At 59.7% G+C, this 111,800-nt stretch carries 110 protein-coding genes, 3 pseudogenes and 1 riboswitch (1 of these 114 running past the window's edge); of the genes and pseudogenes, 65 read left to right on the top strand and 48 right to left on the bottom strand.

Translation table 11 applies throughout. The features are described 5' to 3' along the window. On the bottom strand, positions 1 to 507 hold a 507-nt coding region (locus EOS_RS23295), incomplete at its 3' end, for a class I SAM-dependent methyltransferase (protein WP_047849078.1). Between the two features lie 75 nt (positions 508 to 582). Between EOS_RS23295 and EOS_RS23300 the strand changes: the two genes are divergently transcribed. The 3 genes from EOS_RS23300 to EOS_RS23310 all read left to right on the top strand — a co-directional run bounded on the left by EOS_RS23300 (position 583) and on the right by EOS_RS23310 (position 1,997). Continuing rightward, positions 583 to 1,020: a helix-turn-helix domain-containing protein gene (locus tag EOS_RS23300; protein ID WP_047849079.1), complete on the top strand. Its 438-nt coding sequence runs from the start codon at positions 583 to 585 to the stop codon at positions 1,018 to 1,020. A gap of 256 nt (positions 1,021 to 1,276) precedes the next feature. Further along, positions 1,277 to 1,441, top strand: a complete 165-nt coding sequence (locus EOS_RS44865) for an FmdB family zinc ribbon protein (RefSeq protein WP_047849080.1) — start codon at positions 1,277 to 1,279, stop codon at positions 1,439 to 1,441. A 238-nt stretch (positions 1,442 to 1,679) separates the two neighbouring features. Next, positions 1,680 to 1,997: a hypothetical protein gene (locus tag EOS_RS23310; RefSeq protein WP_047849081.1), complete on the top strand. Its 318-nt coding sequence runs from the start codon at positions 1,680 to 1,682 to the stop codon at positions 1,995 to 1,997. Positions 1,998 to 2,063: 66 nt separating this feature from the next. On the opposite strand, the gene EOS_RS23315 is transcribed toward EOS_RS23310, so the two are convergent. Beyond that, the gene (locus EOS_RS23315) at positions 2,064 to 2,945 is read right to left on the bottom strand and encodes an aldo/keto reductase family oxidoreductase (RefSeq protein ID WP_047849082.1); all 882 of its coding nucleotides are present in this window, start codon (positions 2,943 to 2,945) and stop codon (positions 2,064 to 2,066) included. A gap of 103 nt (positions 2,946 to 3,048) precedes the next feature. Here EOS_RS23315 and EOS_RS23320 point away from each other — a divergent pair, with 103 nt between their 5' ends. Continuing rightward, positions 3,049 to 3,963 (top strand): LysR family transcriptional regulator, encoded by a 915-nt coding sequence (locus EOS_RS23320; protein WP_047849083.1) that lies wholly within the window; start codon positions 3,049 to 3,051, stop codon positions 3,961 to 3,963. Positions 3,964 to 4,179: 216 nt separating this feature from the next. Here the strand turns inward: EOS_RS23320 and EOS_RS23325 are convergent, their stop codons facing one another. After that, on the bottom strand, positions 4,180 to 4,728 hold the full coding sequence (locus EOS_RS23325; protein WP_047849084.1) for a cysteine hydrolase family protein: 549 nt from the start codon (positions 4,726 to 4,728) through the stop codon (positions 4,180 to 4,182). 113 nt (positions 4,729 to 4,841) lie between these two features. Here EOS_RS23325 and EOS_RS23330 point away from each other — a divergent pair, with 113 nt between their 5' ends. Further along, on the top strand, positions 4,842 to 5,819 hold the full coding sequence (locus EOS_RS23330; protein ID WP_047849290.1) for a GlxA family transcriptional regulator: 978 nt from the start codon (positions 4,842 to 4,844) through the stop codon (positions 5,817 to 5,819). A 112-nt stretch (positions 5,820 to 5,931) separates the two neighbouring features. On the opposite strand, the gene EOS_RS23335 is transcribed toward EOS_RS23330, so the two are convergent. Beyond that, complete coding sequence (locus tag EOS_RS23335; RefSeq protein WP_047849085.1) at positions 5,932 to 6,330, bottom strand: gamma-glutamylcyclotransferase family protein; 399 nt, start codon at positions 6,328 to 6,330, stop codon at positions 5,932 to 5,934. Between the two features lie 384 nt (positions 6,331 to 6,714). Between EOS_RS23335 and EOS_RS23340 the strand changes: the two genes are divergently transcribed. The 4 genes from EOS_RS23340 to EOS_RS23355 all read left to right on the top strand — a co-directional run bounded on the left by EOS_RS23340 (position 6,715) and on the right by EOS_RS23355 (position 9,166). After that, positions 6,715 to 7,056, top strand: coding sequence for a MarR family winged helix-turn-helix transcriptional regulator (locus tag EOS_RS23340; RefSeq protein WP_200908692.1), 342 nt, complete (start codon positions 6,715 to 6,717; stop codon positions 7,054 to 7,056). Positions 7,057 to 7,237: 181 nt separating this feature from the next. Further along, the gene (locus EOS_RS23345; RefSeq protein WP_047849087.1) at positions 7,238 to 7,729 is read left to right on the top strand and encodes a hypothetical protein; all 492 of its coding nucleotides are present in this window, start codon (positions 7,238 to 7,240) and stop codon (positions 7,727 to 7,729) included. A 114-nt stretch (positions 7,730 to 7,843) separates the two neighbouring features. Then, on the top strand, positions 7,844 to 8,737 hold the full coding sequence (locus tag EOS_RS23350) for an NmrA family NAD(P)-binding protein (RefSeq protein WP_047849088.1): 894 nt from the start codon (positions 7,844 to 7,846) through the stop codon (positions 8,735 to 8,737). A gap of 54 nt (positions 8,738 to 8,791) precedes the next feature. Then, on the top strand, positions 8,792 to 9,166 hold the full coding sequence (locus EOS_RS23355) for a hypothetical protein (protein ID WP_047849089.1): 375 nt from the start codon (positions 8,792 to 8,794) through the stop codon (positions 9,164 to 9,166). An 81-nt stretch (positions 9,167 to 9,247) separates the two neighbouring features. On the opposite strand, the gene EOS_RS48260 is transcribed toward EOS_RS23355, so the two are convergent. The 3 genes from EOS_RS48260 to EOS_RS23370 all read right to left on the bottom strand — a co-directional run bounded on the left by EOS_RS48260 (position 9,248) and on the right by EOS_RS23370 (position 11,029). After that, positions 9,248 to 9,508 carry a hypothetical protein gene (locus tag EOS_RS48260; RefSeq protein WP_047849090.1) on the bottom strand — a complete coding sequence of 87 codons (261 nt, stop codon included), beginning with the start codon at positions 9,506 to 9,508 and terminating at the stop codon, positions 9,248 to 9,250. A gap of 258 nt (positions 9,509 to 9,766) precedes the next feature. Beyond that, positions 9,767 to 10,015, bottom strand: a complete 249-nt coding sequence (locus tag EOS_RS23365; protein ID WP_047849091.1) for a hypothetical protein — start codon at positions 10,013 to 10,015, stop codon at positions 9,767 to 9,769. A 345-nt stretch (positions 10,016 to 10,360) separates the two neighbouring features. Then, the gene (locus tag EOS_RS23370) at positions 10,361 to 11,029 is read right to left on the bottom strand and encodes a glutathione S-transferase family protein (protein ID WP_047849092.1); all 669 of its coding nucleotides are present in this window, start codon (positions 11,027 to 11,029) and stop codon (positions 10,361 to 10,363) included. Positions 11,030 to 11,216: 187 nt separating this feature from the next. Here EOS_RS23370 and EOS_RS23375 point away from each other — a divergent pair, with 187 nt between their 5' ends. Beyond that, complete coding sequence (locus tag EOS_RS23375; protein WP_047849093.1) at positions 11,217 to 11,783, top strand: TetR/AcrR family transcriptional regulator; 567 nt, start codon at positions 11,217 to 11,219, stop codon at positions 11,781 to 11,783. Positions 11,784 to 11,883: 100 nt separating this feature from the next. Here EOS_RS23375 and EOS_RS23380 read toward each other — a convergent pair whose 3' ends face one another. Further along, positions 11,884 to 12,792: a LysR family transcriptional regulator gene (locus tag EOS_RS23380; RefSeq protein WP_047849094.1), complete on the bottom strand. Its 909-nt coding sequence runs from the start codon at positions 12,790 to 12,792 to the stop codon at positions 11,884 to 11,886. Between the two features lie 326 nt (positions 12,793 to 13,118). Here EOS_RS23380 and EOS_RS23385 point away from each other — a divergent pair, with 326 nt between their 5' ends. Further along, positions 13,119 to 13,838 (top strand): hypothetical protein, encoded by a 720-nt coding sequence (locus tag EOS_RS23385; protein WP_047849095.1) that lies wholly within the window; start codon positions 13,119 to 13,121, stop codon positions 13,836 to 13,838. Between the two features lie 147 nt (positions 13,839 to 13,985). On the opposite strand, the gene EOS_RS23390 is transcribed toward EOS_RS23385, so the two are convergent. Then, positions 13,986 to 14,735 (bottom strand): SDR family NAD(P)-dependent oxidoreductase, encoded by a 750-nt coding sequence (locus tag EOS_RS23390; RefSeq protein WP_047849096.1) that lies wholly within the window; start codon positions 14,733 to 14,735, stop codon positions 13,986 to 13,988. Positions 14,736 to 14,860: 125 nt separating this feature from the next. Here EOS_RS23390 and EOS_RS23395 point away from each other — a divergent pair, with 125 nt between their 5' ends. Beyond that, positions 14,861 to 15,781 carry a LysR family transcriptional regulator gene (locus tag EOS_RS23395; RefSeq protein ID WP_047849097.1) on the top strand — a complete coding sequence of 307 codons (921 nt, stop codon included), beginning with the start codon at positions 14,861 to 14,863 and terminating at the stop codon, positions 15,779 to 15,781. Positions 15,782 to 15,808: 27 nt separating this feature from the next. Here the strand turns inward: EOS_RS23395 and EOS_RS23400 are convergent, their stop codons facing one another. Further along, a complete protein-coding gene (locus EOS_RS23400; RefSeq protein ID WP_047849098.1) occupies positions 15,809 to 16,876 on the bottom strand; it encodes an alkene reductase in 1,068 nt (355 codons plus the stop codon). A gap of 103 nt (positions 16,877 to 16,979) precedes the next feature. On the opposite strand from EOS_RS23400, the gene EOS_RS23405 reads away from it, so the two are divergent. The 4 genes from EOS_RS23405 (at position 16,980) to EOS_RS23420 (ending at position 23,106) form a co-directional block, all read left to right on the top strand. Then, positions 16,980 to 17,885, top strand: coding sequence for a LysR family transcriptional regulator (locus tag EOS_RS23405; protein ID WP_047849099.1), 906 nt, complete (start codon positions 16,980 to 16,982; stop codon positions 17,883 to 17,885). A gap of 107 nt (positions 17,886 to 17,992) precedes the next feature. Then, on the top strand, positions 17,993 to 18,397 hold the full coding sequence (locus EOS_RS23410) for an FKBP-type peptidyl-prolyl cis-trans isomerase (protein ID WP_047849100.1): 405 nt from the start codon (positions 17,993 to 17,995) through the stop codon (positions 18,395 to 18,397). Between the two features lie 837 nt (positions 18,398 to 19,234). Continuing rightward, the gene (locus tag EOS_RS23415) at positions 19,235 to 19,993 is read left to right on the top strand and encodes a substrate-binding periplasmic protein (RefSeq protein ID WP_407639180.1); all 759 of its coding nucleotides are present in this window, start codon (positions 19,235 to 19,237) and stop codon (positions 19,991 to 19,993) included. Next, on the top strand, positions 19,990 to 23,106 hold the full coding sequence (locus EOS_RS23420) for a bifunctional diguanylate cyclase/phosphodiesterase (protein WP_047849102.1): 3,117 nt from the start codon (positions 19,990 to 19,992) through the stop codon (positions 23,104 to 23,106). The genes EOS_RS23415 and EOS_RS23420 overlap by 4 nt, the downstream gene beginning before the upstream one ends. 38 nt (positions 23,107 to 23,144) lie before the next feature. Here the strand turns inward: EOS_RS23420 and EOS_RS23425 are convergent, their stop codons facing one another. Further along, positions 23,145 to 23,996, bottom strand: coding sequence for a LysR substrate-binding domain-containing protein (locus EOS_RS23425; protein WP_047849103.1), 852 nt, complete (start codon positions 23,994 to 23,996; stop codon positions 23,145 to 23,147). Between the two features lie 106 nt (positions 23,997 to 24,102). On the opposite strand from EOS_RS23425, the gene EOS_RS23430 reads away from it, so the two are divergent. Both EOS_RS23430 and EOS_RS23435 read left to right on the top strand, forming a co-directional pair. Further along, positions 24,103 to 25,320, top strand: a complete 1,218-nt coding sequence (locus EOS_RS23430) for an aminotransferase class I/II-fold pyridoxal phosphate-dependent enzyme (protein WP_047849104.1) — start codon at positions 24,103 to 24,105, stop codon at positions 25,318 to 25,320. A gap of 25 nt (positions 25,321 to 25,345) precedes the next feature. After that, positions 25,346 to 26,071, top strand: a complete 726-nt coding sequence (locus EOS_RS23435) for an HAD-IA family hydrolase (RefSeq protein WP_047849105.1) — start codon at positions 25,346 to 25,348, stop codon at positions 26,069 to 26,071. A 41-nt stretch (positions 26,072 to 26,112) separates the two neighbouring features. Here EOS_RS23435 and EOS_RS23440 read toward each other — a convergent pair whose 3' ends face one another. After that, entirely contained in the window at positions 26,113 to 27,432 is a 1,320-nt protein-coding gene (locus EOS_RS23440) for an MFS transporter (protein WP_047849106.1), read from the bottom strand. Between the two features lie 110 nt (positions 27,433 to 27,542). Between EOS_RS23440 and EOS_RS23445 the strand changes: the two genes are divergently transcribed. Continuing rightward, positions 27,543 to 28,436: a LysR substrate-binding domain-containing protein gene (locus tag EOS_RS23445; protein WP_047849107.1), complete on the top strand. Its 894-nt coding sequence runs from the start codon at positions 27,543 to 27,545 to the stop codon at positions 28,434 to 28,436. Positions 28,437 to 28,463: 27 nt separating this feature from the next. Here the strand turns inward: EOS_RS23445 and EOS_RS23450 are convergent, their stop codons facing one another. Both EOS_RS23450 and EOS_RS23455 read right to left on the bottom strand, forming a co-directional pair. Continuing rightward, entirely contained in the window at positions 28,464 to 29,681 is a 1,218-nt protein-coding gene (locus EOS_RS23450; protein ID WP_047849291.1) for a D-amino acid dehydrogenase, read from the bottom strand. Positions 29,682 to 29,825: 144 nt separating this feature from the next. Continuing rightward, a riboswitch (glycine riboswitch) is annotated at positions 29,826 to 29,921 on the bottom strand. A 415-nt stretch (positions 29,922 to 30,336) separates the two neighbouring features. Further along, positions 30,337 to 31,530 (bottom strand): mechanosensitive ion channel family protein, encoded by a 1,194-nt coding sequence (locus EOS_RS23455; RefSeq protein WP_047849108.1) that lies wholly within the window; start codon positions 31,528 to 31,530, stop codon positions 30,337 to 30,339. Positions 31,531 to 31,772: 242 nt separating this feature from the next. Between EOS_RS23455 and EOS_RS23460 the strand changes: the two genes are divergently transcribed. From EOS_RS23460 to EOS_RS23475, 4 genes are all read left to right on the top strand, one after another. Then, a complete protein-coding gene (locus EOS_RS23460; protein ID WP_047849109.1) occupies positions 31,773 to 33,062 on the top strand; it encodes a M20/M25/M40 family metallo-hydrolase in 1,290 nt (429 codons plus the stop codon). A gap of 86 nt (positions 33,063 to 33,148) precedes the next feature. Then, a complete protein-coding gene (locus EOS_RS23465; RefSeq protein WP_047849110.1) occupies positions 33,149 to 34,459 on the top strand; it encodes an MFS transporter in 1,311 nt (436 codons plus the stop codon). A 62-nt stretch (positions 34,460 to 34,521) separates the two neighbouring features. Next, a complete protein-coding gene (locus EOS_RS23470; RefSeq protein ID WP_047849111.1) occupies positions 34,522 to 35,409 on the top strand; it encodes a LysR substrate-binding domain-containing protein in 888 nt (295 codons plus the stop codon). Between the two features lie 184 nt (positions 35,410 to 35,593). Continuing rightward, entirely contained in the window at positions 35,594 to 36,109 is a 516-nt protein-coding gene (locus tag EOS_RS23475; RefSeq protein ID WP_047849112.1) for a DUF1697 domain-containing protein, read from the top strand. Between the two features lie 34 nt (positions 36,110 to 36,143). Here the strand turns inward: EOS_RS23475 and EOS_RS23480 are convergent, their stop codons facing one another. Both EOS_RS23480 and EOS_RS23485 read right to left on the bottom strand, forming a co-directional pair. After that, positions 36,144 to 37,382, bottom strand: a complete 1,239-nt coding sequence (locus tag EOS_RS23480; protein WP_268760353.1) for a multidrug effflux MFS transporter — start codon at positions 37,380 to 37,382, stop codon at positions 36,144 to 36,146. Between the two features lie 204 nt (positions 37,383 to 37,586). Further along, positions 37,587 to 38,570 carry an aldo/keto reductase gene (locus EOS_RS23485; RefSeq protein WP_047849113.1) on the bottom strand — a complete coding sequence of 328 codons (984 nt, stop codon included), beginning with the start codon at positions 38,568 to 38,570 and terminating at the stop codon, positions 37,587 to 37,589. A gap of 141 nt (positions 38,571 to 38,711) precedes the next feature. Here EOS_RS23485 and EOS_RS23490 point away from each other — a divergent pair, with 141 nt between their 5' ends. Continuing rightward, a complete protein-coding gene (locus EOS_RS23490) occupies positions 38,712 to 39,611 on the top strand; it encodes a LysR family transcriptional regulator (RefSeq protein WP_047849114.1) in 900 nt (299 codons plus the stop codon). A 55-nt stretch (positions 39,612 to 39,666) separates the two neighbouring features. On the opposite strand, the pseudogene EOS_RS46400 reads toward EOS_RS23490, so the two are convergent. Beyond that, positions 39,667 to 39,816: pseudogene (locus EOS_RS46400) on the bottom strand (aldo/keto reductase); the annotation flags it as partial. Positions 39,817 to 40,092: 276 nt separating this feature from the next. Here EOS_RS46400 and EOS_RS23495 point away from each other — a divergent pair. Beyond that, on the top strand, positions 40,093 to 41,115 hold the full coding sequence (locus tag EOS_RS23495; protein WP_047849115.1) for a YncE family protein: 1,023 nt from the start codon (positions 40,093 to 40,095) through the stop codon (positions 41,113 to 41,115). 45 nt (positions 41,116 to 41,160) lie between these two features. On the opposite strand, the gene EOS_RS23500 is transcribed toward EOS_RS23495, so the two are convergent. After that, a complete protein-coding gene (locus EOS_RS23500; RefSeq protein ID WP_160312522.1) occupies positions 41,161 to 41,805 on the bottom strand; it encodes an ankyrin repeat domain-containing protein in 645 nt (214 codons plus the stop codon). A gap of 446 nt (positions 41,806 to 42,251) precedes the next feature. Between EOS_RS23500 and EOS_RS23505 the strand changes: the two genes are divergently transcribed. Next, on the top strand, positions 42,252 to 42,875 hold the full coding sequence (locus tag EOS_RS23505; RefSeq protein WP_047849117.1) for an ABC transporter ATP-binding protein: 624 nt from the start codon (positions 42,252 to 42,254) through the stop codon (positions 42,873 to 42,875). Between the two features lie 227 nt (positions 42,876 to 43,102). On the opposite strand, the gene EOS_RS23510 is transcribed toward EOS_RS23505, so the two are convergent. The 4 genes from EOS_RS23510 to EOS_RS23525 all read right to left on the bottom strand — a co-directional run bounded on the left by EOS_RS23510 (position 43,103) and on the right by EOS_RS23525 (position 46,727). After that, complete coding sequence (locus EOS_RS23510) at positions 43,103 to 44,797, bottom strand: hypothetical protein (protein WP_047849118.1); 1,695 nt, start codon at positions 44,795 to 44,797, stop codon at positions 43,103 to 43,105. A gap of 87 nt (positions 44,798 to 44,884) precedes the next feature. Beyond that, positions 44,885 to 45,172, bottom strand: a complete 288-nt coding sequence (locus EOS_RS23515) for a hypothetical protein (RefSeq protein WP_047849119.1) — start codon at positions 45,170 to 45,172, stop codon at positions 44,885 to 44,887. A gap of 104 nt (positions 45,173 to 45,276) precedes the next feature. Then, positions 45,277 to 46,245: a zinc-dependent alcohol dehydrogenase family protein gene (locus EOS_RS23520; RefSeq protein ID WP_047849120.1), complete on the bottom strand. Its 969-nt coding sequence runs from the start codon at positions 46,243 to 46,245 to the stop codon at positions 45,277 to 45,279. 53 nt (positions 46,246 to 46,298) lie between these two features. Then, positions 46,299 to 46,727, bottom strand: coding sequence for a nuclear transport factor 2 family protein (locus EOS_RS23525; RefSeq protein ID WP_047849121.1), 429 nt, complete (start codon positions 46,725 to 46,727; stop codon positions 46,299 to 46,301). Positions 46,728 to 46,934: 207 nt separating this feature from the next. On the opposite strand from EOS_RS23525, the gene EOS_RS23530 reads away from it, so the two are divergent. Beyond that, a complete protein-coding gene (locus EOS_RS23530) occupies positions 46,935 to 47,522 on the top strand; it encodes a TetR/AcrR family transcriptional regulator (protein WP_047849122.1) in 588 nt (195 codons plus the stop codon). A 264-nt stretch (positions 47,523 to 47,786) separates the two neighbouring features. Next, positions 47,787 to 48,542: a hypothetical protein gene (locus EOS_RS23535; RefSeq protein WP_047849123.1), complete on the top strand. Its 756-nt coding sequence runs from the start codon at positions 47,787 to 47,789 to the stop codon at positions 48,540 to 48,542. A gap of 100 nt (positions 48,543 to 48,642) precedes the next feature. Here the strand turns inward: EOS_RS23535 and EOS_RS23540 are convergent, their stop codons facing one another. Beyond that, positions 48,643 to 49,299: an NrsF family protein gene (locus EOS_RS23540; RefSeq protein ID WP_047849124.1), complete on the bottom strand. Its 657-nt coding sequence runs from the start codon at positions 49,297 to 49,299 to the stop codon at positions 48,643 to 48,645. After that, complete coding sequence (locus tag EOS_RS23545) at positions 49,296 to 49,955, bottom strand: RNA polymerase sigma factor (RefSeq protein ID WP_047849125.1); 660 nt, start codon at positions 49,953 to 49,955, stop codon at positions 49,296 to 49,298. The genes EOS_RS23540 and EOS_RS23545 overlap by 4 nt, the downstream gene beginning before the upstream one ends. Before the next feature lie 160 nt (positions 49,956 to 50,115). On the opposite strand from EOS_RS23545, the gene EOS_RS23550 reads away from it, so the two are divergent. The 4 genes from EOS_RS23550 to EOS_RS23565 are packed head-to-tail and all read left to right on the top strand — an operon-like array spanning position 50,116 to position 52,578. Next, on the top strand, positions 50,116 to 50,421 hold the full coding sequence (locus EOS_RS23550; protein ID WP_082163502.1) for a BufA1 family periplasmic bufferin-type metallophore: 306 nt from the start codon (positions 50,116 to 50,118) through the stop codon (positions 50,419 to 50,421). Between the two features lie 14 nt (positions 50,422 to 50,435). Continuing rightward, a complete protein-coding gene (gene bufB, locus EOS_RS23555) occupies positions 50,436 to 51,326 on the top strand; it encodes an MNIO family bufferin maturase (RefSeq protein WP_047849126.1) in 891 nt (296 codons plus the stop codon). Next, positions 51,298 to 52,104: an HvfC/BufC N-terminal domain-containing protein gene (locus EOS_RS23560; protein ID WP_047849127.1), complete on the top strand. Its 807-nt coding sequence runs from the start codon at positions 51,298 to 51,300 to the stop codon at positions 52,102 to 52,104. Before bufB ends, EOS_RS23560 begins: the two co-directional genes overlap by 29 nt. Positions 52,105 to 52,143: 39 nt before the next feature. After that, positions 52,144 to 52,578: a DoxX family protein gene (locus EOS_RS23565; protein ID WP_235442948.1), complete on the top strand. Its 435-nt coding sequence runs from the start codon at positions 52,144 to 52,146 to the stop codon at positions 52,576 to 52,578. Between the two features lie 8 nt (positions 52,579 to 52,586). Here the strand turns inward: EOS_RS23565 and EOS_RS23570 are convergent, their stop codons facing one another. From EOS_RS23570 to EOS_RS23580, 3 genes and pseudogenes are all read right to left on the bottom strand, one after another. Then, positions 52,587 to 53,390, bottom strand: a complete 804-nt coding sequence (locus EOS_RS23570; protein WP_047849129.1) for a hypothetical protein — start codon at positions 53,388 to 53,390, stop codon at positions 52,587 to 52,589. A gap of 202 nt (positions 53,391 to 53,592) precedes the next feature. Then, positions 53,593 to 53,748 (bottom strand): annotated as a pseudogene (locus EOS_RS46405) (MFS transporter); the annotation flags it as partial. Positions 53,749 to 53,775: 27 nt separating this feature from the next. Beyond that, the gene (locus EOS_RS23580; protein ID WP_047849294.1) at positions 53,776 to 54,885 is read right to left on the bottom strand and encodes an alkene reductase; all 1,110 of its coding nucleotides are present in this window, start codon (positions 54,883 to 54,885) and stop codon (positions 53,776 to 53,778) included. A 146-nt stretch (positions 54,886 to 55,031) separates the two neighbouring features. Between EOS_RS23580 and EOS_RS23585 the strand changes: the two genes are divergently transcribed. Continuing rightward, positions 55,032 to 55,916, top strand: coding sequence for a LysR substrate-binding domain-containing protein (locus EOS_RS23585; protein ID WP_047849131.1), 885 nt, complete (start codon positions 55,032 to 55,034; stop codon positions 55,914 to 55,916). 100 nt (positions 55,917 to 56,016) lie between these two features. Here the strand turns inward: EOS_RS23585 and EOS_RS23590 are convergent, their stop codons facing one another. Both EOS_RS23590 and EOS_RS23595 read right to left on the bottom strand, forming a co-directional pair. Further along, entirely contained in the window at positions 56,017 to 57,411 is a 1,395-nt protein-coding gene (locus EOS_RS23590) for a sensor histidine kinase (RefSeq protein ID WP_047849132.1), read from the bottom strand. Further along, a complete protein-coding gene (locus EOS_RS23595) occupies positions 57,411 to 58,100 on the bottom strand; it encodes a response regulator (protein ID WP_047849133.1) in 690 nt (229 codons plus the stop codon). The genes EOS_RS23590 and EOS_RS23595 overlap by 1 nt, the downstream gene beginning before the upstream one ends. Before the next feature lie 146 nt (positions 58,101 to 58,246). Here EOS_RS23595 and EOS_RS23600 point away from each other — a divergent pair, with 146 nt between their 5' ends. From EOS_RS23600 to EOS_RS23615, 4 genes are all read left to right on the top strand, one after another. Further along, positions 58,247 to 59,347, top strand: coding sequence for an ABC transporter substrate-binding protein (locus EOS_RS23600; protein ID WP_047849134.1), 1,101 nt, complete (start codon positions 58,247 to 58,249; stop codon positions 59,345 to 59,347). A gap of 75 nt (positions 59,348 to 59,422) precedes the next feature. After that, the gene (locus tag EOS_RS23605; RefSeq protein ID WP_047849135.1) at positions 59,423 to 61,189 is read left to right on the top strand and encodes an ABC transporter permease; all 1,767 of its coding nucleotides are present in this window, start codon (positions 59,423 to 59,425) and stop codon (positions 61,187 to 61,189) included. Next, positions 61,182 to 62,249 (top strand): ABC transporter ATP-binding protein, encoded by a 1,068-nt coding sequence (locus tag EOS_RS23610; protein WP_047849136.1) that lies wholly within the window; start codon positions 61,182 to 61,184, stop codon positions 62,247 to 62,249. Before EOS_RS23605 ends, EOS_RS23610 begins: the two co-directional genes overlap by 8 nt. A gap of 91 nt (positions 62,250 to 62,340) precedes the next feature. Further along, on the top strand, positions 62,341 to 63,408 hold the full coding sequence (locus tag EOS_RS23615) for a porin (RefSeq protein WP_047849137.1): 1,068 nt from the start codon (positions 62,341 to 62,343) through the stop codon (positions 63,406 to 63,408). A gap of 61 nt (positions 63,409 to 63,469) precedes the next feature. On the opposite strand, the gene EOS_RS23620 is transcribed toward EOS_RS23615, so the two are convergent. Beyond that, the gene (locus tag EOS_RS23620) at positions 63,470 to 64,810 is read right to left on the bottom strand and encodes an APC family permease (protein ID WP_047849138.1); all 1,341 of its coding nucleotides are present in this window, start codon (positions 64,808 to 64,810) and stop codon (positions 63,470 to 63,472) included. 89 nt (positions 64,811 to 64,899) lie between these two features. Continuing rightward, positions 64,900 to 65,745 (bottom strand): carbon-nitrogen hydrolase family protein, encoded by an 846-nt coding sequence (locus EOS_RS23625; protein WP_047849139.1) that lies wholly within the window; start codon positions 65,743 to 65,745, stop codon positions 64,900 to 64,902. 129 nt (positions 65,746 to 65,874) lie between these two features. Between EOS_RS23625 and EOS_RS23630 the strand changes: the two genes are divergently transcribed. Then, positions 65,875 to 66,708, top strand: coding sequence for a helix-turn-helix transcriptional regulator (locus EOS_RS23630; protein WP_047849140.1), 834 nt, complete (start codon positions 65,875 to 65,877; stop codon positions 66,706 to 66,708). Between the two features lie 39 nt (positions 66,709 to 66,747). On the opposite strand, the gene EOS_RS23635 is transcribed toward EOS_RS23630, so the two are convergent. Together EOS_RS23635 and EOS_RS23640 are read right to left on the bottom strand one after the other, a co-directional pair. Next, complete coding sequence (locus EOS_RS23635; protein WP_047849141.1) at positions 66,748 to 67,137, bottom strand: tautomerase family protein; 390 nt, start codon at positions 67,135 to 67,137, stop codon at positions 66,748 to 66,750. A 44-nt stretch (positions 67,138 to 67,181) separates the two neighbouring features. Further along, entirely contained in the window at positions 67,182 to 67,598 is a 417-nt protein-coding gene (locus tag EOS_RS23640; RefSeq protein WP_047849142.1) for a MarR family winged helix-turn-helix transcriptional regulator, read from the bottom strand. Between the two features lie 248 nt (positions 67,599 to 67,846). Here EOS_RS23640 and EOS_RS23645 point away from each other — a divergent pair, with 248 nt between their 5' ends. From EOS_RS23645 to EOS_RS23690, 10 genes are all read left to right on the top strand, one after another. Beyond that, a complete protein-coding gene (locus tag EOS_RS23645; RefSeq protein WP_047849143.1) occupies positions 67,847 to 68,104 on the top strand; it encodes a hypothetical protein in 258 nt (85 codons plus the stop codon). A gap of 111 nt (positions 68,105 to 68,215) precedes the next feature. After that, entirely contained in the window at positions 68,216 to 70,348 is a 2,133-nt protein-coding gene (locus tag EOS_RS23650) for a phosphocholine-specific phospholipase C (protein ID WP_047849144.1), read from the top strand. Between the two features lie 305 nt (positions 70,349 to 70,653). Beyond that, entirely contained in the window at positions 70,654 to 71,871 is a 1,218-nt protein-coding gene (gene thrS / locus EOS_RS23655; RefSeq protein WP_053064020.1) for a threonine--tRNA ligase, read from the top strand. Positions 71,872 to 72,198: 327 nt separating this feature from the next. Continuing rightward, a complete protein-coding gene (locus tag EOS_RS23660) occupies positions 72,199 to 72,927 on the top strand; it encodes a GntR family transcriptional regulator (protein ID WP_047849296.1) in 729 nt (242 codons plus the stop codon). Further along, on the top strand, positions 72,927 to 73,964 hold the full coding sequence (locus EOS_RS23665; RefSeq protein ID WP_047849145.1) for an ADP-ribosylglycohydrolase family protein: 1,038 nt from the start codon (positions 72,927 to 72,929) through the stop codon (positions 73,962 to 73,964). Before EOS_RS23660 ends, EOS_RS23665 begins: the two co-directional genes overlap by 1 nt. A 51-nt stretch (positions 73,965 to 74,015) precedes the next feature. After that, entirely contained in the window at positions 74,016 to 75,455 is a 1,440-nt protein-coding gene (locus EOS_RS23670; protein WP_047849146.1) for a purine-cytosine permease family protein, read from the top strand. Then, the gene (locus EOS_RS23675) at positions 75,452 to 76,399 is read left to right on the top strand and encodes a PfkB family carbohydrate kinase (RefSeq protein WP_047849147.1); all 948 of its coding nucleotides are present in this window, start codon (positions 75,452 to 75,454) and stop codon (positions 76,397 to 76,399) included. Before EOS_RS23670 ends, EOS_RS23675 begins: the two co-directional genes overlap by 4 nt. Positions 76,400 to 76,490: 91 nt before the next feature. After that, complete coding sequence (locus tag EOS_RS23680) at positions 76,491 to 77,528, top strand: NADP-dependent oxidoreductase (RefSeq protein WP_047849148.1); 1,038 nt, start codon at positions 76,491 to 76,493, stop codon at positions 77,526 to 77,528. A gap of 114 nt (positions 77,529 to 77,642) precedes the next feature. Further along, positions 77,643 to 77,879 (top strand): antitoxin, encoded by a 237-nt coding sequence (locus EOS_RS23685; RefSeq protein WP_047849149.1) that lies wholly within the window; start codon positions 77,643 to 77,645, stop codon positions 77,877 to 77,879. After that, positions 77,879 to 78,280 (top strand): type II toxin-antitoxin system VapC family toxin, encoded by a 402-nt coding sequence (locus tag EOS_RS23690; RefSeq protein WP_047849150.1) that lies wholly within the window; start codon positions 77,879 to 77,881, stop codon positions 78,278 to 78,280. The genes EOS_RS23685 and EOS_RS23690 overlap by 1 nt, the downstream gene beginning before the upstream one ends. 34 nt (positions 78,281 to 78,314) lie before the next feature. On the opposite strand, the gene EOS_RS23695 is transcribed toward EOS_RS23690, so the two are convergent. Beyond that, complete coding sequence (locus EOS_RS23695) at positions 78,315 to 78,905, bottom strand: GNAT family N-acetyltransferase (RefSeq protein WP_235442938.1); 591 nt, start codon at positions 78,903 to 78,905, stop codon at positions 78,315 to 78,317. A 147-nt stretch (positions 78,906 to 79,052) separates the two neighbouring features. On the opposite strand from EOS_RS23695, the gene EOS_RS23700 reads away from it, so the two are divergent. Then, entirely contained in the window at positions 79,053 to 79,304 is a 252-nt protein-coding gene (locus tag EOS_RS23700) for a hypothetical protein (RefSeq protein WP_235442939.1), read from the top strand. A gap of 41 nt (positions 79,305 to 79,345) precedes the next feature. Here the strand turns inward: EOS_RS23700 and EOS_RS23705 are convergent, their stop codons facing one another. Next, the gene (locus tag EOS_RS23705) at positions 79,346 to 80,251 is read right to left on the bottom strand and encodes a LysR family transcriptional regulator (RefSeq protein ID WP_047849152.1); all 906 of its coding nucleotides are present in this window, start codon (positions 80,249 to 80,251) and stop codon (positions 79,346 to 79,348) included. A gap of 107 nt (positions 80,252 to 80,358) precedes the next feature. Here EOS_RS23705 and EOS_RS23710 point away from each other — a divergent pair, with 107 nt between their 5' ends. The 4 genes from EOS_RS23710 to EOS_RS23725 all read left to right on the top strand — a co-directional run bounded on the left by EOS_RS23710 (position 80,359) and on the right by EOS_RS23725 (position 84,976). Next, positions 80,359 to 81,324, top strand: a complete 966-nt coding sequence (locus EOS_RS23710; RefSeq protein WP_047849153.1) for a quinone oxidoreductase family protein — start codon at positions 80,359 to 80,361, stop codon at positions 81,322 to 81,324. 1 nt (position 81,325) lies between these two features. Then, the gene (locus tag EOS_RS23715) at positions 81,326 to 82,576 is read left to right on the top strand and encodes a multidrug effflux MFS transporter (RefSeq protein ID WP_047849154.1); all 1,251 of its coding nucleotides are present in this window, start codon (positions 81,326 to 81,328) and stop codon (positions 82,574 to 82,576) included. A gap of 269 nt (positions 82,577 to 82,845) precedes the next feature. After that, positions 82,846 to 83,070, top strand: coding sequence for a hypothetical protein (locus EOS_RS23720; RefSeq protein ID WP_047849155.1), 225 nt, complete (start codon positions 82,846 to 82,848; stop codon positions 83,068 to 83,070). Positions 83,071 to 83,374: 304 nt separating this feature from the next. Beyond that, on the top strand, positions 83,375 to 84,976 hold the full coding sequence (locus EOS_RS23725) for a peptide chain release factor 3 (RefSeq protein ID WP_047849156.1): 1,602 nt from the start codon (positions 83,375 to 83,377) through the stop codon (positions 84,974 to 84,976). 864 nt (positions 84,977 to 85,840) lie between these two features. Here the strand turns inward: EOS_RS23725 and EOS_RS23730 are convergent. Both EOS_RS23730 and EOS_RS23735 read right to left on the bottom strand, forming a co-directional pair. After that, complete coding sequence (locus tag EOS_RS23730; RefSeq protein WP_047849157.1) at positions 85,841 to 86,653, bottom strand: transporter substrate-binding domain-containing protein; 813 nt, start codon at positions 86,651 to 86,653, stop codon at positions 85,841 to 85,843. A 189-nt stretch (positions 86,654 to 86,842) separates the two neighbouring features. Next, positions 86,843 to 87,238, bottom strand: coding sequence for a GFA family protein (locus EOS_RS23735; RefSeq protein WP_047849158.1), 396 nt, complete (start codon positions 87,236 to 87,238; stop codon positions 86,843 to 86,845). A 297-nt stretch (positions 87,239 to 87,535) separates the two neighbouring features. On the opposite strand from EOS_RS23735, the gene EOS_RS43650 reads away from it, so the two are divergent. From EOS_RS43650 to EOS_RS23755, 4 genes are all read left to right on the top strand, one after another. Beyond that, entirely contained in the window at positions 87,536 to 88,603 is a 1,068-nt protein-coding gene (locus tag EOS_RS43650; protein WP_075645391.1) for an acyltransferase family protein, read from the top strand. Between the two features lie 76 nt (positions 88,604 to 88,679). After that, positions 88,680 to 89,501, top strand: a complete 822-nt coding sequence (locus tag EOS_RS23745) for an AraC family transcriptional regulator (protein WP_047849159.1) — start codon at positions 88,680 to 88,682, stop codon at positions 89,499 to 89,501. 190 nt (positions 89,502 to 89,691) lie between these two features. Further along, on the top strand, positions 89,692 to 90,363 hold the full coding sequence (locus tag EOS_RS23750) for an AzlC family ABC transporter permease (RefSeq protein ID WP_087881993.1): 672 nt from the start codon (positions 89,692 to 89,694) through the stop codon (positions 90,361 to 90,363). Beyond that, positions 90,360 to 90,677: an AzlD domain-containing protein gene (locus tag EOS_RS23755; RefSeq protein WP_047849161.1), complete on the top strand. Its 318-nt coding sequence runs from the start codon at positions 90,360 to 90,362 to the stop codon at positions 90,675 to 90,677. The genes EOS_RS23750 and EOS_RS23755 overlap by 4 nt, the downstream gene beginning before the upstream one ends. A 47-nt stretch (positions 90,678 to 90,724) precedes the next feature. On the opposite strand, the gene EOS_RS23760 is transcribed toward EOS_RS23755, so the two are convergent. Both EOS_RS23760 and EOS_RS23765 read right to left on the bottom strand, forming a co-directional pair. Then, positions 90,725 to 91,942 (bottom strand): PepSY-associated TM helix domain-containing protein, encoded by a 1,218-nt coding sequence (locus tag EOS_RS23760; protein ID WP_047849162.1) that lies wholly within the window; start codon positions 91,940 to 91,942, stop codon positions 90,725 to 90,727. Positions 91,943 to 92,190: 248 nt separating this feature from the next. Continuing rightward, the gene (locus EOS_RS23765) at positions 92,191 to 93,684 is read right to left on the bottom strand and encodes an MDR family MFS transporter (RefSeq protein ID WP_047849163.1); all 1,494 of its coding nucleotides are present in this window, start codon (positions 93,682 to 93,684) and stop codon (positions 92,191 to 92,193) included. Between the two features lie 351 nt (positions 93,685 to 94,035). Between EOS_RS23765 and EOS_RS23770 the strand changes: the two genes are divergently transcribed. The 3 genes from EOS_RS23770 to EOS_RS23780 all read left to right on the top strand — a co-directional run bounded on the left by EOS_RS23770 (position 94,036) and on the right by EOS_RS23780 (position 97,482). Further along, positions 94,036 to 95,226 (top strand): amidohydrolase family protein, encoded by a 1,191-nt coding sequence (locus EOS_RS23770; protein ID WP_047849164.1) that lies wholly within the window; start codon positions 94,036 to 94,038, stop codon positions 95,224 to 95,226. Next, positions 95,223 to 95,756, top strand: coding sequence for a GNAT family N-acetyltransferase (locus tag EOS_RS23775; RefSeq protein WP_047849165.1), 534 nt, complete (start codon positions 95,223 to 95,225; stop codon positions 95,754 to 95,756). Before EOS_RS23770 ends, EOS_RS23775 begins: the two co-directional genes overlap by 4 nt. A 172-nt stretch (positions 95,757 to 95,928) precedes the next feature. Next, a complete protein-coding gene (locus EOS_RS23780; RefSeq protein ID WP_047849299.1) occupies positions 95,929 to 97,482 on the top strand; it encodes a methyl-accepting chemotaxis protein in 1,554 nt (517 codons plus the stop codon). 17 nt (positions 97,483 to 97,499) lie between these two features. On the opposite strand, the gene EOS_RS23785 is transcribed toward EOS_RS23780, so the two are convergent. Continuing rightward, positions 97,500 to 99,071: an MFS transporter gene (locus EOS_RS23785; RefSeq protein ID WP_047849166.1), complete on the bottom strand. Its 1,572-nt coding sequence runs from the start codon at positions 99,069 to 99,071 to the stop codon at positions 97,500 to 97,502. A 151-nt stretch (positions 99,072 to 99,222) separates the two neighbouring features. Here EOS_RS23785 and EOS_RS23790 point away from each other — a divergent pair, with 151 nt between their 5' ends. Both EOS_RS23790 and EOS_RS23795 read left to right on the top strand, forming a co-directional pair. Then, positions 99,223 to 100,125 (top strand): LysR family transcriptional regulator, encoded by a 903-nt coding sequence (locus tag EOS_RS23790; protein WP_047849167.1) that lies wholly within the window; start codon positions 99,223 to 99,225, stop codon positions 100,123 to 100,125. 102 nt (positions 100,126 to 100,227) lie between these two features. Next, positions 100,228 to 100,794, top strand: coding sequence for a cysteine hydrolase family protein (locus tag EOS_RS23795; protein ID WP_047849168.1), 567 nt, complete (start codon positions 100,228 to 100,230; stop codon positions 100,792 to 100,794). Positions 100,795 to 100,831: 37 nt separating this feature from the next. Here EOS_RS23795 and EOS_RS23800 read toward each other — a convergent pair whose 3' ends face one another. Next, positions 100,832 to 101,323 (bottom strand): Lrp/AsnC family transcriptional regulator, encoded by a 492-nt coding sequence (locus EOS_RS23800; protein WP_047849169.1) that lies wholly within the window; start codon positions 101,321 to 101,323, stop codon positions 100,832 to 100,834. Between the two features lie 171 nt (positions 101,324 to 101,494). Here EOS_RS23800 and glmS point away from each other — a divergent pair, with 171 nt between their 5' ends. Continuing rightward, positions 101,495 to 103,324 carry a glutamine--fructose-6-phosphate transaminase (isomerizing) gene (gene glmS, locus EOS_RS23805; protein ID WP_047849170.1) on the top strand — a complete coding sequence of 610 codons (1,830 nt, stop codon included), beginning with the start codon at positions 101,495 to 101,497 and terminating at the stop codon, positions 103,322 to 103,324. Positions 103,325 to 103,562: 238 nt separating this feature from the next. On the opposite strand, the gene EOS_RS23810 is transcribed toward glmS, so the two are convergent. The 3 genes from EOS_RS23810 to EOS_RS23820 all read right to left on the bottom strand — a co-directional run bounded on the left by EOS_RS23810 (position 103,563) and on the right by EOS_RS23820 (position 106,484). Further along, positions 103,563 to 103,811 (bottom strand): hypothetical protein, encoded by a 249-nt coding sequence (locus tag EOS_RS23810; protein ID WP_047849171.1) that lies wholly within the window; start codon positions 103,809 to 103,811, stop codon positions 103,563 to 103,565. Between the two features lie 151 nt (positions 103,812 to 103,962). Further along, positions 103,963 to 104,205, bottom strand: a complete 243-nt coding sequence (locus EOS_RS23815; RefSeq protein ID WP_047849172.1) for a hypothetical protein — start codon at positions 104,203 to 104,205, stop codon at positions 103,963 to 103,965. A 467-nt stretch (positions 104,206 to 104,672) separates the two neighbouring features. Then, complete coding sequence (locus EOS_RS23820) at positions 104,673 to 106,484, bottom strand: FUSC family protein (RefSeq protein WP_235442940.1); 1,812 nt, start codon at positions 106,482 to 106,484, stop codon at positions 104,673 to 104,675. Positions 106,485 to 107,338: 854 nt separating this feature from the next. Between EOS_RS23820 and EOS_RS23825 the strand changes: the two genes are divergently transcribed. Continuing rightward, on the top strand, positions 107,339 to 107,794 hold the full coding sequence (locus tag EOS_RS23825; protein WP_047849174.1) for an HU family DNA-binding protein: 456 nt from the start codon (positions 107,339 to 107,341) through the stop codon (positions 107,792 to 107,794). 130 nt (positions 107,795 to 107,924) lie between these two features. Here the strand turns inward: EOS_RS23825 and EOS_RS46410 are convergent. Both EOS_RS46410 and EOS_RS23830 read right to left on the bottom strand, forming a co-directional pair. Next, positions 107,925 to 108,137: pseudogene (locus EOS_RS46410) on the bottom strand (LysR family transcriptional regulator); the annotation flags it as partial. A gap of 154 nt (positions 108,138 to 108,291) precedes the next feature. Then, entirely contained in the window at positions 108,292 to 108,744 is a 453-nt protein-coding gene (locus EOS_RS23830; protein WP_152693166.1) for a DUF3331 domain-containing protein, read from the bottom strand. A gap of 454 nt (positions 108,745 to 109,198) precedes the next feature. On the opposite strand from EOS_RS23830, the gene EOS_RS23835 reads away from it, so the two are divergent. Further along, complete coding sequence (locus EOS_RS23835) at positions 109,199 to 110,020, top strand: alpha/beta fold hydrolase (protein WP_047849301.1); 822 nt, start codon at positions 109,199 to 109,201, stop codon at positions 110,018 to 110,020. A 182-nt stretch (positions 110,021 to 110,202) separates the two neighbouring features. On the opposite strand, the gene EOS_RS23840 is transcribed toward EOS_RS23835, so the two are convergent. Both EOS_RS23840 and EOS_RS23845 read right to left on the bottom strand, forming a co-directional pair. Continuing rightward, positions 110,203 to 111,414 (bottom strand): MFS transporter, encoded by a 1,212-nt coding sequence (locus tag EOS_RS23840; RefSeq protein ID WP_047849175.1) that lies wholly within the window; start codon positions 111,412 to 111,414, stop codon positions 110,203 to 110,205. 19 nt (positions 111,415 to 111,433) lie between these two features. Beyond that, positions 111,434 to 111,800, bottom strand: the 3' portion of a protein-coding gene (locus EOS_RS23845; RefSeq protein WP_047849176.1) for an FAD binding domain-containing protein. The gene runs 782 nt beyond the window's last position; only the last 367 of its 1,149 coding nucleotides appear in the window; its start codon lies beyond the right edge, outside the window; it ends in the stop codon at positions 111,434 to 111,436.

The raw sequence follows: 111,800 nt of genomic DNA on the forward strand, positions 1-111,800 counted from the left end.
GCGCTCGGCGGTGGTCATGAACGGATTGTCCGCGGCACTCCGCCAGGCGATGCAGCACAGTTCGGCGCCGTCCGTGGCGGCGCGCCGCAGGTTCGCGAAGGCCAGGACAGGGTTATCGAAGAACATGACGCCGAAGCGCGACATGATCCTGTCGAAGCTCGCCGGCTCGAAGGCATGGGTCTGCGCGTCGGCACGGATGAAGCTGGCCGTCGAGTCCTCCCGTTCGGCGCGTGCCTGGGCGGCGGCGATCATCGGAGCGGAAACATCGGCGCCGGTGCAATGACCCTTCGCACCGAGCCGCCGCTCCACGGTCAGCGTCGTGCTGCCCGTACCACAGCCAACGTCTAGCACCCGATGCCCGGATCCGGCGCAAATCATGTCGATGAGCAGGTCCTCAAAGGGCTTGAACATCTGGTCGAGCACCTCCTGCGCCGCCACCCACGCGTGTCCGGCGCTGCCGTTCCAAAGCGCCGTCTGCTCGTTTTCGGTCTGGTGATTGACATCCATGGTCGTTGTCCTGTGCTTGCTCCCTGGGGAGCGGAAGCTAAACTATGCAAGTTCAAGTCGACTTGAGGTCAAGAGGTGATCAAGCTAGACATCGCCGAGGTGGCGCAGCGATCCGGCGTTCCCGCATCGACGCTGCGGTTCTACGAGGAGAAGAGGCTGATCGCCTCCAGCGGCAGGCGAGGGTTGCGTCGCCAGTTCGATGCAGGCGTGCTGGACCGGCTGGCGCTGATCGCGCTGGGGCGCGCCGCCGGCTTCTCGCTCGATGAGATTGCGCTCATGTTCGCGCCGGAAGGGCCGCCGCGCATCGACCGGCAGATGCTCGCGGCCAAGGCGGAGGAGCTGGACAGGACGATCCGCAAACTGAGCGCCATGCGCGACGGCCTGCGGCACGCCGCTGCCTGCCCCGCACCGAGCCACATGGAATGCCCCACCTTCCGTCGTATTGTGAGGGCCGCCGCGTCTGGCGCTCTTGGAGCGCGAAGGAAGAGGACTCCGCAGCTGCCAAGGGACTAGTTTCAGGCGCATCAATTGCATTCGGGGCGGGGCGACGGGTGGTCGAGAATGCGTGAGCAATCTGCTCACTTAAATCGCATCACGATGCGCTCAGAGATGCCAGCAAGCAGGCTTCAATATCGCGATTGAGTCTGGAGCCAATGGCTAGACGAGTACGCGTTCTTTTCCTGCACTAGAATGGGTTACTACGATGCCTGATGTCGTGGATGCGTCGTATCTATCGATGTACCCGCGGGACTTGTGTGGGAGTAGTGCCATGCCGACTTACCAGTACCGCTGTGAAGCGTGCGGCGAAATGTTCGAGCGCGCTCAACATCTTGCTGAACATGAAACTGCTCATCCGCAATGCCCGAAGTGCGGAAGCGAGAAGGTTCAGCACTTGCCAACGCAATTTATGGCGAAGACATCCAAAAAGAGCTGAGATTTACCTGCAATCAGTTTGATTTTTCTGCGGGCGAGGGTAGCCAGCTACAGCGTTGCCGCGAGTGGCCAATTGCAACTCGTCCGGATAGTTTTGTCATAGCTACTACTCCCTTCATGACCTGTGGCAATTTGCATTGGCATTGTGCCGCCTTGGCATTGATGCATTGACCGGCGGCCGAGCCTCCAGGACGACAATAGGGCTACACTCAAAAAGTGACGAACCCCGGAGCAGTATCATGGACAACGCCGACCCCAAAAGCACTTTCCGCGGTCTTCCCTTGACTCCGGAACAAGACGCAGAAGTCAGGCACTACATAAAGCAGAAAAAGCAGCATGGCGTGCCGTGGGACACGCCGGAGTTGCAGGCCATGCTCGCAGACATGCTGCTGCCCCCAAGCAACGACGACGAAGAACCCAGCAACGGCGCTGACGAAACGAAGGCGGCCGCCGAACGCGCGACAGCTTTCATCGACGAGACCATGGACCCCATAGAGGCCAGCGAAGAGCTAAATGCCGCGATGGAAACCGAGGGGATGAAGGGCGCGAGGCGTTGAATTCCAAACGGCGTACGCGGCGGGTCCTACAGGCAACGCCGCCCCCGATACTGTCATTTGCGCGTTTCAATGTTCCCCGTTGACCCGACCCATCGCGTCCAGTTCAGCGCGCACCTCGTCCGGCAACCTCCATTGCGCCGCCTGCATGTTTTCACGCAGATGCTCGAGCGACGAAGTGCCCGGGATCAGCAGTATGTTAGGGGCGCGATAGAGGAGCCAGGCAAGCGCCACCTGCATCGGCGTCGCGCCGATGGTTTGGGCGACCTTGGATAGCGCTGACGATTGAATCGGCGTGAACCCGCCAAGCGGAAAAAATGGCACGTAGGCGATCCCCTTGCCCGCCAGTTCGTCGACCAGCGCGTCGTCGTCTCGCTGGATCAGGTTGTAATGGTTCTGCACGCAGACAATCTCCGCAATGCCCTGCGCCTCGGTGACCTGGGCCGCGGTCACGTTGCTCAGGCCGATGTGGCGCACGAGACCTTGGCGCTGAAGTTCGGCAAGTGCCGCAACCTGCTTTTCGATCGATCCTTCAGCGGGGGCGTGGACCCTGCCCATGATTCGCATGTTGACGACGTCGAGCGTGTCGACGCCGAGGTTGCGAAGGTTGTCGTGGACTCCTCGCTTGATATCTTCCGGCTCGGGCGCCGGTATCCACGAGGCGTCTTCACCACGAACAGCGCCAACCTTGGTGACGATCACAAGGTCATCCGGGTAAGGGTGAAGCGCTTCGCGGATGATCTGGTTGGTGACGTGCGGCCCGTAGAAGTCGCTCGTATCGATATGATTGACGCCCGCTGCGACCGCCTCGCGAAGTACGGCGATGGCGGCGCTTCGATCCTTCGGCGGCCCGAATACCCCGGGCCCGGCAAGCTGCATGGCACCGTAGCCCACACGGTGCACGGGGCGGCCACCAAGCGGGAATGTGCCCACGGGGGTGAAGTTCGACATGACGCTCTCCTTGAAGAATGGTTGAGCGCCAGTATGGAAGCGTTTGCGTTGTTAGATAATCCGATCTAAATTGCACGGGTTGTTTAACAAAGTGAACAATGCCATGGAGTTCAACGACCTTGCCGCATTCGTTTCGGTCGCTCGCGCCGGCGGCTTTCGCGACGCAGCCCGAATCAGCGGCGTCTCCGCCTCTAGCCTCAGCATCGCCGTGCGTCGCCTCGAGTCGAAGCTTGAGCTGCGCTTGCTCAACCGGACCACACGCAGCGTAGCCCCGACCGAAGCGGGGCTTCGTCTCATCGAAAAGCTGACGCCATTGTTCAGCGAGATGGAAGCGGCAATGGACGTTTTGAACGGGTTCAGGGACAAGCCGACCGGCACGCTCAAACTCAACGTGCCGTCGAGCGCCGCGCGGATCGTATTGCCAACTGTCATTGCGCCGTTCCTCAAGGCTTACCCCGACATCCGTGTGGAGGTCGTGGTTGAGGACGGCTTCGTCGATGTACTCTCGATCGGCTGCGACGCAGGCATTCGCTATGACGAGCGGCTCGAGCAGGACATGATCGCAGTCCCGATCGGCCCACGCGTGCAGCGTTTCGCTACGGCTGCAGCGCCAGCCTATCTCGACACGCACGGGAGACCCCGGCACCCGCGCGACCTGCTCTCTCATGCATGCTTGCGCGGCCAATTTGCCGGAGGCGCGATGCCAACCTGGAATTTCGAGCGGGACGGCGAAGTGGTGCGACTGGACCCCTCGGGACCGCTTTTGGTCAGGCCCGGCGCGGCAGTCGATCTTGCGATCAGTACGGCCGTAGCAGGGGTGGGTGTCATCCACCTTTTCGAGGGCATGCTCCGCCCGCATCTCGATAGCGGAGCGTTGGAGCCGATCCTCGAGCCGTGGTGGCAGCGCTTTTCGGGGCCATTTCTTTATTATCCGGGGCGTCGCCACTTGCCTGCGCCGTTGCGCGTCTTTATCGATTTCCTGAAGGCTGGTGATTCATCGAATACGCCGACCCTTTGATCTGCAACCGGCGATAGCTGGACTGACAAGGCGGAAGCCGGTCGCCTTGAGATGTCCGCTAACCGCGCATTCATGACAGGTTCTCGTGCGAATCCGATGTTCGCGAAACGACGGATTGCATCAACACTGCGTGGTCGAAAACATGCCGTCGGACGCGAGTCGGCGGAGCCACTCAAGGAACACCTCCCAAAACGCGGGGCCGACTTTCGACGTGGACTAAGCGCTGATGTATTCGTTCGTGGACAGCATCGTTGCATAGGCGAAGCCAAGCGCTGCCATGAAGGCCGCATGCACGTATGCGGCAGGAACTTTAACGCCATCAAATTCCATGTCGAGCGTAGCAACGGCATCATGTATAACCGTCGCCTTATAGCCAAAGTCGACAGATGCCCGGGTGATCGCGTCGACACACATGTGGCTCATTGCTCCAGCGATAACCACTTCTTCGATGCCGTTGGTGTCCAGAATATTCTTGAGATCGGTGTCACGAAAGGAATTGATTTGATGTTTCAAGACGACGTGTTCACCTTCTTTATTGATCACTTGCGGCGCGATCGCGGCACCTTCGGAACCCGCAACGAAAAACGGCGCGTCGCTGTTCAAGGACTCATGGCGAACGTGCACGACGAGATGTCCGGCAGCACGTGCTGATTGCAGAAGGCGCGCCGCGTTGGCGGCAGCAGCCTCGACACCCGTCAATGTCCATTTCCCACCTGGGAAGTAATCGTTTTGAAGGTCTACGATGATGAGTGCACGCTTGGTCATGTCTATCTCCTGGCATTTACGGGAAAAGCGATCGTTCTGTGAGACTCAAGAGTAAGCTTGCGCGGCTGTTTCGCGAATTGGCAGGACTGACAAAAAACGAGGTAAAACTGACAATGGCAAAGAAGATAGCCCCCGTGGAAATTGCATTGCTGATATATCCGGGGTGTCAGCTCGCTGCCGTTCATGGGCTAACGGACCTATTCCACGTTGCTGAGCGTTTATTTCAGCGGTCAAATCAGCGATCAAAAAGTGTTGAACACCGGATGCTTAAGGTAAGCCACATTCAGTTTGACGCCGGCAGCTCTTCCCCACCATGGGCAGATGATGGTGCACCTGACTTCGTGATTGTTCCGCCCTCGCTCGAGACGATGCCCATTGGCGATGCTTTCGCTCCGATCGTGAAATGGTTGAGCGACTGTCATGCGAGAGGCGCAGTGCTGGCGTCCGTTTGTGTCGGAACGTTTCTTCTCGCTCAGACCGGACTGCTCGCGAGGCGCTCGGCGACAACGCATTGGTCAGAGGCGCAGTTCCTCGCAGAGAGCTTTCCCGAAATCCACGTGGATGGTGACAAACTCCTGATTGACGATGGTGACATTCTCACCGCGGGAGGCGTGATGGCATGGGCCGATTTGGGGCTCAGGATAGTCGACCGTCTGCTGGGTTCTGCAGCGATGTTGGAGACCGCTCGTTTTCTTTTGGTCGATCCCCCGGGACGAGAGCAACGTCACTACAGTGCCTTCTCTCCGAAGCTCAATCACGGCGACAAAACGATTCTTGAAGTGCAGCACTGGTTACAGCAGGACGGTGCCCGCCATCCCACAATCGCTTTGATGGCTCAGCGCGCCGGGTTAGAGGAAAGGACATTTCTTCGTCGATTTCAGAAGGCGACCGGTCTTCGCCCGACAGAGTATTGCCAGCATCTTCGGGTCGGCAAAGCACGTGAGATGCTCGAAACGAGCCAACAGTCGTTCGACCAGGTCGCTTGGAAAGTCGGTTACGAGGATGCCGGATCATTCCGAAAAGTCTTCATAAGGATTACCGGACTGTCTCCAGGGGATTACAGAAGGCGTTTTCGAACGCAAAGCAATTAGAGTCTTCACGGCGAGTATGAGTGCGTTTCAAGATGCTTTGCTTGGGGCGTGATGCACTGTGAATCACCGATAATCACCGATAGGCAGTAGTGCGCTGTCACATAACAGCCGATCACTCGTTGCGAGGATCCTTGACAGCAGCAGGTGTGGCGGACCTGGCGTCAACGTACACCCATGCCGAGATGCCGGACGCGAGCACGACCCGGTCACGACGATACGCGGCAACTTCGTAGTCGTCCGCATGCTGAAGCTCCTCGGCCGTGATTGCAAACACCGTGCCGCTGACCTTCTCGTTTGTGTTCCCACTGTATGTGACAACAGGATGGTGTGTTTTTCCGCTTGTCGCGACAACTTCCGGATCTTCGATCTCCAGCATGTCGAGCGCATATCCTGGCATCTCGTCGGTCTGGCCTGCGAGCTTGCGTCCAAAGGTCGCTAGCTGCACGGGCTCAAGCTGCAGCGTGCCATATGAGAAGAGGTGTTCTGACAATGCTTGCTCGGTGTAGTGCATGGCATGGTGTTAAGGGAGATGGAAAGTTAAATATTACCGTGCATCTGGCGATCGCGGAGCTTGAAACAACGCTTTGCATTGACGTGCAGAAAGGCGTCGTCGACAAGTGAAGCTCTCCATTTCCCTCAAGGTGCTCCCATCTCAAGCTCAAGGAAAGAAGTCGAAGATGAGGCGATCCGCCAATCAGAGAGCAGCGCAACCTTTCGACAGATCCAGTAAAAAAATAAATTTGACAACTGACGTTGTATCTACAACAATTAATGCATCAACACTCTTGGTTCGACTATGACTACACGTAGCTCCATCCGGGAAATCGTCAACAACTGCCTGGCCATGCGCGTTCGTATCGTCGCGCGGTCGGTTTCGGCCATCTACGAACAAGCTATGGCAAGCCATGATGTGACGATTGCCCAAGTGAACATGCTGACCGCATTGGGCGAAGTAGGTCCTTGCGCACCGGGTAAGATCGGGGAGGTCCTCCAACTCGAACGATCTACGGTTTCCCGCAATCTGGATCTATTGATACAGAAGGGATTGGTCGAGGCAGTGTCTTCAGACGCAAAGGGGATTCGAGAAGTCGCTCTGACAGCAGCGGGTGACGAGAAAATTGAAGCGGTGCTGCCGGATTGGCGTGCCGCACAGCAACAAGCAGGCAAGTTGCTTGGGTCGGATGGAGTTCGGGCAGTCCACAAAGCAGCGGCGTCCATCTGGAGTTCGCCGCTCTGATGGGTCTCCTGCCCGTGATTGACGCCGTCGCTTCGATGGCATTTTTTTTTAGAATGAATGTTGTATATACATCAAATGATGGTCCATCACATTGTTGGCCTTGGACCCCGGGCTGCCGCAGAAGCAAGTAAGCCTTTATCCAAGAATTTTGAATGATTCAACTTAAACGCTAGGGGGTGTCATGACTATCGTAAAAGCCGCTGCAGTACAACTTAGCCCGGTGCTTTACACCGCTTCGGGACTACCGAGACGGTTGGCGACGGCAGCGCTGGCGGTCGCGTTGGCGCTTTTCGTGCCCGCCCTCGCATTCGGACAGGCGGCACCGGAGCCCGCACAAAAATCCGCCTCACTGGGATTACCCGACGTTCCAACGACCAGGATACTTGCGATCGGCCGGTTGACGTCCAGGTCGACGCCCGGCGCCATGAAGGAGGTGCTTCCTCAGGAAGTTCGCGACACCGTCAAGCTTTACCTCGAGGGAAAGATTGAACAGTGGTATGTCCGCAAGGACGAGGCCGGCGTCGTCTTTATCCTCAATATCACCGATGTGAACGAGGCGCGCAGAACACTTGCAGAGTTGCCACTCGGCAAGGCAAATCTGATGGAATTCGACCTCATTCCACTGGGCCCGCTATCTCCGCTGGCAGCTTTGGGCGATTCACCAAATCGGTAGTAGATAGCATGGCTTCCTAAGCCATAACCCAGCACGAACGAAGAGTCCCGGAATGATAGCCATTTCGTATAAGTAGGATTACGAAATTTATTTTCGATATATCTGGAGAAAGAGATGAGTAATGAACTGTATTTGGTAACAGGCGCGACAGGCGCCACCGGTCGGAGCGCGATCCACCACCTGCTGTCAAGGGGCGCTGAGGTTCGAGCCTTCGTGCATAACGACGACGATCGTGCCGCGGCATTGCGTGCCAACGGAGCGGAGGTTGTCTTCGGCGATCTCCTCGACAACGACGCCGTTCAAAAAGCCGTGCAAGGGGTGACCGGCGTCTACTTCGTGTATCCCATCACGCAGCCGCAACTCGTCGACGCCAGCGCGTATTTTGCACACGCCGCGATAGCTGCAGGGGTTCGATCCATCGTCAATATGTCGCAGATTTCTGCAAAGGTTGATGCCGTGAGCCATGCCGCGCGTTCGCATTGGTATGGAGAGCGCGTATTCGACTGGGCCGGCGTTCCGGTTACGCATCTGCGTCCGACCTTTTTCATGGAATGGCTAACGTACGGGTTTCAACTGCCGCTCATCACCCACCACGACCTCATCAAGGTTCCGGCTGGAGATGGGCGTCACGCGCCCATCTCAGCGGAAGACCAGGGTCGCGTCATCGCCAATATCCTGCAGGACCCGGCGCCGCATGCGGGCAAGACCTACCCGCTCTATGGGGCAGTGGAAATGAATCACGAAGAGCTCGCGAGCGCCGTTGGCGAGACGTTGGGCAGAAAGATCCGCTACGAACCGGAAAGCTTCGACGAATTTCGCGCGCGTCTGAGTGCGATCGGAATGCCGAAGCATTTCATCCAACATATCGTTGCGGTTTACCACGACTACCAGAACGGAGGTTTCGCCGGCACCAACGATGTAGTTGAGGCCCTGACGGGTAGAAAACCCATGACGGTCGGCGAATACGTGAAAACCAACATCAAGCTCTTTCAGCCGAAAGAACGGTAGTCCAACTGCTGCGATCCCTGTATTACCTGCCTTTTTTAACAACTGGAGTACTAAATGTCCCAAGCTAAAAATCCGCGCATCCATGCAGACATCCTGCCGGCGCTCGCCGCCGTCGCCGCCCCCACGAACAAAATCCTCGCAATTGGTTCGGTAACGGCGAAGGGAACGCCCGACGCGATTGCTCCCGTTCTGCCCTTCGAAGTGCGCGCCACTGTTCGCAACTACCTCGCCGGCAAGATCGAGCACTGGTACTTCCAGGCCGAGGGGTACGGGGTTGTCTTTATCATGAACGCGTCGAGTACAGCCGAAGCTCACGAGATCCTGGAAAAGCTACCCCTGGGCGTGGCGGGCATGATGGAATTCGAACTCATCGCTCTTTCACCGCTGAAGCCGCTCGCCCTGCTGATCGGTGATCCTCCGGCCGCTTGATCTGTCACCTGCGTCAGGCAGCCGCGCGGCCCGTTTCGGTCGTTGGAGGCGAAGAGCCGATGACGTCTATTGTTTTCGCAGTTAGTCGCCGTCAAAATCCTCTAATGCTTTGCGATTCCGGCGCTCTTCGTTGGCACGGCGAGCGCGCACGCGCTGGCGCCAAAGGACGGTAATGACCTCGCCCGTAGTCGCGCCAGCGGGAATTTCGTTGCGGATCAAATTCGGCACCATTGGCAGACCCAGGCGCTGCCTCCGCAGGGCCCTGGCTATGGCCGTGCGGCACTCTTGCCCGTGGCAATCCCATTCGTCGCGCATCTTTGCGCAGTAACGGCACTCGTTCATGATTAATAGTCTAACTGCAATCGCGGATAGACTCCGGCGCCGGGACATGAACCCGCGCCTTAGGGCTTAGCATTCCTGGCCGCTGTTGGCGCCGCCAATCGACACAGCGACATTGCACCTTCGCCGATCCATGTCCAGTTTGACCGGTCTTGGAATGAAAAATGGTGACCGTACGATTCGGATTGGTCGGATCATTTCTATGCGGACTGCATAACGGCGCCGTTTTTCTCCGTTGGTTTGTCGGGCCTGTGATGCCGCTCAAGCAGCAAGCCGATAACCGGTCATTGACGGTTGCGCGATCCGGGGCGGAAATACACACCAGCAACCGTCCTCGTGCCGAAAGAAAAAGATTGCACGCGGACCGCTCGAAGCGGATGCCTCGACATGCACGTAGCGGGTCCTGTCTTCGCGTATATGACCAAACCGGACTACCCGGATCCGTGCCTCCGGATCGGGTGTAAGCCACTTTTCGACCAGATAATGCAGGGACTTCTCGGCGGTGTTCATGGTCATCTCCTCGACCTTGCCCCTCGCTCTGCTTGAGGATCGAGTGCAGTGACCTACACACGGTGCGGCGGGGATAACTACAGGGTAGAGCCAGCCGATAATTTGTGATAGTTAATGATTTTCATGATAACGATAAATAAAGGGTTATAAATAATCTATCCAACTCGCGGCATTCGCCGGCGTCAGGCAGAAAGCCGCCGCGAAAGCAGCCACGATAAGACTCAAACGAAAGCCGGACATCTGGCTTAAATGCTTCATGGTAGTTTTCCAGTCATGGCGGGACAGCAATGCAGCGATCGGAACTAGCGGCCGCAACGCCCCGGTACGCAAGGGCATTGCGTTGTGTCAGGCCGGCAGTTCCATCACTTGTCCGCTTCGATTTTTCACGCTCGGGCGATCCGACATCTTTGCCTGCCAGGCAGACAAGGCTGAACAGTCGTCCGGAATCGCAATGCCTGCAGCGCTGCCGTGCATGAGCGCGGCATAGACCGTGATATCGGCCATCGAGAAATCATCGCCAGCCACATAGGGATGTGTTTTAAGAACGCCGTCGAAGTACTTCATGCCGCGCACGAACTTCTCATGGTGCCGGTCGCCCCATTCCTTCCTGTGCGCCCATTCGGGGCTTTTGTAGGCTTCCAGGCGAGCACCCAGTCCGGGCGTAGCGTGGTGAAAGTAAATGCCGACGGCATCGATGAGTTGATCGTCAGCCCGCTTCTGCATCATGTGGATGACCGCCTTTTCCTTTGGTGTCTTCCCGGTGAGCGTGGGGTTTCCGTCCAGGTTGTCGAGATACTCGGTAATCGCGACGCTTTCCGAGATAAACGTGCCATCGTCGAGTTCAAGGACGGGGACCGTTCCCGTCGGATTGATGGCGAGAAAAGCGCTTTGCTTGTGCTCGGCCGCAAACAAATCCACCTTCACAAATTCGATTTGGGAGTCCAGTCCCTTCTCGGCGAGGACGACGCGGATGCGAGCCGGATTCGGGAAGCCAGGGGTGTCGTAAATTTTCATGATCAATTCCTTTATGTTATCTATCGATAGGTAAGGCGTGGAGCGAAGCATGGAACGCGAAGCTCGTGATGTCAATAACTATCTATCGATAGCTAAGCAGCACGATTGTGCTTATCTATCGGTAGAGATATAATCGAAATAACGACGTACCTTTCAACAACTATCAATTGGTAGACGACGGCTCCTGATGACCACCACAGACACTAAAGAACGAATCATGAATGTGGCGCGGCTCATGGTGCAGGCGCACGGCTACAACGCATTGAGCTTTCGTGAAATCGGAAAAGAGGTGGGTGTGTCCAGCGCGAGCATTCATCACCACTTTCCTACAAAAGGCGATCTTGGCGCCGCCCTGGCGCAACGCTATACAGACGATGGAAGCGCAGCACTCGAAAAATTGCTTGCCGCCACGAAAGATGCTCACAAATGCATGACCGGTTATACGGCTATCTTTCGCTCGGTGTTGCTCAATGACAATCGGATGTGCCTTGTTGGACTCATGTCTGCCGAATATGACGACCTCCCCGTTGAAGTGCGAGCAGAGGTGGACCGATTCATTAACGTGAACGTCAAATGGTTGACTGAAGTCCTTGCGCTTCGAAAATCGAAAGCAGGAAAGGATGCAATCCAACACCAGGCGCTTGCAATCTTCGCGGCGATCGAAGGTGCTCAGCTCATTGCAAGAGGCCGGGGCGACATCGCAATGTTCGACCGGGCGGTTACGGCATATCGGGCGGCCGGGTTGTTCCCTTGATGTTCCCTTAACCTGTCTCATTCCCGCCGGGACGCGTCATCGGACAAACCAGCGGGACGTCAAAATTCTGAGGAATCCGATGTAATTACTCATGCCGGATTCAGGAAACGGAGCACGTGGTTTCCGCGGTCGCCCGAAGATCGGCAATAAGATGCTCGACCACGGCACGACCGGCTGCGCGCGTCGCGCGGCCCATTGGGAAGTAGGCGTGTACGGGAATATCAGCGGTTTTCCAGTCCACAAGTAGCGGGACAAGAGACCCGTCGTCCAGTTCGCGACGACACGCCCATCCAGTGGTGGACGTAATGCCGAAACCGGCCACTGCGGCGGCAACGGCACCTTCGTTCTCGTTCGTTGTGAAATGCGGCTGGACGTCCGCCACCACCGTCTCGCCATCGCGTTCGAACTTCCACGCCCCAGGCACCGATGCTGCAGGCCCCCCCACGATCCGATGTCCAGCGAGATCGTCAGGCGTAGCCGGTATTCCTGCGCGCTCGAGATACCTGGGGGCCGCAAGGATCATGCGGGGAATGGTTACGATGAGCCTCGCTGTCGCGCCAGAGTCTGGCAGTTGGCCAAGCCGGATCGCGACATCGACGGCATCGCGAATCAGATCTTGCCGCCGGTCCTCGAGCAGAAGCTGGAGTTGCAGGTGAGGATGCCTCGCGGTGAACCCTGCAAGGCGCGGGATCACTTCCCGGATCGCTACGCTCGTCGGCATGCTCATCCGCAGCAACCCGCGCAGCTCACCGCCTTCCCGAACACTATGTTCCGCCTCGTCCAGAGCGGTGAGGATCGGCTCCATTCGGGCGAGAAACTCGGAACCCGCTTCCGTTGGCACGACCGCGCGCGTCGTGCGTGAGAGCAACCGGGCACCGAGCTCCGCTTCCAGCTCGGCGATGATGCGAGAGGCCTGAGACTGAGACAGGCCGCATTCGCGGGCTGCGGCCGAAAAGCTTCCCAGCCGGGCGACGCGGGTGTAGAGCTTGAGCGCGAATATGTCTTTCATCAAGGTTCTCTTGGAACGAAATAGCAGCGCCTACCTTGGCTATCGGGACAGGGTAATTAATGCGCCACGAACATAAAAGATAGCCGAAATCATCGGCTACTGGTCGCGACTCGCTCACGCAGCTATCAAATGAACCCCGCGTAAGTCATGACGGCCGTTCTTTGTCCCTCGCGCGGCATTCAACCTGACTCATGTGTAAATCACATAAGTGATAGCGAAAAAGACTGGCTACTGGTGCGAAGGCGATCGCCGTAATCTGCATCCATCGACAGCACGAATCCAAATCGTCTTTACCTGCTGTTCTCTTACACCGAAGATTGCCCACTATGAACGACTTGCTTGCTTTCGCTATCGACGCCCATGGCGGTCTGGATCGCTGGAACATGTTTACCCGCCTTAAGGCAGAAGTATCGATCGACGGCGCGATCTGGCACGTCAAGCAGCAACCCGGCGTATTGAAGGACAAGGTCCTGGAGATCGATACGCATAAGCAGTTGCTGACGATCACGCCGTTCCCGGCACCCGGTCAGCGTAGCGTGTTCGTTCCGGGCCGCATGTCGCTCGAAACGCTGGATGGAGAGGTGCTCGATAGCCGCGACGATCCCGAGGCCGCTTACGCCGGTCACGTACAAGAGACGCCGTGGGACACGTTCCACGTCACCTATTTCGCCAGCGAGGCGCTGTGGACGTATCTCACGTCGCCCTTCCTTTACACCTACCGGGGGTTCGAGAGCGAAGAGATCGAGCCGTGGCACGAGAATGGCGAGGAATGGCGCCGCCTCAAGGTGACGTTCCCCGCTCATATCCATAGTCATACAAAAACGCAGATCACCCATTTCGGCCCCGACGGACTGATGCGGCGCCACGACTACACCGTCGATATCCTGGGCGGCGCGAGCGGCGCCAATTACGTTAGCGACTATCGCGAATTCCAAGGTATCAAGATGCCGACCAAGCGGCGCATCTACGCCTATGACGAGAACATGCAGAAGGTGCCTGAGCCTTTGCTCGTTTCACTGGACTTCGGCCAGTTGACCTTCAGCTGACAGACAGCGCGTCTTTAGCGCCGTACCGCATTCGACAGGGAATCTCGCCATGTCTGGAAACTTCTTCGCGCGTCGGGACATTAATCATGGTCATGGTGATGCTCCTTGGCAAAAAGATGAATAAAGTGGGTTGAAAAAATCCGGGCGTTATTGCGCCGTGTAGGCGCCGTCGACCGCAATGTTCTGCCCGGTGAGATAGCGCGCCTTGTCGCTCGCAAGGAAGACAATCGTCTGGGCGATCTCGTCCGGGGTGGCGGCGCGTCGTGCCGGTATCGTGGAAAGGAAGCTTGCCTTGCCCTCTTCGCTGCCGCCGGCAAAGCGGTCGAGCATTTCTGTGGCGACAGGACCCGGCGCCACGGCGTTGACGCGCACGCCTGCGGCAGCGCCTTCGAGCGCCGCGCTTTTCGTTAGGCCTTCCACCGCATGTTTGCTGGCCGCGTAGACCGACGCGCCCGCGATGCCGACCTGGCCCGCGATCGACGAGAGGTTGATGATCGAGCCCGCACCCTGCGCCAGCATCACGCGCATCTCGTGCTTGAGCGACAGCAGCGTGCCGAGCACGTTGACCGAGAACGTGTCTTCGTAGTTGGTCGACGTCTGCTCGACGATCGGCGCCAGGTGACCTTCAGTGCCGGCATTGTTGACCGCCACGTCGATGCGGCCGAAACGCTCGACGGTCTGCTCGACCACGCTGCGCACTTCGGCTTCGAAGCGCACATCGGCGCGCAGGAATTCGGCTTCGGCGCCGAGGACGCGCAGTTCGGCGGCAAGCGCCTGGCCTGCCTCTTCGCGGCGGCCGCTGACGACGACGCGGTTTCCTTCGCGAGCGAAGGCAAGAGCGGTGGCGCGGCCGATGCCGGTCAGCGCGCCAGTGATAAGGACGACGGGTTGGTTCATGTCAGTGCTCCTTCAGGTTGGGTGAAATCGCGTGAGCGATGACTGAACTTTGACTGATTCCAGATTGTCGATATAGACGGTGTATGCTCATATAACTAATTCCCCGCAGGAATATATTGAGCAAAATGGACAAGCTTCAGGCAATGAAGACTTTCGTGCGCGTGGTGGAGGCGGGTAGTTTTTCCGCAGTCGCGCACGAGTCCGACACGACGCAGAGCGCAGTGAGCAAACAGGTCGCGGCGCTGGAGCGCGAGCTGGGCGCAAGGCTGCTGACACGAACCACGCGTTCGCTCGCACTGACGGAAGAAGGTGAACACTATTTCGAACAGGCGCGGCGCCTGCTCGCGGAAATCGCGGAGGCCGAAGGCGCGTTGCGACGCGGCGAGCAGCAACTGACGGGCTGGCTGCGGGTCGCGGCTTCGGTCGGCTTCGGGCGCCTCAAGCTCATGCCACTGGTTCAGTCGTTTCTGGCAGAGCATCGCGGCGTGAAGATCGACTTGCGTCTTAGCGATGGTTTTATCGATCTCGTAGAGCAGGGGATCGACGTCGCGGTGCGCATCGGCGATCTGCCGGACAGCAGCCTGATCGCCCGTCGCGTGGGAACGGCCCAGCGGATGCTGATGGCGCATCGCAGCTACGTACGCTCACTGCCCAAAGGAACGAAGGCGCCGCGCGTTCCTGACGACCTGGCCGATCACAACTGCATCGTCTACACCGAACTGGCGATGCGCAACGCCTGGAGTTTTACGGCCGGACCCGGCGCGGCGGATGCGGTGGGAACCACGCGCATCGTGCGCGTCGAAGGTAATCTGCAAACCAACAGCAGTGAGGTCATGCGGGCGTCGGTGCTTGCGGGTATGGGTATCGGATATTCGCCAACCTGGCTGTTCGATGATGAACTGGCCAGTGGCGAAGTACAGCGGATGTTGCCGGACTGGGAAACGATCCCTATCCCGATCCATGTGGTGAGCCCACTTGCGCGCCGGCATTCGGCCAAGGTCAAAGCGTTCGCCGAGCATGTCGGCAAGGCGATGGCCCGTAGCTGAAGGGCGACGGTGTACGAAGGGCGCGATTCATTGCGCACTCTCCAGGGTGGGATAGTCGATATACCCGCTCGGACCCGGCGAGAAAAACGTGTTGCGGTCCGGCGTGTTCGAGGCGGCATCGGCCAGGAAACGCTGCGGCAAATCCGGATTGGCGAGATACAGGCTGCCGAATACGGCGGCATCGGCGTGACCTTGTTCAATCAGCGCTTGCGCAGTCTCGTTGGTCAGCCCGCCGCCCGATAAAAACGGGCCGTCGAAGAACGGCCGCAGCAGCGCGCGGTAGTCGAACTTGCTCCCGGTTTTGGCTACATGCAGATAGGCGAGCTTGAGCGAGTTGAGTTTCTGCACGAGATATTGATAGGTCTCCTGCGGCGATGCATCGCTTATATCGTTGAAGCCCATTTCAGGCGCGATCTTGATACCGACGCGGTCACTGCCCGCTTCCTGAGACATCGCACTCAGCACTTCCAGAATGAAGCGCGCGCGATTGGCAAGCGAGCCGCCGTACGCATCAGTCCGTTGATTCGTTCCCGAGGACAGGAACTGCTCCGGCAAATACCCCGAAGCCGCATGCAATTCAACGCCGTCGAAGCCGGCCATCAACGCGTAACGCGTGGCGAGCCGATATTCCTCGACGATGTCCGCCACCTCACCGGTCTCCAGAGCGCGCGGCCGCACCAGTTCCTGCGGTCCCGTCGCCGTGAACACCGTGCCGGCCGGCTGGATCGCCGAAGGGGCAACGGGTGTTGCGCCTTCCGGCAAGAGGCTCGGATGAGAGATACGTCCGCAATGCATGAGCTGCAGGAAGATCAGTCCGCCCTTGGCGTGAACGGCGTCGGTGACACGCTTCCATGCCTCGATCTGGGACTCGGAATGGATGCCCGGCGTGCGCACATAACCCTTGCCCATCGGCGCGGGGTAGGTGCCTTCCGTAATGATCAGGCCAGCGTCGGCGCGCTGGCCGTAGTAAGCCGCCACCATGTCCGAGACCACGCCGGTGGCGTCGTCCGAGCGGGAGCGCGTCATCGGCGCCATGGCGAGGCGATTGCGAAGGGTGTAGCGGCCGATCCGGGTAGTGCTGAAGAGGGGGGTCATGTCGATTCCTTGATTGAGAAGGGGTATCGACATAGTGCATTGATCCATGTAAGGGATTAATAGCTATACTTGAAAACAGTGATCCACCAATGGAGCAATCATCGTGGAACTGTTGAGCTATATGCGTTTGTTCGTGGAGGTGGCTCGAACCAAAAGCTTCAGGCGCGCGGCGGAAGCGCTCGATATGCCCAATTCGACGCTGTCCCGCCATATAGCGGAGCTGGAAAAGACGATCGGCCTGCAGCTGCTTCATCGCTCGACACGCAAGGTCGAACTCACCGCTGCGGGCGAGGTGTATTTCAAGCGTTGCCAGAGCATTGTCGAGGAAGCGCGTATGGCGCACGAATCGCTGGTCGATGTGGTGGAGCGTCCCATCGGCACGCTGCGCGTGTCGATGGCGGTCGATCTCGCTATCGGCTATTTCGCGCCGATCCTGAGTGAGTTCGCCCAGGCTTATCCGTTGATCAGTTTCGAATTCGACCTGACGCCGCGCCGCGTGGATTTGCAGAGCGAGCCGTTCGACCTCGCCATTCGCATCGGTCCACCGCCGACAGCGCCCTCAACGCTCGTCGCGCGCCAGATCGGGCTGTTGCCGCGTTATCTCTATGCCTCGCCCGGTTATCTCAAGGCTGCGCCGCCGTTGAATCATCCCGATGACCTGATTCATCACGTGGTGTGCATCGTGCAAGGGGCGACGAACCAGGAGGAGATTCAGAGGACCTTTTATCGGGGCAACGAAGCGGTCGATGTAATGATTGCGTCCCGCTTCAGGATGAATAGCGTCGGGCTGAGTCGCGCGTTGGCGATCCTGGGTGTCTGCATCGCGGTGCTCGATACGGAGCTCACGCGCGACGAGGTGGCATCGGGCCGGCTGCGGCGGGTCCTGCCAGACTGGAGTCTGGCGCCTGTCCCGGTACATGCGATTACAGATACTCGCCTGTTGCCGGCGAGAACCCGGTTGTTCATCGATTTCATCAAGGCCCGGCTGCATCAGGCCGCCTCGAAGTAAGGGTCTGCCATACCGTCGCGCGTCCGTGCTAATGTGTTCGGCGCTTGGCTTCGTTGACATCGCATTTTGCTAACAACACCCCACTTTCGGGACGCTCTGGACGCTTTATGAAAAAAATTTCGCTGCTGCTCACTTTTGCTTTTATCGCTTCGTCATCTGCTTACGCCGCTACGGGAGCGACAGAAACGCTTCCTTCCGGCGTCACCGTGACGCAAATCAAGGAAGGTACCGGGCCGCAGCCTACTGCGGCAGATACCGTGACCGTCAACTATCGCGGCACGCTCGCGAACGGCACTGAATTCGACTCTTCGTACAAGCGCGGTACGCCCGCATCATTCCCGCTCGGCCAGGTCGTCCCGTGCTGGACGCAAGGCCTCCAGAAGATGAAGGTTGGCGGCAAGGCCAAGCTCGTGTGCCCACCGGCGACGGCATACGGCGACCGCGGCGTAGGTCCGATTCCGCCGAACAGCACACTGACGTTCGAAGTCGAGCTGCTGAAAATCGGCAATTAACGCCCTGACGCCGACACAGCGCGCGATCACTTCCACCCACGCGTGGGGGCCGCGCGTCTTATGCAATTGCGACTTTTGTTATCGCAATTGCATTGCTTTTCATCGAAATTCGCTGCAAAGAACAGGCGCTGCGCATGCAAGGGCGCACATCTGCGTCGGCGCTCTAATCGGCCAAATTCCTTCAGAATCAAATGTCGAACGTCATTAGGCGGATATACCGATGTGAGTCGACGCTTAATTCCATTTCGAGGGTAAACGGCATTCCCACTATGAGCAGCGCCCTTTGCCGTTATGATGGCCACGCGTTTAATCAGAGGGTAGAGAGGCGCGAAATAGAATGTGTCGGCGCGTCGCCAGCCACACGGGTCTGTCACCTGCGCCAAGTACAGTGGGCATAAGCGCGCCTACGTCCGCCATAGCTCGCTGTCAGGCAATTGCGGGCTATAAAGCCGGCATTCAGGGCCACGCGCCGCCGGTCGCATATGAAATGATATGCGACGTCACGACTTGCAAACGACTTGCAAACGTTTGGTCTCAGTTGCAGTTTTAATACACGTCCGGTACCATTAATTCACGGGCCTTATCATTTTTTACTAAACCAACAAGCTGTCGGAACTGCCTGTATATGGGATTTGCTGCCGTTTTTCCGAGCGGCAGATCGGGCACGCAATTAGGTGCGTTACAAAAAGTCTCCCTGCATAACCCGTCGTCGAAGGGCAAAAATGACTAAACATGCCCTCGAGCCCGGTGTTAATAAAAAGAGGGCTGTATTTTAGTCACTTCCACCACCACGGCGACGCTGTGATCCGACACACTCTGGGCGGCTTGCTACTGGTGATGTCATTTCTGGGCCGCGCGGTCGCCGCGGGTCCCGACTGCTCACGCCCCTTTACGCTCGCGCTGCACGATCACGGCCTGCTCTATTCCGCCGATACCGACACAGGCATCGACAAGGATTTCGCCGACGAACTGATCCGTCGAAGCGGCTGCAAAATTGGTGTCAGCCTTATGTCGCGCGCTCGCATCTGGCAACTGATCGAGTCAGGCGCGCTTGATTTCAGCTTGTCCGGTATTGCCAACGCCGACCGCAACCGCTTCGCCTCCTTCGCATGGTATTTCAGCAACAAATACTATTTGCTGGTGCGCAAGGACGCGGGCATGCGTCAGCTGGCCGATTTCGAGCGCAGTGACCAGTTTCAACTGGGCGTGATCCGCAGCTTCCGCTATAGCGACTCCGCGAACCGGCTGGTCGACACGCTCTCGGCTGAAAACCGCGTCAGCCAGGCGGGCGGCCTGGCGCCGCTGTATGAGGCGCTGATCCACCACCGCATCCAGGGCATGATCATGGAGCCGTTCGATTACCCGGCGCTCGATGAAAAGAAGATTCGCGATGTCACCACCATCATCGAGTTCAACGATCCCGCCATCCCGCATGGCCTGATCATGTCGAAGAAAGCGCTGTCGCCGGCCGAGCAGGATAAGTGGCGTGCGCTGGTGAACGAGATGCGCGCGGATGGAACCGTCCTCCGCATTTTCGAGAAGTACTTCAAACCCGACCTGGCTAAATCCATGGTCGATTTCCAGGCACCCCCGTGACCTGGGCGCGCCTGGTCTTGCTGCCCTTGCTGATCTTGTCCGCCGCACTCGGCGTCACCTGGATAGTCTGGGATCACGAACGGCAAGCCTCCCGCAACGAATTGCTCTCTCAGTTCAATTTTTCACTGGGCGACGTGGTCAGTCGCGTCGAACAGCGCATGTCGACCTACGAGCAGATGCTGCGCGGCGTACAGGGCCTGTTCGCTGCCACCGGCGTGATGGACCGCGACAACTTTCGCGACTACGTTGGCGCGCTCAATCTCGATGCCAACTTCTCCGGCATCCAGGCGATCGGGGTTATCGAATGGGTGCCGGCGAAGCGCAAGGATGCCCATGTCGCCGCGATGCATCAGCTGGGTTTCGCCGGCTACACGATCCGGCCGAATGGCTCGCGTGAAAACTACGCCCCGATCGTCCAGCGCGAACCGCCTATTGGCGGCAATCGGATCCCGCTTGGCGTGGACCCCTGGGCTGACCCAGTGCGGCGGCTCGCGATGGAGAAGGCGCGCGATTCCGGCATGGTGGCGGTGTCCGGGAAGGTCCGCCTGGGCGTGGATACCGAGCCGGATGTGAAACCCGCTTTCATCATGTACCTGCCGATCTACGCCCGGGGCCAACCGCACGACAGCGTCGCCGAGCGCCGTGCGCATCTGGCCGGTTGGGTCTATGCCTCGTTCCGTATGCACGACGTCATCGCCAGCCTTTACGGCGATCCGCTGCCGGGCCTTGCTTTAGCAATTTACGACGGCGTCGAACCATCCGAGGCGGCATTGCTGTACCGCTCCCCCGACACAGGCGGGCAGCACCTGCCGCCGGCCATTTCGGCCGTTGAGTACCTGGTTGTCGCCGGGCACAACTGGACGCTCTCGATGAGCACCCAGGACGACTTCAAGGGCCGCTTCGGCCGTAACGCCGAGATGCTGATCGCCGTCACCGGTACGGGCCTGAGCCTGCTGCTGGCGCTCCTTGCCTGGTTGATGGTGACCGGCCGCGGCCGCGCCATGCGGCTGGCTTCCACGATGACCCGCGAATTACGCGAGAGCGAGGAAAAATTCCGCGCCATTGCCGACTGCACGGTCAACTGGGAAGTCTGGTGGGGACCGGACGGCAAGCCACGCTGGATCAATCCATCGGTCGAGCACTACACCGGATATACCGTCGAGGAATGCATGGCCATGCCCGACTTCGCCGGCACGCTGATTCACCCCGAAGACATGCTTCGTGTTGCCCCTGAGTTCCTAAAGGGCCTTCAGGGCTTTCGCGGCGACGACCTCGAATTCCGCTGTGTCCGCAAGGACGGCTCGCTGGTCTGGCTGTCCGTTTCCTGGGTTCCGATCACTGATGCGAGAGGCGTGTTCACAGGCTTTCGGACCAGCGGGCGCGACATTACCGATCGCAAGCAAGTCGAGGCTGAACTGCGTATTGCCGCGGTCGCCTTCGATTCGCTCGAAGCTATGATGGTCACCGACGCCAGCAACACCATCCTGCGGGTTAATTCGGCGTTCACCGAATGCACCGGCTATACGGCTGAAGAAGCGGTGGGCCAGACTCCGAGACTGCTCCGCTCGCACCATCACGACGAGGCTTTCTTCACCGAGATGTGGGAAACGATCCACCGCATGGGTGGCTGGCAGGGCGAGATATGGGGGCGCCGCAAGAATGGCGAGGTCTATCCGAAATGGCTCACGATCTCGGCGGTCACGGGAGAGGGCGGGATCGTTAGCCACTATGTGGGCACGCACCACGACATCACCGAACGCAAGATCGCGGAGGAGCGAATCAAGGAACTGGCCTTCTTCGATGCCCTGACCCGTTTGCCCAACCGCACCTTGCTGCTGGATCGGCTGACGCAGGCCATCACGGTCAGCGCTCGAACGGGTGCGTGCGGAGCGTTGCTGTTCATCGACCTGGATCACTTCAAGACTTTGAACGACACGCTGGGCCACGACAAAGGCGACTTGCTGCTGCAACAAGTGGCCCAGCGTCTCGCGGCCAGCGTACGCGATGGCGACACCGTGGCGCGGGTGGGCGGCGACGAATTCGTGGTGGTGCTGGGAAGCTTGCACGACACCTGGCAAGAGGCTGCCAGCCAGACTGAAGCCGTGGGTGAAAAAATCCTCGCGGTGCTTGGCAGGTTGTATCAGCTCGACGAGATCGACTACCGCAGCACCGCAAGTATTGGCGCCACCGTGTTCAGGGGATATCAGACGCCCATCGACGAGCTCCTGAAGCAGGCCGACCTCGCCATGTACAAGTCGAAGGAACTGGGGCGCAACGCGCTGTGTTTCTTCGACCCGGCCATGCAGACCGTCGTGGTGGAACGAGCTGAGCTGGAGGCGGGGCTGCGCAAGGCTATCGAGGGCAATCAGTTCCTGCTTCACTACCAGGCGCAGGTGATCGACGGCGACCGGGTCATGGGCGCCGAAGCACTGGTGCGTTGGCAGCATCCCCAGCGCGGTCTCGTTCCGCCTGCCGATTTCATTCATCTGGCTGAAGAGACCGGGCTGATACTCGCGTTGGGAAACTGGGTGCTGGAAAATGCGTGTGCTCAACTGGCGTTATGGGCGATCCGGCCGGACATGGCCCATCTCACGATTGCAGTCAACGTCAGTGCGCCGCAATTCCGCGAACCTGATTTCGTGGACAAGGTGCTGACGGTGATCAGTCGAACAGGCGCCAACCCGAACCGGCTCAAGCTGGAACTCACAGAGAGCGTGCTGGTCGACAATGTGCAGGACATCATTGAGAAGATGGTCGCGCTCAAAGCACGGGGCGTGGTCTTTTCGCTGGACGATTTCGGTATCGGCTATTCGTCGCTTTCGTACTTGAAGCGCCTGCCTTTGGATCAGTTGAAAATCGATCAGTCGTTCGTGCGCGACGTGCTTGTCGATCCGAATGATGCCGCGATTGCGAGGACTATCGTGGCGCTTGCGCAGAGCCTCGGTTTAGGGGTGATCGCCGAGGGCGTGGAGACTGAAGCGCAACGCGACTTTCTGGCCAGCGCAGGCTGTCATGCCTATCAAGGTTTCTACTTTTGCCGGCCGTTGTCCATTGAAGGTTTTGAAGAGTTTGCGAGCAGGGGGCGGTTGAGATCGATAGCGGTACGTGCGTAATTGGTCGAGCGCGAACGAAACCCACCTGCCCACCCCGCTCAAATCCGCAAGTCAGTCAGGATCTGCTCCGCCAAGAAATCACACGGCGGCCGATTCGATCCCGCACTACGCGCGAGCACAATCTCCAGGTCCGGTAACGGCGGCAATCCGTCGGCACTGCCTAGCTGGACGAATCGTTCGGGGATGCTGCATCGGCCCAGCGCTGTAATCGCAAGCCCCGCTTCGACCATGCTGAACAGGCCCAGCACGCTAGGGCTTTCATAAGACGTGCGATAGCTGATCTTTGCACGCTCGAGTGCGTGGATCGCCTTGGCCCGCGCGACGCTACCGGGCGCAAAGACGGCAATTGGCAGGGGACGCTCCTTCCAGACTTCATTGCCGACCGCGTTACCGGCCCACACCATCGGTTCGAGCCGGATAAAGTCACCGCTCAATCCCTTCATTCTCGTCATACATGCCAGGTCGATCTTGCCTTCCTTGATGAGCGGCGCCAGCGCGTTGCTCGGCATGCCGATGACCTGGATCTCAACCTTCGGATAACTCGCCGAAAATTTTCTCAACACCGAGGGCAGCAGCGAAGACGCGTAGTCGTCCGGAACCCCGATCGTCACCCGTCCCTTCACATCCGGACGAACGATCGATGCCCAGGCTTCGTCGCGCAGGGCCAGCATGCGCCGTGCATAGGCGAGCAGCACATGGCCGTCTTGCGTCAGGGTGATGTTGCGTGGCTTGCGCGAAAACAAGGGCTTTCCTAAAGACCCCTCCAGCGACTTGATCTGCATGCTCACAGCAGATTGCGAACGATGCACGAGAGCGGCGCCGCGCAGGAAGCTGCCTGTGTCGGCGACCGCTACGAACATGGAGAGCGCATCCAGATCGAAGGTTTTCATTGGCATCAGAAATTCTGAACGAAGTGTTCAATATAACTCGCTTTTCTGAATTCATCGGGACTTGCATACTGGGCGTCCCTCAACGCCAATCGCCGGAAAAGAAAAGATGTCGATGACCTACGATGACTTCAGGAAGCTCGGACTCGCAATCGATATGACTCGCGGGAAACCGTCGCCGGCACAACTCGACCTGTCGTCGGATGCGCTGGTCAATTGCTTGCGAGCGGGCGAGTTCATGTCGCGCGATGGTATCGATTGCCGTAATTACGGCTACCCGCTGGGTCTGCCGGAGGCGCGTGAGTTCGGCGCAGATCTGCTTGGGGTTGTACCGGAACAGGTGGTGGCCGCCGGCAACTCCAGCCTCGAGCTGATGCATGACGCCATGGCGTTCGGCATCCTCCACGGTATGCCCGACGGCGAACCGTGGCGCAACCAGAGCGATGTCGCATTTCTCTGTCCTGTCCCGGGATACGACCGGCATTTCGCGATCTGTGCAGCGCTTGGCGTGCGCATGATCCCGGTGCCGCTGACTGGCAATGGCCCTGATATGGATTTTGTCGAGGCGCAGGTAGCCGCCGATCCGGCGATCAAAGGCATGTGGTGTATGCCGCTATACAGCAATCCGACTGGCGAGATCTACTCGGCGGATACGATCCGCCGTCTCGCTTCGATGCAAACCGCCGCCTTGGACTTTCGCCTGTTCTGGGACGACGCGTATCGGTTCCATCACCTGACGGAGCAGAAGCACACCACGTTGAACATGATCGAGGCTTGCGCAGCGGTAGGTCATGCGGATCGTGCGCTGGTCTTCGCGTCGCTGTCCAAGATCACGGTGGCCGGGGCGGCGTTGGCGTTCGTCGCATCGTCGCGGCGCAACGTCGACTGGTGGCAGCGTTACTCGTCCATACGGACCGTCGGACCGGACAAGCTTAACCAACTCCGCCACGTGCGCTTGTTGCGCGAGCGCCAGACATTGGAGGGGCTGATGGAGCGGCACCGCGCGCTGTTGCGACCCAAGTTCGACGCAATGACGACGACCTTCAGCGAGATTCTTTCGGATCTACCAGGGGTGTCATGGACTGCGCCGCAAGGGGGTTATTTCATCAGCCTCTATAGCCCCGATGGACTCGCCAAGCGCACCGCCGCATTGGCCGCTGACGCCGGTATCGCAATGACGCCAGCGGGCGCTGCTTTTCCGCATGGCGTCGATCCGCGCGATCGGCATCTGCGTGTCGCGCCAACCTTTCCTGCACTCGACGACGTGAAGCGGGCCGCGCAAGGCATTGCATTGTCGTTGCGTCGCGCGTTCGAAGAGCGCGGCTGAACCGTATTGTTACCTGGAGCGATGCATGCCATTGGATCTGACCAAATTCAAAGCCTTGACGTTTGACGTGTACGGTACCTTGATCGACTGGGAACCCTCGATCATTTCGATGTTCCAGAGTGTTGCCGACCAATACAACATCGACCGTTCCCGTGACGAGCTATTGGCCGAGTTCGACCGTGCCCGGGCGCGGCTTCAACAGTTGCGGCCTGCGTTGCTTTATCCGGATGTGTTACGTCGTGCGTACGACGAATTCTGCGACCGCTACGACGTTGCGGTGAACCATGCGGAACGGGAGTTATTTGCGAACGCAGTCATGTTGTGGCCGGCGTTTCCCGATGCCAAAGAAGCGTTGGCTTACCTGCAGTCGCACGTCGAGATCGGGCTCTTGAGCAACATCGACAACAATTCGCTTTCGTTTTCAACACGGAAACTAAACTTGGTTGCGGACGTTGTTGTCACGGCGGAAAGTGTTGCAGCGTACAAGCCCGATCACCATCATTTCCACGCGGCATTCGACCGTTTTGCAGAGCGGGGCATAGCGCGTGACCAGATCCTCCATGTCACGCAGAGCTTGCGTGCCGATGTCATTCCGGCGAACGACCTGGGCATGCACTGCGCGTGGATCAAGCGCCCGGGCCGAAGCCTCGGGTCTCGCGCCGAAGACGCTAAAGGAGCCGTTCCGGATATAAGCTTCGATACGCTTGAGGAACTGGCCGCGCTTCATCGTGCGCAGTTGTCGCGTCTCTGAATCGTTGGCGCTGATTTCACCTGCATCTGCCGATGTAACAGTCAGCGCACATCAACGAGGCTGCTTTGGCAAACCGCGGAAGCACGCCGCGTATTCGGCACAAGGAACGTTAATCCGACGAGGATGACGGAGGCTGCCGCTGCCAGCCCATAAACCGGTTGGAACGAACCGAATGCGGTTTTGCACAATCCACCCACCACGTTTCCCAACGCCCCGCCCACGCCAAACGCCGCTTCGCAGATTCCGCACGCCATGGCGGCGAGCGTCGGCTCGCTCGTCTTGCCGACATATGCATGCAGCAGGCCGAAGATCGGAAAGAACGAAAAGCCCAGTGCGACCGCCGCGACCATCAGCGCGTAACCGCCCGGACGCGATGCGGCGATCAGTGAGGCGCACAACAACATGACGCCCGCACTGACGAGTGCAGTGCGCATGCCGTCACGTTGCGTGTACCCGTTTCGATCAGGAGTGCCGCGCATATCGCCGATCATGCCGAGCACCAATCCGCTCACCACACCGACCAGCCCCACGAGCGCCCACGCGTGTGCGGTTACATCGAGACCCAGATGCAGGTCGTCGTGCGAATAAGCCGAGAAGTAGGTGATGAACGGGACACCCGCAAAACCGCACAACAGCGCGATGGCATACACCAGCAGGTATTGCCGCGCGAGCATTCGTCGCAGCCCTGACCCTGAACGCTCGCGCGGCCGCGCAGCAGGATTCGGCGGCGCGGCGCGTGGCGACAAGGTCCGAGAAGAGCGGCTAAGCCGTGCAAACACGAGGACGATCACGCCGCTCAACACCGCAGTCAGCACCGCGCTCACGAGCCAGACAGAGCGCCAGCCCCACGACGCCAGCAACGCCGGCACCATCAACCCGTTCAGCAAGACGCCATAGTTAGTGCCGCTGCCAATGACGCCGATTGCTTTCGCCTGATGCCGCTCGTCGATCAACGGTGCGATCAGCGCCATCATCGGAACCCAGGTCGCGGCAGCGCAGGCATTGAGCGTGACGAGGGCGGTGCCCATCATCCAGGTCTTGTCGATGAATGCGAGGCCCGCGAGGTCGACGGCGGACAGCGCGGTCGCCGCGAGTACGACCCTTGCTGCCCCGAAACGCGCGGCGGCGAGCCCGGATAACAGCGCCATCGCGACGTTGGCCAGTTGCCGCGCAGCCGTGATGTATCCGGCCTGGGCGTAGTCGAAGCCAATGTCATGCTTCATCTGCGGCAGAACGACAGGAAACAAATACACGCCGAACCCGTAGGTCGCGGCGATCACGGCAGTCAGCAGCAGCGTGATGGCCAGTTGATGTGAAACGCGGGGCGAGACAGGAGGAGAGGCACGAGGAGAAGCGTCCATGGGGGCCTGCCGGAAGAAGTCATGGGATTCATTCTCGGCGACCTTTTATCATGATGGAAATGATTTAATTTACTATCATTGATTAAGACCCGTCATCATTGATCCCGACCATGAACCTTGACCTTGCACTCCTGCGCGCGTTTGTAGCCGTCACGGAAGCCGGTGGTTTTACAAGGGCGGCGCGGCGCCTGAACCTGACGCAATCCGCGATCAGTCACCAGATACGGCGGCTCGAAGAAGAGGTGGGCCGGCCGCTTTTATACCGCACCACGCGCAGCCTGACCCTCACCGAAGACGGCGAGGATTTCCTGCGTTACGCCATGCAGATCCTGAACGCAATGGAAGCTGTCACCCAGCGTTTTCACTCCTCTCCGGCTTCCGGTGTCGTGCGTTTCGGCGCACCGGATATTTTCATGGGCGAGCGGCTTCCCGTGCTGCTGACGCAATTCTCGCGGGCATTTCCGAATGTGCGGCTGGACGTGAGCGTGGGCATGAGTCTCGACTCGCGGGCGATGGTCGCCGCGCACGAACTCGATCTTGCCGTGGTGCTGGGCGTACGCCCGGAAACTGATCGCGACGAGGAGGGCATTGTGCTGAGGCGAACGCGGTTCGTCTGGGCAGCGGCGGACTCGTTCGAAGCACGCGAGGGGGCGTCGCTGCCGCTCGCGTTTTTTCCGGCACCTTGTGTGAATCGGCGCGTAGCGCTCGAAGCGCTCGATGACCTGCCGGTCGACTGGCATGTGGCCTTTACATCGTCGAGTCAGTCGGGCATCCGCGCGGCCGTGATAGCAGGGCTCGCGATCACGCCATTGACGCGCGACGATCTGGAACCGGGCATCGCGGTGATCGACGGGCAATATGGTTTGCCGCCCCTGCCCGAAGCAGAATTCAGGCTGCTCTGGGGCAAGGGCGAACCAACGCTGGCGGCGCAGGAATTCGGCCGCCTCGTTCTCGACATGCCGGTCGAACGTCCACTACGAACGAGCGCGGCTAAGCTGGCCTGAGGCGGCGCACACGACCGTTAGACGAACCTACATTCGCTCGGCAATGCTGTGCGCTGTCGCGGCCGAGAGCGTCCACCCCAGGTGCCCGTGTCCCGTGTTGTAGAACACTCCACGACGCTTGCCACTCCCGACCTTCGGCAACATGCTTGGCAGCATCGGCCGCAAGCCCGCCCACGGAATGACGCGCGACGTCGCGACGTCCGAGAAATAGCGGCGCGTCCAGTCGACCAGCGGCGCGATCCGGTCCGAGCGAATATCGCGATTGAAGCCGTTGATTTCAGCCGTACCCGCTACGCGAAAACGGTCGGCGCCAAGCCGGCTGGTCACGATCTTCGCACTGTCGTCGAGCAGGCTCACCCACGGCGCACCCTCGCGGCTCGCGGCGTCGTCCAGGCAAACGGTGATCGAATAACCTTTCACCGGGTAGATGTTCACGTGGTCGCCGAGCATTGACGCTATCGCGCGGCTTGCCACCCCCGCACACACGACAATGCGGTCGAACCCATGCTGTTCCGCGTCACCCGCGATGCCGCCATGCAGCACGCGCACGGCGAACGGGCCGTCGTCGCGCTGCTCGATGCCGGTAATTTGCGTGTCGTAATGAAAGCGCACGCCGCGGCGCTCGCAGGCCTCGGCGAGACCGCGCGTGAACTTGTGGATGTCGCCGGTTGAATCGGACGGAGTGAAAAAACCACCGTGGAAATCGCCTCGCAACGTGGGTTCGATCGCGCGCATTTCGTCGCTTGTGACTGCGCGCCGATCGAGGCCGCCCGCTTGCAAAAGCTGGTTCACTTTTGCGGCGGTATCGAAGTCCTTCTTCTGCTGGTACATATGCAAGATGCCGCGCTGCTCGAGATCGAAGTCGATCCCTTCGCGCTCGGCGATCCGGAACAGATGCTCGCGTGCGGCGATTGCAAGGCGCACCGTCTCGATGGTGTTGGCCCGGTAGTTGGGGATCTGGCGCAGGAACTCGCCCATCCACGAATACTTGTGCCAAGTGGGCGCGGGGTTCAGCAGCAGCGGTGCGTCACGCGTGAACATCCAGCGCAGGCCCTTGAGCACGGTGGCCATGCTGTTCCAGACCTCGGCGTTGCTGGCGGAAAGCTGGCCGCCGTTCGCAAACGAGGTTTCCATCGCCGCGTATCGGTGACGCTCGAAAACAGTGATCTCGTGCCCGCGTTCGGCGAGGGCGTAAGCGGTCGTGACGCCGGTGATACCGGCGCCAATGATGGCGATTCGTGACATGACAAGATCCAGATGAAAGTTGGGCATCGCCGGGATTTCCGGCGTCTATGCCCCATCTGTCCGTGTACCTGAGAGTTTCAGTCGTGGCGTTGCGCGCACGACATCCCCGTCGGTGGGCGCATTAAAGCGCCGCTCTCCAGATGTTCCTGCTGCGCGGTCCTTGGGCCTGAGAGTTTCCGGGGCGGTTGCTCCGTCGGCGCCGTCACCGTGTTCCGTGACAGTCTCTCCCGCGCTAGCGATTAGAACCCCGCCAAGATAACGCCTAAAAATAAGATAGGCAAGCGGGACGTGGATTTGACGTGAATCGCTCGCGTCATTCGAAAGCCTGACGCGAATCTTGCCGCAAGGCATTGCGCCGGTGCTACGCAGGCCAGGCTTGTTCCGATCGATAGGTAGTCAGGATACTTAAGGATAAATTTCCCGGCCGGCTCCCAGGAAGCCGTGGCATTCTGCATCCGCGTTTTTACTAATCTTTCATAGCCTACAATTCTTTCTTTTTACTTTCATTTTAATATAAAATGCGCTTCCCTATTACGGATCTGGAGGCCGGCATGACACCTTTTGCTAAGGCAGCAGCCACCCTGGCAGCTTGTATTGGCGCTTTTACGGTCGTCGTATGCATTGTCGAGGGACTGGCGGGATGACGGCATTGCCGCTAGCGCTTCTGCCAGACGCGCAATTCAAATAGCGGCAAGATGCCGTAGACGTGGTCGAACATGTCCGACTGGATTTGTTCGTACGATTCCCAGCTTGTCTCGTTGATAAACAAGAAAATCTCGAGCGGCAAACCTTGATGACTGGATTGCAACTGGCGAACCACCAGCGGCATGTCGTTGCGAATCGCCGGGTACTGGCGAAAATACGCCATCAGATACACGCGAAACATGCCGAAATTGGTGAGATCACGCCCATTGTCCGGCATGCTGAACTGCACTCGAAACTTCGTGCTCGCCTTCAGATTGGCGAGCAGCTCGTCGTCGCAGAACCTGATGCTATCTATGTCCACATGAATCGCATGCTTGACCCGCCGTCCACCGGATTCGACCATGCCGCGCCAGTTCTTGACGCTGTTAGTCAGCAACACATAGCTCGGCAGCATGACGATGGAATTATCGAAATTGCGTACCTTGATGGTGTTGAGCGAGATATCGATGACCGTGCCGTCGGCCACGAATCCAGGCACCTCGATCCAGTCGCCGACGCGCAACATGTCGTACGCAGCCAGTTGAATGCTGGCGACGAAACCCAGCAGCGAATCGCGGAAGATGATGATCAGCAGCGCCGTCATGGCGCTTACGCCGGTGAGGAAATTAGCGGGCGAGCGACGCAGCAGCAGGGAGATGGCAGCAATCAGGGCAAGCACGTACAAGACGATGGTGGCTATCTGGAGGAAGCTTTTTATCGGTCTCTGGCTCGCGAAGGGGAAGTGACTATAGCGGTCTTCAATGCTGCTCAGGAACGCGAATGCAGCCCGGAGAATGGTCAGCACCATGAAACATGCGGACAGCGTCTCGACTGGAGGACCCAGCGCGGAAATGACCGGAAACGACACTCCTGTTAGCAGCGGCGCGGACAGATAGACAATGATCGCGGGCACCAGCGGCGCCAGGCGATCAAAAACCTTGCGGCGCTCGGCGGCGCGCAGCCACTTGTGCTGTTCGCCACGTGCGAGCCGGCCAACGATCTTCAACAAGATGAAGCGGGTGATGTAATAGCAGATCGCGCTGCACAACAGGATCGCCAGGAACAACGCAACAACGAGAAAAACCGCCACGACGTAGCTGTCGGTGTGGACATAAAAATGACGCCCATCCGGTCCAGTCACTATTTGGAACATGTTATCGAACATAGATCCTCTCAGTGCTGGCCAGCCTGCTTCCTTGGAGACAATCCGCATTGTAACGGCGTCCTGATCTTTCCGGGGAGGGTCAAACCTCTCCGTGGCCGAGCCATCCCGCCGCTTAAGTTTTACTTATACCCAACCCATTTTGGCTGATTGGACCGGGCTAATTCGGCTACCGACTATCGGGTCAATGCTTGTTGTTTCACATCAGGTGAAGCCACGCGCATTCAACCAGTGGGAGGTCGGACATGCTAGCCGATGAGGCAATTGCGGGCGATGCTGAAATCGCTCAAACGCGCAGGGCCCTCACGGGAGCCGTCGCACAATCCAGTCACGAGATCGTCGCGCTCGCACGCGCCCTGGTGGCTGTTCCCAGCGTCTATCCGCCGGGAGACACCCATGCAGTAGCCGACGCGATCGAGGCGATGTTCAAAGGCTGCAACGTCAGCGTCGAACGATATGGCACGCTCCCGCACGTGATGAATCTCGTGGTCCGCGTTCGCGGGGCGGCGCCTGGTCGCCGCCTCGTTTTCAACGGACACCTCGACACCTTCCCGCTCGTCAACGCAAAACAATGGTCTGCTGATTTCAACGGCGAAGCGCGCGACGGGAAGTTGTTCGGACTAGGGGTGTCGGATATGAAAGGCGGTCTGGCCGCCATCATTTTTGCATTGCGCCATCTCGCCAGAATACGCGATTCGTTCGCGGGCGAGGTCGTCGCCACGTTTGCCGGCGACGAAGAAAGCATGGGTACCGAAGGCAGCGGATACCTTCTGGGTCATGTCCCACATGCAGCGGGCGACGCGATGATCAGCGCCGACACCGGCTCGCCTCATGTCCTTCGATTCGGCGAAAAGGGCATGATCTGGCTACGCCTCGATGCAACCGGCAAGTCGGCTCATGCAGCGCACGTGCACAAGGGCGACAGCGCTATCGAAAAACTATTGGACGCTATCCAGGAGCTTAAAAGCGTACGCGACTTTCCGGTCGCCGCTCCTCGGCAAGTGCTTGCCGCGATCGCGCGGTCTGCTGCTGCGTCCGAGGCTATTTCAGGCGTTGGCGAGAGCGATGTTCTTCGCAGCCCCACCGTCACGTTCGGCACCGTCAGCGGCGGCCGGTTATCGAACCTGATTGCTGATCACGCGAGTGCAACGGCCGACATCCGGCTTCCTGTCGGCGTGTCAGTCGCGCAGATGGAAGCGCGGATCACGGAGATCGTCGCTCATCATCCGGGCGTATCCCTTGAAATCGTTCGCCGATACGAACCGAGCTGGACCGACCCGGATCACGAGGTCATCCGCACGCTCAAACGCAATTGCGCAGCGAAGCTCGGCACCGAGCCGGTGGTCAACATGCGAGTGGGTGCGTCCGATGCACGGCTTTATCGCCAGCATGGTGTGCCGACGGTCGTATGCGGCCTGACTTCTTACAACATGGGCGCGGCGGACGAATACGTTCATGTCGATGAACTGCGCGCGCTGGGTGAAATCTTCGCGCTCACTGCGTTCGATTACCTGAATGCGCTGGCTGGCGCTTAAGCGTCGCTTCTCCCTAAAAGATCGTCAGTGCGCTCGCCGTAACACGGCGTTCGCCGACGCTTCCCTCATCGGCAAAGGTAACGTCCATGTCCACCGATAACGCTCTAACTCCCGAGCAGCGCAGCAAGTTCCGACGCATCCTGGCGTCGGCGCTGGTCGGCAACATGCTCGAGTTCTATGACCTGTTCGTCTACGGCTTTCTAGCCATCGTTATTGCGAAGGCGTTCTTTCCGACCGGCGACGCATACACGTCGATGCTCGCTGCCGCAGCGACCTTTGGCGTCAGCTATTTCATCCGGCCATTGGGCGCGATGGTGATCGGCGCCTATAGCGACAAGCATGGCCGCAAGGCTGGCATGATGCTCACGATCTGGCTGATGGGAGCGGGCACGCTGGTCATCGCATGCGCGCCGACCTACGCCACGTTTGGCGTCATTGGCACGCTTATTCTGGTCTTGGGCAAGGTGTTGCAGGGCTTCTCGGCGGGCGGTGAATTCGGTTCGACGGTGTCCTTCGTGACCGAACACGCGCCCGCGCGCATGAAGGGTTATTTCGCGAGCTACCAGGTGGTTGGGATCGGTCTCGCGACGGGTCTGGCGAGCATCGTGGGACTTGGCACGAACAAGCTGATGACACCCGATACCTTGCTGTCATGGGGCTGGCGCGTACCGTTTCTGATCGGGCTGGCGATTGTGCCATTCGGTTACTGGGTTCGCCGGCGCGTCGACGAGACGCCTGAATTCAAGGCGTCCAGTCATGAACGTAATCCGATTCGCAATACCTTAGCGACCGCGAAGACACGCATCGCGGCGGCAATTGGCTTGTACTCGCTCGCGGCGTCGACGAATTATCTGCTCGGCGTTTTCATCCCGCTCTATGCGCAGAAAACGCTCGGCATGAGCGCCGAGGATTCGATGTGGGGCGCCATCGGATATTCCGTCGCGCAAATCGTCTTGCCGCCAGTATTCGGCGCGCTGTCGGATAGAGTGGGGCGTCTTCCGCTGATCACGACGGGTACGTTGCTGACGGTGATCTTGACCATCCCTGCATTCCATCTGATGGTCGCATCGCCGACAGTCGGGACGTACGTGTCCTGCGTTACCGCGCTGACAGCATGCGTGATGGTGTTTCAGGGCGCGATGCCCGCGTTTATAGCCGAACTCTTTCCGCATGAAACGCGTACCACGAGCATCGCGATCGTTCACAATATGACCTTCGCGGTGTTCGGCGGATTGTCGCTGATGATCTGTACGTGGATCGCTAACGCGACCGGCAGTAAATTCGTCCCCGCTTATTACGTCATGGTCACCGCGGTGCTTGCGCTGGTGTGCATCCTGTACTTTCGCAAGCGGGCGTCACCCGTCGCGGCGAGCGCGAGCGTGTTGACGAACGCTTGAGTAAACCGGGGAGCTGCTCGCCCGGGCCGACCGGAAAGCTGAATCCAACGGACCACCACTCGATGCGGCTCAGGCATATAGAAGTCGTGAACGCTATCCGCGTCACCGGGACACTTAAGGCTGCTGCGGCGCTGTTGTCCCTGACGCAGCCTGCGATCACGCAAATTCTGCAAAGCGCGGAGCGTCAGCTAGGTTATCCGCTCTTCGACCGGGTTCGGGGCAAGCTGATTCCGACGAAAGAGGCGCAGTTGCTGTTCCCTGAGATACTTCGGCTCGATGAACAGCTTCAGGCCGTTCAGCGGCTCGCGGAAAACCTCCGCGGCGGCACTGACGATTCGTCTATACGCGTGCTTGCCGCGCCCGCGCTGGCTCAGACCGTGGTGGCGGATGCGGCGCTGGTTTTCCAGGCGAAGCATCCGGACGTGAAATTGTCGATTCGCTCGGATTACTCGGCGACCGCCGTTGCCAGCATCGCGCTCATGGAAGCTGACGTCGGCATTCTGTACCACAGTGTGTCCCACCCCGCCATCAAGGAGATCGAACTCGCTGCCAGCCGGCTTGTCTGCGTGGGACATCCCTCCGTGCTGCAGGACGCGCAGTCCATCGAACTCAATGCGCTGGAGGGCCGCGAGATCATTGGACCGGATCCTGCCGACCCGCTGGGAAGGCTGCTGGCCAAGCGCCTGGAGGAGCTCTCGGTGACGGTCGATGTCACCATCACCGCCCAGTCGTATCACTCGCTGGTTGCACTGGCGGCGCGCTCGAAGCTGATCACGATCGTCGACGAAGCAGCGGCGCTTTCAGCTCGCGCGCAAGGCCTTCGCGTGGTGCCGCTGTCGCCGGCCATCGCGATTCCGGTCGTAGCCAGCGTCGCGATCAACGGCGAAAGATCGGCGCTCGTCGAACAATTTGTCAAGACGTGCCAGGAGACCATGCGCTTGCTGAGATGATTTTCTTGCGGCTCCTCGACTTGTCGTTTCGCAGAACAGTTGACCGCGGGAATGGGATTGACCGGCTCGAGGGAGCGGGTACCAATAGAAGTATCAGAAGTATCAAGCGCGTGACTTATTTCACGGTCGCCGGAGATTAACTCATTCGGTATTGCGCTTTTGCATGTGACGATAGAATGCACCGATGACCAGATATGTCGCTCTATTGCGAGCCGTGAACGTCGGCGGCACAGGCAAACTCCCCATGTCCGAGCTGCGGGCGATGTGCGAGTCCATCGGCTTTGCCGAGGTACGCACGTATATCGCGAGCGGCAACGTCGTCTTCGAAAGCAAGCTGTCTGAAACTTCGGTGAAGACCAAGCTGGAGCGTCGTCTGGAGACGTACGCCGGCAAGCCGGTAGGCGTTTTGATCCGCACAGGTGCAGAACTGGCCGCGGTTCTTGCGGGAAATCCTTTCCGGTCCGCAGCACCGAATCGAACCGTCGCAATATTCCTCGATGCGCCGCCGCCTGCTGACACCTTGGCCAGCGTGAGCGGCCAACAGACGGAAGAAATCGCGCTCGGAAAGCGCGAGATCTATGTGCACTATGGAAATGGAATGGCGGACTCGAAACTTAAGATCCCGGCCGCCAAGTCTGGAACCGCCCGCAATATGAACACAGTGGCAAAACTCGCCGAGTGGGCGGCCGGCCGCAGTTAAAGCTCCTGACGCGCGGGCCAGAACGGGATCTCGTTCACATCGACTTCCGGCGGCTGACTGATCGCGAAAGCGACCGCCCGCGCGAATGAGTCGGCAGCGTTGCTTCTTTGGGTGTCACCAAGGTAACCGGCAGCAGAAGCAATGCGCAAAGCAGACTGCCGATGCTCATCAGCGCGATGACGCGACTCATCGGCCAGGGAGTGCCGTCCGCGAAGATACCGACGAGCGCCGAGCCCGTGATGCCGGTGCCGTACTGGATCGCGCCTATCAGCGCCGACACGGAGCCCGCGCGTTCAGGGAAGCTGCCAAGCGCACCGGCAATCGAGTTGGCGACGATGAACCCGGACGCGGAGACAAACAGAAAGAGCGGTATCACCAGTCCCATCAGCCCGCCCCAGCCCGTCCTGGCATCGAGCGCAAGCAGGATGCCAGCGACCGCCGCACCGAGGGTGCCCGCGCGCATCAGGCGATCGCAGCCGAGCCGTACCACGAGCCTCGAATTGAACTGGTTCGTGAGCATGATGCCGACAATGCCCACGCCAAACAGCACGCCGTACAGCTGCGGCGATACATGGTGGTAAGTGATGTAGGCGAACGGCGTGCCCGCGATGTACGCATAGAGGCCGCCATAGAAGAAGCCGCCAGCGCCGGCGTAGCCGAGCACCCGACGATGCCTGAGCAGTTCGGCGTAGCCCGCCACCGCGCGGAGGATTGGTACCCGGTTGCGGCGCTCCGGCGGCAAGGTTTCAGGGAGCGCATAGAGCGCCGCTAGCGTTGCCAGCCCGACACCCACCAGGGTCCAGAAAATGGCGCGCCACGACGCCACATGGAGGATCAATCCGCCCAGGCTCGGTCCCAGCAGCGGCGCGATGGCCATCACCGTCATCAGGGTGGACATCATCTGGGCCGCGCGGTGGCCGGTGTAAAGATCGCGCACCATCGCACGGGCAAGGACGACGCTCGCGCACGCACCTACGGCTTGTAGCGCACGCCAGCCGATCAGCATCCCTGCGCTCGTCGACACAGCGCAGCCGGCCGAACCCACGACGAACAGGACGAGCCCGATGGCGATCGGCAAGCGGCGGCCGTGCCGATCGCCTATTGGGCCCCACAGAAGCTGGCCCAGGCTGAAGCCGATCAGGTACCCCGAGATCGTCAGCTCGACGGTCCCGGCGTTGGCGTGTAGCGCTGCGGCCATCGTGGGCAGAGCGGGCACGTACAGGTCTGTCGAAATCGACGCGAAGGCCATCAAGGCGCTCAGGATCGCGAGGATCCGCAGGCTGTGCCCGGCCGCGGCTTGCCGGACGGCGGCGCTGGCGGCGGCCGGGGTCACGCCTTCCGTCGCAACGCGAGGAGAGGTGACCGGCTCGGCAAAGGGTTGATCATTCAACGACATGGTTCGAAGTCTTGTTCCGAAAACACGACAGCCCGCCGGCGCCACGAAGTCGGGCGCTAGCGGGTTCCAACAACAGGTGAGTCAGCGATCGACGCGCTGCTGCAGATGGGCGGGGTAACGATCGCCCACCACGGTGATCTGCCGCAGTGCCGCTTCAATGGCGGACAAATCATCAGCAGACAGTTCGACCGCTGCCGCGCCAACGTTCTCTTCCAGCCGGTGCAGTTTCGTGGTGCCCGGGATCGGCACGATCCACGGCTTCTGCGCGAGCAGCCAGGCGATCGCAATCTGCGCCCGCGCGGCGCCCCGGACGTCGGCGATCTGGCCAAGCACCTCGACCAGGACCGCATTGGCCTTGCGGTTTTCCTCGGAGAAGCGCGGCACTATGCTGCGGAAGTCAGTCTTGTCGAACGCGGTGTTCTCGTCGATAGCGCCAGTCGGGAAGCCCTTGCCGAGGGGACTGAACGGCACGAACCCGATACCCAGTTCCTCCAGGGTCGGCAGCACCGTCTCTTCCGGCTCGCGCCACCACAGCGAATACTCGCTCTGAAGCGCCGCCACCGGCTGCACGGCGTGCGCACGACGGATTGACTGCGCCCCCGCTTCGGACAACCCGAAGTGCTTGACCTTGCCTTCCTGGATCAGATCTTTAACGGTGCCGGCCACGTCCTCGATCGGCACGTTCGGATCGACACGATGTTGATAGAAGAGGTCGATGCGGTCGGTCTTCAGGCGTTTCAGCGAGGCCTCGGCGACGGCGCGAATGCGCTCGGGCCGGCTGTCGAGCGGCTTCTTTGAGTCGCCGTCCTGGAAGCCGAACTTGGTAGCGATCACCACCTGGTCGCGAAATGGAGCCGTCGCTTCGCCGACGAGTTCCTCGTTGACGAACGGGCCATAACACTCGGCGGTGTCGAAGAACGTGACGCCCTTCTCGAAAGCAGCCTGAATGAGTGCGATGCCCGCGGACCGTTCAGTGGCCGGGCCATAGCCGAAGCTCAACCCCATGCAGCCAAGGCCGATAGCGGACACTTCAAGACCGCTGTTTCCCAATTTGCGTTTTTGCATGATGTTTCTCCTTTCTGATGTCGCCCGCGAATCGTTACCGTCATCGGGCGGGGCGGCGTTCGCCATTCACGAAGCTTAGGCTGTTGTATATCGCTCAACAATCCAGCTAGACTTGCACGGGCTATTGAGAGGAATTCATCTATGTTGCGCGCCGGCTTATCCGAACTGACTGCTTTTGTCGCTATCGCTGACGGGCGGAGCTTCCGCGCGGCCGCGCGCACGCTGGGCGTTTCGCCATCGGCGCTCAGCCATTCAATGAAAGGCCTGGAGGCGCGTCTCGGCGTACGGCTGTTCAACCGGACGACCCGTTCTGTCGCGTTGACCGACGCGGGAGAAAAGCTCCTGCGGCGAGTCGTGCCCGCCATCGCCGACCTCGAGGACGCCGTAAACGAAGCTGCGTCCTCACGCGACCGTCCCTCGGGGTCGATCCGGATCAGTGCATCGGAGTCGGCGGCAAAGCCTATCGTCCGCGACGTCCTTCCGGACTTTCTCGTTGCGTACCCCGACATCCACGTAGAGTTCGTCGTGGACACGCGGCTCGTCGATATCGTCGCCGATGGTTTCGACGCCGGCATACGCGTTCTTCAGGACGTGCCGCGCGACATGATCGCCGTCCGCTTCGGGCCTGACATGCGGTTCGCCGCGGTGGCATCGCCGGAATATCTGTCGCGCTATGAGCCACCGAAAGCGCCGGACGATCTGGCGCAGCACCGTTGCATCCGCTTCCGGTTCGAAAGCGGCGCGCTTTACCGCTGGGATCTCGAACATCGCGGCAAAACCTTCAGCATCGACGTCGACGGGCCGATGACGCTTGGCAACCTCGGTCTCATGGTCGAGGCGGCGCTAGCGGGCATTGGCATCGCATGGGTTCCGGAATATCAGGCTGCAGAGCATCTTGCGTCGGGCCGGCTGGTCCACCTGCTTCCGGAGTGGAGTCCCTCCTTTCCCGGGCTGTGCCTCTATTACCCGGCCAACCGGCACCCGCCGGCCGCGCTGAGATTGTTCGTGGAAGCGGTGCGCGAATGGGCGAACAGGCACTAACCGGACCGGCGTTCAACACGGTTTATCGCAAGGAAATCTTTTCAAGCCCAGCCTTTTAAGCGACGTGTCGTCCTTCGATCGGATATCCCGGATCGGTATAACCAGGCGTTGACGCGTGCCCCGGTGCAACGAGGCTATCGACAAGCTTTTCGTCGTCCGGCCCGAGCTGCAGCTCCAGCGCTTCGACATAGCTGGTTGCGTGTGACACGCCATCGGTCGAGATGAAATGATAAGGACGTCTCTTCTATTGATAAAGACCAGGAAACCGCAAGCCGTTATGAACGGCATTCATGAATGCCTGGAGTTGTATCCCGGCATTGCCTCGACTTACGGACCTTACGGACGATAGCGAAGTGCGTCGATGACCAGCGCCCTTGCCCGTGAGGCGTCATTTCAAAACAGTAATCCGCTCGTCATCGTGTGGTCGGGGGCTGGACGCTAGCGTGATCTCTTCGATCCCGCTCCCCACCTGACGAGAATCATGCAGATCACCGCCCATCTACTTGCGCTTACATGCCTCTGCTTTGCATCGACATCTTTCGCAGCAGAATCATCCGCCGGCCCCCTGACGGTTCTTTCGACCACGCCGCTGCCAGCCGTCACCGGCGGCGACTTCGACCACTTTGCAGTCGATCTGCCTCACTCCCGTCTGTACGTGTCAGCCGAGACATATGGATCCATTGAGGTGTTCAGATTGCCGGACGGCCAGCATCTTGCAAGCGTAAGGACGGTCGCGAAGGTTCCACACAAAATAGTATTAGCTAAGGAAGGTAAGAAGCTGCTTATAGCCGATGCAGGCGACGCGAACGTCAAGGTTATCGATACGAAAACTTTCGATGTCGAGAAGGTCGTTGCGCTCGAGCCGCAGCCAGATTCTGGCATTGCAGATCGGAAGAGCGGCATCTTCTATGTCGGTAATGGCGGCGTGCAATCGCATGAGGGCAATGCCTATATCAGCTTGATTTCGCTTGCTGACGATTCCGTCCTCGGGAGAATCGATGTTCCTGCGGGACAGCTGAAGGCTATGGTGATCGACCATTCCACCCATCGCCTGTTCGTGAACATGCGCGAGAAAAACGAAATTGGTGTTGTCGATCTGAATACCCGCAAGTTGGCGAGTATCTGGCATGTTCCCGGTCCAAGCCTTAATTCGGCGATGGCGTTCGATCCGAAGACCAGGCGCCTGTTCATCGGCTCGCGCAACCCCGGCAAGCTGTTCGTCATGGACGCGAGCAACGGCTCGGTCATACAGTCGCTCGATATCGTGAACATCTCGGACGACATGACTTTCGACCCGATGCATCGTCGCCTCTATGTGACCGGCGCAGGCGGCCTCGATGTCGTCAAACAAGTCGATCAGAGCCACTACGCCATCGAGCAACATATCGACACGCTTGGTGGCAAGACCTCGGTCTATGTGCCGTCGCTAAGGAGGTTCTATATCGTTCACACGAAGGGTCCACAGGCAGCGGAGGCCGGACTCCAGGTGCTCAGCGTCCGCTAAGCCGGGCAAGATGAGGCGTCGAGCACCTCTCGTTGCTTGACGCGCCTAAGCACGACCGGCTTGCTTGCGTTGTGCGAGGGACTCCAGCCGCCCGATGATTTCTTTTGACAGGCGTCTCGCCCGCGCGATGTCGACCGCATCACGACCGTCGAAATCCTGGATTGACGGGTCTGCGCCGGCATCGATCAAGAGACTTAACGTCGTGAGTCGCTTAAGCCGGGCTGCATAAAAGATGGGCGTCTCACCATGTGCCCTGAGGTCAAGCTCAGGTTTTGCGCTTAGCAGCGCACGGCATAGAAGATGATCGTCGCGCCATACCGCCGCCCAAAGCGAATAGCTTGCGTTCGCGCCGCGCTTCAGAAGGAACTCGACCAAGGGCAGGTTTTCCCCTCGGGCGACGGCATACCACAGCGACGTTGCCCGAAAATCGCCTTCCTCTTGGCCCATTGGCACTTCTCGTTCGAGTTCGGCGCCAGCCTTGAGTAAAGCGCTAACGGTCTTGATTCCGTTTGTCTCGGCGAGCGTCGGGCTGCTGCCGGGTTTGACCGCACAGGCCCGGTGTAAGGCGGTGCACCCCCTTGGGTCGGTCGCTTCGACAAGTTCCGGTGCCGAGGTCAAATGCGCGATGACCGTGGGCGCGTCCCAAATGCCGGCCGCAGCAAAAAGTGATGTTCTCGAAGGCTTGCTCATCTGCAGTTCCTGCATTCGACCAATGCAAACGTGACGCACCTGCTAGGTTCCGTCGGATGGCGATTGTCCGTTGGTAGTCAATTTCGCCTAACGCAGCATAGCTGCCATTCGCCTCCAGCCCATGTGTCTCTCAGGCGGTCTGACAGACCAATGAATCAGCCGGTGCAGGGCCACCCGACGCGACTAATTATGATCCAATTTTTCGGAGAGGCGATCGTCGGCAAGCGACTCGTGCGCGCCGTTAGGACAATCCGAAATGGCAAGATCTCGCCGTCGCTCCTCTGAACCACGCGGCCGCGGCCATCCTGCTGCCAAGCTGTCCCTGCGTGCGCTGCTACACTTGCCCTGACGCTAACCTCGACAGAATCCGTGCACCCAGCACGATGCTGATCGCAATCTGCGTCACCATTACGCGGTAAATCTTCCTCTGACTAAATCTGCGACCCATGCTTCAATTCGAGAACCTTTGCAAACGCTACGACGAGCGCATTATCTTTCAGGGACTGCGTTACAGCGCCGGTGCGGGATGCGTGGCGGTGAACGACGAATCCGGCAGCGGCAAGTCCACCTTGCTCGGCATCCTTGCCGGTACGATCGAGGCCGACCAAGGCGAGGTGTGGATCGACGGGCATTCGCTGCGTACCGCACCGCTCGAGGCGAAGTCCGTACTTGCGTACGTGCCCGACGACTGCATGCCGTATTCGCTCCAGACAGGACGCGAATATCTGGAGCTTGTGGCATCGACCAGGAAAACAGTCGTCGACAGTTACACTCTTGACCTGGCAGACCGCTTCGGCCTCACGCCTCATCTGGAGAAGCGTTTCGAGCAAATGTCGTTCGGTACCCGAAAGAAAATATTCCTGACGGCGGCCGCGCTGGGCGAGGCCACGGTCGTCATCGCGGATGAGCCGGGCAGTGGACTAGACGCCGCCGCACGCACTGTTCTGATAGATTTGTTCAAGACGCTGGCCGAAGACCGCACGGTCTTCTTCTCGAGCTACGACATGGCCCTGACGCGAGCTTGCAACGCAAAAATGATTAGTTTTGCCGACCTTCGAGCGAGCGTCTAAGCGGCCACTGAGCGCCGCCGGCTGAGTCATCGCGAGTGTTAGTGAAGCGAAAAGAACCGATTCCGCCAGTGCGTCGCCGTCCGCCGCGCGCGAGCGTAATTGTTGCCACGATGGTCGCGACGATGCGAGGCTTTGGGTGACTCGTCACTGCTTTGGCGAGACGGCATGCCCCAAGACGTCGGACCGAAGTAGCGAGACGCGCGTGAGGTGCGTCTCGCCACTTATCATCATTGCCCGTCGTTCGTGCCCACGTCTGTGCCCGGCGTAAACGAGACGCCGCGCAGCACTTCGCCGAAGTTGGCGGAGCGGAGCGTGACAAAATGCGCATTCGCAGCAATCGCCGGGCTGGTATTTTTCAGCTCATCCTGGATGGCGACGAGCTTGTTTGGATCCGCGCCGGTGTCGCCGTTCCCGCTCACTGCGGACGTCGTCGCCCAGACCGTGACGGTGCCATCGCGGCCAACGTGACCGATCAGGTTGCGGAGACCATCAGTCGCAGGCGACCATGGCAGCCCGGTCGCCGCGTTGCTGCCGAGCGGGTAGTTTTGCACCGTGTAAGGCTTGCCCAGGTCCAATCCGTTTTGCAGCGTATAGGCCAGCACCCATTTCTTCGTGGCCGCATTGAATACCCATTTCTGAAGACCCGCGGTGGATTGCGCAGCCGCGTGCGTGAAGAGATCGGCGCCACCCGCGTAACCGTCTCCTTCATCGGCCACATATAGCGTGTTGGCGTCGGCGAACCAGATGCCGAACGGGTAACTGAGGGTCGTCGCGGTCTTGTTCGGCGTCGACGGGAAGCCGCTCAGGATGCACATGTTGCTCGGCAGGCCTGTGGTCGGAAGAGTCGAAGCATCGTAACTGAGCGGTGCACTTGGCAGCGCCGCTTTTGACGAAGGCACGCCGGTACCGTTCGGGCACGCGATCCCGGTGGTGTCGACGAAGTAGACGGTGTTGACGCCATTGCCGCCGCTGCCCTTGGTCATGTAGACCACGTTATTGAAAACTGTGATTCCGCGAAAGTTGTCGTCCTTGCCGATCTTGTCGGCGGGCGCGCCCAGTTGGGTAACCGAAAAGCTTGCAAGCGGACTTGGCGTGCCAGGAGTTTGCTGCGCTTCGGGCTGCGTCGCCTCCGCAACGTATTGCGAGCCTGCGCCGAGGATGACGCCGGTCGGCTGGGGATTACTTCCATTGCCCGCATTGCCGGTCGTGTAGAAGAAGCGCTTTCCGCCGCGGTCGATCAGGATCGCAGCGCGGCCGTTGTTGCCGCTATAGGCATTCGTTTCGGTGAAGCTGAACCGTCCCTTGCGATCGACTTTGGCCACTGCGCGGTAGAAGCTCTGCCCGTCGGGATTGGTCGGATCCACGACGCCTGGAGTGTTTGAATTCGACACGTCCAGCACGTTGATCGGAGCGACATAGCCCATGAAGGTCAGGTACTTTCCATCGTGGGAAAGGTGAAGCCCGATTTCCGACTTCGAACTGAAGCTGGTTACCAGCTGGTCTGTCGTGGTGCCCGCATTCGTCACGCTCGGCACTTCGAGCGTATTGATCCGCCAGCCGGATGGCGCCAACTGGTCTAGAAAGATCTTCGACGTGATGCCGAAGCTCCCGTCATAAAGAGCGTTGTTCCAAACGAACGGGTAGGTGCCGTCGTTCGGCGCGCCGGTTGCTGCGCCGCACCCGCCCTTCGTTTGCGCGCAACCGGGTGGCGGGATCGAGCCAACCTGCACGTTGGCCGAGCGGTTGTCGTAGACGCTGCGACTGACGACGAGATTCCCCGGTTGAAATGCAGCGTCGTGTCCGTCATCCCGGTCTTGCGCCACTGCGGTGAGACTAACGCTCAATGAAAGTAGCGCCAGCGCTGAAATGCCTCTGGCAAGGGGATGCTCGCAGGTCGGAAACGTGCGAAAAACTGGCTGCATGTCATTTCTCCGGGAAAGGGGATTGAAGTTACACCGCGTTCAACGCAAACAATTGCGTGACGTTAGCAGGGGTGTGTGTAGGATTATTTACAGGCCCAGATAGAACCTGTAGTGGTTTTCCCGCGGCAGAGATAGATTCCCGGGCAACGGTCTATTGCGTGGCGGCAGGCCGTCGAATGCATCGTGCAGGATGCTGCGCAGATGCGAACGCCTGACCGGCTCCGGGGTTCTGCAGACGATATCGGCGGCCCTGTCAGGGTCGGCCTGAGTCATGCCGAGATCACGCAACGCGATGCGTAGGCCATTTTCGCTGGCGAGGCGGTAAGCGCCCAACGCTGCATTGCATTCGGCGCCGTTCGTCTTGGTGCGTTGCATTCCGGACCTTCTCGACAGCATCCCAATCAGACTTTTCGGGTAGAGAAAGGGAATGGCGATGAGTTCCCGTTGTTCCGGGCTGGCCAGGGCCTCGCACACTGCACCTAGTCCGCGACTTTCAGAAGAACTTTTCCGCCTCTCGCCTGATGGGCGATTGCCGCGCCGATTTCCTCAAGCCGATATGTCGCGGTCACTGGAATTGCGATTTCGCCCGAAGCCACCATCGTTGCCGCCTGCATGATGGCGCTGGAAATTTGTCCGGAAAACGCTGGATTACCTAGTGAAAAGCCGCGAACAGTCAGGTCATTGAAGATGACCTCGAACGGGCTAACCACCATGGCCGCAAAGCTTTGGGCTGCGTACGATACGAGGGTGCCGCCAGGCCCCAGCAGCTTGGCCAGGCGACCAGTAGCCTCGCCGCTGACAGCATCCAGCGCAAGCCGCACGCGCTTTTCGCCCAGAGCCTCGACCATCTTCCTGGGCGCGTTATCGTCGTCCAGCAAGACTAGTTCGCATCCAGCTTCTCGCGCGGCACTCATAGCCTCGGCGCGGCGCACCAAACCGAGAGTCTTCACTCCTCTTTGCTTTGCGAGACTGACTATCCAGCGCGATATGGCCGAGTTGGCCGCGTTGATTACAATCCACTCATCCGACTGCAACTGCACGTACGTCTCGAGCAACAGATGCGCGGAGGGCGGGTTGATGCTAAGCATCGCCAACTGCTGAGGGTCGGCATCGGCAGGAAGCGCGACCATGCCTTCTGCGTTGACGACCATCCGCTCGCGCCAGGTAAAGCTGCCAATTGGGAGAGTCACACGGTCGCCGACCCTGACGTTATTGACTCCCGTGCCGACCTTCAGCACACGCCCCGCACCCTCGTTACCAATAACAGACGGCAACTCGGGATGCAGCGGGTACAAACCCTGCGCGACGAGAATGTCGCTGAAGTTGATTGGGGCATACTCGACCCCGACCAGCACCTGTCCCGTGCCAGGGCTGGCGGGTTCGGGCAACTCACGGAATTCAAGTCCTGTTGCAGGGTCGCCATATGCGGTAAGTACGACGGCTTTCATGATGAAGCTCCTCTTCGATGGACGCCTGAGTAGGCACAGCGCCCGGGTATGCCTTATGCGGCCTCCGGTTGCGGAATGTCAGCCAATCCGTTGGGGAAGAACGCGCGCGCTGTCGCCACGATGTTCAGCGCTTCGCGTAGCAGCTTGATCTTTCCGTTTTCGACGTGGATGTAGCCAAAGAAATGCTGCTTGAACGGTCGCTGCGTCGCAACGGCGAGTGCATCCACCTTGTATTCGGCAAATGCACGCTCGGGGGTATCAATCAGCACGACCGCGTCCCTAAACTCCCACTCAGGAACAAGCTGGAGAAGCAACGCATACAGAGATGCAATTTCGGTGCGCCCTTTGTATTGCCACTGCATGCCGAGGTCCGCCAGATACGGAAGCTCGACAACTCCATCTTCAGTGAACAAGGCGGCGACCTCCTTCGGGTTGCGCGTCAGCGAGAGGAATTCATTCAAAAGTTGCGCTGCGGTTTTCATGGCTCATTCCCACACGAGTTTCACGTTGGTAGCGATGCTGGATCGATGTTCGGAATACTTAAGATATCCAGATATCTCCACAATTGAAGTATGCCTACCCACGTCAGACTTCGCTCTGTTTGAGCTATAATCTGGAGGTCGATCGTAATTCATAATCAGTATTACGATCGTACGCCACAATGTCAAGCTATTTCTTCGTGAGGGACCGTGGGATATTCGCAGGCAGACAAGGCACGCAGCAGGGAGCGAATTCTCGATGCCGCGGCACGGCAAATCAGCGAGCACGGCCTGGACAGCGTCAGTGTTGCGGACTCCATGCAAAGCGCAGGACTGACCAAGGGCGCCTTTTACGCACACTTCGCGTCGCGCGAAGCCATGATTGCGGAAGCTGCCGACCGGGTGATGCAGCATGGCCAGGCGCGCATAGATCATTTCTTCCGCGTCAAGAAGAAGCCGACGGTTGCGCAGATTGTGGATGTCTGGCTCGACCCGGAGCACATCGAGAATCTCGGTGACGGATGCGGGATCTGCGCGCTAGCGGGCGAAGCCCGGTACGCCGGACCTGAAGTGCGCCAGGTTATTGCCGGTCACTTCGAGAAAAACGTGGAGCAGATTGCTCAGGCGCTTGGTGGAGGCAGGGCTGCCACCGCAAGAGCCACTGCCATCCTGACGGCAATAGTGGGCGCTGTAAGCATGGCCCGCGCGGTAGGCAGCCCGGAGCTCACGCAAGTGATCCTGGAGAACACTCGCGCGATGGTGACGCATCCGGCCTTCCTGAAGTGCAGTAGTGAATAGCGGGACGGACATCACGGGGCGTCCTTAAGTTCGAAAGAATTCCTGATACAAATGAACTGGACGAGCTGTAGTTGGACGTTCAGAACGTCGGGCTTCGGGCCGATTGAAATGCCGGAATGGCCGACGAGCGCTATGGCGGATAACGCGGCGAATGTGATTGACGCGACGAACGGTCTCGGGGCATCGGGTCTAAAATTAAAAATAGCGCCGGTCCCTTCGCGGGGGGCCGGTCGTCTTATCCCCTTCTATCAACGGTAGGCGGCCATGAACACTCACAGTGCGTGTTTCGTTCGCCCGGCGCTGGCTGCGCTTTGCGTGGCTTCGCTCGCAACGCTCGTCGCATGCGGCGGAAGCGTTTGCGTCGGCTTCGACGGTTGTGGCGGCGGAAACGGGATGCCAAACGTCGCCATATCAGGCACGGCCGCCACCGGCCGCGCGCTCGCCAGTGCGATGGTCAGCTTCAGTTGTGCCCAGGGTTCGGGCTCCGCCCTGTCAGACGGCGGTGGACACTACAGCATCACGTTCAACGCCACGCTTCCCTGCATCCTCACCGTGACCTCCGGCGGCACGACCCTGCATTCGCTGGCATTCGCCGGCGGTACCTTCAACACGACGCCTGAGACCGAACTGATGCTCGTCTACCTCGCTTCGCAACTCGGCACGAACGAGACCAGTCTGATTGCGGGCTTGCCGAGCAACTCGCAGTTCCAGCAGGTGCTGGCAAACCAGGCCGATGTGCTGGCTGCGCAATCGGCAGTCGTCACGAATCTGCAGCAGCGCTATGCGGTCGCGCTGACGGCACCGGCGTTCCTGACGACACCGTTTATTGTCGGGCAAGCAGGCGTCGACAGCGATGTCGGCGCGCTGGCGGCAGCAGGCGCCATCGACGCTAATGGCATGCCCGATCCGGCCGCCGTCTCGCTGCTGTCAGCGGCGGGTCTCGCTCATCCACTTACAACGACGTCCACACCTTCATCCGGCACTGGCGGCACAGGCAGCGGCACCGGCGGCATGATGTGAACTGAGGGGGTGCTGCTTCGTCATGTGCCGTCATGCAGCGTAGGCGATTTCCTTCGCGGGTCCACTGAGCAGGCTGCCTCAGGCGGCGACCATCCGTCCGCTATCCTTTCAGCGCAACCCAGCCAAAGAGCCGTCGCCCGCCAAATCCACTCACCGCCAGAAACATAACCGCCACGCCGAAATTCCACATCAGGATCATGACCGTGGCATCAATCGGATGAAACAGCGACAGCGCGACCGCGGTCATCGCCGCAACCGCGAGACTGGCGATCATGGCAATGGGCGTGGGCGCGAGGCGCGCGGCGTGGCGCAACATGATAAGCATCATGAGAGAGAGCGGAATGCCGGTCAGCGCCAGCGTCGCGAAGCATTGCGCGGCTTCTCCGGCAGACACACCTTCCGGACCGATGCTGACCCAGTTCGTCAGGCACCCATAGCTGATGGTGGAGATCCACACAGCCAGCGCAGGAACTGGCAACAACAGCCAGCGCCGTGAGCGGCCGGGCACACTGGCAATAAACGAGGCGAGCGCCGCAAGCGTACCGGTGATCATCGCCGCGACAACGTTAGTGACGAATGCGGGCTGATGCAGCTTGAGCATGAGATCCGGCCTGACACCATGCCCGACCGCAACAAGGGCAAGCATGAGCACGGCAAACAGCAGCCAGCAGATAGCCCGGACCGATGGCGGCCCGAGGCGGCGCACGGGCTTCGCGTCCGCGACCAGCGAGTCGATCAGACTGGAAGTGCTCGTCATGACTTGACTCCTCGCCTTTCAATCAACTTTCGCAGATTCTTCATCGCACGATGCGTGGCGACCTTCAGCGACGCAATGGACAAGCCGGTCATCGTCGAGGCCTCCTTCAGGGACAGTTCTTCGAGCTTGAGCATACGGATCGCGTCTCTTTGTCCCGGTGGCAAAGCGTCAATGGCTTCATGCAGTGCACGGGCGTCGGAAGCGTTCTCCACCAGATTCGCTTCAGGCGTCGCGAAGGTTTCATGCTCAGGATCGAACGGTGCCTCGTGCGCGCCCTGACGGCCCTGACGCCGCAAACCGTCGACGATACGCCGTCCCGCGATGGCAACGAGCCATGGGCCGAACGGACGCGTCGGGTCATACGTATGCCGGACGGTGTGGAGGGTGAGAAGAATGTCCTGAACCGTGTCTTCGACATCGTTCCTGTTATTGATCTGTCGCGCGGCCAGGGTCCGCAGATATGGCGTGACCGCTTCGAGCAGCAGCCGGTAGGCTTCCCGGTCGCCGGCCTGTGAACGGATCATCAACATGGTCCAGTCGAGGCGGCCATCTGCGCGGTTCCCGGGCGTGCCGCCCGGAGGATCGGATGCGCCGCTGCCCTGACGGTTTTCGACAAGCGTCAGCGGTGGGCCGGGGCGATGGGTTCGGGAGCGCATGGACGAATTCTGCACGTTTCCGCGGACGTCTTCGCGACAATAAATTTTTGCGAGCCGCGTAACCTTTTGCGTTCGGCTGCGAATCTTCGTGAAGGTTGCAAGTGGGCAACCTCCAACCTCAGGAGAATGCAAAGTGAGCAAGCAATTGAATAGCCAGTTGATGACGATGTCGAGCCTCTCTGTCGCAGTCGGCCTGGCGCTCGCCATTCAGGTCGCGCCGGTACAGGCTCAAACCATGAAGGACATGAGCGCGATGCCACAGGTCGCCAAGGACAACATGATGCGCATGCAAAAGGAGAAACTGGAAAAATGCTACGGCGTCAACGCGGTCGCGAAGAACGACTGTGCGCAAGGCGCGCATTCCTGCGCGGGGCAGGCGACTCAGGCGCGCGATCCCAAGTCATTTGTCCTGCTGCCGGCCGGTGACTGCTCGAAGATTCAGGGCGGCAAGCTCCAGTCGAGTTGAGCGGCTGCCAAGCGATGAAGTTTGCCGATACCACAGCATGCGATGCGTCCCGCCCAATTCCCGCGAGGGCCGGTATCGGCCTGCGCTTCCGTCATCATCAGCCGGTGATCGACACGCGGCCCGATGTCGCCTGGTTTGAGGTTCACACCGAGAACTATATGGGCGGCGGTCGTGTGCCGGATTATCTGGACACGATTCGCCGCGACTATCCGGTCTCATTGCACGGCGTCGGACTGTCTCTCGGAAGCGCAGAAGGACTCGACGCCGTGCACCTTACCAGGGTGGGAAGCGTGGTGGCCCGGCTCGAACCCGGGCTTGTGTCCGAGCATTTGTCGTGGAGCATCAGCGGTGGCAACTATCTCGCCGACCTGCTGCCGCTACCGATGACCGAAGAGGCATTGAGCGTCGTCTGCCGTCATGTCGATCAGGTGCAGACGTATCTCAAACGACGCATCCTGGTGGAGAACCCATCGACCTATCTCCGCTTCGTACATTCGACGATTCCAGAGTGGGAATTTCTCGCGCACGTGGCACACCGTACCGGTTGCGGAATTCTGTGCGACGTCAACAATATCTATGTCAGCGCGAGCAATCACGGATGGGATGCGACTGAGTATCTGCACGCGCTGCCGGCGGGCGCGATTGGCGAAATCCATCTCGCGGGACATAGCGTCCGGGATGCCGGCGACGGGCAAACCATCCGCATCGACGACCACGGCTCACGTGTTTGCCCAGAAGTGTGGGCGCTATATCGCTTCGCGCTGGAGCGTTTCGGACCCGTGCCCACTCTGATCGAATGGGACACCGATGTTCCTCCACTCGACATACTGATGGACGAGGCCATGACTGCACAGGCCATACTCGACGGAGCAGGCGATGAATTCGCACAATCCCACGCTGCTTGAACTTCAGCATGCAATGCAGCGCAGCGTGCTCAACGGCCGGGATGGCGACGTAGAGGCCTGGATGGTCGACGAAGGTTTGAGCACCACCATGCGGCTAGGCATTTACCGCAATACATCCTCCAGCGTCATGGCGACAGCACTTCGCCTCGCGTTTCCGGCGGTGCGGCAACTGGTCGGCGAGGAGTTCTTCGAAGGAGTCAGCCGGCTGTTCGCCGCGCAGACTCCGCCACGCAGCGCATGGCTTGATGCATATGGTTCAGATTTTCCCGCGTTTCTCGGGCGGTTACCACACGCCGCTTCCGTACCGTATCTCGCGGATGTCGGCCGCCTCGAGTGGCAGGTCAACCGGGTCCTGCATGCTGTCGCGACACTGCCTCTCGATCTGGCGCACCTGGCGGCGCTGAGTGAAGCGCAGTTGGCGCAAGCGCATCTTGTCCCTCGCCCCGAAGTCCGGCTTGTACGATGTGAATTTCCCGTCGATGCGATCTGGCGCGCCGTGCTCGAGGGGGATGACCGCGCCATGGTGGCGATCGATCTCGCTGACGCGCCGGTGTGGCTGCGAGTGCTCCGGACCGACAGCGGTCCGGAGGTGGTCAGGCTGCGCGAGGACGAATGGCGCTTGCTGGACGCACTGTTTTCCGGACAGCCGTTGCATGCCGCCCTGGCTGAAGCGCGCGGTGAGCAGACTCACGCATTGCTGGCAGCACAACTGGCGAGCGGGTACTTCAAGGATCTCGATTGCGACATTACCAGCGTGGCGCAATCTTCGAAGGGATAGTTCATGACAACCACCAAGCCATCTACCGAGCCGGGATTGATGCATCGAAGTCGAGTCTGCCGTGTCGTCGCATGGCTCGAGCGCGTACCCTATGCCCTGCTCGCCATCCCGTTGCGCGTCGCGCTTGCAACTGTCTTCTGGAACTCCGCGATGGTCAAGCTCGCGGACTGGAACGCGGCGCTTGACCTGTTTCGCAACGAATACAATCTGCCGGTCCTGCCACCGGAACTTGCCGCTTACGTGGCTGTTTCGATCGAACTCTCGACGCCCGTCTTGCTGGTCCTTGGCCTCGCGACAAGACCCGCCGCGTTTGTACTGCTTGCCATGACCTCGATCATCGAGATATTTGTCTACCCTCAGGCGTGGCCGACGCATATCCAGTGGGCGGCGATGCTGCTCGTTCTGTTGTGCCGGGGCAGCGGAAAATGGTCTTTAGACCACCTGATCCGTCAAAAATGGGACTCGGCACGTTGAGTTTCCGGTCAGGGCTTCGCATCCTCTTGCCTGGAGCCGATGGCGACAGCAAATCGGCTTTGTACCGCGACGAGTTGGTCATCCGTGGTCGCCACCAGCCACAGACGTGCGTGCTCCATGATCCAGCGGTTGTGATCCTTCAACGGGCCCATCGCAGTAGCGGCCTTCCAGACCACCGGGCCGATTCGGCTGCTCCTGCCCGACGGCGCGCCTACCAGCAGGCAGTAAGGTCCTAGCGGAAGCGATACAAACGGAAGTGCGGGACTGGCGCGCACGCGCCAGTCGATGAAGGGCGTCTCGCTGATAAGCAGCGGTACGGGCAAGCCGTAAAGCACACTGAAATCGTACAGCGCCAGTTGCTCTCGCATGCCGGCGTAAATACGCCGGATGTCGTCGACAACTGCTGCCCGGATCTCGTCCTCGAACATGGGCTCCTGCGCATAGCGGGCAAATGCCTCTCGAGCCTCCAATTGATATGCGCTGAACAGGCCGAGTTCCACGCAGTCCTGCACTGCGCGCTGAACCTCCGCTACAGAACCGGCTTCCTCTGGCGTGCCCAGCTGTGCAGCCCGCAAAAACCGGGCAAGTCCCGCCTCCTGGATCGCAGGACCATCCGTAGATACATCGTCTTCAGCGTCCTTATCAAGGGGCACGTAGATATATTTTTCGGCTGCGAAATGCGATTTCTTGCCTTCATCAAACTTGATTTCACCATCAACGCAGTCCAGATAGCGAGTCCCAATTCGACCATGCTCCCAAATCCAGTTTTTCAGGAACGGGCGCAGTGGATGCAGTCTGTCGTGATCGGTCATTGAAACCTCCAGTTGCCCCAGTATAGTTCCAGGCTGTCGATTGTTCTGTGGAGGACATGGCGATCAATCAAAGATGAAATTGGCGGGTTGTGGACTAGCCTCGCCGCCGTTGGGCGGTGGCGCGATCCAACTGGGTAAATTCGTGGTCGGACAAGGTGATCACGCCGGCAGCCAGGTTCTCTTGCAGATGCTTGATCCTGGCCAAAGCAAACACCGTCACCAACTGACCCGTAGCGACAATACTGGCATGCAGGTCGGCAGCCATGTCGGGCAGCAGGCCGGCGATCATGAAGCTTTCGGTGCCGGCTGCGAACGTGCCGAGCGCCAGCCAATACGGCGGTGCGAGGGAAATGGGCATGGTGGTGGAGTTCATCATGTGCTCCGCTTACGCTGCTACCGAGTCCTTGCGATAAAACGGATAGTCCGTATAGCCGACGTCGGTGCCGCCAAAGAAGGTGGGGCGGTCGTACGAATTCAAGGGCAGTTGGCGGCGCAGGCGTTCGGGCAGATCCGGATTGGCGATGAAGTCGCGACCGAATGCGACCAGATCGGCGTCGCCCGCCTGCACGATGGCTTCGGCTGTGTGACCCTTGAAGCCGCCAGCGGCGATGATGGCGCCCTTGTAGTGCTTGCGGATCAGTTGCGCGGCAACCGGGTTCTGATCCTTGCTGTCGTCATCGACGTTGCCGAGCACGCGAGGCTCGATCAGGTGCACGTAGGCCAGGTTCAATTTGGCCAGTTCCTGCGCCACGTAGGTGAAGAGGCCCTCCGGATTGCTGTCGGACATATCGCCCCAGGTACCGCTTGGGCCGAGGCGTACGGCCACGCGTTCGCCGCCCCAGACCGAGATGACGGCCTTGGTGGCATCGATCAGGAAGCGGGAACGGTTTTCGAACGAGCCGCCGTAGATGTCGGTGCGCTTGTTGCTGCCGTCCTGCAGGAACTGGTCAAACAGGTAGCCGTTGGCGGCGTGCAGTTCAACGCCGTCGAAGCCGGCCTGCTTGCCGCGGATGGCGGCAGTGCGGAAGCTCTCGACCAGATCGGCGATTTCGGGGATGCTCAGCGCGCGGCTCGGTGTGTTCGGGACCCAGCCCGCTTCGGTGTAGGCGACGCCGCCATGCGGCACGGCGGAAGGCGCCACCGGCTGGGCGCCGCTTGGTTGCAACTGGCTGTTGGACTGGCGCCCCGCGTGATAGAGCTGCAGGAAGACGCGGCCGCCCTTGGCGTGCACGGCATCCGTCACCAGCTTCCAGCCGTCAATCTGGCTGTCGTCGTACAGGCCGGGCGCGCCGAGGTAGCCGTTGCCGTTGGGTGCAGCGATGGTGGCTTCGCCGATCAGGAAGCCGCCTTCTGAGGTGCGTTGTGCGTAGTACTCGGCCATCAGCGGGCCGGGCTTGGCGCCTTCTTCGGCGCGCATGCGGGTGAGCGGTGCCAGCACCACGCGATGGGAAAATTCGTAGGGACCGACTTTGACGGGAGAGTGAAGTTTGGACATGGTTTCCTCAAGATTCAGTTGCTGATGAAGTTCGATCAACAGCGGGTTTTCGACCTTGAGGAGAGTGTACGAATCTAACGAGAGAAGAAAAATAGGCTAAGGTTCCGAATATATCGGACAAAAATGTCTTTAATCGGGATGCGGTGATGGATAGCCTCAGCGGTATTTCGATGTTCGTGCAGGTGGCGGAGACCCGCAGTTTTACCGAGGCGGGACGGTTGCTCGGCGTGTCGTCTTCGGCGGTCGGCAAAAGCATTGCGCGTACCGAGGATCGCCTGGGCGTGCGGCTTTTTCACCGCAGCACGCGCAGTATCACGCTGACGGCCGAAGGCACCTTGTTCCTCGAGCGGTGCCGGCGCATCCTGGGTGAGCTCGAAGCGGCGGAAGCCGAATTGTCCGATGCCGCCGGCAGTCCTCGCGGCAGATTGCGGATCAGCACGCCGCAACTGTCCGGGCTGATCATGCCGGCGCTGAACGGTTTCATGGCGCAATACCCGGAAATCGAGCTCGATGTCGATCTTTCCGATCGCATGGTGGATATTATCGAAGAGGGCTTCGATGCAGTCATTCGCACGGGCGAGCAGCATGACTCAAGGCTGGTATCGCGGCGCCTCGGTTCCTGCGGTCAGGTGCTGGTCGCCTCGACCGGCTATCTCAAGCAGCAGGGCGTTCCCACGCATCCTTCCGAACTCGTTCGGCACGCCTGTTTGCTGCATAAATTTCCCGCCACCGGCAAGCTGGAACGCTGGCCGTTCCAGCTTGCCGCATCGGAAGCGGAGCCGGAGCTGCCGCAAACCTTTGTCAGCAACACTATTGAAGTCCTGGGCTTTCTCGCGCTTCAAAACAAAGGCTTGGCCTTCCTGCCAACCTTCCTCGTGCGGGATGCACTGGCGAGCGGTGCGTTGCAGATCGTGCTGGATGACTTCATGGACCAGACCGTCACCTTCTGGATCCTGTGGCCGGCAAGCCGTTACGCCTCGCCCAAGCTGCGCGTTTTCATCGACTATGTCAGCAAGAATCTGCGAATCTAGATCGAGCAGGCTGTGGCAGCGAGTGCGGGCTCTGTGCCATCAATGCAGATGCTTTTCGATGAAAGCACTGCGGTTCCCGTTCAGCAGAAGCATCCTAAGCTCAGCCCACACTCCATGGAAATCGAACGCTAACCACAAGCCCGCCACCGGGCGCATCGCTAAGCGCAATCTGCGCGTGATGCACCCGCGCGATTTCACGCACGATTGCGAGCCCGAGTCCGCTGCCTTCCACGTATTGCTCAGTCTGGCTTCTATAGAAGCGCTCGAATACTGCGTCGCGTTCATGCGGCGCAATACCTGGTCCATTATCGATAACCTGCAGCAACGCGCCTTCTTCTATCCGTGCCACGCGGACAGTGATGACGGACCCGTCGCCGGCATAACGGATGGCGTTATCGACGAGATTGCCGCACAACTCCGCCAGCAATTCACGATTCCCCATTACCTCGACATCTGCCTCGTGCTCGAAACCGAGATCGATATTCTGTGCGCGCGCGACCGGCGACCAGTCGAGCGTCACGCTGCGCGCGAGCTTGTCGAGGCGCAGCGGCGCAAGCATGCCGACGTCGCTGCTGTCGTTATCCAGGCGCGACAGCGACAGCAGTTGCTGCACGCCTTTCGCTGCCTGTCTGACCGCGCCGTTAAGTCGCGTCAGATGCAAACGCGCGGGTTCGTTCAACGTCTCACGCAGCGCAAGTTCCGACTCCGCTTGAATGATGGCGAGTGGCGTCTTGAGCTGATGCGCGGCGTCGGTGAAAAAGCGCCGCCGCGATTCCTGCATGCGTCGTAATCGTCCGATGTACTGATTAATCGATTCGACCAGCGGCTCCACCTCGTTCGGCAGGCCAGCTTTATCAAGCGGCGCGGGGTCGTCTTCCGTGCGTGCCGCGACCTTGGCGGAGAGCTGATGCAGCGGTCGTAGCCCACGCCCGACACCCAGCCAGACGATAGCCAACGCCAGCACCACCAGCAAACATTCCTGCAGGAGCGAGCCGGTCAGGATCTGGCGTGCCAGAGCCTGACGCGGTTCGATAGTTTCGCCGACCATGATCCACACCACCCGCGTCTGGGCGCCCGGAACGTCGTGGACCGGCAGGCGCAACACGCCCATGCGCAACTCTTCGCCGCGAAAGGCCGCGTCGTAGAAACTCGTTTGATAGGACTCGGGCGTGGCGCGCGGCGGTGGCATCGGCAAGTCGGGATAACCCGTCACGGCACGGCCGCCTTCTTCGCGGATCAGGTAATAGATCTTGCCGCCCGCATTCGATTCGAATATTTCCAGCGCGAGATAAGGCAGATCCACTTCCACGCTGCCCTTGACCAGACGCGTGCCTTCACGGATCGACTTCAGCGAGTATTCAAGCGAGCGGTCGAAGGCCACGTGCGCGGCGCTCATCGCGCGCTGATACGTCAGCCACGCATCGAGCGCGAGCAGGGCAAGCAGCGGCAGCAGCAGCCAGAGCGCGACCTGGCGCCTTAAGTTCGGCTTCTGCATCAGGCGCCGGCCGCAGCGGGTTCCTGCTTCGCTTCAAGCAGATACCCGAGGCCACGCAGCGTGACGATCGCGACACCGCTGCGCTCGAGTTTCTTCCTTAGCCGGTACACGTAGATTTCGATCGCATCGGGATTCACGGATTCATCGATACCGAAGATCTTCTCCGAGAGCGTTTCCTTATTGATCGCGCGGCCATTGCGCAGGATCAGCACTTCCAGCACCGAGCGCTCGCGCGGCGTCAGCGCAAGCGACTCGCCGTCGAGGCGGAAGCTGTGGTCGACGCTGTCGTATTCCAGTGGCCCGCACGCAGTCTTCGTCTGCTCATGGCCGTGACTGCGCCGGATCAGCGCGCGGGCGCGCGCCTCGAGTTCGCTCAGTTCGAACGGCTTGGCGAGGTAGTCGTCGGCGCCGAGATCGAGGCCTTTCACCCGATCTTCCACCGACCCGTGCGCGGTCAGGATCATCACCGGCACCGAATTGCGGCGTTGGCGCAAACGTCGCAGCACTTCGAGCCCGTCGAGCTTCGGCAGTCCTAGATCGAGGATCACGAGCGCGTAGTCCTGCGTGCGCAGTACATGGTCGGCAGCCTCGCCGTCATGCATGCAATCGACGGTGAAGTGCGCTTGCGTGAGGGCGTCGGTCAGCGACTTGGCGAGGGTGGGATTGTCTTCGACGAGCAGTACACGCATAAGGGGAATCAGGGAAATCCATGAGGCGGAAACGGCGCTTAGCGGCTGTTTTCGACGAGAAATGAAAGCAGGCTGAAAGTGATCGTAACTTACTATTAGCCCACTCAAACATGACAAACATACAACAAGCAATTCTGGAGGAAGACATGAAAAATTTGAATCACAAGTGGCGTTTGCCGGCGGCCCTGGCGATGTTTTTCGCGATGCAGGCCGCGTATGCGCTGGTACCCGAGGGTTATCCCGGAGGTTATCAGTCGGTTATCGACGGGGCGAAGAAGGAAGGCAAGCTGCTGGTTTATTCGGTTACGGATACGGCGCTCGTGCGGCCGCTGATCAAGGATTTCGAGTCGTTGTACGGTATCAAGGTCGAATACAACGACATGAACAGTACCGAGCTCTACAACCGCTTCATCAGCGAGAATGCCGCGAACAGCACGAGCGCGGACGTGCTGTGGAGCTCGGCAATGGACCTGCAGGTCAAGCTCGTCAACGACGGCATGACGGCGAGCTATGAGTCCCCTGAAGCCTCGCACGTGCCGCAATGGGCGCAGTACCAGAAGCAGGCCTATGGCACGACCTACGAACCGCTCGCGATCGTCTACAACAAGCGCCTGGTCCCGGCGAACGAAGTGCCGCAGACGCGTGCCGAGCTGATCAAGCTGCTCACCATGCAGGCCGATAAATACAAGGGCAAGGTCACGACGTACGACATCGAAAAGTCAGGTGTCGGCTTCAACTACCTGACGCAGGATGTGCGCGTGAATCCACAGGTCACGTGGCAACTGGTTGAAGCGATGGGCGCGCTCAATCCGAAGCTGCAGTCGAGCACGGGCGCGATGATGGAGCGCATTTCATCCGGCGAAAATCTGATCGGCTACAACATTCTTGGTTCGTACGCATTTGCCAAGGCGAAGAAAGACCCGTCTATCGGATACGTCTATCCGAAGGATTACACGCAGGTGGTGAGCCGCCTTGTGACGATCTCGAAGAAGGCGAAGAACTCCAACGCGGCGAAGTTGTGGGTCGATTACTTGCTGTCCAAACGCGGCCAGACACTGCTGGCGAACCAGGCCAACCTGTTCTCCATTCGCGCTGACGTAGACGGCGAAACGTCGATGGCAGGCCTCACCAAGCAACTGGGCGACTCCCTCAAGCCGATTCCCATCGGCGCGGGTTTGCTGGTCTACCTCGATCAGTCCAAGCGCCTCGAATTCCTGAAGCAGTGGCAGCAGGCAATCAAACGCTAAGCCCGCAGTCCGCCTGAGCCGGCGGACCTTCCGACAACTTCTCGCATGCGCCGCACAAGGCGCAGGGAAACACACATGCTGACTCAAAGCACGAACGATGTGCCGGGCGTCCTGTCGACGAACGGCGCAGGCAAAGTGCCGACCCTGCCCGACGGCGGATGGCGCGGCCTGGGCGCGACCTTTCGCTGGATTGTGATCGCGGTGCTGACGGTGGCGGTGCTGCTGCCGCTGTCGTTTATCGTGATCCAGAGTTTTCTGAACGCCCCGTTCTTCGATGCCAACCGGACCTTCGGCATCGCGGGTTACCGGTTCATTTTCGAAGACCCTGACTTTTGGTTGGCGCTGAAGAACTCGTTCATCATCGCCGGCGGAATGCTGTTCATCTCGATCCCGCTCGGCGGCATCCTCGCGTTCCTGATGGTGCGCACGGACTTGCCCGGACGCCGCTGGCTCGAGCCGTTGCTGCTCACACCCGTCTTTGTCTCTCCGATGGTGCTCGCATTCGGTTACGTGGTCGCAGCGGGACCGGTCGGTTTCTATTCCGTGTGGTTCAAGCAGTTAACCGGTCTCGATAGCGCTCCATGGTCGATCTATTCGATCTTCGCGATCACGATCATCGTCGGCCTGACGCATGTGCCGCACGTGTATTTGTATTCGTCGGCGGCGTTGCGCAATCTGGGTTCGGACGTAGAGGAAGCAGCGCGTGTTGCCGGTGCAAAGCCGTTCCGCGTCGCTCTCGATGTCAGCCTGCCAATGACCATGCCCGCGCTTTTGTTCGCCGGCGTGCTGGTGTTCTTCCTCGGCTTCGAAGTGTTCGGCCTGCCGCTCGTGCTCGGCGATCCCGAAGGACATCTCGTACTCGCTACGTACCTCTACAAGCTAACCAACAAGCTGGGCGTGCCGTCGTATCATCTGATGGCGGCTGTGGCCATGTGCATCGTCGCGATTACTTTTCCGCTTGTTCTGCTGCAACGACGCCTGCTCAAGAGCGCCAGCAAGTTCGTTACGGTCAAGGGCAAGGCAGGGCGTCAGACCGTGCTGCCGCTCGGCGCGTGGCGCTGGATTGCGCTGGGTATCGTCGCGTTGTGGTTGTTCCTCACTGTGTTCGTGCCGCTCTCGGGCATCGTGCTGCGCGCGTTCGTGACGAACTGGGGCGAGGGCGTTGCGCTCTCGGAAGTGTTGACGCTTGCCAACTTCACCGATCTCTTCGAGCAGGACAACCTCGTCCGCGCCATTCTCAATACGCTTGGCATCGGCGTGATCGGCGGCGCGGTTGCCGTGGGTTTCTATTCGCTTGTCGCGTTCGCGGGGCATCGCCGTAACGACTGGGGCGCGAAGCTGCTCGACTATCTCGTGCTCCTGCCGCGCGCCGTGCCGGGTCTGCTCGCTGGTCTCGCGTTCCTGTGGATCTTCCTCTTCGTGCCCGGCATCAAGGAACTCAAGAACTCGATGTGGAGCATCTGGATCGCGTACACGGTCGTGTGGCTCGCGTACGGCATGCGCCTGATTCAAAGCGCGCTGCTGCAGGTCGGCCCCGAACTTGAAGAGGCCGGGCGCAGTGTCGGTGCAACCCGTTCGCGCGTGAGTCTCGATGTCACACTGCCGCTCGTACGTTTCGGATTGCTTGCCGCATGGCTGCTGATCTTCATGATCTTCGAGCGCGAATATTCGACGGCTGTTTATCTGCTGTCTCCCGGCACTGAAGTGATCGGCGCATTGCTCGTGTCGCTGTGGGCGACTGGCGCGGTCGACCAGGTAGCAGCGCTTTCTGTCATCAACATCGCGATGGTCGGCGCCGGGCTCGGCGTGGCATTGCGCTTCGGAGTGAAACTTCATGGATAAGCTGATCGTCGACAACCTGTTCCTGAGCTACGGCGCGAATCCGATTCTGAAGGGCGTGTCGTTTGAATTGAAGGCCGGCGAAGTGGTGTGTCTGCTTGGTGCATCGGGCAGCGGCAAGACCACGCTGCTACGCGCCGTGGCGGGTCTTGAGCAACCATCCGAAGGCCGCATCACGCTAGACAAGCAAGTCTTCTTCGATGGCGCGGCGAAGATCGATTGCCCGGTCGAGCAACGCTCGCTCGGTCTCGTGTTCCAGTCGTATGCACTGTGGCCGCATCGCACGGTAGCGGAGAACGTGGGCTATGGACTGAAGCTACGCAAGGTCTCGAACACGGAACGAAAGCGCCGCGTTCAAGCCGCACTCGATCAGCTCGGGCTCGGTCATCTAGCCGGACGTTTTCCATATCAGCTATCGGGAGGACAGCAGCAACGCGTGGCCATCGCGCGTGCGCTTGTCTATAACCCGCCGGTGATCCTGCTCGACGAACCGCTTTCCAACCTCGACGCCAAGTTGCGCGAAGAAGCGCGCGCGTGGCTGCGGGAACTGATTGTGTCGCTGGGACTGTCTGCCCTTTGCGTAACTCACGATCAGACCGAAGCGATGGCGATGTCCGACCGCATCCTGTTGTTGCGCAATGGACGCATTGAACAAGAGGGTACGCCTGCCGAGCTCTATGGCTCGCCACGCTCGCTCTATACGGCGGAATTCATGGGCAGCAACAATCGTATCGACGCAAAGGTGGTGTCGGTCAGCGGCACGCAAGTGGTGCTCGCTGGTGACGGCTTCGAGCTGCACGCCCACGCTCGCGAGACCCTGCAACCCGGACAGAACGCTCAAGCAGTGATCCGCCTCGAACGCGTACAGGTCGCCGACGGTCCCGGTCAAAACCGCTTGCAGGCGAATCTTGTCACGTCGATGTATCTCGGCGACCGCTGGGAATACCTCTTCCATTGCGGCGACTTGCGCTTTCGCGCATTCGGCCATACGCCGCGCGTTTCCGGAATGCACTGGGTCGAATTCCCGGCCAACGATTGCTGGGCGTTCGCACAAGCGAGCTAGCTCGCAACGCTGGACATTGCACGGCTTTTGAACTGCCGTACGAGACACGGTTCGCGCATCACAAACCACAACCACAAAACGGAGAAGACAGATGAAACGCAGCAGTATTGGAGCAGCATCCCTGGCGGTATTCGCCCTTAGCGGCGCGGTACACGCGCAGTCGAGCGTGACGCTCTACGGTATTGTCGATGCGGGCGTCGAATATGTGAATCATGCGAGTAACGGCGGCGGCGCGGCACGGCTGGTGTCGGGCGGTAAAAACACGTCACGCTTCGGCTTCAAGGGATCGGAAGATCTCGGTGGCGGATTGAAGGCTGTGTTCCAGTTGGAGAGCGGTATCAACATCGCGAACGGTCAGCTCGACGATGGTCCCAACGCATTGTTCGATCGCCGCGCAACGGTCGGCCTGAAGAGCAAGACGTGGGGACAGGTGATCCTTGGCCGCACGTTCACGACCACCTACGATTACATGCTGCCGTTCGACCCGATGGGTTACGCGCCGAATTATTCATGGGCCACAAGCGCGACCGCGACGGGCGGACGCAAGGACGGTCTGTTCTCACGCTCGGCGAACGCTGTGCGCTATGACGGTGAATTCAGCGGTTTGAAGTTTGGCGCGTTGTACGGTTTCGGTAACGTGCCGGGCAGCGTGAAGACGAGTTCGAAATACGATTTTGGCCTTGGCTACGAGCGCGGTGCGTTCGCTGCGGCCGCTACGTTCGATCGCCAGAATGGCGCCGCCGACAGCGTCACGCCTGCCGATTCCACGAAGTACATCCAGGGTATCCACGCGGGCGCAAGCTACGATTTTGGTGCGGCCAAGGTGATGGCGGGTTATCGGAATTATCGGCGGGCTTTTAACACAGCAGCTAAAGCGCTGCGCAGCGATATGTATTGGCTCGGCGGTTCGTACGAATTCACGCCGGCTATTTCGCTGATCGGTGCGGTCTATCACCAGGACATCAAGGACGCGAGCGACGCTGATCCGACTCTGTTCTCGGTGCGTGGCAACTATTCGTTATCGAAGCGTACGACGCTGTATGTGTCGGGTGGTTATGCGATGGCGAAGCATGATCAGAAGGTCAGCTTGTCGCGTGACCTGGTTGGCGCTGCCGATACGCAGGCTGGTGTTACGGCTGGGATCCAGCATCGCTTTTGAGGCAATGAGGCAAGCTTCAGACGCGCATGACTCGCGCGTCTGAATATGCTTTGGAACCGCTTTAAACCGCCACTTCCGGCGGCGGCTGACGGAACAGGCGCGTAATCCAGCACAGATACACGAGTCCGATCGCGAACCAGATCGCACCCAGTACAAGTGCCGTTTTTTCAAGGCTCACCAACAGCCAGATGTCCGCGACCGCGCCGATCAACGGAAATACCATACCGCCAATCACGCCGATTTTCTTGTCGCCATGATTGCCGGACAGATACAACCTCACCACGCAAAGATTGACGGCGGTGAACGCGAGGAACGCACCGAAGTTGATGAACGAGGTTGACGTCGCCACGTCGAGTTTCAACGCGATCAAGCCGACAACGCCTGCTATCGCGATGTTGATTGCCGGCGTCTTGAACTTCGGATGAATGAAACCAAAGAAGCGCTTCGGCAGGATTTCATCGCGACCCATGGCATACAGCAGACGCCCTACGCTAGCTTGCGCCGAGATGCCCGATGCGAACTGTGCAAGGATCAGGCCGGCGAGGAAGACGGTCACGAAGATATCGCCACCGATCATCTTGGCGACTTCGAACGCGGCTGAATCGGTGTCCTTGAATTCTACGCCCGGGTGCGCAAGCTGCATTGTATAAGCGGCCAAAACGAAAATCGCGCCGCCGATCAAGGCGATCCACAAGATCGCGCGCGGCATGTTTTTCTTCGGATCGATGGTTTCTTCGGTGAGAGTGGAAACCGCATCGAAGCCAAGGTACGAATACGCGGCGATCGCGGCACCGGCCATGGTCGAAGCGAACGGCACATGTGATTTGAAGAACGGCTCCGCCAACGCGATACCGCCGGGCCCCGCTGCAGCCGATGCATAGTGCCAGCACAGCGCGACAAACAAACCGACAATAGCCAGTTGCACCACCATCAACACAATGTTGAAGCGTGCAGCCAGTTCGATCCCGACAATATTCAGCGCACTCGTCAATACGATGAACGCGACGATCCAGATCCACGTGGGCACGGTCGGGAACGCAGCATTGAGATAAGCCGCGCCGATCAGCCAGATCACCATGGGCAGGAAGAAATAATCGAGCAGCGTAGCCCAGCCGACCAGGAAGCCGAGATGCGGATTGAAGGTCTTGCGCGTGTAGGTATAAGCGGAGCCGGCAACTGGATAAAGCCGCGCAAGCTTGCCATAGCTCAGCGCGGTGAAGGCGATAGCGACGAGGGCGAGCAGGTAGGCGAGGGCGGCGGTGTCGTCGCTTGCCTTGGCGAGCACGCCATAGGTGCCGTACACGATCAACGGCGCCATATAAGCGAGGCCGAACAACAGTACAGATGGCAAGCCGAGTGTGCGTTTCAGATGCGACTGCGCGGCTACGGACGAGTCTTGCATGATATCTCCGGGACTTTCGACAGGCGTGGGCGGGCGCGTCCGGAGTGCGGGCTCCGGACGATTCATGTGCTACGGAACTGCAGAAAACTTCAGTCGATACGGCGACGTGGCTCGTCGATCACGAGCGCGCGTGATCCGTTTGCGTTGTCAACCGGTGTGAGGCCGAGCGGCACGCGTGCGTCGTTCAGATAGCGATAATGCTCGCGGCTCGCTTCGAGCCACTTCAAGTCGATATGCGCACTCAGCTGCGTTTCTTCCGAGCCGGCCGCGGTGACGACTTCACCGAAGGGATCAACGAGCGCGGATTCGCCAGGGAACGTGAGGTTGTCATCGCCCGATCCGCAGCGGTTCACCATCAACGCGAACATCTGATTCTCCATGGCGCGCGCCATGATTGCCCGCCGATGCACCGGGCCGAACGGATCCATGTTGCCGTTGGTGACGATCACCAGGTCGGCGTCGAGTGCGGCGATCGCGCGTGCGGTCTCGGGGAACTCGATGTCGTAGCAGATCAGCAGCCCGACCGTGAGGCCGTTCCACCGGCAGGTTTCGAAGCGGTCGCCGGGTGTGAACACGCCTACATCCGACGCCCACAGGTGCGTCTTCCGGTAGCGCAATGCGATCTCGCCTTTGTCATCTATCAGTACGGTCGTGTTATAGAACCGCGCGCCCTCGCGTTCGGCCAGGCCCACCGCAACCGATACTCCGGTGCGTCGTGCGGCGTCGCGCACGGTGGTTAGCGCGGGGCCATCCATCGACTGCGCCACGTCTGCGATGTTGTCGCGGGTCGGGAAACCGGACAGCGTTGCTTCGGGGAACACAACCAGCTTCGTGCCTCCCGCGACATCGGCGTGGCCGATTGTTTCGATAACCTTATGTGTGTTGTGCTCGATGTCGCCATCTACCAGCGCGAGTTGTGCAAGTTCTGCCTGCATTTAAAACGTCTCCTTCCAGATACCTTTCAGGGGCAATATTCAGGTGCCCACGTTTTCGTCCGGACTATTATCGAGGCATTATTTTTGTTCAGGAATTACCCACCAGGGTTACCCTTACCGGAGGAGGCAATGGAGTTTAAGTGGCATGATCTCGCGTTTCATCGGGAGATCGGTTCGGCCATCGACGCACTCGACGGCCCGCATTTCTGGGCGCGCCTCACGCGCGTGCTCGAACGACATATCGGCTTCGATAACTGGGTTGCACTCCGCTTTGCCCGCAATGCACCGCCGCTGGTCTGCGCCGAGCAGGCGTTGCCGGACGGCAAGATCGACTTGCTGTTCCAGGACTATCTTGCGGCGCTTTACCAACTCGATCCGTTTTATCTTGCCGCCTTTGAGCAGCGTGTCTCGGGTTTCTACACGCTTGCCGACGTTGCGCCCGATAACTTCAAGATGACGGAGTACTACCAGCGCTACTTCAGGAAGAACATTGTTGGCGACGAAGTGCAGTTCAATGTTGTCATTGACGCGAACTACACGATGGGATTTTCTCTAGGCAATACGCGCCGTTACGACGAACGCGAAGTTGCGTTGCTGACGCTGTTTTCGCCGTGGGTTCTTGCGTTGATGCAGCAGCGTTTGCGGTATGAAAATTTTGGCGCGGTGCAGGGAGCGCCCGAGGCTGCGGAGGGTGGCCAGCACGATCTGCCCGCGCGGTTCGGCATGCTGACTGAAAAGAGCGGGCGTAGTGCGTTGACGGCTCGGGAGATTGAAGTCGCCATGTTGTCGCTGAGCGGATTTTCATCGCGAGCGATTGCGGAGAAGCTCACCATTTCGTTCGAGACGGTGCGTGCCCACAAGAAGCATATTTACTCGAAGCTGGGCATTGGTTCGCAATCGGAGTTGTTTGCGTTGTTCTATGAGCCGGGTTCGCACCAGTTCGCCGAAGGGTCGGAGGGGTGATGTGGCGACGCCTGCGGCGCACCGGTGCGAACAAAAGACTCAATGATGGTACCGGTACTCCTGCGTGCGCCCACCGTACCCATACGAAGCCGCCCTGACATCTTCGACATAGATGTAGCTCTCTTCATGCATGTCGCCCAAGATCCTCGCGAACCCCGCAAATACCTCTGCGATATAACGCGCCTTCTCGTCTTTCGTATTCGTTTCGTCGGTGATCTTGATATCGAAATAGAAGCTGGATTTATGCTGCTCGCTTAACGGCCGGCCACCAATCACCCAGCTGTCCGGATCGATGAACTGAATGGTGATCGCAGTCACCTCACGCTTCTTGCCCAGGATGCTGGAAGTCAGTTCAAGCAACATGTCCGAAATGGCCGTAACGGCCTCGGGCGACTTTTCGATGCTTACCTTCACGTTCAAAATCGGCATTTTTCATCTCCATTTAGTTCGCTATACAACTATGTAGGAAAAAATTAATCGAGACTCGACCGTGCATCTTTCACGCTTGCGACCGTTGTCGCAAAGCGTTCCTCACCCAACTCAGCCTTCAAACGTTTCGTGACCGCGGCACTCGCAGCGTTCAACTGGTCCTTGATCCGTAATGCCTCGCCAGTCGGGTGAATCGCAGTCTCACGTCCGTCGGATGCGGTAAGCCGGCGTTCGATAAACATCAACTTCTGCAAGCCGTCCAGGGTGCGCGTTGCAGTGGATCGCGAAATGGCGAGTTCAGATGCCAACTCACTTTGCACAATCCCAGGCTTTGCCAGCACCGCGCGCAACATGAATCCCTGCGGCGGCGTCAGCCCAAACGCCTTGTACGCGTTCGCCCACTCGCGCTCGAGGCTTCGCGCAAGTGCTGTTGTGTTGAAGTAGATGCAGTGATCGAACATGTAGACACTCTAGGTGAAAATGATTCGCTATGCAACTAGTTTTTAATGTCGAGCCCGTGTCGTTTCTCTGGTGAGCGTCCAGCTTTTCTTCGCTACTGTGACAACGCGAATACGTAAGCTTACCGACAGCATTCTGTTCCTTACCAATCCTCCGCAAACGTTTCACAAAATTTTCTTGAAGCGTCTGCACACTGGCGTCCGCGATGCAACGGTAACGCTACCGTGCATACCGAACAAGCGGAGACATCATGAGGCGAACCGCGATACTGGCACTCTCAACGCTGGCACTTGCCGCCTGCGGGCCGGACGATCAAGCAAGCGTCAGCGCTGCACAAGCCACCGCTAATACCTCACTGCCGGCCAGTGCGGTCGAGCCGCTTGTGCTGCCGGTGGCGGCCGACGGTCAGGCCGCGAGCAACCCCATCGCCGCCGCGCAGGCGAGCCTGGCAGCGGATGCGCAACAGGTCACGCCGGTCATGCACTCCGCGCCTGACGCGACGCAATGACGCTATCCAATGAATCAACCTCCGTCCTGATCGACACCCTCGACCGGGACGGCATTGCCGCACCTATCCGCACGTATCCGTACGTATCATTACGCCACGAGGTGAATCAAGATGACATTGAATAGCCGCCGCCGTTTCTTGCAGACCGTTGCTACTTCAGCCGGCGCCGCCGCCGCGCTTACGGTGTTCCCCGAATCGATCCGCAAGGCGCTTGCCATCCCGGCGTCAGGGCGCACCGGATCGATCAACGATGTCGAACACATTGTTGTGTTCATGCAGGAGAACCGTTCGTTCGATCACTACATGGGTCATATGCGCGGCGTGCGCGGATATAACGACCGCTTCCCGATCCCGCTGCCCAACGGCCAGCCGGTCTGGTTCCAGCCCTCGAAGGAAGATCCGACAAAACCGGTGCTGCCGTTTCATCTGAACACGCTCACGACCAGCGCCCAGTGCATCGGCGATCTCGACCACTCGTGGTACCCGACGCACTACGCGATCAATAACGGCCGTTATGACCAGTGGCCCGCGTACAAGACGGACATGACGATGGGTTATCACCTGCGCAGCGACATTCCGTTTCACTACGCGCTCGCCGATGCCTTCACCGTCTGCGACGCCTACTTCTGTTCGCTGCCCGGCCCGACGCATCCGAACCGTGCATATCTCATGACTGGCATGGTCGATCCGACCGGCACGCAAGGTGGCCCGCTGCTCGACAATAACGATTACGTCGATGGCGACGGCCCGCCGCAATATCAATTGCTCTCGTGGACGACCTATCCGGAACGTCTCGAAGCAGCCGGTATCTCGTGGCAGATCTATCAGCAAGGGCTGACCGGCGCCGATCCGCTGAACGGCAACTACGGCACCAACGTGCTGCAGAATTTCGCGAACATCATCAACGCGCCGCAAGGTTCTTCGCTGCAGATGCGCGCGAACGCCGTGCGCACCATCGACGATCTGAAAGCCGACGTGCTGGCGAACAAGTTGCCGCAAGTTTCGTGGTTGTGTCCGCCCGCTGCGTACTCCGAGCATCCGAAATACACGCCGGCGTACGGTGCGGAATATACGTCGCAGATCCTGGATGCGCTGACCGCTAACCCGGAAGTCTGGAGCAAGACGGTCCTGTTCATCATGTACGACGAGAACGACGGTTTCTTCGACCACCTCGTGCCGCCGCAGCCGCCTATGTCACGGGCGCAGGGCTTGTCGACGGTGACGACCGATGGCGAACTCCATACCGTGGTCAATCCGGGCCGCGGCGGCAGCTATACCGCTGACGGCCTGCCGTACGGCCTCGGCCCGCGTGTGCCGATGACGGTCGTTTCGCCCTGGACCAAGGGCGGTTTCGTATGCTCGCAAGTGTTCGACCACACGTCGGTGATTCGCTTTATCGAAACACGCTTTGGTGTGATGGAGCCGAACATTACGCCGTGGCGTCGCGCGGTATGCGGCGACCTGACCGCGGCATTCGCTTTCCGCACGCCCGATGCGCAGATGCCGGCGCTGCCCGACACCAGCAACTACAAGACGATGGCCGACAACCAGTGCGCCACGCAACCGGCGCCCACGGTGCCGGCGGTACCTGGCGTGATCGATCCGCAGGAACCGGGCACGCGCTTCGCCCGCGCGTTGCCCTACGAGCTGTATGTACACAGCCGTCTTGACGCGGACAAGAAGCAACTCGTACTTCACTTCGCCAACGCCGGCTCGCAAGGCGCGCACTTCTATGTCTATTCGTCGAACCGTACCGACGGCCCATGGCGCTATACGGTCGAAGCCGGCAAGACCTTGCGCGACACCTTCGACCTGACTGTGACCGCGGGTGTCTATGCGTTCACCGTCTACGGTCCGAACGGATTCGTGCGTGAGTTTGCCGGCACGGCGACACCGTCGAAGAGCGGTGGTGTGTTCGACCAACCGGCGTTTCCCGAGGTCACTGCTCACTACGATGTCGCGAATGGCAACGTGTTCCTGAAGTTCACGAGCAATGGCCGTGGCATCGCGAGGTTATCGGTGGTCGATAACGCCTATGGCGCACATCCGCGACCGGTGTTCGTACCGCCACAAGGGTTTATCGAAGAGCCGTGGATCCTGTCCGCGAGTCACCACTGGTACGACCTGAGCGTCAGCAGCAACGACGACCCTACGTTCCTGCGCCGGCTTGCGGGTCACGTCGAGAATGGCCGCCCGAGCATCAGCGACCCGGCAGCGGTCGCACCGGTGACGACGCTGGTTTAAGGAGTCAATGGGCACCCGGCGCATGTTGTTCAAGCGCCGGGGTCCCACGACACCGCGACTTAATATTCTTCAATATCGCAGTTGACGGTTGGCACCAAAGCCATTTATTGTTTGCTACATGAACTTCCATTTCTTCACCCTCACGACCGTGACCACCACCACGACCACCTTCTCAGGCGGGTCGTCTGGAGGCCGTGCGCGATAAGGTATCGAGGTGCGATTTCAGAAGGCCCCGCCGGAAACGGACGGGGCCTTTTGCATTGTGCAGCCCTCCGTGAAGGCCCTTAAATTTAACGGAGCGCGTTGTGGACGATATCGATCATCGGCAGTTAGGTAATAAGCTGGACCTATTCCATCAGCAGGACGAAGGACCCGGCATGGTGTTCTGGCATCCGCGCGGGTGGGAGCTTTATCGCGTAGTCGAGGATTACATCCGGCGCCGAATGCGCGGCGCAGGCTTTCGCGAAGTCCGTACGCCGCAACTGTTGGCGCGTTCGCTTTGGGAGCGCAGCGGGCATTGGGACAAGTTTCAGGCAGGCATGTATTCCTTGAGCAGCAGTCAGGACGAAGCTCATGACAATCGACCGTACTGCCTGAAACCAATGAGCTGCCCCTGCCACGTTCAGATTTTCAATCAGCGGATTCGCTCTTATCGCGACCTGCCGATCCGGTACAGCGAGTTTGGGGCGTGCCATCGCGACGAGCCTTCGGGATCTCTCGAAGGATTGAAACGCACGCGCGCTTTCACGCAAGACGATGCCCACGTCTTCTGCACCGAGGATCAGGTCGAAGCCGAGGTAGGGCGGTTTTGCGACTTGCTTCGCACGGTCTACGCCGACCTTGGTTTCTCGGCGTTTCGCGTTTTGCTCGCCACGCGCCCCGATCGGCGGGCAGGCGATGACGCCGTGTGGGATCGTGCAGAAGCGGCGCTTGCGAAGGCCGCGGCTTCCGCCGGCTTGACGTTCGACGTACGTCCGGGAGAAGGTGCTTTCTATGGTCCTAAACTCGAATTCCACCTTACCGATAGCCGCGACCGTAGCTGGCAATGCGGAACGATCCAGCTTGATTTCGTCTTGCCGGATCGTCTTGACGCAAGCTTTGTCTCGTTCGAGAACGAGCATATACGCCCGGTGATGATTCACCATGCGGTCTTGGGCAGCATGGAACGGTTTATCGCCATGCTGCTTGAGCACCATGAAGGTTGGTTGCCCCTATGGCTCGCTCCCGATCAGGTGATGGTGGCAACAGTATCGGATGCCAGCGCTGCCTACGGGCAACGCGTGATGCACGCGCTGGACGACGCCGGGCTAAGGACGGTCTTCGACGACAGGCCCGAGAGGCTGGAGCGAAAGATCGTCGATGCACGCGAACAGCGCATCCCTGTTTTTATCACGGTAGGTGCGCGCGACGAGCGCAGCGAAACGGTATCGCTGCGACTTCGGGACGGCACGCAAAGCACTTTCCCGATGCTTGAGGGCATCGAACGCTTGCGTGAGATGGCGCGCGCGCCCACGAAGACCTGATTGAAAGGTGGAGGAAAGGCCCACGTCCGGCTCTTTCCTCGATAACACCTTCGAGACGGACATCACCGCCCACCAAAAAACCACCTCAAGGGTTTCCCCTCATTAATTGCCGCTTGACCGTCGCAATATGACGTCTTAAGTTCTATACATGTTCCTACATGTACTTTTTAAAGTACCGAAAGGGAACAAGAAGATGGCATTCGCGGCCCGGTTGTGACCGAAGCGTTCAGTTGGGCAACGCGCAGCGATCTTGACCAAAACATGTGCATACTTGTGCTTTTGCAGAGACTGGGCGGTCCGGTTCTCATCGGCACAGGGAGTCACAAGATGGTTAAGCGAGCAGTAAAAACGGCGGAAGTCGGGCGCTCGAAGGCGCATATGGTTGCCGCCACGATCGAGCAGGACATTCTCACCGGACGCCTGCCGTTCGGGCAGCAACTGGAAAGCGAGAACGAGCTGGTCGAGCGTTTTGCGGTCAGCCGTAACACCGTTCGCAAGGGGCTCGATCTGCTGACCAACGGTGGCTTGATTACGCGCAAGGGCGGCATCGGCTCGTTCGTGACGTTCAACGGTCAGGCGATTGACGGCACGCTCGGCTGGACCACGGCGATAGAAAAAGCGGGTGGTGGCGCGCAAACCCGCTTGCTGCAGATTGCACTGGTCGAAGATGAGACGCTTGCGCAGGAGTTGAAGTTGACGCGAACGACCTTCGTGGCGATCGACCGGATGCGCGTGATCGGCGCCGACGCGCAATGCATTTCGCTCGAGCGCAGCCGCTTGCCGTTCAACGACGACCTCGCGGCGTTGCCGCTGGAAGGGCTGGCGGGCGGATCGCTGAACCGGACGTTGATCGAACATGGCATGGTGCCGCATCACGGCGAGCAATGGGCCGAAGTGGTCGGTCTCGACGCTGCCGATGCTCGCCTGCTCAAGCGTCGCGCCGGCACCCCGTTCCTGCGCTCGCGGCGGCTCACACGCGATCGGGATGAACGGATTATCGAGTATGTCGTGAGCTTGCTGGACCCCGCTTTCTTTGCACTACATCTGGAATTCTGATGTCTTCGTCTTTGCTTTTGAATCACCCCACGTTGGCGGATCGCGCACGCGGCGCCTTCTACGGTCTCGCACTCGGCGACGCGTTCGGCATGCCGACCCAGTCGCTCAGCCGCGAGCGCCTCGTCGAACAGTTCGGACGTATCGACAAGCTGGAAAACGCATTTCCCGATCAACCGATTGCGCCGGGCCTGCCTGCCGGCTCCATCACCGACGACACGGAACAAGCAGTTCTCGTCGCGCATTTGCTGGTCGATGGCAACGGCAAGATCGAGCCCATGGCGTTTGCGCAGGCGTTGATCGAATGGGAAGCATCGATGAAGGCGCGCGGTTCGCTCGACCTGCTCGGACCATCGACGAAACAGGCGATCGAGCGCATTGCCGCAGGGGAAGATCCGCTGCGCACGGGCCGTTTCGGTACGACCAACGGCGCGGCCATGCGCGTGACGCCGATCGGGATTGCGTTCGACCTGAGACGGCATGACGTGTTTATCGATGCCGTCGTGCAGTCGTGTGTGGTGACGCATAACACCTCGCTCGGCATTTCGAGCGCGGCGGCGGTAGCGGCCGCGGTGTCCGCCGGACTGAACGGTGCGAGCCTCGTTGAAGCGCTCGAAGCAGGCATCTCGATGGCCGAGGCCGCCGAGAGCCGCGGTTTCTGGGTCGCGGGCGGGCGCATTGCGCCGCGCATTCGCCACGCACGCGAGCTGATGTGCAATTGCGCGGGGCACGAAGTGGCGGACACGATCTATGACGTGATCGGAACGTCGGTGGCATCGCAGGAATCGGTCGTGGCGGCGTTCGCGCTGGCTTTTGATGTGCAGAACCGTGGTAACACCATCGAGGCCGCCCTGGGGGCTGCAGCGAGCCTCGGTGGCGATACCGACACGATCGCCGCCGTGCTTGGCGCGATCCTCGGCGCGTGTGCGGGTTACGACGCGCTGCCGGTTGTTTCCATCGAGACCATTCGACGCGTCAATTCGCTCGATCTCGATCCGCTGGTCGAACGTTTGCTTGGACTGCGCGCCGGCACTTCCTGACGCGTTTAACGCGTTTCCCGCTGTTCCCTTTAATCTGGAGATCGGACTCAGATGGCTTCGCCACGCACGTCAAACAGCGCTCGCAAAGTCGAGACGCGCGGTATCGAACCTGTACCGGAGAGCGAATGTCATGGACATCCGCTGCAGCTTTTCTGGGTCTGGTTCGCCGCTAACATCAGTATTCTCGGGTTGCCGCTGGGGGCAACGCTGGTCGCTTTCCAGCATCTCGCGATCTGGCAGGCGGCGCTTGTCGCGGTGGTCGGTGCGGCGGGATCGTTCGCTATCGTTGGCGTGATTTCGATTGCCGGGCGACGCGGGCATGCACCGAGCCTTACCCTGTCGCGGGCAATCTTCGGCGTGCGCGGCAACATAGGGCCGACCATCGTCTCGCTGTTGTCGCGGCTCGGCTGGGAGACGGTCAATACAACGACGGCCGCGTACGTGTTGTTATCGCTCGCAACGATCGTGTTCGGTACGCCCGCCGAAGCCAAGAATGCGCCGGTGCTGACGCTTGTGTTCATCGCTGTGTTCGTGGTGCTGACGTTGATCGTGTCGGGGCTTGGGCACGCGACGCTGCTTGTGATCCAGAAGTGGTCCACCTATGTGTTCGGCGTGCTCAATTTGCTGGTCGCCGGTTTCCTTGCAACGGCCATCGACTGGCATGCCGTATTCAATGCGGCGCCGGCGCCGTTGAGCGCGGTGATAATCGGAATCGGCACGATTGCAGCAGGAACCGGGGTTGGCTGGGCCAACGCGGGCGCCGATATGTCGCGCTATCAGGCGCCGACGGTCAAGGGTCCGGCGCTGGTCGCATCGGCGGCGTTCGGCGCGGGCATTCCGCTGATTCTCCTGGTCACGCTCGGCGCGCTGCTGTCGGTCGGCAACGATCATCTCGCGTCGGCCACGGACCCGATCGCCGCGATTCGCGAAATGTTGCCTACATGGATGGCTATTCCTTACCTGATCACGGCGTTCGGCGGTTTGCTGCTGTCCAATTATTTGTCGGTGTATTCGGCCGGTTTGACGACACTCACGCTGGGCCTGAAAGTGAAGCGCGTGCAGGCGGTGGTGGTCGACGTCGTGGTGATCTTCGCGGGCTCGATCTATTTCATGCTGATTGCCGGAAGCTTCTATGGTCCGTTCATCGGCTTCATTTCGCTGCTCGCGGTGCCTATCACGGCGTGGGTCGGTATCTTCGTCGTGGATCTGATTCATCGTCAGGAGTATTCGCCAACCGACTTGCTCGATGTCTCCCCGCGCAGCGCTTACTGGTACAAAGGCGGCATTGAGTGGCGTGCGTTCGGCGCGTGGGCGCTCGCGATCGTGCTCGGGTTCTGCTTTCTCTCAACGGGTGCGATTCATGGCGTGTTCGCGAATTCATGGTTCGGACGCAACGGCCTTGGCTGGATCGTGACGTTCGTGGTGGCAGCCGGCGTGTATGCAGTTTTAGGCGGCGCGCGCGGTGCAGTTAAACGTTGGAAGACCGCATGACGCAAGCAGAATCACAGCAGACATTGAGATTGATTCATACGGGTCAGGTGATCGTCGATCTGGTCATGCAAATCGACGCGCTTCCCGCACCGGGCGGCGACGTGCTCGCGCACAATGCAAGCTTCGAAGTGGGCGGTGGTTTCAACGTCATGGCGGCGGCGCGCCGCAGCGGCATGCGCGTGGTGTATCCGGGCGGTCATGGGCACGGGCGTTTCGGCGATATGGCGCGCCAGGCCCTGGCGCAAGAAGGCGTGGAAATTGCGGGGCCGGAAGTCGCGGACCAGGATACGGGCTTGTGCGTGGCTATCGTCGATGCTTCCGCCGAGCGCACGTTCGTCTCGCACATGGGCGCGGAGAGCGTGCTCGAGCGGCATGTGCTGAATGCGCTCTCGGTGAACGGGAACGATATTGTCTACGTCAGCGGTTATAGCCTGATGCTCGCGGACAAGGGGGCAGTGCTTGTCGACTGGCTTGAAGACTTGCCTTCTGACACGCGCATTGCATTCGATCCGGGACCGCTTGTGGATGCCATCGATGCAGCGTTGCTCGAGCGCATGCTGGCAGTCGTTTCGATCTGGACGAGCAACCGTGCAGAAGCATTGCGTTTCGCCGATACCGACGACTTCAACGCCGCGTTCGACCTGATCATCGCGCGCTTAAGAACGGGCGCGCTGGTGATTGTTCGCGATGGCGCGCTCGGTTGTCATCTGCGTGTGGGGGAAAAAACTGAGCACGTGCCGGGGTTCGCGGTGAAAGCGGTCGATAGCAACGGTGCCGGCGATGCCCACGCCGGCGTGTTCCTGGCCGTGCTCGCGAGCGGCGCGGAGGCACGGACGGCGGCTCGCCGCGCGAACGCTGCTGCGGCGATTGCCGTCACCCGCTATGGCCCGGCGACCGCACCGGATGCAGCGGAAATAGACGCCTTCATGGCGTCGGTTGCTTAAGCGATCCAGGGACGTTTGAGCGCTCGTCCATGCGCGATTGCGCGAGCGCGTATATGCTAAGTTTCCCCGCTTTGCGCCCTGGAGAAACCGCATGACCTCAGCTACCGCTCGACAAATCGTGTTGGCCTCACGTCCCACTGGCGGCCGTGCCGCGCTGACAGATTTTCGCCTCGAAGAAGTGCCAATGCTCACGCCCGGGGAAGGGCAGGTGCTGCTGCGTATCGACTATCTATCGCTCGATCCGTACATGCGCGGTCGCATGAACGACGCGCGCTCGTATGCGAAACCCGCCCAGATCGGCGAGGCGATGCCCGGTGAGAGCGTGGCGACTGTCATCCAATCACGCGATGCGAAACTTCAGCCGGGCGCGCAGGTGCTCGTGCACGCGGGCTGGGTCAGCCACGCGGTGGCCGATGCCAAGGACTTGAGCGCGTTGCCCGTGGACGGCATCGCTGCTCGGGCCTACCTCGGCGTGCTCGGCATGCCGGGGTTCACTGCGTACGCCGGCATGGCGGCGATCGGCAAGCCGAAGAGCGGCGAGACGGTGGTGGTTGGCGCGGCGAGCGGACCGGTAGGCTCGCTTGTCGGTCAGCTCGGCAAGATCGCGGGCGCTCGTGTGGTGGGTATCGCGGGTGGCGCGAAGAAGTGCGGTTATGTAGTGGACGAACTTGGCTTCGATGCCGCCATCGACCATCGCGCGCCCGACTTTGCCGATCAGTTGGCGAAGGCGTGTCCCAAGGGTATCGATGTGTATTTCGAGAATATCGGCGGCGCGGTGTGGACGGCCGTGCTGCCTTTGCTCAATCAATACGGCCGCGTTCCCGTGTGCGGATTGATGGCGCAGACATCGGGCAAAAATGGCGGTGCTGACGATGGCCTCGCGGCGACGATGCGCGCGATTCTTACGCGCAGCCTGACGGTGCGTGGTTATATCAACTACGAGTTTTTGCCCGAGTATCGGGAAGCTTTCCTGCGCGATGTCGGCGGTTTTTTGCGCGCGGGCGAGGTGAAGCATCTTGAAGATGTGACCGTGGGATTGGAGAGCGCACCGCAGGCATTCCTCGATATGATCGACGGGCGGAATTTCGGTAAGGTACTGGTGCGGGTGTCAGAGGAAGCTATAGCCTGATGGGCAGTGTCTGTGTACGTCCATTTTTCACTAGAAGTAGATTGTACACACGTGTATTTACATTGAGGATGTTTTCGGCTATAGTACATCCAACGTACACACAAGGAGTTCGCTATGCCTACCACGAAAGTTTTCCGAAATGGAAACTCGCAGGCCGTGCGCATTCCCGCCGAACTGGCCTATGACCGTATGGATATAGAGGTGGAGATCGAGCGCGTGGGCGACGAATTAAGGATTCGTCCGGCACGTCGATCTCTGGCGGGGGTGCTGAAAACCTTTGCCAAATTCGCACCGGATTTCACGGTGGACGGTCGTGACGAACACGAGCAGACGGAGCGCGAGGATTTGTAATGCCGCTTTATATGCTCGACACGAACATCTGCATTTACCTGATGAAAAATCAACCCGAGCAGGTTGCTCGACGTTTTGAGAAATGCTATTTCGGCGACGTGGTCATGTCTGCTATCACGTTTGCCGAACTGGAATACGGTGTGGCAGTTTCGGCAAACCCAAAGCGTGAAAGGCGGCATCTTGCGGCACTGACACAAGACATTCGGGTGTTGCCGTTCGACGCTGCTGCCGCGACCGCCTACGGTCCGATCCGGGAAGCCACGCGCGAACGGAAGAAGGATCATCTCGACAAGCTAATAGCGGCGCATGCTTTGGCGTTAGACGTGATTCTGGTTACCAACAATGAACGAGATTTCGCGAATTACCTCGGCGTGAAAGTTGAAAACTGGCTAAACGGATAAGACTGTGGCGGTCGGCTCTAACCCATCCAACCCCCTAGTCCTTCGGATTCACCAACGACGTCAGGACATGATCCGCCCACTGCCCGTCGATCTTGAGATACGCCTTGGCCAGCCCTTCACGTTCAAACCCAAGGTTCTCTAACAGGCGCCCGCTGCGAATATTGTCCGGCCGATAACTCGCCATCACGCGATGCAGACGGTACGCATCGAAGATAAAACCTAACGCCGCGCCAAGCGCTTCACGCATCAGTCCACGGCCTTCATAACGCTGGTCGATCGAATAACCGAGATGACACGCCTGAAACGGCCCGCGCACGATGTTTGTAAAGTGGCAGTCGCCGATCAGCACGTTGCGGCGTTCGCTTGCGAAAATCAGCAGGTGCAGCGCGGTGCCGGCGGCCATCGCTTGCTCCATTAACGCCATACGTTCGTTAGCGGCTTGCATCGTGAAGAAAGTGTCCTCACGCAACGGTTCCCAGCGGTCGAGGTGCGCGCGATTCTCGAGCCGGTAGAGAAGCAGCGCGCCGGTATGCTGACTGCTGGCCGGACGCAGGACGACGCGCTCCGTTTTTATACCCTCTGGCGGAAATTGCGCCATGGCGTTGGGTTCGGCTTCGATGGCCATAAGCGGTATAGACCTCTGCTTTCAATCGTTTACAGCGACGGATTAAACTGACTTTTCACATGATGAAGGATGAAATATTTCCGTAAACAGCGGTTTTTACCGTGTCGTTTACGTCACCCGTCCTTATTTTTGGCTGGCAAATGGTAGGTGAAAACCCTTATAATTTCCGAAGTCAAGATTCAAGGAACTTTGGAAATGTCCCGCCGCTTCATGATCGTCGAACGTGTCGCTTTCGCGCTGCTGACCTTGTCCGCTCTCGCGGATGCTACCTTTATCAGCTACGAAAAGAGCCCGAATTTCAGGGATAACATTCATGAAATCGTACGCGTGAGCAAAGAAGTTTCGCTCATGTATCCGGCGGTCGGTAACGATCCGTGGATGCCGCTGGCGTCCAGCTGACAGCTAAGCACTCGCGCGCTAAAGCCAAGTCTAAAGCGCGCTTATCTTGCCACCGAGTTGCCGCCGAGCGTCTCTTGTGCGAAATCAAGAAAGACCCGCACTCTCGGCGACAAATGCCGGCGATTCGCAAACACCGCATATAACTCGATTTCATCGCAGTGATAAGGCGCGAGGCATTCAATCAGCCTGCCCGCCAGCAAATCGTCTTCTATGTCCCACAGCGCTTTCAACGCAAGGCCGCGGCCCTTGAGCGCCCAGTCGTGGAGCACCTCGCCGCTCGCGGTCGATAGCGTGCCGCGTACCTGAACCTCGCGGCGCCGGCCGTCTTCCATGAATAACCATCGATCGAAAACGCGCTGCCCGCGCACGAGCCGCAGGCAATCGTGCGTGGCGAGATCGGTGAGCGTTTGCGGCGTGCCGTGCCGCGCCAGATAATCCGGGGCCGCGCACACAATGCGCCGGCTCGACAGCAGTTTCTTCGCGATCACGCCGGTATCTGCCGGCAAGCCGATGCGCAGCGCCACATCGAGATTGTCATCGATTACATCCAGCCCGATATCGGAGAGCACGAGCCGCACCTCGACCTCCGGGTAACGGTCCGAGAACGCTTCGATCAGCGGCGCGATCTGCTTGCGGCCAATCTCCGACGGCGCGCCGATGCACAACAAACCCTGGGGCACGCGCGCCTGAGCGCTGATTTCAGCCTCGGCGTCGTCGACAGCTTGCAGGATCGCGACCGCGCGCTCATGAAACCGCGCGCCCTCCACGGTCAGGTCGAACCGCCGCGATGTCCGCATGACGAGGCGTACGCCCAGGCGCTTCTCCAGCGCGGCGAGCCGCCGGCTCATCGCAGCGGTCGAGCCATCGGTTCGGCGCGCTGCCGCCGACAGGCTGCCGGCGTCCACCATCTGCGCGAACAGGCGCAGGTCGTTGATCTCGTCGGGCATCGATTCAGTCCATCTTTCCACTTGACGCAACGATTCTATGCGGACAAGCGCCTTTTCGCCACGGGCCGACGCGGCAATAATGCGGACATTGCAACGGAGGAACCATCATGAAAGCACTGCGCTTTACGCAACACGGCGACCCGGGCGTTCTGGCCATCGGCGATCTGCCCAAGCTGACGCCATCTGCGGACGAAGCTGTCGTACAGGTCTTTGCGGCGTCGATTAATCCGAGCGACGTAAAGAACGTGGAAGGGCGCATGAGCCAGACGACGCTGCCGCGCACGCCGGGCCGTGATTATGCGGGCGTGGTGATCGAAGGTCCCGCAGCCTGGCTTGGGGCTGAAGTGTGGGGCTCGGGCGGCGACGTCGGTTTCACGCGCGACGGCACGCATGCGGAACAGGTGGTCGTGCCCGTTGCAAGCCTGCGCCGCAAGCCGGCAAACCTGACGTTTGAAGAAGCATCGGCGATCGGCGTGAATTTCATCGCGGCGTGGTGCGGCGTGGTGGAAGCGGCGCAGGTGCAGGCCGGCGAGACCATCGTGATCATCGGGCTCGGCGGTGTGGGCGGGGCGGCGGCGCAGATTGCCAAACGTATTGGCGCGAAGGTGGTGGGCGTGGCGCGCGGAGCGGCCGCGACGAGTCCTTACGTCGATGCCATGGTGGATTCGCAAGGCCCCGATGTCATCGAGCGCATCCGCGCGGTGACGAACGGCGGCGCGGCTGTCGTATTCGATACCGTCGGCGGATCGATGTTCGAAACGGCCATCCATATGCTGAAAGTGGGCGGACGACTGGTGGAGATATCGGCAACGGACCGCCGCGAAGTGACCTTCAATCTCGCGGATTTCTATCACAACGAGAGCCGCCTGATTGGCGTCGATACATTGAAGCGCGATCTGGTGGCATCGGCTGAGATGCTAGAAGCACTGCGTCCCGGCTTCGAAGACGGCAGCTACAAAGCGCCGTCGATCGCGCAAATCTTCGCGCTTGAGGACGCGCAAACCGCCTACCGGGCGATGGCGGCGGGCACGAATGGCCGCGTGGTGCTGACACCGCAAACGAAGCGGACCTGATATGACGACACGCTGGCGACTCGCGCCGCAATCCATCCTGTTCGCCGTTTTTCTTGGCGCGCTGGCTGCGTTGCCGCCCATTTCCATTGACATGGCGTTGCCCGCGCTCGTCGACATTGCCCGCTCATTGCACGCGAGCTCGAGTCAGGCCGGCCTTACTTTGAGCCTCTTCATGGCGGGTTTTGCGGTCGGGCCGATCGTGTACGGCCCTCTCTCCGATGCTCGCGGCCGCAAGCCCACGCTGCTGCTCGGCCTTGTGTTGTTCACCATGGGCGGGATCGTTTCAGCGCTTGCGCCCGGCATTGGCGTGTTGCTTGGCGCGCGACTCGTGCAGGGTATTGGGGCGGGCGCGGGCATGACGGTCGCATTGGCCGTCGTGCGCGATCTATTCGAAGGTAACGCGATGCAGCACCGGCTCGCGGCCATCACCGTGGTCGCGAACGTTGCGCCGATCGTGGCGCCGTCGATTGGCGTGGGTCTGCTGGCGGCGATCGAATGGCGCGGAATCTACGGCGTCATGGCGGTCTGCGGACTGCTGGCCGCGCTCGTTACCTGGGCCGGCCTCACGGAGTCCGCGCCACAGCGGAGCGCTGGTGTCGCCGTCTCTGGACTGCGCGATGGATATCGGCGCGTGCTGACGCATCGCGCGGTGATTGGACACATCCTTATCAACGGCTTCGGATTCGGCTGGATGTTCGCGTATGTCGCGGGCTCGCCGCTTGTGCTGCTGCATATCCTGCACGTCAGGCCGATCGTCTATGCCGCCATGTTTGCAATGACCGGCGCGGGCATTGTGGCGGGTGCAACGGTGAACGGGTTTATCGGTGCACGTGGTTTTGAGTCGCGGGGCATTCTTGCAACGGCTATCTGCATCACGCTGGCCGCGAGCTTCGGTTTGATCATGCTGAGCGTGTTGCATCGAACGTCGTTGCTCACGGTCATGCCCTTGCTGGTGGCAAGTACTTTTTGCTTTGGACTGGCCGCGCCCAGCGCCACACACGGCGCACTCGATCCCATCCCTCAACTGGCGGGCGTGGCGGGCGGCTTGCTGACGTCGGTACAGATGCTGTGCGGCGCGGCGTCCAGCTCGGTCGTTGCGCTGCTGTTTCCCGCACTCGGTATCTTTGCGATGAGCGGTGTGATGGCCGCTTGCGCGTTGCTTGCGGGAATGGCCTGGATCTGGCTCGGGCGGCGGGGAGGAATAGAGACGCCCTCAGCGGTCGCCGATGTGAACCCGGCCTCGTCGGTCTGACAAAGCCATAACACGCCGCTTCCGTTAGCGGTCGAATCAAATCGTTAAACAGTGTTATGTATTCGCGCTGAATTTTATGCAGATGCACAAACAGGGCACAGGTTAACGTTTTCATGGTTAATCGAAGGAATCCTGTGCACAGTGAATTAGTCTATCTCGTTATTTTTTCTTTCGATCCGTGTCAACACACTCCGCGATGAGACGTTAAACGGGTACACGCGACGTCGTTGCCGCGTAGTTGTTAATCAACCATCAAGGGTCTTACTGCCATGAAAAAGCAACTCGTTGCCGCGACGCTCGTCGCTTTGTTCTCTGCTGGCGCTTTTGCACAGGCTTCGGCACCGGCTCCTACGCCTGCTCCCGCCATGGCTCCGGCCGCGACGGCTGACGCAGCAATGCCGGCTAGCACCACGCACAAGGCCAAGAAGCACCATAAGAAGCATCACAAGCATGCAGCAGCTACGACGATCCCGTCGTCGGCAGCCAAGCCTTAATAAGGCTTAAGCGGCAAGCTTCCTTAAGCCTTTCTTAAGCTTGAGCGATGCAAGAGGAGCCCCGATTCATCGGGGCTTTTTTTCGTCCGCGCACACAAACCGATCCCGGCGCGAACGAGCCTCCTCTGATCACTGTGGCCCGCAGCAGTAACCCGATAGCCGCGAACACCCGCTTCGGTCCACCGGCGCGAGCAAACCCGAGCCTGGCGCGAGTGAACCCCCCCTCGTGTATCATCCACACCACGCAGCTTTTCGGGCCGCCGCTTCGCCCGAACGCTCAACCCTACAGCTCTTTCCAGTACCGATGTCACTCTCCGAACTTAAACGGCGCCGCACCTTCGCGGTCATTTCCCACCCTGACGCGGGCAAGACCACGCTGACTGAAAAACTGCTGCTGTTCTCGGGCGCGATCCAGATCGCAGGTACCGTGAAGGGCCGCAAAAGCAGCCGTTACGCAACATCGGACTGGATGGAAATCGAAAAGCAGCGTGGCATCTCGGTCGCGAGTTCGGTCATGCAGTTCGAATACGGCGATTGCGTCATCAACCTGCTCGATACGCCGGGACACGAAGACTTCTCCGAAGATACGTATCGCGTGTTGACGGCCGTCGATGCTGCCGTGATGGTGATCGATGGTGCAAATGGCGTGGAGGCGCAGACGCTCAAGCTGCTCGAAGTTTGCCGCAGCCGCCGCACGCCGATCCTCACGTTCATCAACAAGCTCGACCGTGAAGTACGCCAGCCGCTCGACCTGCTTGATGAAATTGAACAGCATCTGGGCGTGGCGGCGGTGCCGTTCACGTGGCCGATAGGCATGGGCAAGGAATTCCAGGGTGTCTACGATATCGCGCACGATCAGGTGCGCGTATTCCGTGCTGGACAGGACACGGCTGGCGGTGCGGTTGAAACGGTGCGTGCTCTGGACGACGCCGACGGCGAGCGCCGGTTCGGCCCGAGCTGGGCGCGTGCGAAAGAAGAGATCGACTTGATCACGGGCGCCACGCCCGCGTTCGATCGCGCTGCGTTTCTCGCGGGCGAACAGTCGCCGGTATTGTTTGGTTCGGCGATCAACAACTTCGGTGTGAAGGAAATTCTTGACGCGCTTGTCGACCTCGCGCCGTCGCCGTCCATGCGCATGTCCGTACAACGTCCGGTGTTGCCGGAGGAGCCGCGCTTCACTGGTGTGGTCTTCAAGGTGCAGGCGAACATGGATCTTGCGCACCGTGACCGCGTGGCGTTCATTCGCGTGTGCTCGGGACATTTCGAGCGCGGCATGGCGCTTAAGGTGACGCGCACGGCCAAGACGTTTCGCGCGAATAACGTGGTGACGTTCTTGTCGCAACGTCGCGAGACCGTGAGCGAAGCGTACCCCGGCGATATCATCGGCATTCCGAATCACGGCACGCTAAGCCTTGGCGATACGCTGACCGAGGGCGAATTGCTGCAGTTCGTCGGCTTGCCGTTCTTTGCGCCTGAAATTTTCCAGACGGTGGAAGTGGTTGATCCGATCCGTGCCAAGCAGCTTGGTGAAGCGTTGCGTCAACTAGGCGATGAAGGCGCGATCCAGGTCTTCCGTCCGGTGCTTGGCGGGTCGACTATTCTTGGCGCGGTCGGGCAGCTTCAGTTTGAGGTGGTGTCCCACCGGTTGTCGGCGGAATACAAGGTGGATGTGCGGATCATGCCGGCGCGCTATCGCATGTCGCGTTGGGTTACTTGCGATGACGCCGCAGAATTGCGTCGTTTTACGGATGCGTATGCGGCTCGCATTGCACTTGACGCGTCGAATGCGCCGACGTATCTCGCCTCGCATGTTTCCGAAATCGATGTGGCGAAGAAAGCTTGGCCGAAGATCGTTTTTAATGAGCTGCGCGAGCATTCTGGAGCGCCGTTTCAGAAGTCAATGTAAGGAGGGGGATGCTCGCGCCGGTGGACGGTTTTGGGGTTCTGGTGCGAGTGGTCAGGGGTGATGCCGGGTTGGTGCTTTCGGCGTTAGTGGTCTGCGTGAGTTAGCTGTTCTTTTTATCACTATTAGCCACTGTGCGTGGCGGCACTTCATTTCTTTTTCCACCGGCGAAAAAGAAACAGAAGCAAAGAAAACGCCTCCCAACCATCGGCAAGTTAGTGTCCCTAGCGTGCAGGCTAGAAGTTTTTGGCACCTGATAGCATGGTGCTCGCCAGACTTGAGGATGTTTGAAGCCCGACCTCTCCGAACACAGATACTCACACGCTTCGCCACCAGTGACTGAATCTGCCTAAGGGACACCCCGCGCTATCCGCGTACAACCCCCTCAAGAAATAACCTCGCAGTCCACGTCGCCAACCCACCACGAAATGCGGCAACCAGCACACGTGAGGCCGTCATGGTCTGTGGGTCATGGTGCTAGCCCGAGAGCGTTGGGGGCGAAGCGTGTTCGTGTCAGGATTCGCGAGAAGGAGGGCTTCAAACATCGGTGTGTCTGGCGAGCACCGTGCTATCAGGTGCCAAAAACGTCTAGCCTGCACGCTAGGGACACTAACTTGCCGATGGTTGGAACGCGTTTCTTTGCTTCGTTTCTTTGCGCGTTTGCAAAGTCAGAAATGACGTGCCGCCACGCACAGTGGCTAATAGTGATAAAGAGATCAGCCAACATATAACGAGCGCAAGCCTGAGCAGCAGCAACCCAGCACCGACCCCGACCACTAGCGCCCGAAAACCCCGCCCAACCCGACCCCGACTCCCACCACTAGCGCCCGAACCCAAAACCCCGTCCACCGGTGCGAACGAAACACCTCACTCGGTGCTCTGCGCCATCTTCACCGGCAATGGCACATGCAGCCACTTCTCCACAATACCGTTCAACTCGCCGTCTTTCTTGGCTTCGGTGAGAATCGCATCGACCTTCGCCATCAGCTTCGGCTCGTTCTTGTTCAGCCCCACATGGCACGCCGACTCATGGATCACATACTTGAGCGCCGGCTTGTTCGGCGCTGAAGCCGGCAAGGTTGCGGCGATCTTGTTAGCCACGAAATCGCCCGTGCCCACCAGCGGCACCTGACCCGCGAGGTACGCCGAGATCATGCCGCTGTTGTCCTCGAAGCGCTTGATCGTAGTGGAAGACGGCACGCTTTTCGTCAGCATCAGGTCTTCGAACGTGCCACGAGCGACACCTACTGTCTTTCCAGCCATGTCGGCCGGGCCGTCAATTTTCATATTGGCGGGACCGTACACACTATTGTTGTAAGGCGAATACGACTGCGAGAAGTCGATGACCTTGTCACGCTCCGCATCGCGGCCAAGGGTGGAGATCACCAGGTCGACTTTCTTCGTCTGCAGATACGGAATGCGGTTGGCGCTTGTGACCGGCACCAGTTCCAGCTTGGCACCGAGCTTCTTGGCAAGCAGCCCGGAGACGTCGATATCGAGACCTTCCAGTTGCATGCTCGGACCGACCGATCCGAACGGCGCGAAATCCTGTGGCACAGCAACGCGCAACACGCCGCGTTTTTCAATGTCATCCAGTGCTTCCGCATGGACAGGCGCCAAACGTGCGAACACGCTGAGCACGACAACGCCAAGAGTCATCAACAGCTTCGAAGTTTTCATGTTTGCCCTGAAACGTGGAGTGGTCGATCAACGTCGAACGTCCGGTCGTTTGCGTTTGCCGCAGAGATGCGGAAGCGTTTGGCGCGCGACATCGCAAAGTCTATTAGCAAGTCTTTTGTTTTCTAAACGATTCAAAATTCACACGTTTGCTGAAGCAAAACAGGGGGCGGCGCAAACGTGTTCGCGTCATCACGACGATCGTGAACCCGGGTGGGCCTCAAGCCCGTCGGAGAAGTGGATCCATGGCAACTGCCCTGCGGTATGCGTGTGATCGTCTGGCTTGACGGTCTCGGGTGTATCGAGACTGCAGGTCGAAATATCGAGTTCGTCCGGCAGGTCGGCATGCTGGTACGTCAGGGGTGTGCCGCAATTCGGGCAGAAAGTGCGGGTGACTTTTTCACTCGAGGCAAAGCGCTTCGGCTCGCCCGCGACAAAACGAAATCCATCAATCGACGCGCTAAACCAGGCGACCACCGGCGCCGCCGCAATGCGCCTGCAGTCGGCGCAATGGCAGAGCGTGGAATGAAAGGGGAGCCCTTGCACTTCATAGCGCACCTGAGCGCAGTAGCAACCGCCTTTGAGCATGGTGGTTCTCCGAACAGGTCAATGTGTTAAGCGATCTATCACTATAACCACGAGCGCCATAAATCGAGTCGATGTCAAAGTAATGAAAACGAAAGCTTTAAAGCATCGATGCCGGTGAATCGTTTTGATAAATCCGCGTGAAGCGAACCCTAAGTGCTCATTGCCCACCGGCGAAAACCCTTACCGAATTATTTTCTAATATTTTCTCGATGTAACACCTCAAAGGGATATTTTTCCGCATCCGGATCGCATTTTTTCCACCCTACACTGAGCGCTCGATAATGACGGTTCGCCACTATGAGCGCCATAAAGTCCACAAGATTCGATTTGCTTGACGGCTTGAGAGGTGTTGCAGCAATCGCCGTCATGCTTCACCACTACACGCAACACACGGGTTGGGACTGGTTCGGCGGGGCATGGGTCGCGGTCGACCTGTTCTTCGTGCTGTCAGGCTTTGTGATCGCGCACAGCTACAGCAAGAAGATCCTGAACGGAATGTCGTTTCGCGAGTTTGCCTTCGTCCGGCTCGCCCGGCTCGGGCCGCTCTACCTGCTGGGACTGGCGCTCGGCGTGTGCGCCGTGTTGTTGTCGATGACAAAAACCGGCGCGCCGCAGCTTTCGGCCAGCCAACTCGCAAGAGCCACCGCGCTTGGCGCCTTCTGGTTGCCGTACTTTAATAATATCGGCTGGCCTTTTGGTGCGGACGCGATCGTGGGCGCGACTTTCCCATTGAACGATCCGTCGTGGTCGCTATTCTTCGAGTTATTCGTCAACGTCGTTTTTGCCGCTTATTTGTACAAGTTTCGCAAGCTGCCGAATGCTACTTATTCGATACTCGCGTTCGTTGCTTTTATTGCCTGCACAGTCATCTTTCGGCAAATCAATCCAGGCTGGCGTGCGGAGAGCTTCCTGCTTGGATTCCCGCGTGTTATTGCTGAATTTTTTGCCGGGGTTTTCATCTTTTCGATGGGGCTCCAGTATAAAAAAGCGCATCCGGTCTTTACCGCGACGGTCACGATCGCAGCGCTGCTGTGCTTCACCATCGGCAATCCGAAAATTGCCTTCGTCAATTCGCTGACGCTCGTTCCTTTGTCGGTCGCCTTGCTGTGTTCGGTGTCCATAGAAGGAATCGGCAAGCGGATCTGCAAGGTGCTGGGCGAGCTTTCATATCCGCTTTACGTCATCCATTTCCCGATCTATCGGCTGGTGTTTGAGTCGTTCGAGATGCGGGTATTGAATCCGGTGGCTCAGACGTTGGTGGTCGCCGCCATTTCGATTGTGCTGGCCTTGCTGCTTGCGCGAGCGGATCAGGAACTCAGAAGGAAACTGACGAGTTACATCAAGACATCTCCCGCGACGGTCTGATCAAACTTTTTCATAGGCCGCTGAAAACGCGGCCCGGGCTAAACTTGCGGTTTCCGTCCTCGGCAAACGCAAAGCCATGACCGCCTCTCGTTTCAGCAATTCCGCGCGCTATTGGCGCTCGCCGCTCGTGCCGGGCGCGGAGATGCTCACGGCGGAGTATTACGACCACTCCTTTACGCCTCACTGGCACGACGCGTACACCGTTCCCGTGATCGAAGCGGGCGCGGAGCAGTACGACTATCGCGGATCGAACTTCGTGGCCGAGGCGGGCTCGGTGCCGGTCATCAATCCGGGCGAAGTGCATACCGGCGCGCGGGCGGTGGATTTCGGCTGGCGGTATCGCGTGTTTTATTTGCCGGTCGAGTTCGTTCAGTCGGTCGCCGACGAAGTAGCCGGCCGCGCCCAGCCAATGCCATGGTTCTCCGCCGATGTCATCCGCGACGCCGATCTCGCGCAACGTGTGCAGATTGCGCATCGGGCGCTGGAGGCCGGTGCCGATCCGCTTGGGGCGGAACATGCGTTGCTCGACGCGGTATCCACGCTGCTTGCGCGTCATGCCGGACAGCGGCTGCCGGCGCAGCGCATGCGTCTGGACACGGCGCGTGTCAATGCGATGAAAGCCCGCCTGACCGATGACCTGACTGCGCCGTTATCGCTTGCCGAACTGGCTCAGACGGTGGGGCTCTCGACTTTCCACGCAGCGCGCTTGTTCACGCGCGAGACCGGACTTGCGCCGCATGCATGGCGTAACCAGATGCGTGTCACGCGCGCGCTGGAAGCATTGCGTGCGGGCGTTCCGGTGACGGAGGTGGCGGCGGCGAGCGGTTTCACCGATCAGAGCCATTTCACCCGGCACTTTAAAAAGACCTTCGGTGTGCCACCCGGACGCTGGCGATAGCGCCTCGGTTAGCGTTCCAAATACTTCTCCCCATGTAAGCGGACCGCAAGAACGTACAAGTACGTGAACGCGGCGCGTCCTATCCTCGCTATCAAGGGAGGACACATTGAACTCAACGCATCAACTCAATCAGGCGCATCAGGCGGGCAATCTCGCCGAATTCGGCGCGGGCGCACGCGACACCATTCCCATGATGGTCGGCGCCGCGCCCTTTGGCGTGATCTTCGGCACGCTCGCGGCCACCGGTCCGCTGCATGCGTGGTCGGTGCAACTCATGTCGCTTGCGGTGTTCGCCGGTTCGGCGCAATTCATCGCACTGGGGCTGATTGCCGGCCACGCGAGTTTTGCGGTGATCTGGGCGACCACATTTATCGTCAATCTGCGCCACGTGCTGTATTCAGCGACGCTCGCGCCGTATGTCGCGCATTTGCCTGCACGGTGGCGCTGGACGCTCGGCGCGTTTATGACCGACGAAGTTTTTGCTGTCTCGTATGCGCATTATCAACGTCGTGCGCCGGGTGAAACCGGGCCGTATTACTTCCTCGGCTCGGGCGTATCCATGTACGTGAACTGGCAGATATGGACCGTCGCCGGGCTGCTGTTCGGCTCGGCGTTTCCCGGTCTCCAGTCGAAGGGCCTCGACTTCGCGATGGTCGCCACGTTTATTGCGATCATCGTTCCGCAGCTTGTTGCATTGCGTTTTGTAGCGGCGGCTTTGGCAGCTGGCGTGTTGTCGTTTGCGTGGAATGGCTGGCCTTACAAGCTCGGCTTGCTCGCGGCGGTCGTGGTGGGTGTAGCGGTGGGCATGCTGCTGTCGATACGGGTCGAGCGGCGTTCCGCTGAAATGGAGCGCGCCAAATGAAATACGTTTTGTTGATCCTGGGTATGGCGGTGATCACCTACGGGATCCGCTCCGCAGTCTTCGTGTTCGGCGAGCGGTTGAGCTTTCCGCCTGTCGTGCGCATGGCGCTCAATTTCGTGCCGGTGACCGTGTTGACGGCCATCATCGTGCCGATGACGTTTGCACCGCACGGCGGTGCCGCCGAGCTTACGTGGCGTAATTCGCAATTGGTCGCGGCGGTGGTGGCCGTTGTTGTTTGCGCGCTTACTCGCAAGCCGTTGTTGACCATTGCGGTTTCGCTTGCAGTGTTCTTTTTCTGGCAAATGATCGTATAAGGTTCGATCGCGCTGACGGGATCTTTCGGTCGCCAGTGAAACACCGCTCACGCAACCGTGCCGCGCCGTACTCTCACTTTCGTTCCGGCCGCCGACCGACGCCGTGCTCTTGCCTTCTTCAACCAGATCAGAAGGCCGGTCGCGCTCAGCATCGCTACAACGACACCCGTGATGCTGACCAGAATCCTCCCGGTCAATCCAATGATGCGTCCCGAATGAAGCGGGAATTGAACCTGCATGAAGATGTCGCCGGCTGATCCCCGGCCGGGAATCTGAGCGCCCACGGGCTTGCCGGTCTGCGCGTTCCAGAAGAGCCATGCGTTGCCCAGACCTGCATCGCCGTGATCGTTGCCGGGCTCGAAATAACCAACGCCGTACGTGTTCAGCAAGGGCGAATAAAGCAGGCCGCCGGGCGGCGCGTCTATCCTGTCACGACGCGCCGCGACCCGGGCAAGCGCAACAACGCGCTCCCGGCTCAACGTCGACGCAGTTGGACTAGGCGGCATTGCCAACCCGGGATCGGAGAAGGGCGTTGAACCCAGCGGCGAGAACAACGAGACGAGCGGGCGCATGACCGGGTTCGTCAGGCTCATGGAGATTGATGTGAGTGCAACGACCATCAGCAGACCCCACACCCATACGCCGCCCGAGCGATGCAAATCGAAGGTCAGCGCATAACCGCCGCGCCTCACGCGGAACATAAACGACTTGCGCCAGCTTTTGAGGCTCGGAAACGCAAGCGCGATCGCAATCACGCTGTCGAACAGCCACACGATCCCGACAATGCCCATCAGCCACATGCCAAGGTCAATGCCGCCGCGTACCGGCAGATGCAGCGAGTAGTGGAGCTTGTAGATGAACGGGATCAACTCGAGCCGCGATACCGACACCGCGCCCCATTCGCGGCGCGCCTGGATCTCACCGGTGGCCGGATCGACGGCAAGCTGGTTGAAGCTGAGTTCGTAGGGCGTGCCCGTCGCCGGGTTGGTACGGCCGCTCACGCCGATCTGAAGCGTATGACCGGGCTCGGCCGCGAGCGGCAGATACGTCACCTGCACGCGCGGATCGGCAGCTTCAATCCGGTTCGCCAGTTCCAGCGGAGACAGCGCAGGCGCGGAGGACTTCGCGATGAAGAACACGGGGTTCAACGCGGCGTCCAGTTCGTGATCCCACGCGATGACCGCGCCGGTCAATCCCGCCACGAACAGGAACAGCGCAATCGCCAAGCCGAACCAGCGGTGCAGCCGCACCAGCCACGATCTCATGCCCGGTGCGCGGTAAGTTGGGCGCTACCGGATGCGCGAAGAATTGCTGCCTGCCTCATCGATGTTATTTGTCATAAATGGGAATCATTCGCATTTTACGGGCAGGGCTATTGCATTGCAAGTAGGCCGAAAGGCGGGGTGCCGGCGGGATAGCGGCCGCGATTCCGCTGGGCGGCGTCTGCGTGCGGGATAGAGCAGGACGCCGGTCCGACCCGGCCGGACTGGCAGATGAGCCCGCGACGGCTTACTCAGTCTTCGAGCGGCGACAACGCTTCCAGAGGCATCTTTTTCTCGTGCCCCAGGGTGATCGTGGGGACGAAGGCAACGCACGCGACGACAAAAATCGCGATCGCGAATATCGACAGGAACGTCAGGTGAAGCGATTGATGCAGCACCTGGCGGATTGCGTCGCTGCTGCCAAGACTTGTTGCCTGATTCTGCAGCAGGGCCTTCAACTGGTCCGACGTCACCGCCGCGACGTCCTTCGAATGACTCAGGCCGAAGTTGAGCACGGCGCCGAATAACGTCGCGCCAATCGTGCTGCCGAGATTGCGCGAGAAAAGATTCGACGCGGTCGCGCTGCCGCGCTGCGCAACATCCACTATCTCCTGGATCAGCACGAGCGCACTGACGCTCGCCGTCCCCATGCCGAAGCCCATGATGAGCGAACCGAACGCCGCGACCAGCGGCGAACTATCCGGCGACAACACGAGCAGGCATATCGCGCCGGCCGGGATAAACGCACTGCCGCCGATCAGGATGCGCCGCAGCCCGATACGATGAAACGACTTCGCCGCGAGCGTCGCGCCAACGGGCCATCCGACCATCATCATGGTCAGTGCAAGACCGGCGACGACTGGCGAACGATGCAGGACGCCCTGGACGTACATCGGCAGGAACGTGGTCGCGCCCATCAGGATCATGCCGGACAAGACCGTCGATGCGTTGCACGCAGCGATCGGCCGGCGGCTCCACAGCGCGAATGAAATCATGGGTTCGGTGGCACGCTTTTCCTGCATCAGGAAGAACAGCAGGCACACGATAAAAAACCCGCCCGCGATCAGGGACTTCGTGATGTCGTCATTGCCGGCATAGGTCAGCGACATCATCAGCGCTGCAATCGAGACCATGAACAGCGCCGCCCCGGCGAAGTCGATGGACGGGCGGGCATGCCGCTCGGATTCCCGCAGGAACGCGATGAAACCGGCCGCCGACGCGAGGCCGATCGGCACGTTCATCCAGAAGATCCAGGCCCACGAAAAATCGTGGATGATGAAGCCGCCGACCATCGGCCCGACGACTGCTGAAATGGCCCACACGCTTGCAAGATAACCCTGCACCTTGCCTCGTTCGCGCGCGGGATAGAGGTCGGCGACGATCGTCAGCGTGACCGGCTGGATCGCGCCCGCGCCGATCCCCTGGATCAGGCGGAACACGATCATGGCGGGCATCGACCAGGCGAAGCCGGCAAGCACCGAGCCGATCAGGAAGATCGCGATGCCGGCAAGCACGACCGGCTTGCGGCCGTACAGGTCCGCGAGCTTGCCGAAGATGACGGTCATCGCGGTCTGCGTCAGCAGGAAGGAAGAGAAGACCCAGCTATAGAGATGCAGGTCGCCGAGTTGCGCGACGATCTGCGGCATGGCGGTTGAAACGATGGTGGCTTCGATGGCGACCATCGCCATTGATGCCATGACCGATGCAATGACAAGGGGACGCGACGACTGCGGGCTGCGGGACATGAGGGCTGTGGTAATTGGGGGACGTCGGGCAACGTCGCAGTCTTGGCGCCGCGACGCATGAGGCGGCCGCGATGGCGCGACCGTCGACGAGTATGCACCTTGATGGAAATATTCGCTTGGCCCCCGATTGCGCAGGAACTACCTTGGCCGGCAGCTTCGCCTGCTTGCAATGCGCCTTCAGCGACGACGTTGCGTTGTTCAATCGTCGTTCAATCTGGGTCATCCCCACGCATTCGTTGGCGTGATGTTGTGACACACTTGGATGTGTGGCGCGAACTTATCCGTGCGTCTGGTTCGTTCGGTTCGCAATGAAGCAACCGCGGATTTGTATTCTCGATGTAAGGAGTCTCAGTGCATGCCAGCTTGTTGATCACCCACGTCCGTCTGCCGGACGGCATCCCCACGGATATCGCTGTAGCCGGTGGCTGGATCGAAGAAATCGGGCCGAACCTGCGGCGCGGCGCTGACGTGTTGCGTGAAGACGGCGAGGGTGCGATGGTCCTGCCCGGGTTCGTCGAGGGTCATACGCATCTCGACAAAACGAACTGGGGCATGCCGTGGTATCGCAACGAAGTGGGTTCAAGACTCGTCGACAGGATCGAGAACGAACGATCGTGGCGTGCCGGCACGGGACACGACGCAGGCGCGCAGTCGCTTGCACTTGCGCGGGCTTTTCTCGCAGCGGGAACAACGCGGCTTAGGACGCATGTGGATATCGACACCGATGCGGGCCTCAGGCATTTGAACGGGGTGCTCGCGACGCGTGAAGCACTAAGCGATGTGATGGAGATTCAGATCGTGGCGTTTCCGCAGTCAGGTATGCGGCGTCGTCCAGGTACCGACGCACTGCTTGGCGACGCATTGAAGGAAGGCGCCGACGTGCTCGGCGCCCTGGATCCCGCGCTCATCGACCAGGACCCGGTCGCCTCGCTCGACACCACGTTCGAGATCGCGAACCATCATCAGAAGCCCATCGATATCCATCTTCATGAACCCGGCGAGATAGGTGCATTCACGTTCAACCTGCTGCTGGACCGTGTGAAGGCGTTGGGTATGCAGGGGCGCGTTGTTGTCAGCCACGCGTTTTGCCTGGGCATGCTCGCGGATCGGGAACGCGACGTTTTGTTGGCGAGGATCGCGGATCTCGACGTCGCGCTGCTCACTACGGCGCCGTCATCGGTGCCCGTGCCGGCATTGCGGGCTTGCATCGAAGCCGGCGTGACGCTGTTTGCGGGTAACGACGGAATACGCGATACGTGGACGCCTTTCGGCACGCCCGACATGCTGGAGCGAGCGATGCTCGTTGGCATGCGCTACGACCTTCGGCGCGATGAGGACCTCGCACTTGCGTTCGATTGCGTCAGCACGCTCGGCGCTCGGGCATGTGGATTCAATGACTACGGACTGCACGAAGGCGCACGGGCCGATCTTGTTTTGGTGGACGCGGAAACGCTCGCTCAGGCGGTCGTATCTCGACCCGTGCGCAAGCTCGTGGTAACGCATGGCAAGATCGTCGCCCGGCATGGCGTTGCATCAATATGAAGCTGGTCGCCGAGCGCCTTTATCTCCGGGATTTTGTGCCGTCCGATATCGATGCGGTTCATGAATACGCGAGTTCGACCGAGGTCGTAGCCCATCAGGAATGGGGACCCAACACGATCGAGCAGACGAGGGAATACATCGCCGGCTGCGTGTTTGAAAATTCGCTGCCCGAGCGAACGACCCTGGAACTCGGGGCGGTGCTCAACGATGGCCGCCTGATAGGCGGCTACCGGGCGACCCTGTCGGAGAGCGGCACGGACGCCGAGATCGGCTATTCGCTCAATCCCCGATACTGGCACAAGGGGTACGGCACCGAAGGCGCAAGGCGGTTGATCGAATACCTGACGACCGAGCTCCATGTGCGGCGAATCTTTGCGACAAGCCGACCCGAGAACGCCGCGTCCATCCATGTCCTGGAAAAACTTGGGATGCAACAGGTGGACCTCTATCGCAAGAACGTGCTGATCAGGGGCGATTGGCGCGACACGCTGGTATTTGCGGTGGAGATAAAACGGCTTACAGGTGGGTGAAATCGTCCACGCTCAGGCCGATTTCGTCTCCTACCTTGTAACTCAGGACGGACTTGACCGCGTCATACTTGTTTTCCTTACTTCAGGTTTCCGCTGGACGGCCGATATGCACAGAGCGGCGCATGAATCGCATGCGCCGGGTTATGGCTTGCGCCGTGCATCGGAGAGTGGATTGGACCGTCTCAGTTTGAACACCAAATTATGGCTGGCGCTGCTCGTCACGTGGCTGGGACTCTTGTCCCTGGGCGGATGGGCCGCGTGGCAGTCGCGCGAAACCATGACCGCGGAGCGCAAGAGCGCAGTCCAAAACGTGGTCGAGTCAGCCTACGGTGTTGTTGCCGACTACGCCAAACAAGTAGACGCGCATCAACTGACTTTGGAGCAGGCTCAGGAGCAGGCCAAGGCGAAACTCGCCGTCATGCGCTATCCGGGCAACGGCTACATGCTCATTACAACCGCACACCCGGTGGTTATCATGCATCCGGTGCTTGCCGACCTGCGCATGAAGGATGTGAGCGACTACAAGGATACGAACGGCAAGCTGTTGTTCGTCGAGATGGTCAAGGTCGCCCAGGCAAACGGGCAAGGGTTCGTGCCGTACATGGCCCGCTTGCCGGGCAAAACGGAATACGTGCCGAAGATCAGTTTCGTCAAGCGCTTCGCGCCGTGGGATTGGTATTTGATCTCCGGCGTGTACGTCAACGATATCAACGACGCGTTCAAGGTCAGCCTGCTGCAATACCTGATTGTGATCCTGTTGATCGGCGGCGTGAGTTCGGTGGCGCTTGTATTGATCATACGGAACGTGAAGCACAGTCTGGGCGGCGAACCGGCGTATGCGGCTTCGGTTGCCGAGGACATCGCGAACGGCGACCTTTCGCACGAAGTCGCGCTGAGCGCAACGGATGCAGGCAGCATGTTGTCCGCGATGCAACGCATGCAGGAACGGCTCGCCGATACGGTCCGGCGTATTCGCGGCGGCACTGAAACCATCACCGTGGCCGCCCAGCAGATTGCGGCGGGCAACCATGACCTCTCTGCGCGCACGGAGCAGCAGGCGTCGTCGATCAGCGAAACCGCTGCAAGCATGGAGCAGTTGACCGCGACGGTGAAACAAAACGCCGAGAACGCACATCAGGCGAACAAGATGGCCGCCAACGCATCGCTGATCGCGAGCGAGGGTGGGACCGCGGTGCAACAAGTCGTCGCGACGATGCAAAGCATCGCAGCCAGTTCCACGCGGGTGGTCGACATCATCTCCGTAATCGAAGGCATCGCGTTCCAGACGAATATCCTCGCGCTCAACGCCGCGGTTGAAGCGGCGCGCGCGGGCGAGGAAGGGCGGGGGTTTGCAGTCGTGGCAGGCGAAGTACGTAACCTGGCACGCCGCAGCGCCGACGCAGCCAAGGAGATCAAGAGCCTGATCGAAGAGTCCACCGGCAAGGTCGACGACGGCAAGGCGCTGGTGGAACGCGCCGGCACGACCATGCAGTCGCTGGTTCAAGCGGTGCAGCGTGTCACCGACATCATTGCCGAAATCTCGGTGGCGTCCGAAGAGCAGAGTCGCGGTATCGAACAGGTGAACATCGCTATTGCTCAAATGGATGAAACCACTCAGCAAAATGCTGCGATGGTCGAACAAGCCACGGCCGCCGCTCAATCGATGCAAGAGCAGGCGCAGATGTTGCGCGAAACGGTTAACGTATTTCGCTTGGCCGCCGCGTAGTGAAAGCGGGTTCCTTCTTAGACATTCGCGCTCTTAGCGGCAAGTGACGTGTCGGTGCCTTCAGCATTTGCCTGCGCGGTATTAGACGACGTGCGACCGAGAAATCCGAAGATAACCAGCGCCGCCACCACGGTGATGGCAATCAGGATGTAGAGCAGATCCCGGAATGCATCGCCGTAGCTTTGGCTCAGCAGCGGTCGGCCGATCTCTGGAAGCAGGGCGGCGGCATGCGTCAGGTTGCCCGTTGCAACGCGTCCGGCGGCTCCGGTAATTCGTGTGGAGAGCGCCGGATCCGCATTCGGCAGAAGCTCCTTGAGCCTGGACTGGGACAACGCCGCAAGGATCGCGCTGACGATCGCGAGTGCAACGCCTTCACCTGCCACGCGAGTTGTATTGAATATGCCTGTCGCCATGCCCGCGCGTTCCTTCGGTACGATACTCACCGACAAACCATCCATCAAACCCCACGGCATGCTGGCGCCTAAGCCGATCAATAGCATCGGCAGTACCGCTGCGTGGCCCGATCCTCCGAGGTTGATCCGGCTGAGCCACGCAAGACCCGCCGCGGCAATCAGCAGGCCGACGCCCGAGATAATGCCGGCTGAGATCCAGCGCGTCAGCGTAGCCGCCAGCGACGGGATAACAAGCATGGGAGCCGACAGCGACAACAACAGCAAGCCGGCATCGATCTCACTATGCCCCTCGATCCCGATGAAACGAAGCGGCAGCAATACGAGCAGCACGATGTAGCAATAACAGGTGGCAATCGGCAGCACCTGGACGCCGACGAAACGGGGATAGCGGAACAAGGACAGATCGAGCATCGGCCGCGAGGCACGCGTTTCGATCACGATGAAAGCCGCGAACAGCACAGCGCTGCCAACAAGCAGCGCGATCACCAAGGGACTCGCCCATCCGCTTGCAGGCGCCTGAATCACGCCAAACGTGAAAAGGCTCAGCGTTCCGGTGAAGCTTAGCGTGCCCGGCCAGTCGAGGCCGGTTGCATTCGGATCGCGTGATTCGCGCATACGCGGCGCACCGAACACCAACGCTAGAACGCCGACAACCGTGGTCGACAAGAAGATGGATCGCCAGCCGAAGGTCTCGGTCAGAAAGCCGGCCAGCAGCGGACCGAACGCGAGGCCAATACCAAAAGTCGTGCCCAGCACGCTGAACGCGCGGGTTCGCGCATGGCCTTCGAACTCCTGGGCGAGCGACGCCGCGCCACCGGCCAAGGTCGCCGCGGCGGCAATACCCTGCGCGGCTCGCAGCAAGTCCAGTGACAGGACCGATGGAGCGAAACCCGACGCTAGCGAGATCGCGGCGAACAGCGTGACGCCGATCGTAAATAGCCTCTTGCGTCCGAACTCATCCGCCAGTGCACCAGCCGCCATCTGGAAGCCGCCGAACGTGAGCATGAATGCGTTGGTAATCCAGTTCAACTCAACCGCTGTTCCTCCCAGATCGCGGCCGATAGCCGGTGTAGCGACAGCTCCTCCTGAAAAGCTCATCGGCAGGATCACAGCTGCCAGGCAAACGGCCGCGAGGATTGAATTCCTGCCCTTCGTGGAATGCATGTTGTTCGTCATCGTCGCCCCTTATTTGCAAAAGCGATGAGGGCGCCAGGCGCTATTCGCCTTAACCATCGCTCACCGTGCAACGAGTCTAATGCGGAGGAAATCGACGATAAACGGGCGTCAGATCCTTTGATAACGGAGAAAAACTCTCTAATATTGCAACATGGACAGCCTGAGCGGAATCGTCGCCTTCGTGCGGACAGCAGAAACCTTGAGCTTCGTGGCGGCCGGGCGCGTGCTTGGCGTATCGGCGTCGGCAGTCGGCAAGAACGTCGCCAGGCTTGAGCAGACGATGGGCGTGCGCCTGTTGCATCGCAGCACGCGCCGCGTCAGCCTGACAGCGGAGGGCGCGCTGTTTTACGAACGTTGCCGTCGCATTCTTGATGACCTGCAAGATGCCGAAGCCATGCTGTCGCACGCCGCGCAAACGCCGCGCGGCAAGTTGCGGGTGAGCCTGCCGACTATCGGCTATCGCTTCTTGCTGCCGGTCCTTCCTGCGTTCTATGCGCTGTATCCCGAGATTGAAGTGGACCTGGATTTTAATGACCGTCTCGTCGATGTCATCGAAGAGGGATTCGATGCCGTCATTCGCAGCGGAGACTTGCCGGACTCGCGGTTGGTGTCGAAGCGGCTTGGGCCGTTCCGCTTTGTGCTCTGCGCGTCGCCGAGTTATCTCGAACAGAGCGGTGTGCCCGAGACACCAGATGATCTGGAGCATCACAAATGCATTCGTTTCCGCTTTCCGACTAGCGGGAAATTGCAGGAATGGTCGCTAAGCAATGACGCTATAAACCTTGAGCCACGCCTCCAAACTGCGCTGACTTGCAACAACATGGAAGCGCTGCAAGCAGCCGCTATCGGCGGATTCGGGATCGCTTATATGCCTGATTTCCTGGTGCAGGAAGCGATCAGGAGCGGAGCGCTCGAGACCATGCTAGATGATTATCTTGTGAAACCGGGGCAGTTTTGGGTGCTATGGCCGTCTAGCCGGCACCTCTCGCCCAAGCTCAGGGTGTTCGTGGATTTTCTTGGTGCGAGGCTTTTCCAAACTGAAGCTGGTGGCTAGTTGCGGCGGCGTTGTCGCTTGGCTTAGGCTTTGGCTTAGCTTGGGCTAAGCGAATATGCCCCGGCTATACTTCGTCGCGACTGACCCACTTAGGATCAACCCATGAGCGCATCTTCTATTCGCGGGTCGGTGCTGCTGTTAATCGACCTGCAGAAAGCGATTGATCACCCGGACTGGGGAATTCGCAACAACCCCTCGGCCGAAAGCGAGATCGGCCGCCTATTAGCGCACTGGCGCGTTGAGAACTGGCCTGTCTGGCATGTGCGGCATGATTCCGTCGAGCCTGCTTCGCACTATCGTCCAGGTCAACCGGGAAACGATTTCAAACCCGAGGTCGCTCCGTCGCCTGGCGAGCCGGTCATTGCAAAACACACGAACAACGCGTTCATTGGTACGGGATTAGAAGCGAGACTGCGTGAGGGCGGGCATACCGGCCTCGTTGTGGTCGGCGTGATTACGAACAATTCGGTCGAGACCACGGTTCGCATGGCCGGTAACCTCGGCTTCGACACCTATCTGGTCGCGGACGGATGCTTCACGTTCGGTCGCCTGGACTGGGACGGTCGGGCGCGAAGTGCGGAAGAGGTCCACGCCATGTCGCTAGCGAATCTGCACGGCGAATATTGCACGGTCGTTTCGACTGCTGAGGTGCTGCACGCATCGCGGTAACTCAACTCTCAGAGTGGTGCTTTCGTATCGTTACCGATCATTTGCCTCGATCAGCTATCGCGCTAACCGGGGCGTTGGCCTCGAACTTGGCGCGATGGGTCGAAAAGAATGTGCGCACGTTGCGAATATTCGAGGACGCCTTGAACAGTCGGCGCGCGAGTTCGTCGTATTCCGGCATGTCGGCGACTTCGGCTACAACCAGGAAGTCGGGTCCCGGCGACACTCGATAACACTGGGTCACCGCCGCTTCGGCGCAGATATAGGCTTCGAAACTGTCGAGGTCTTCGGCCGCTTGCCGGTCGAGGCTTACTTCAATAATCGCGGTCAGTGTCGAGCCGATTTTGGCGTAATCGAGAATCGCCACTTCGCGCTGAATGACTCCCGCTTCCTTGAGTTTGCTCACCCGCCGCAAACACGTAGGCGGCGATGCGTGTACGCGCGCGGCAAGCTCAATGTTTGAGATCGACGAATCTCTTTGCAGGATTCCAAGAATGCGAAGGTCGAGGTCGTCCAGATAAATTCCCGGCACTTGAGGCTCCGTATGGATGGCTTCAGATCGCTAAGCATGAAATAAAATTTCATTAGCTTAATTGTATTGGTTGAAATTTCATATAAGCCATAATTATGAAATTAAATTCCACTAAATCAACCTTAACATTCGAGTACCGGTTCCAAGGGGGACCGTCTAGGGAACAACGTCATGTGTGGAATTGTCGGCGCGGTCGCGCAACGGGACATCCTGCCCAATCTGGTCGATGGACTTAAACGCCTGGAATATCGAGGCTACGACTCATGCGGTGTCGCGTTATATCAGGCGGGGAAACTGGTACGCGCTCGCAGCGTCGATCGCGTTGCGCACTTGCAGGACGTGATCACCAAGGAGGCTTTGTCCGGTTACACGGGCATTGCTCATACGCGTTGGGCGACGCATGGTAAGCCCGTTACCGCGAATGCCCATCCGCATTTTTCGCCAAGCGCGGAAACACCGCGAATCGCGCTCTCGCATAACGGCATCATCGAAAATCACGAAGAGTTGCGAGCGGCGCTTGAGGAAAGCGGGTACGCCTTCGCTAGCCAGACCGACAGCGAAGTGATCGCGCACTTGATCGACCACTTGTACAACGGCGACTTGTTCGAGGCCGTCAAGGAAGCCGTCGCGCAACTGCGCGGGAGCTATGCCATTGCGGTGCTGTGTCGTGACGAGCCGCACCGGCTGGTCGGTGCGCGGGACGGCATGCCGTTAGTGGTTGGCATAAGCGATGGCGAGAACTTCCTGGCCTCCGATGCCATTGCGCTATCGAACATTACAGATCAGATTGCCTACCTCGAGAACGGCGATGTTGTCGATATCCAGCTTCACCGGCATAGGATAGTCGACGCCGATGGCCGCCGTGTCGAACGCCGAGTGCATACCGTCGCGGCGCATAGCGGGGCGGCCGACCTGGGGCTTTACCGCTATTACATGCAGAAGGAAATTTTCGAGCAGCCGCGCGCGGTCGCCGACACGCTGCAGGACGTCACATCGATCATGCCGGAACTGTTTGGCGACAACGCCTGGCGAGTGCTGAATTCCGTGGATTCCGTCCTGCTTCTCGCGTGTGGGGGAAGCTATCACGCAGCACTGACCGCCAAGTACTGGATAGAAAGCCTGGCGCAACTGCCGGTCAGCGTGGAAATTGCGAGTGAATACCGGTATCGCGAGAGCGTGCCGAATCCGAAGACGCTGGTTGTCGCGGTGTCGCAAAGTGGAGAGACGGCGGATGTCCTCGGCGCCGTGCAGGTCGCAAGGCAGCAAGGCATGCTGAACACGCTCGCGATCTGCAATGTGCCGAGCAGCGCACTGGCTCGTGAATGCGCGTTGACCTTCTTTACACGGGCCGGTGTCGAGATTGGCGTGGCATCGACGAAGGCCTTCACTACGCAACTTGTTGCGTTGTTCCTGCTTGCGCTGACGCTGGCTCAGGCACGTAAGCGCTTATCCGAACACGATGAGCAAACTCATCTTCGCGCGCTTCGCCATCTTCCGGACGCGATGAGCAAAGTGCTTGCGCTGGAGCCGCAGATCATCGCCTGGGCAGAGCAACTTACTCGACGACAGAACATCTTGTTCCTCGGGCGCGGCATGCATTATCCGGTCGCCCTGGAGGGTGCTCTCAAGATGAAGGAGATCTCGTACATTCACGCTGAAGCTTACCCAGCTGGCGAGTTGAAACATGGTCCTCTAGCACTGGTCAGCGACGAGATGCCCGTTGTAGCTGTCGCGCCCAATGACCGGTTACTCGAGAAACTCAAATCGAATATGCATGAGGTCAGCGCGCGCAGCGGCAAGCTTTTTGTATTCGCCGATGCCGACTGCGGCATCTCGCCGAGTCCGGGTATAGAGGTTATCCGTCTCACCGAGTACTACGGTCCGCTTTCGCCGATTCTGCACACGATCCCGATGCAACTGCTCGCTTTTCATGCGGCCCTCGCGAGGGGAACGGATATCGATAAGCCCAGGAATCTGGCTAAGTCGGTGACGGTTGAATGAGGGGTGGTTGGAGTGGTCCGATAGTTGTGATCGCGGCAGATCTTCACCTTCGCCTCGATTCAATCCCCATCGGGTGTTGCGCTTCTCGGGGTAGCGAGGGCATTTGCGTCTTTGCAGTGCGCCATTGAGGAAGCTGGCGCACGCTAACGCCGCACGCACAAACCACCTAGCATTGGCTGTGTTATTTGTCGCAATAGCAACGACTCCTCCGGTTGCTACGCACAGCCCCTCGCAATCACTAGCCGATGTTCAGCAGCGACATCTGATTTTCCAGCAGCGCACGAAGCTCATTCGAATCAGGTCGTGTTCCCCAATTGCGCGCGCCGGCGACTGAAGCAATGGCCATCCAGGAGTTTGGCGGAAACCACTCGCGCACGAGAGCACCGTCCCTAAGAACGCGAAGACGGCCGGTTTGCGCGCAGTACTCGGCACACATCTCCGTTTCAGCCAACTGCGCGGTAACTCGGAGGCTACGGATTCGCAGCATGGGTCCCTCCGATTTGATGAGGCGGTGACCGTGTAAGCAGCTGACACGACCGTCCGCAATTCAAGGCACGACGGAGCCAAGCAATCCGTCTATTGGATCGGGCACCACGCAATATTTTGCGTGCGCGATACGCGCTACCTGCTTCCACTCGTCAGGACGGCGCGACCGCGGAGCGTTGGCTCGCAGCTACGGCCCGCTCTTTCTCCTTTTCTTTTGCATAGTGATGTCCCACGATGCAACCACCAACCGCTCCGATTACGGCATGGTGCCCTGCGACGTGGCCAGCCACTCCACCCACCACTGCGCCCTTCAGACATCCCGCTGCGTGCGCCGTGCCGACGGCCGTAAGTAATGTCAGCGCCGATATTGCAGCGACCACATTCCGTGTGTTCATTCGTAGCTCCAAAAAGATGGTCCGACTCGGATGCCGTCCAGTCACCGGAGTCTATGCGCGGCTCGCGCTCACAAGTGAAACCGTCCTGCGAGATTGGTAACACGCAGTTACCGCTCGCGGCTGCCCGTGAGACCGCGCGGTCGGCACGCTTGCGACACTCGTGTCACGACATCGCATAGGACCAGGGTCGACGCTGACTTAAGAAACAAGTGAAGATGCCGATATGCATTTGCGGACACCGCGTTTTTGAGTTACCACTGCATCGTCATGATTTGGATATCGTGTCGCAGTCGGAATCGAACGCGTATTGAAAGGAAAGAATTAGAAACCGCAGCAACCAAAGGGCGCCTCCGGGCGCCCTTTACCCTTGATGGGAGACGCAGCCACCGGAAGCGAGCAGCGCTGGCGGGGTTCAAGATTTCAGCTTTCGTTTTGCGTGACGGAATGTACGTTCGATATCTCGACGCCTAAATCGGCCCGGCCTCACGGAGCAAGCGTCGCAGCAGCACGACCTGATTCACCGCATCTGCTTCGAGCAGCGATAACCCCTCCTTGGGATAAGCCTCGTCCTGGCGAGGGTAAGGCCCGCCCGCGAGGCTAGCCTCGATACTCTTGCCAACACTCTGAATCCAACTGGCAAGTCGCGCGTTCGGCGTAGTAGCAGTAGCGGTGGAACGGGCCCGGGTCGCGGTTCCCGCTACTCGGCGCAGGAGAGCAAGTGCGGTTGACCCGGTGCGGTCGTCGTCGGTTGTATCGAGCTTCTCCAATCGCAGGCGGGCCAGGATTTCCTCAGCGTTGTTGCTGGCTAACCCAGCCGCGCGGCGGAGCCGTTCCAGTTCGAGTTCGTCGCTTTTCGTTCGGCCGAGCGATTCGGCGAGATAGTTGAAATTCGCGGCGACTGCCTCCGCGAGTCTTTGTTTGAAGCGGGCCGGCTCGCGGCTCGGCCACAGCAAGAACGTCGCGAGCAACGCAATGACGCAACCGAAGACATTGTTTTCCAGCCGGATGATGGCGTAGGCGATTTCGGCGCCGCCAGGCGCGGCAAAGTCTGCAACCAGCACGAACGTGGGCGTGATGAAGAGCACGAACAAGCTGTAGCTGACGGGCCTTAACGCCATCGTTGCGCACACCAAGGGGAAAACTACCAGCGATATGGCAATCGGAGAGTGGACTGCCAAACCTATCGCGGCGGCTAACAGGCCACCCACGATGCTTCCTGCCGCGCGCTCAATACTGCGGGGCCAACTTGTGCCGACGGATGGTTGAAGAATCAAAACGGTCGCCATCGTCGCCCAATATCCGAACGGAAGATGAAGCGAGCGCACCGTCAGGAACGCGACTGTCGTAGCGACGGCGACACGGACAGCATGCCGTGCCCCGATGGATTGCGTCGAGGCGTTCGCTTTTAAGGTTTCGATGCCGCGCTTGAAATTCGAGACCGCAGCGGACCGCCACGATGCCTGTTGGATCGGGGTTGGTTCGAGCGCGCTGAAATCGACGTCGAATCGAAGGGCGATACTCTCTCCCAGTGCGATTTCCAGTCGACGGGCAAGCGAATGCAGCCGGTCGCGCTGTTGCCATGAAGGCTCCCACGGTCTGTCGGCAATCGCGCGAGCGAGACGCGAAAGAACTTCACCGACCGCTTCCAGTACGCGAGCGGCGCGTTGGGGATTGGGCAGACGATGATGGCCCCGTTCGCACGCGTCCGTTACCGCGATGAGATACGCGAAGATTTGCTCGCTGTCGCCGAGCGCGAGAAGAAGGGCGCTGTACGTATCTCGTCGGTCGGTCTTTGCCGACGGTACACGAGCGAGCGCTCGTCGAGTCCGTTCGATAGCAGTGCGCGCCTGGCCGCGAAACCGCGACGCGTGGGACGCCCACTCCTGAAAGCCGGTGCGTTCACGTTTGAGCAGGCGTGCACCGTCGTTCGCAATGTCCGCCAATCGAGAGTATGTCGAGCGCATGGCCGCGCGGCTCGCACCGAATGGATGAATCCGCCAGACGGTAAAACTGAGCACCGTTGCGAATAGACACCCCAGCAGGTAGAGCGTCAGGAAGCGGAGGTTCCCGCCTGAACTATGTATGGGCCGGTCGACCATCACCACGCAAGCCGTTGCCGCGAGGATGGAGACCTGGGCGGATGCCGAACCCCAAATGCGGGCCAGCGCTCCTAAGCCTGAGAAGACAAAGATCGCACCGGCAGCCGCGACGATTCCGGAACCGGACGCATAGGCGGTAAGTCCTCCGCACACAGTCGACAGCAAAGCAAAAGCGCTCATCGACGCAAACCTCATGCGGTTAGAGCCTGCGGCGTCAGCCAGGCAGGTCCAAAACGCGCCTATTGCCGCCCAGGAAAACTCAGGCATGTGCAATACGTTACCGAGCAACAGCATGGCTGTCGAAGCGAAGGCCGCCCGCAGTCCTTCAGATAAGTCAGCCTGGCTTACCGCGAAAGAAACCATCCAGACAGGACGGTTTCGCGCGACCGAGTCAAGCAGCCCGGATGCTGCCTTGGTATGTCGACCGGCTGCCTTTCTTGATTGTCGATGAATATCTCGCAGGCGGAACATAGCTCGAATGGGTGTCCGTTGGTGAATGAATCATGCGGTATTTGCCGTAGATGAAGAGGAGGAAAATGGCATGCTGCACGCAGCCCATCCCCGAATCTTCAGTTTCGGCGTCAGTCTAAACGCACTAATAATCAAGAGGCTACCGGGATGAGCCGAAAAAAAGCGATGAAGATTCGCAGAAAAAATATCTGCCTTTCGACATTCCTGACCCGTGAATGGTCCTTCCCTGAGAGTCAGGCGGCTTCGTTGCAGACGGCGTGTTGTTTTTCCCAAAGCAGTGACCGTCCGAGAGTAGGTTTGTTCTTTAGTTCGGCCGTCTTCAAGGGCTCTCCAAGCCATGTTTTGTGAGGGTTTTATCGGAACCGCCGGCATAAAGTGACGTACAGGTCGCCGTTTTCGTGACTTTCATGTCGAAACCCCCTTAATTTATGGCCTCAGACGTTGCGTCTTCATGTCGGTGTTGGTACGCTGGCACCCAACCCGAGGATTTGCACCTTTGCGTTAGTCGGTGACGGCGCAAAGGCAAAGGTCTTGGGCAACCTTTGACTAGAAGCGAGGAATTTATGGCAACAACTGCTACCAAGAAAACTGCGGCTCCCGCCACCAAGAAAGCAGCACCGGCCAGCAAAAAAGCTGCTGCGCCAGTCGCCAAGAAAGCCGCAGCACCTGCGGTGAAGAAGCCTGTTGTGGCAGCCGCTCCCTTGAAACCCATCAAGGATTCGTTCACCAAGGCATCGCTGACCATTCACCTGGCTGAGCGCTCAGGCGTGGAGCCGAAGGCGGCCAAGGCGTTGATGGCGGCGCTCGAAGAAACGGTGCTGGCATCGATTCACAAGAAGGGCGCGAAGGAGTTCACGCTGCCAGGCTTGCTGAAAGTAGTCGCGCAAGATGTCCCGGCCAAGAAGAAGCGCTTCGGCAAGGACCCGTTCACGGGTGAAGACAAATGGTTTGCGGCGAAGCCAGCTTCGGTACGCCTCAAGGTGCGCCCGCTGAAGAAGCTGAAGGACGCCGCGCTGTAAGCGGAACTGTTCTCCGGTGATAACGCCCCTCGCGACGAAAATCCGAGGGGCGTTTTCTGTTTTCCGCTGATGGATCACTACGTCGGCGCAGCAAGTTCCATCACTCGGGATTGAGTGGTCAGGATTCGTAGGGCTCGGAACCGCGGTCGGTAACCGACGCATCGGCTTCGGCGACATCATCGAGAATCTTCTTTGCGCGCACATAGTAGGTCGTTCCCGCATCCGATAGCGTGACCTGACGTGTCGCTCGGTTCAGTAGGACTGTCCCGAGTGACTCTTCCAATCCGTCTACAGACCGCGTCACTGACGAAGTTGCAAGCTCCAATGAGGGAGTCGCCGAGGTTCAAGTCCTGGAAACCGTCGCCACTGCAACGGGCGTCTGTCAAGGTGGGTCTTGACGTCGTGAGTTGCGCTCAGCCGGTGCAAGTGTCTCGGGACGCGTTGAGAAGCGCCCTTGAGGATGATGCGGAAGTAATTTAAGGGAAAACCGTGAACAGTCAAATTAAACCGCGGGCTCTCGACTCAACTTCGATGACGCTTGCCAGGATCATGGCGAAGGCGTTCAACGTGCGCGGCTTCCCCTGTCGCGGGCGATAAATACTCTCGCCGCTTTTGATCGACTGGCCGCTCAAGGCGCATCGACCGCCGTATCCGGCCGTTCCGCGAACCCATAGCTGGTCCGCGTAATAGCAACGCCCCGGGTCGCGCCAAAGTATCACTGCGGTGCGACCGGTGGGGCGCTCGAGGATTTGAACGAAGGCTTGCGAGACCTCACCGCCGGGCACCTTGCGATTAGGGGAAAGTTCGGGGCGCTTGCTCCCCGCTGGCGGCAGCAGCAGCGCCTGGGCTATGCGGATCCAGCGCGCGGCATCGCCATTGTCGGGTCCCGATTGGGATCTTGCGACCGATGCATCGGCCTCTCTCAACATGAGCACCTCCAGGCTGGTCAAGCGTCCGAAGGCATCGTAACGATCGATGCCTAAAAGGGCTTTGGCTTTTGCTTAATTAAGCTGATCCGGTTGTGCGGAAAGCAAGCGCTTCGGTCCAGCGCGTCGGCGAAATCCTGGAGCCCGGTCCAGGCCCGCACCCACGAATCCTGTTTCAGAACGCTTAAGGATTTCTGAAGGACGCTCACATCGTTCATTTGTAGTCTCTGAGTTTTCAAATAGTGGCATTGACGCGATCGCGGCTTGATCGCACGCCAACTGGAGAATAAAAATGAGCGAAACACAAGGCACCGATGGCCTGTCGGCATCGAGAAGAAAAATGCTTGTGACCACCGCCGGCATGGCAGGCGCTGCGTTTGCCGCTGCCGGCACGTCCAACCTGGCTGCGGCTGCGACCGCCCATTCCACGACGTCGATTCATCATGCCGCGAACAATCACCACGACGGAGCAAAGTCCATGAGTTACGTAACGACCAAAGATGGGGCGCGAATTTTCTTCAAGGACTGGGGCACCGGCCAGCCCGTCATGTTTTCCCACGGTTGGCCGCTCGATGCCGACGCCTGGGACCCGCAGATGCTCTTCCTCGTGCAGAAGGGCTACCGCGTGATTGCACACGATCGCCGGGGCCACGGCCGCTCGGATCAGACATCGACGGGCAACAACATGGACACCTACGCGGACGATCTGGCCGCGGTCATGGACGCGCTCGACGTGAAGGGCGCGATGCTCGTGGGCCATTCCACGGGCGGCGGCGAAGTGGCGCATTACATTGGCCGCCACGGCACGAAGCGCGTGGCCAAGGTCGTGTTGATCGGCGCGGTGCCGCCGCTCATGGTCAAGACCGAAGCGAATCCTGGTGGCTTGCCCATGTCGGTCTTCGACGGCATTCGCGCGAGCGTTGCGGCGAACCGCTCGCAGTTCTACAAGGACCTCGCTGTGCCGTTCTTTGGGATGAACCGGCCCAATGCGAAAATGTCGCAAGGCTGGATCGACGAATTCTGGCGCGAGGGCATGCTGGGTTCCATTCAAGGCCAGTACGAATGCATCAAGCAGTTCAGCGAGGTCGACTACACGGAGGACCTTAAGAAGATCGATGTTCCCACGCTGATCCTGCATGGTGATGACGACCAGATCGTGCCTATTGATGCGGCCGGCCGGCTCTCTGCCAAGATCGTGAAGAACGCCAAGCTGAAGGTATATCCGGGTGCATCGCACGCCATGTGCATTGTGAATGCTGACGAAGTGAACGCCGACTTGCTCGCTTTCCTGCAAGGCTGAGGTTGTTAAAGCGGGGTTCGCATGCTGGGGACCCCGCTCTGTTTTTGCGGGTTGGAATGCTCAGGCTTTCGATAACGCCGTCGGCCACGATTGCGCTGGTGCGCGCGTTGGGCGGAGGATGGAACGGCACGGATCTGACACCGGCCGCATCGCAACTCGCACAATCGCGTTAGATCAATTCATCAAGCCGGCCGCGCGACCAGTCTTCCAACCGACAAATAATGCACCAGCGCCACAAGCGGAAACACGCTGGCGACCATCGCGATCAAGCTCCAGCCGCCGCGCTCGAACAACATGCTGGCGAGCGCCGATCCGAACGCGCCGCCAATGAAAATGCTCGTCATATATAACGCGTTCAGACGGTTCCGGCTGGCCGCGTGAAGCGCATAGATTTCTCGTTGGCCGATGACCATGTTCATCTGCACGGCGAAGTCGAGCACGATACCTGTCACCACGAGCCCCGCCACGCCCCACGCGGGATGAACGAGCCCTGGCAGGAATGACAGCGCGCCCACGACTAACGCGATCAGCGTCGCGCGCCCGGAATGACCCGCATCGGCGAGGCGGCCCGCTACCGGTGCCGACGTTGCACCAATCGCGCCGACGAGCGCAAAGAGCGCCACGCCCGTCTGCGATAAACCGTAGTGGCGAATCAATTCCACGGGTACCGCGGTCCAGAACAAGCTGAACGTTGCAAACATCAGCCCTTGATACAACGCTCGATGCCGCAACACGGGCATGGTGGCAACGAGCGTCCCGAGCGAGCGGATAAGCTCCACATAGGTCGCTTTATGATCGGGCTGGCGCGAAGGAATCGTGAACGCCAGGACCGCTGTGACCAGCGTCATGAGGACCGCCGCTGAACCGAATACCGTGCGCCATCCGAAGTGACCCGCAACAAAGCTCGATAGTGGACGCGACAATAGAATGCCCAGCAACAGCCCGCTCATGATCGTGCCGACAACGCGTCCGCGCGATTCGTCGGGTGCGAGATGCGCCGCGAGCGGGATCAGGATCTGCACGGCTACCGAACTGAATCCGACCAGCAGCGAGATCAGGAGGAACGCGTGTGGCTGATGAATCAGCGCCGCGGCCGCGAGGCTCGCAATGGAGACGAGCGCGGTTGTGATCATCAACTTGCGATTCTCGACCAGGTCTCCCAAGGGCACGAGGAAGAACAACCCGAATGCGTAGCCAATCTGCGTAAGCGAGACGACCAGGCTCGCCGTGCTCGCCGACAAATGAATGTCCGGCCCGATCAATTCGATGATCGGTTGCGCGTAATAGAGATTCGCGACAATCGCGCCGCAGCAGAAAGCGAACAACGCGATAAGGCCACTGGTCATCTTGACCGGACCTGAAGCGGTGCTAGCCGATGGGCTATTCGGGGTCATGCATGCTCCATAGATTGAGTTACCTGACAATATTCATGATGCGATTACCGAGTGACATGCCGAGGTCATTCATGCGGATGCCGCGCTGAAGCTGATCGGCCTCCCAGCGCGCAAGCGCCCGGTCGATGCGTTCCCTCGATTCGTACGCGGCCGCGAGCGAAACAGCCAGCGACAACGCGTTTCCAGCGGCTTTCGCTGTACCGCCCGCAGTATGCGGCCTGGCGATGAACGCTGCATCGCCGAGCAGAATCACGCGGCCAAACACCATGTTCCTGACTTGCAGATCCTGAATGATCTGCAAGAACGGCTCGCTCGTCTCATCGATCAGCGATCGGAAAACCGGCGCCATCAGATCGTCCGAAGCCGTGCGCAGATCATGTAAATCG

It is taken from the genome of Caballeronia mineralivorans PML1(12) (genome assembly GCF_001028175.1).
GTDB lineage: Bacteria > Pseudomonadota > Gammaproteobacteria > Burkholderiales > Burkholderiaceae > Caballeronia > Caballeronia mineralivorans.

Excerpts from the sequence above, each read along its gene's own strand:
- EOS_RS23725 (WP_047849156.1), top strand. The coding sequence starts at position 83,375 with ATGTCACTCTCCGAACTTAAACGGCGCCGCACCTTCGCGGTCATTTCC.
- EOS_RS23365 (WP_047849091.1), bottom strand. The coding sequence starts at position 10,015 with ATGAACACCGCCGAGAAGTCCCTGCATTATCTGGTCGAAAAGTGGCTT.
- EOS_RS23505 (WP_047849117.1), top strand. The coding sequence starts at position 42,252 with ATGCTTCAATTCGAGAACCTTTGCAAACGCTACGACGAGCGCATTATC.
- EOS_RS23475 (WP_047849112.1), top strand. The coding sequence starts at position 35,594 with ATGACCAGATATGTCGCTCTATTGCGAGCCGTGAACGTCGGCGGCACA.
- EOS_RS23460 (WP_047849109.1), top strand. The coding sequence starts at position 31,773 with ATGCTAGCCGATGAGGCAATTGCGGGCGATGCTGAAATCGCTCAAACG.
- EOS_RS23425 (WP_047849103.1), bottom strand. The coding sequence starts at position 23,996 with ATGAAAACCTTCGATCTGGATGCGCTCTCCATGTTCGTAGCGGTCGCC.
- EOS_RS23585 (WP_047849131.1), top strand. The coding sequence starts at position 55,032 with ATGGATAGCCTCAGCGGTATTTCGATGTTCGTGCAGGTGGCGGAGACC.
- EOS_RS23710 (WP_047849153.1), top strand. The coding sequence starts at position 80,359 with ATGAAAGCACTGCGCTTTACGCAACACGGCGACCCGGGCGTTCTGGCC.
- EOS_RS23680 (WP_047849148.1), top strand. The coding sequence starts at position 76,491 with ATGACCTCAGCTACCGCTCGACAAATCGTGTTGGCCTCACGTCCCACT.
- EOS_RS23355 (WP_047849089.1), top strand. The coding sequence starts at position 8,792 with ATGTCCCAAGCTAAAAATCCGCGCATCCATGCAGACATCCTGCCGGCG.
- EOS_RS23375 (WP_047849093.1), top strand. The coding sequence starts at position 11,217 with ATGACCACCACAGACACTAAAGAACGAATCATGAATGTGGCGCGGCTC.
- EOS_RS23430 (WP_047849104.1), top strand. The coding sequence starts at position 24,103 with ATGTCGATGACCTACGATGACTTCAGGAAGCTCGGACTCGCAATCGAT.
- EOS_RS23440 (WP_047849106.1), bottom strand. The coding sequence starts at position 27,432 with ATGGACGCTTCTCCTCGTGCCTCTCCTCCTGTCTCGCCCCGCGTTTCA.
- EOS_RS23445 (WP_047849107.1), top strand. The coding sequence starts at position 27,543 with ATGAACCTTGACCTTGCACTCCTGCGCGCGTTTGTAGCCGTCACGGAA.
- EOS_RS23520 (WP_047849120.1), bottom strand. The coding sequence starts at position 46,245 with ATGAAAGCCGTCGTACTTACCGCATATGGCGACCCTGCAACAGGACTT.
- EOS_RS23610 (WP_047849136.1), top strand. The coding sequence starts at position 61,182 with ATGGATAAGCTGATCGTCGACAACCTGTTCCTGAGCTACGGCGCGAAT.
- EOS_RS48260 (WP_047849090.1), bottom strand. The coding sequence starts at position 9,508 with ATGAACGAGTGCCGTTACTGCGCAAAGATGCGCGACGAATGGGATTGC.
- EOS_RS23645 (WP_047849143.1), top strand. The coding sequence starts at position 67,847 with ATGAGGCGAACCGCGATACTGGCACTCTCAACGCTGGCACTTGCCGCC.
- EOS_RS23730 (WP_047849157.1), bottom strand. The coding sequence starts at position 86,653 with ATGAAAACTTCGAAGCTGTTGATGACTCTTGGCGTTGTCGTGCTCAGC.
- EOS_RS23620 (WP_047849138.1), bottom strand. The coding sequence starts at position 64,810 with ATGCAAGACTCGTCCGTAGCCGCGCAGTCGCATCTGAAACGCACACTC.
- EOS_RS23380 (WP_047849094.1), bottom strand. The coding sequence starts at position 12,792 with ATGAAAGACATATTCGCGCTCAAGCTCTACACCCGCGTCGCCCGGCTG.
- EOS_RS23685 (WP_047849149.1), top strand. The coding sequence starts at position 77,643 with ATGCCTACCACGAAAGTTTTCCGAAATGGAAACTCGCAGGCCGTGCGC.
- EOS_RS23750 (WP_087881993.1), top strand. The coding sequence starts at position 89,692 with ATGATGGTCGGCGCCGCGCCCTTTGGCGTGATCTTCGGCACGCTCGCG.
- EOS_RS23500 (WP_160312522.1), bottom strand. The coding sequence starts at position 41,805 with ATGAGCAAGCCTTCGAGAACATCACTTTTTGCTGCGGCCGGCATTTGG.
- EOS_RS23550 (WP_082163502.1), top strand. The coding sequence starts at position 50,116 with ATGACGATGTCGAGCCTCTCTGTCGCAGTCGGCCTGGCGCTCGCCATT.
- EOS_RS23395 (WP_047849097.1), top strand. The coding sequence starts at position 14,861 with ATGGACAAGCTTCAGGCAATGAAGACTTTCGTGCGCGTGGTGGAGGCG.
- EOS_RS23840 (WP_047849175.1), bottom strand. The coding sequence starts at position 111,414 with ATGACCCCGAATAGCCCATCGGCTAGCACCGCTTCAGGTCCGGTCAAG.
- EOS_RS23370 (WP_047849092.1), bottom strand. The coding sequence starts at position 11,029 with ATGAAAATTTACGACACCCCTGGCTTCCCGAATCCGGCTCGCATCCGC.
- EOS_RS23325 (WP_047849084.1), bottom strand. The coding sequence starts at position 4,728 with ATGACCAAGCGTGCACTCATCATCGTAGACCTTCAAAACGATTACTTC.
- EOS_RS23515 (WP_047849119.1), bottom strand. The coding sequence starts at position 45,172 with ATGCAACGCACCAAGACGAACGGCGCCGAATGCAATGCAGCGTTGGGC.
- EOS_RS23670 (WP_047849146.1), top strand. The coding sequence starts at position 74,016 with ATGGCTTCGCCACGCACGTCAAACAGCGCTCGCAAAGTCGAGACGCGC.
- EOS_RS23795 (WP_047849168.1), top strand. The coding sequence starts at position 100,228 with ATGAGCGCATCTTCTATTCGCGGGTCGGTGCTGCTGTTAATCGACCTG.
- EOS_RS23605 (WP_047849135.1), top strand. The coding sequence starts at position 59,423 with ATGCTGACTCAAAGCACGAACGATGTGCCGGGCGTCCTGTCGACGAAC.
- EOS_RS23785 (WP_047849166.1), bottom strand. The coding sequence starts at position 99,071 with ATGACGAACAACATGCATTCCACGAAGGGCAGGAATTCAATCCTCGCG.
- EOS_RS23660 (WP_047849296.1), top strand. The coding sequence starts at position 72,199 with ATGGTTAAGCGAGCAGTAAAAACGGCGGAAGTCGGGCGCTCGAAGGCG.
- EOS_RS23745 (WP_047849159.1), top strand. The coding sequence starts at position 88,680 with ATGACCGCCTCTCGTTTCAGCAATTCCGCGCGCTATTGGCGCTCGCCG.
- EOS_RS23695 (WP_235442938.1), bottom strand. The coding sequence starts at position 78,905 with ATGGCCATCGAAGCCGAACCCAACGCCATGGCGCAATTTCCGCCAGAG.
- EOS_RS23340 (WP_200908692.1), top strand. The coding sequence starts at position 6,715 with ATGGCAAGCCATGATGTGACGATTGCCCAAGTGAACATGCTGACCGCA.
- EOS_RS23485 (WP_047849113.1), bottom strand. The coding sequence starts at position 38,570 with ATGCAAAAACGCAAATTGGGAAACAGCGGTCTTGAAGTGTCCGCTATC.
- EOS_RS23790 (WP_047849167.1), top strand. The coding sequence starts at position 99,223 with ATGGACAGCCTGAGCGGAATCGTCGCCTTCGTGCGGACAGCAGAAACC.
- EOS_RS23330 (WP_047849290.1), top strand. The coding sequence starts at position 4,842 with ATGGCAAAGAAGATAGCCCCCGTGGAAATTGCATTGCTGATATATCCG.
- EOS_RS23775 (WP_047849165.1), top strand. The coding sequence starts at position 95,223 with ATGAAGCTGGTCGCCGAGCGCCTTTATCTCCGGGATTTTGTGCCGTCC.
- EOS_RS23345 (WP_047849087.1), top strand. The coding sequence starts at position 7,238 with ATGACTATCGTAAAAGCCGCTGCAGTACAACTTAGCCCGGTGCTTTAC.
- EOS_RS23510 (WP_047849118.1), bottom strand. The coding sequence starts at position 44,797 with ATGCAGCCAGTTTTTCGCACGTTTCCGACCTGCGAGCATCCCCTTGCC.
- EOS_RS23540 (WP_047849124.1), bottom strand. The coding sequence starts at position 49,299 with ATGACGAGCACTTCCAGTCTGATCGACTCGCTGGTCGCGGACGCGAAG.
- EOS_RS23640 (WP_047849142.1), bottom strand. The coding sequence starts at position 67,598 with ATGTTCGATCACTGCATCTACTTCAACACAACAGCACTTGCGCGAAGC.
- EOS_RS43650 (WP_075645391.1), top strand. The coding sequence starts at position 87,536 with ATGAGCGCCATAAAGTCCACAAGATTCGATTTGCTTGACGGCTTGAGA.
- EOS_RS23320 (WP_047849083.1), top strand. The coding sequence starts at position 3,049 with ATGGAGTTCAACGACCTTGCCGCATTCGTTTCGGTCGCTCGCGCCGGC.
- EOS_RS23570 (WP_047849129.1), bottom strand. The coding sequence starts at position 53,390 with ATGACCGATCACGACAGACTGCATCCACTGCGCCCGTTCCTGAAAAAC.
- EOS_RS23615 (WP_047849137.1), top strand. The coding sequence starts at position 62,341 with ATGAAACGCAGCAGTATTGGAGCAGCATCCCTGGCGGTATTCGCCCTT.
- EOS_RS23650 (WP_047849144.1), top strand. The coding sequence starts at position 68,216 with ATGACATTGAATAGCCGCCGCCGTTTCTTGCAGACCGTTGCTACTTCA.
- EOS_RS23735 (WP_047849158.1), bottom strand. The coding sequence starts at position 87,238 with ATGCTCAAAGGCGGTTGCTACTGCGCTCAGGTGCGCTATGAAGTGCAA.
- EOS_RS23580 (WP_047849294.1), bottom strand. The coding sequence starts at position 54,885 with ATGTCCAAACTTCACTCTCCCGTCAAAGTCGGTCCCTACGAATTTTCC.
- EOS_RS23595 (WP_047849133.1), bottom strand. The coding sequence starts at position 58,100 with ATGCGTGTACTGCTCGTCGAAGACAATCCCACCCTCGCCAAGTCGCTG.
- EOS_RS23525 (WP_047849121.1), bottom strand. The coding sequence starts at position 46,727 with ATGAAAACCGCAGCGCAACTTTTGAATGAATTCCTCTCGCTGACGCGC.
- EOS_RS23435 (WP_047849105.1), top strand. The coding sequence starts at position 25,346 with ATGCCATTGGATCTGACCAAATTCAAAGCCTTGACGTTTGACGTGTAC.
- EOS_RS23625 (WP_047849139.1), bottom strand. The coding sequence starts at position 65,745 with ATGCAGGCAGAACTTGCACAACTCGCGCTGGTAGATGGCGACATCGAG.
- EOS_RS23600 (WP_047849134.1), top strand. The coding sequence starts at position 58,247 with ATGAAAAATTTGAATCACAAGTGGCGTTTGCCGGCGGCCCTGGCGATG.
- EOS_RS23835 (WP_047849301.1), top strand. The coding sequence starts at position 109,199 with ATGAGTTACGTAACGACCAAAGATGGGGCGCGAATTTTCTTCAAGGAC.
- bufB (WP_047849126.1), top strand. The coding sequence starts at position 50,436 with ATGAAGTTTGCCGATACCACAGCATGCGATGCGTCCCGCCCAATTCCC.
- EOS_RS23545 (WP_047849125.1), bottom strand. The coding sequence starts at position 49,955 with ATGCGCTCCCGAACCCATCGCCCCGGCCCACCGCTGACGCTTGTCGAA.
- EOS_RS23810 (WP_047849171.1), bottom strand. The coding sequence starts at position 103,811 with ATGCTGCGAATCCGTAGCCTCCGAGTTACCGCGCAGTTGGCTGAAACG.
- EOS_RS23755 (WP_047849161.1), top strand. The coding sequence starts at position 90,360 with ATGAAATACGTTTTGTTGATCCTGGGTATGGCGGTGATCACCTACGGG.
- EOS_RS23560 (WP_047849127.1), top strand. The coding sequence starts at position 51,298 with ATGAATTCGCACAATCCCACGCTGCTTGAACTTCAGCATGCAATGCAG.
- EOS_RS23760 (WP_047849162.1), bottom strand. The coding sequence starts at position 91,942 with ATGAGATCGTGGCTGGTGCGGCTGCACCGCTGGTTCGGCTTGGCGATT.
- EOS_RS44865 (WP_047849080.1), top strand. The coding sequence starts at position 1,277 with ATGCCGACTTACCAGTACCGCTGTGAAGCGTGCGGCGAAATGTTCGAG.
- EOS_RS23690 (WP_047849150.1), top strand. The coding sequence starts at position 77,879 with ATGCCGCTTTATATGCTCGACACGAACATCTGCATTTACCTGATGAAA.
- EOS_RS23630 (WP_047849140.1), top strand. The coding sequence starts at position 65,875 with ATGGAGTTTAAGTGGCATGATCTCGCGTTTCATCGGGAGATCGGTTCG.
- EOS_RS23665 (WP_047849145.1), top strand. The coding sequence starts at position 72,927 with ATGTCTTCGTCTTTGCTTTTGAATCACCCCACGTTGGCGGATCGCGCA.
- EOS_RS23415 (WP_407639180.1), top strand. The coding sequence starts at position 19,235 with ATGTCATTTCTGGGCCGCGCGGTCGCCGCGGGTCCCGACTGCTCACGC.
- EOS_RS23495 (WP_047849115.1), top strand. The coding sequence starts at position 40,093 with ATGCAGATCACCGCCCATCTACTTGCGCTTACATGCCTCTGCTTTGCA.
- EOS_RS23310 (WP_047849081.1), top strand. The coding sequence starts at position 1,680 with ATGGACAACGCCGACCCCAAAAGCACTTTCCGCGGTCTTCCCTTGACT.
- EOS_RS23765 (WP_047849163.1), bottom strand. The coding sequence starts at position 93,684 with ATGTCCCGCAGCCCGCAGTCGTCGCGTCCCCTTGTCATTGCATCGGTC.
- EOS_RS23820 (WP_235442940.1), bottom strand. The coding sequence starts at position 106,484 with ATGAGCGCTTTTGCTTTGCTGTCGACTGTGTGCGGAGGACTTACCGCC.
- EOS_RS23825 (WP_047849174.1), top strand. The coding sequence starts at position 107,339 with ATGGCAACAACTGCTACCAAGAAAACTGCGGCTCCCGCCACCAAGAAA.
- EOS_RS23350 (WP_047849088.1), top strand. The coding sequence starts at position 7,844 with ATGAGTAATGAACTGTATTTGGTAACAGGCGCGACAGGCGCCACCGGT.
- EOS_RS23565 (WP_235442948.1), top strand. The coding sequence starts at position 52,144 with ATGCATCGAAGTCGAGTCTGCCGTGTCGTCGCATGGCTCGAGCGCGTA.
- EOS_RS23720 (WP_047849155.1), top strand. The coding sequence starts at position 82,846 with ATGAAAAAGCAACTCGTTGCCGCGACGCTCGTCGCTTTGTTCTCTGCT.
- EOS_RS23535 (WP_047849123.1), top strand. The coding sequence starts at position 47,787 with ATGAACACTCACAGTGCGTGTTTCGTTCGCCCGGCGCTGGCTGCGCTT.
- EOS_RS23465 (WP_047849110.1), top strand. The coding sequence starts at position 33,149 with ATGTCCACCGATAACGCTCTAACTCCCGAGCAGCGCAGCAAGTTCCGA.
- EOS_RS23705 (WP_047849152.1), bottom strand. The coding sequence starts at position 80,251 with ATGCCCGACGAGATCAACGACCTGCGCCTGTTCGCGCAGATGGTGGAC.
- EOS_RS23815 (WP_047849172.1), bottom strand. The coding sequence starts at position 104,205 with ATGAACACACGGAATGTGGTCGCTGCAATATCGGCGCTGACATTACTT.
- glmS (WP_047849170.1), top strand. The coding sequence starts at position 101,495 with ATGTGTGGAATTGTCGGCGCGGTCGCGCAACGGGACATCCTGCCCAAT.
- EOS_RS23490 (WP_047849114.1), top strand. The coding sequence starts at position 38,712 with ATGTTGCGCGCCGGCTTATCCGAACTGACTGCTTTTGTCGCTATCGCT.
- EOS_RS23410 (WP_047849100.1), top strand. The coding sequence starts at position 17,993 with ATGAAAAAAATTTCGCTGCTGCTCACTTTTGCTTTTATCGCTTCGTCA.
- EOS_RS23390 (WP_047849096.1), bottom strand. The coding sequence starts at position 14,735 with ATGAACCAACCCGTCGTCCTTATCACTGGCGCGCTGACCGGCATCGGC.
- EOS_RS23675 (WP_047849147.1), top strand. The coding sequence starts at position 75,452 with ATGACGCAAGCAGAATCACAGCAGACATTGAGATTGATTCATACGGGT.
- EOS_RS23470 (WP_047849111.1), top strand. The coding sequence starts at position 34,522 with ATGCGGCTCAGGCATATAGAAGTCGTGAACGCTATCCGCGTCACCGGG.
- EOS_RS23455 (WP_047849108.1), bottom strand. The coding sequence starts at position 31,530 with ATGTTCGATAACATGTTCCAAATAGTGACTGGACCGGATGGGCGTCAT.
- EOS_RS23400 (WP_047849098.1), bottom strand. The coding sequence starts at position 16,876 with ATGACCCCCCTCTTCAGCACTACCCGGATCGGCCGCTACACCCTTCGC.
- EOS_RS23315 (WP_047849082.1), bottom strand. The coding sequence starts at position 2,945 with ATGTCGAACTTCACCCCCGTGGGCACATTCCCGCTTGGTGGCCGCCCC.
- EOS_RS23715 (WP_047849154.1), top strand. The coding sequence starts at position 81,326 with ATGACGACACGCTGGCGACTCGCGCCGCAATCCATCCTGTTCGCCGTT.
- EOS_RS23335 (WP_047849085.1), bottom strand. The coding sequence starts at position 6,330 with ATGCACTACACCGAGCAAGCATTGTCAGAACACCTCTTCTCATATGGC.
- EOS_RS23590 (WP_047849132.1), bottom strand. The coding sequence starts at position 57,411 with ATGCAGAAGCCGAACTTAAGGCGCCAGGTCGCGCTCTGGCTGCTGCTG.
- EOS_RS23635 (WP_047849141.1), bottom strand. The coding sequence starts at position 67,137 with ATGCCGATTTTGAACGTGAAGGTAAGCATCGAAAAGTCGCCCGAGGCC.
- EOS_RS23385 (WP_047849095.1), top strand. The coding sequence starts at position 13,119 with ATGAACGACTTGCTTGCTTTCGCTATCGACGCCCATGGCGGTCTGGAT.
- EOS_RS23450 (WP_047849291.1), bottom strand. The coding sequence starts at position 29,681 with ATGTCACGAATCGCCATCATTGGCGCCGGTATCACCGGCGTCACGACC.